At 62.5% G+C, this 82848-nt stretch carries 76 protein-coding genes and 1 tRNA gene; 46 read left to right on the plus strand and 31 right to left on the minus strand.

Going from position 1 to position 82848, the window contains the following annotated elements:
• Positions 1 to 3489, plus strand: a 3489-nt coding sequence (locus WCY17_RS05530; protein ID WP_372701178.1) for a choice-of-anchor K domain-containing protein, incomplete at its 5' end; no start/stop codon positions are given.
• Between the two features lie 76 nt (positions 3490 to 3565).
• On the opposite strand, the gene WCY17_RS05535 is transcribed toward WCY17_RS05530, so the two are convergent.
• The 3 genes from WCY17_RS05535 to WCY17_RS05545 form a co-directional block, all read right to left on the minus strand.
• Positions 3566 to 5476, minus strand: coding sequence for a LapD/MoxY N-terminal periplasmic domain-containing protein (locus tag WCY17_RS05535; protein ID WP_372701179.1), 1911 nt, complete (start codon positions 5474 to 5476; stop codon positions 3566 to 3568).
• Positions 5477 to 5485: 9 nt separating this feature from the next.
• Positions 5486 to 6184, minus strand: a complete 699-nt coding sequence (locus tag WCY17_RS05540) for a transglutaminase-like cysteine peptidase (protein ID WP_372701180.1) — start codon at positions 6182 to 6184, stop codon at positions 5486 to 5488.
• Positions 6185 to 6287: 103 nt separating this feature from the next.
• A complete protein-coding gene (locus tag WCY17_RS05545) occupies positions 6288 to 7775 on the minus strand; it encodes a TolC family outer membrane protein (protein ID WP_372701181.1) in 1488 nt (495 codons plus the stop codon).
• A 573-nt stretch (positions 7776 to 8348) separates the two neighbouring features.
• Here WCY17_RS05545 and WCY17_RS05550 point away from each other — a divergent pair.
• The 4 genes from WCY17_RS05550 (at position 8349) to WCY17_RS05565 (ending at position 12454) form a co-directional block, all read left to right on the plus strand.
• Positions 8349 to 9329, plus strand: a complete 981-nt coding sequence (locus WCY17_RS05550; protein ID WP_372701182.1) for a TRAP transporter substrate-binding protein — start codon at positions 8349 to 8351, stop codon at positions 9327 to 9329.
• 32 nt (positions 9330 to 9361) lie between these two features.
• Entirely contained in the window at positions 9362 to 9910 is a 549-nt protein-coding gene (locus WCY17_RS05555) for a TRAP transporter small permease (protein WP_372701183.1), read from the plus strand.
• A gap of 12 nt (positions 9911 to 9922) precedes the next feature.
• The gene (locus WCY17_RS05560; RefSeq protein WP_372701184.1) at positions 9923 to 11194 is read left to right on the plus strand and encodes a TRAP transporter large permease; all 1272 of its coding nucleotides are present in this window, start codon (positions 9923 to 9925) and stop codon (positions 11192 to 11194) included.
• Between the two features lie 120 nt (positions 11195 to 11314).
• Positions 11315 to 12454 carry a mandelate racemase/muconate lactonizing enzyme family protein gene (locus tag WCY17_RS05565; RefSeq protein ID WP_372701185.1) on the plus strand — a complete coding sequence of 380 codons (1140 nt, stop codon included), beginning with the start codon at positions 11315 to 11317 and terminating at the stop codon, positions 12452 to 12454.
• A 126-nt stretch (positions 12455 to 12580) separates the two neighbouring features.
• Here the strand turns inward: WCY17_RS05565 and otnC are convergent, their stop codons facing one another.
• The 7 genes from otnC to WCY17_RS05600 all read right to left on the minus strand — a co-directional run bounded on the left by otnC (position 12581) and on the right by WCY17_RS05600 (position 21060).
• Positions 12581 to 13240: a 3-oxo-tetronate 4-phosphate decarboxylase gene (gene otnC / locus WCY17_RS05570; RefSeq protein ID WP_372701186.1), complete on the minus strand. Its 660-nt coding sequence runs from the start codon at positions 13238 to 13240 to the stop codon at positions 12581 to 12583.
• Positions 13237 to 14154 (minus strand): L-threonate dehydrogenase, encoded by a 918-nt coding sequence (gene ltnD / locus WCY17_RS05575; RefSeq protein ID WP_372701187.1) that lies wholly within the window; start codon positions 14152 to 14154, stop codon positions 13237 to 13239. Before ltnD ends, otnC begins: the two co-directional genes overlap by 4 nt.
• Positions 14151 to 15404 (minus strand): 3-oxo-tetronate kinase, encoded by a 1254-nt coding sequence (otnK, locus tag WCY17_RS05580; RefSeq protein ID WP_372701188.1) that lies wholly within the window; start codon positions 15402 to 15404, stop codon positions 14151 to 14153. The genes ltnD and otnK overlap by 4 nt, the downstream gene beginning before the upstream one ends.
• 2 nt (positions 15405 to 15406) lie before the next feature.
• Positions 15407 to 16396 (minus strand): D-erythronate dehydrogenase, encoded by a 990-nt coding sequence (denD, locus tag WCY17_RS05585; protein WP_372701189.1) that lies wholly within the window; start codon positions 16394 to 16396, stop codon positions 15407 to 15409.
• 130 nt (positions 16397 to 16526) lie between these two features.
• A complete protein-coding gene (locus WCY17_RS05590; protein WP_372701190.1) occupies positions 16527 to 17681 on the minus strand; it encodes an acyl-CoA dehydrogenase family protein in 1155 nt (384 codons plus the stop codon).
• Between the two features lie 14 nt (positions 17682 to 17695).
• Positions 17696 to 18892: an acyl-CoA dehydrogenase family protein gene (locus WCY17_RS05595; RefSeq protein ID WP_372701191.1), complete on the minus strand. Its 1197-nt coding sequence runs from the start codon at positions 18890 to 18892 to the stop codon at positions 17696 to 17698.
• A 14-nt stretch (positions 18893 to 18906) separates the two neighbouring features.
• Positions 18907 to 21060, minus strand: a complete 2154-nt coding sequence (locus WCY17_RS05600) for a 3-hydroxyacyl-CoA dehydrogenase NAD-binding domain-containing protein (RefSeq protein ID WP_372701192.1) — start codon at positions 21058 to 21060, stop codon at positions 18907 to 18909.
• Positions 21061 to 21169: 109 nt separating this feature from the next.
• On the opposite strand from WCY17_RS05600, the gene WCY17_RS05605 reads away from it, so the two are divergent.
• The gene (locus WCY17_RS05605) at positions 21170 to 22129 is read left to right on the plus strand and encodes a LysR family transcriptional regulator (protein ID WP_372701193.1); all 960 of its coding nucleotides are present in this window, start codon (positions 21170 to 21172) and stop codon (positions 22127 to 22129) included.
• Positions 22130 to 22145: 16 nt separating this feature from the next.
• Positions 22146 to 22739 carry a TetR family transcriptional regulator gene (locus WCY17_RS05610; RefSeq protein ID WP_372701194.1) on the plus strand — a complete coding sequence of 198 codons (594 nt, stop codon included), beginning with the start codon at positions 22146 to 22148 and terminating at the stop codon, positions 22737 to 22739.
• On the opposite strand, the gene WCY17_RS05615 is transcribed toward WCY17_RS05610, so the two are convergent.
• Genes WCY17_RS05615 through WCY17_RS05630 form a run of 4 tightly spaced genes read right to left on the minus strand, consistent with a single transcriptional unit; the run spans position 22727 to position 28830 of the window.
• Positions 22727 to 24253: a class I adenylate-forming enzyme family protein gene (locus WCY17_RS05615; protein WP_372701195.1), complete on the minus strand. Its 1527-nt coding sequence runs from the start codon at positions 24251 to 24253 to the stop codon at positions 22727 to 22729. The two genes, WCY17_RS05610 and WCY17_RS05615, sit on opposite strands and share 13 nt — an antisense overlap.
• A 12-nt stretch (positions 24254 to 24265) precedes the next feature.
• Positions 24266 to 25213 carry a hydroxymethylglutaryl-CoA lyase gene (locus WCY17_RS05620; RefSeq protein ID WP_372701196.1) on the minus strand — a complete coding sequence of 316 codons (948 nt, stop codon included), beginning with the start codon at positions 25211 to 25213 and terminating at the stop codon, positions 24266 to 24268.
• Positions 25214 to 25228: 15 nt separating this feature from the next.
• Positions 25229 to 27241: a biotin carboxylase N-terminal domain-containing protein gene (locus WCY17_RS05625; protein ID WP_372701197.1), complete on the minus strand. Its 2013-nt coding sequence runs from the start codon at positions 27239 to 27241 to the stop codon at positions 25229 to 25231.
• A gap of 8 nt (positions 27242 to 27249) precedes the next feature.
• Positions 27250 to 28830 (minus strand): acyl-CoA carboxylase subunit beta, encoded by a 1581-nt coding sequence (locus tag WCY17_RS05630; RefSeq protein WP_372701198.1) that lies wholly within the window; start codon positions 28828 to 28830, stop codon positions 27250 to 27252.
• A 106-nt stretch (positions 28831 to 28936) separates the two neighbouring features.
• On the opposite strand from WCY17_RS05630, the gene WCY17_RS05635 reads away from it, so the two are divergent.
• The 21 genes from WCY17_RS05635 (at position 28937) to WCY17_RS05735 (ending at position 54694) form a co-directional block, all read left to right on the plus strand.
• The gene (locus WCY17_RS05635; protein WP_372701199.1) at positions 28937 to 29722 is read left to right on the plus strand and encodes an enoyl-CoA hydratase/isomerase family protein; all 786 of its coding nucleotides are present in this window, start codon (positions 28937 to 28939) and stop codon (positions 29720 to 29722) included.
• A 60-nt stretch (positions 29723 to 29782) separates the two neighbouring features.
• Entirely contained in the window at positions 29783 to 30997 is a 1215-nt protein-coding gene (locus tag WCY17_RS05640) for an ABC transporter substrate-binding protein (protein ID WP_372701200.1), read from the plus strand.
• 39 nt (positions 30998 to 31036) lie between these two features.
• On the plus strand, positions 31037 to 32158 hold the full coding sequence (locus tag WCY17_RS05645) for an acyl-CoA dehydrogenase family protein (protein ID WP_372701252.1): 1122 nt from the start codon (positions 31037 to 31039) through the stop codon (positions 32156 to 32158).
• 30 nt (positions 32159 to 32188) lie between these two features.
• A complete protein-coding gene (locus WCY17_RS05650) occupies positions 32189 to 32974 on the plus strand; it encodes an ABC transporter ATP-binding protein (RefSeq protein WP_372701201.1) in 786 nt (261 codons plus the stop codon).
• Complete coding sequence (locus tag WCY17_RS05655; protein WP_372701202.1) at positions 32961 to 34886, plus strand: long-chain fatty acid--CoA ligase; 1926 nt, start codon at positions 32961 to 32963, stop codon at positions 34884 to 34886. Before WCY17_RS05650 ends, WCY17_RS05655 begins: the two co-directional genes overlap by 14 nt.
• Positions 34877 to 35764, plus strand: a complete 888-nt coding sequence (locus WCY17_RS05660) for a branched-chain amino acid ABC transporter permease (protein WP_372701203.1) — start codon at positions 34877 to 34879, stop codon at positions 35762 to 35764. The genes WCY17_RS05655 and WCY17_RS05660 overlap by 10 nt, the downstream gene beginning before the upstream one ends.
• Before the next feature lie 3 nt (positions 35765 to 35767).
• Positions 35768 to 36841: a branched-chain amino acid ABC transporter permease gene (locus tag WCY17_RS05665; protein WP_372701204.1), complete on the plus strand. Its 1074-nt coding sequence runs from the start codon at positions 35768 to 35770 to the stop codon at positions 36839 to 36841.
• 7 nt (positions 36842 to 36848) lie between these two features.
• Positions 36849 to 37658: an ABC transporter ATP-binding protein gene (locus WCY17_RS05670; protein ID WP_372701205.1), complete on the plus strand. Its 810-nt coding sequence runs from the start codon at positions 36849 to 36851 to the stop codon at positions 37656 to 37658.
• Between the two features lie 42 nt (positions 37659 to 37700).
• Positions 37701 to 38954 (plus strand): ABC transporter substrate-binding protein, encoded by a 1254-nt coding sequence (locus WCY17_RS05675; protein WP_372701206.1) that lies wholly within the window; start codon positions 37701 to 37703, stop codon positions 38952 to 38954.
• A 70-nt stretch (positions 38955 to 39024) separates the two neighbouring features.
• Positions 39025 to 39852 (plus strand): enoyl-CoA hydratase-related protein, encoded by an 828-nt coding sequence (locus WCY17_RS05680; protein WP_372701207.1) that lies wholly within the window; start codon positions 39025 to 39027, stop codon positions 39850 to 39852.
• Positions 39842 to 41866: an acetoacetate--CoA ligase gene (locus WCY17_RS05685; protein WP_372701208.1), complete on the plus strand. Its 2025-nt coding sequence runs from the start codon at positions 39842 to 39844 to the stop codon at positions 41864 to 41866. The genes WCY17_RS05680 and WCY17_RS05685 overlap by 11 nt, the downstream gene beginning before the upstream one ends.
• Positions 41863 to 43116 (plus strand): phenylacetate--CoA ligase family protein, encoded by a 1254-nt coding sequence (locus tag WCY17_RS05690; RefSeq protein ID WP_372701209.1) that lies wholly within the window; start codon positions 41863 to 41865, stop codon positions 43114 to 43116. The genes WCY17_RS05685 and WCY17_RS05690 overlap by 4 nt, the downstream gene beginning before the upstream one ends.
• A 78-nt stretch (positions 43117 to 43194) precedes the next feature.
• Positions 43195 to 43995 carry a M23 family metallopeptidase gene (locus tag WCY17_RS05695; protein WP_372701210.1) on the plus strand — a complete coding sequence of 267 codons (801 nt, stop codon included), beginning with the start codon at positions 43195 to 43197 and terminating at the stop codon, positions 43993 to 43995.
• Positions 43996 to 44358: 363 nt separating this feature from the next.
• Positions 44359 to 45117, plus strand: a complete 759-nt coding sequence (locus WCY17_RS05700; RefSeq protein WP_372701211.1) for a glucose 1-dehydrogenase — start codon at positions 44359 to 44361, stop codon at positions 45115 to 45117.
• A gap of 92 nt (positions 45118 to 45209) precedes the next feature.
• The gene (locus WCY17_RS05705) at positions 45210 to 46340 is read left to right on the plus strand and encodes a zinc-dependent alcohol dehydrogenase family protein (RefSeq protein WP_372701212.1); all 1131 of its coding nucleotides are present in this window, start codon (positions 45210 to 45212) and stop codon (positions 46338 to 46340) included.
• A 341-nt stretch (positions 46341 to 46681) separates the two neighbouring features.
• Positions 46682 to 47659, plus strand: a complete 978-nt coding sequence (locus tag WCY17_RS05710; RefSeq protein ID WP_372701213.1) for an ABC transporter permease — start codon at positions 46682 to 46684, stop codon at positions 47657 to 47659.
• 130 nt (positions 47660 to 47789) lie between these two features.
• On the plus strand, positions 47790 to 48854 hold the full coding sequence (locus WCY17_RS05715; RefSeq protein WP_372701214.1) for a sugar ABC transporter substrate-binding protein: 1065 nt from the start codon (positions 47790 to 47792) through the stop codon (positions 48852 to 48854).
• A gap of 21 nt (positions 48855 to 48875) precedes the next feature.
• Positions 48876 to 49934, plus strand: coding sequence for a sugar ABC transporter substrate-binding protein (locus WCY17_RS05720; RefSeq protein WP_372701215.1), 1059 nt, complete (start codon positions 48876 to 48878; stop codon positions 49932 to 49934).
• A 63-nt stretch (positions 49935 to 49997) separates the two neighbouring features.
• Positions 49998 to 52106, plus strand: a complete 2109-nt coding sequence (locus WCY17_RS05725; RefSeq protein ID WP_372701216.1) for an ABC transporter permease — start codon at positions 49998 to 50000, stop codon at positions 52104 to 52106.
• Between the two features lie 4 nt (positions 52107 to 52110).
• Positions 52111 to 53199, plus strand: a complete 1089-nt coding sequence (locus WCY17_RS05730) for a strictosidine synthase (protein WP_372701217.1) — start codon at positions 52111 to 52113, stop codon at positions 53197 to 53199.
• Positions 53200 to 53203: 4 nt separating this feature from the next.
• A complete protein-coding gene (locus WCY17_RS05735; RefSeq protein ID WP_372701218.1) occupies positions 53204 to 54694 on the plus strand; it encodes a sugar ABC transporter ATP-binding protein in 1491 nt (496 codons plus the stop codon).
• Between the two features lie 67 nt (positions 54695 to 54761).
• Here the strand turns inward: WCY17_RS05735 and WCY17_RS05740 are convergent, their stop codons facing one another.
• The 4 genes from WCY17_RS05740 to WCY17_RS05755 form a co-directional block, all read right to left on the minus strand.
• The gene (locus WCY17_RS05740) at positions 54762 to 55589 is read right to left on the minus strand and encodes a MaoC family dehydratase N-terminal domain-containing protein (protein ID WP_372701253.1); all 828 of its coding nucleotides are present in this window, start codon (positions 55587 to 55589) and stop codon (positions 54762 to 54764) included.
• A 65-nt stretch (positions 55590 to 55654) separates the two neighbouring features.
• Positions 55655 to 56824 (minus strand): CaiB/BaiF CoA transferase family protein, encoded by a 1170-nt coding sequence (locus tag WCY17_RS05745; protein ID WP_372701219.1) that lies wholly within the window; start codon positions 56822 to 56824, stop codon positions 55655 to 55657.
• Positions 56825 to 56837: 13 nt separating this feature from the next.
• The gene (locus WCY17_RS05750; protein WP_372701220.1) at positions 56838 to 57998 is read right to left on the minus strand and encodes an acyl-CoA dehydrogenase family protein; all 1161 of its coding nucleotides are present in this window, start codon (positions 57996 to 57998) and stop codon (positions 56838 to 56840) included.
• 95 nt (positions 57999 to 58093) lie between these two features.
• Complete coding sequence (locus WCY17_RS05755; protein ID WP_372701221.1) at positions 58094 to 59017, minus strand: LysR substrate-binding domain-containing protein; 924 nt, start codon at positions 59015 to 59017, stop codon at positions 58094 to 58096.
• A gap of 108 nt (positions 59018 to 59125) precedes the next feature.
• Here WCY17_RS05755 and WCY17_RS05760 point away from each other — a divergent pair, with 108 nt between their 5' ends.
• From WCY17_RS05760 to WCY17_RS05775, 4 genes are all read left to right on the plus strand, one after another.
• Positions 59126 to 60475 carry an MmgE/PrpD family protein gene (locus WCY17_RS05760; RefSeq protein WP_372701222.1) on the plus strand — a complete coding sequence of 450 codons (1350 nt, stop codon included), beginning with the start codon at positions 59126 to 59128 and terminating at the stop codon, positions 60473 to 60475.
• A 120-nt stretch (positions 60476 to 60595) separates the two neighbouring features.
• Entirely contained in the window at positions 60596 to 62125 is a 1530-nt protein-coding gene (locus WCY17_RS05765; RefSeq protein WP_372701223.1) for a fumarate hydratase, read from the plus strand.
• Between the two features lie 24 nt (positions 62126 to 62149).
• A complete protein-coding gene (locus WCY17_RS05770) occupies positions 62150 to 62968 on the plus strand; it encodes a CoA ester lyase (RefSeq protein ID WP_372701224.1) in 819 nt (272 codons plus the stop codon).
• A gap of 31 nt (positions 62969 to 62999) precedes the next feature.
• A complete protein-coding gene (locus tag WCY17_RS05775; protein ID WP_372701225.1) occupies positions 63000 to 63437 on the plus strand; it encodes a nucleoside deaminase in 438 nt (145 codons plus the stop codon).
• A 147-nt stretch (positions 63438 to 63584) separates the two neighbouring features.
• On the opposite strand, the gene WCY17_RS05780 is transcribed toward WCY17_RS05775, so the two are convergent.
• Positions 63585 to 64439, minus strand: a complete 855-nt coding sequence (locus tag WCY17_RS05780) for an MBL fold metallo-hydrolase (RefSeq protein WP_372701226.1) — start codon at positions 64437 to 64439, stop codon at positions 63585 to 63587.
• A gap of 136 nt (positions 64440 to 64575) precedes the next feature.
• On the opposite strand from WCY17_RS05780, the gene WCY17_RS05785 reads away from it, so the two are divergent.
• The 3 genes from WCY17_RS05785 to WCY17_RS05795 are packed head-to-tail and all read left to right on the plus strand — an operon-like array spanning position 64576 to position 65732.
• Positions 64576 to 64866 (plus strand): ArsR/SmtB family transcription factor, encoded by a 291-nt coding sequence (locus WCY17_RS05785; protein WP_372701227.1) that lies wholly within the window; start codon positions 64576 to 64578, stop codon positions 64864 to 64866.
• Positions 64863 to 65297, plus strand: coding sequence for a YeeE/YedE family protein (locus tag WCY17_RS05790; protein ID WP_372701228.1), 435 nt, complete (start codon positions 64863 to 64865; stop codon positions 65295 to 65297). Before WCY17_RS05785 ends, WCY17_RS05790 begins: the two co-directional genes overlap by 4 nt.
• Before the next feature lie 15 nt (positions 65298 to 65312).
• Positions 65313 to 65732: a DUF6691 family protein gene (locus WCY17_RS05795; protein WP_372701229.1), complete on the plus strand. Its 420-nt coding sequence runs from the start codon at positions 65313 to 65315 to the stop codon at positions 65730 to 65732.
• Positions 65733 to 65799: 67 nt separating this feature from the next.
• Here the strand turns inward: WCY17_RS05795 and WCY17_RS05800 are convergent, their stop codons facing one another.
• From WCY17_RS05800 to WCY17_RS05815, 4 genes are all read right to left on the minus strand, one after another.
• Positions 65800 to 66582 carry an SDR family oxidoreductase gene (locus tag WCY17_RS05800; protein ID WP_372701230.1) on the minus strand — a complete coding sequence of 261 codons (783 nt, stop codon included), beginning with the start codon at positions 66580 to 66582 and terminating at the stop codon, positions 65800 to 65802.
• An 11-nt stretch (positions 66583 to 66593) separates the two neighbouring features.
• Positions 66594 to 67805, minus strand: a complete 1212-nt coding sequence (locus WCY17_RS05805) for an ABC transporter substrate-binding protein (RefSeq protein WP_372701231.1) — start codon at positions 67803 to 67805, stop codon at positions 66594 to 66596.
• A gap of 110 nt (positions 67806 to 67915) precedes the next feature.
• A complete protein-coding gene (locus WCY17_RS05810) occupies positions 67916 to 68848 on the minus strand; it encodes a 3-keto-5-aminohexanoate cleavage protein (protein WP_372701232.1) in 933 nt (310 codons plus the stop codon).
• Positions 68845 to 69813: a 3-hydroxyacyl-CoA dehydrogenase NAD-binding domain-containing protein gene (locus tag WCY17_RS05815; RefSeq protein ID WP_372701233.1), complete on the minus strand. Its 969-nt coding sequence runs from the start codon at positions 69811 to 69813 to the stop codon at positions 68845 to 68847. The genes WCY17_RS05810 and WCY17_RS05815 overlap by 4 nt, the downstream gene beginning before the upstream one ends.
• Positions 69814 to 70035: 222 nt before the next feature.
• Here WCY17_RS05815 and WCY17_RS05820 point away from each other — a divergent pair, with 222 nt between their 5' ends.
• The 5 genes from WCY17_RS05820 (at position 70036) to WCY17_RS05840 (ending at position 73147) form a co-directional block, all read left to right on the plus strand.
• Positions 70036 to 70896 carry a TrmB family transcriptional regulator gene (locus WCY17_RS05820; protein WP_372701234.1) on the plus strand — a complete coding sequence of 287 codons (861 nt, stop codon included), beginning with the start codon at positions 70036 to 70038 and terminating at the stop codon, positions 70894 to 70896.
• A gap of 33 nt (positions 70897 to 70929) precedes the next feature.
• A complete protein-coding gene (locus WCY17_RS05825) occupies positions 70930 to 71592 on the plus strand; it encodes a hypothetical protein (RefSeq protein ID WP_372701235.1) in 663 nt (220 codons plus the stop codon).
• 120 nt (positions 71593 to 71712) lie between these two features.
• On the plus strand, positions 71713 to 71991 hold the full coding sequence (locus WCY17_RS05830) for a copper resistance protein CopC (protein ID WP_372701236.1): 279 nt from the start codon (positions 71713 to 71715) through the stop codon (positions 71989 to 71991).
• A 35-nt stretch (positions 71992 to 72026) separates the two neighbouring features.
• A complete protein-coding gene (locus WCY17_RS05835) occupies positions 72027 to 72929 on the plus strand; it encodes a copper resistance D family protein (protein WP_372701237.1) in 903 nt (300 codons plus the stop codon).
• A 133-nt stretch (positions 72930 to 73062) separates the two neighbouring features.
• Positions 73063 to 73147, plus strand: a tRNA-Leu gene (locus WCY17_RS05840).
• A gap of 181 nt (positions 73148 to 73328) precedes the next feature.
• On the opposite strand, the gene WCY17_RS05845 is transcribed toward WCY17_RS05840, so the two are convergent.
• Together WCY17_RS05845 and WCY17_RS05850 are read right to left on the minus strand one after the other, a co-directional pair.
• Complete coding sequence (locus tag WCY17_RS05845) at positions 73329 to 73631, minus strand: helix-turn-helix domain-containing protein (protein WP_372701238.1); 303 nt, start codon at positions 73629 to 73631, stop codon at positions 73329 to 73331.
• Entirely contained in the window at positions 73615 to 73998 is a 384-nt protein-coding gene (locus tag WCY17_RS05850; RefSeq protein ID WP_372701239.1) for a type II toxin-antitoxin system RelE/ParE family toxin, read from the minus strand. Before WCY17_RS05850 ends, WCY17_RS05845 begins: the two co-directional genes overlap by 17 nt.
• 199 nt (positions 73999 to 74197) lie before the next feature.
• On the opposite strand from WCY17_RS05850, the gene WCY17_RS05855 reads away from it, so the two are divergent.
• Positions 74198 to 74878 carry a Crp/Fnr family transcriptional regulator gene (locus WCY17_RS05855; RefSeq protein ID WP_372701240.1) on the plus strand — a complete coding sequence of 227 codons (681 nt, stop codon included), beginning with the start codon at positions 74198 to 74200 and terminating at the stop codon, positions 74876 to 74878.
• Here the strand turns inward: WCY17_RS05855 and WCY17_RS05860 are convergent.
• The 5 genes from WCY17_RS05860 to WCY17_RS05880 form a co-directional block, all read right to left on the minus strand.
• A complete protein-coding gene (locus tag WCY17_RS05860) occupies positions 74823 to 75458 on the minus strand; it encodes a hypothetical protein (protein WP_372701241.1) in 636 nt (211 codons plus the stop codon). The two genes, WCY17_RS05855 and WCY17_RS05860, sit on opposite strands and share 56 nt — an antisense overlap.
• Positions 75459 to 75694: 236 nt before the next feature.
• The gene (locus WCY17_RS05865) at positions 75695 to 76423 is read right to left on the minus strand and encodes an SCO family protein (protein ID WP_372701242.1); all 729 of its coding nucleotides are present in this window, start codon (positions 76421 to 76423) and stop codon (positions 75695 to 75697) included.
• 47 nt (positions 76424 to 76470) lie between these two features.
• A complete protein-coding gene (locus WCY17_RS05870) occupies positions 76471 to 78063 on the minus strand; it encodes a cbb3-type cytochrome c oxidase subunit I (protein ID WP_372701243.1) in 1593 nt (530 codons plus the stop codon).
• 2 nt (positions 78064 to 78065) lie between these two features.
• Entirely contained in the window at positions 78066 to 78653 is a 588-nt protein-coding gene (locus WCY17_RS05875) for a hypothetical protein (RefSeq protein ID WP_372701244.1), read from the minus strand.
• Positions 78654 to 78748: 95 nt separating this feature from the next.
• Entirely contained in the window at positions 78749 to 78967 is a 219-nt protein-coding gene (locus tag WCY17_RS05880) for a hypothetical protein (protein WP_372701245.1), read from the minus strand.
• 11 nt (positions 78968 to 78978) lie between these two features.
• Between WCY17_RS05880 and WCY17_RS05885 the strand changes: the two genes are divergently transcribed.
• From WCY17_RS05885 to WCY17_RS05905, 5 genes are all read left to right on the plus strand, one after another.
• A complete protein-coding gene (locus WCY17_RS05885; RefSeq protein ID WP_372701246.1) occupies positions 78979 to 79293 on the plus strand; it encodes a HigA family addiction module antitoxin in 315 nt (104 codons plus the stop codon).
• Positions 79294 to 79518: 225 nt separating this feature from the next.
• Positions 79519 to 79767 carry a type II toxin-antitoxin system CcdA family antitoxin gene (locus WCY17_RS05890; RefSeq protein ID WP_372701247.1) on the plus strand — a complete coding sequence of 83 codons (249 nt, stop codon included), beginning with the start codon at positions 79519 to 79521 and terminating at the stop codon, positions 79765 to 79767.
• Positions 79767 to 80066, plus strand: a complete 300-nt coding sequence (locus WCY17_RS05895) for a CcdB family protein (RefSeq protein ID WP_372701248.1) — start codon at positions 79767 to 79769, stop codon at positions 80064 to 80066. Before WCY17_RS05890 ends, WCY17_RS05895 begins: the two co-directional genes overlap by 1 nt.
• Positions 80067 to 80429: 363 nt before the next feature.
• Positions 80430 to 81791: a tyrosine-type recombinase/integrase gene (locus tag WCY17_RS05900; RefSeq protein WP_372701249.1), complete on the plus strand. Its 1362-nt coding sequence runs from the start codon at positions 80430 to 80432 to the stop codon at positions 81789 to 81791.
• A 28-nt stretch (positions 81792 to 81819) separates the two neighbouring features.
• Complete coding sequence (locus WCY17_RS05905) at positions 81820 to 82410, plus strand: hypothetical protein (protein WP_372701250.1); 591 nt, start codon at positions 81820 to 81822, stop codon at positions 82408 to 82410.
• Between the two features lie 201 nt (positions 82411 to 82611).
• Here the strand turns inward: WCY17_RS05905 and WCY17_RS05910 are convergent.
• On the minus strand, positions 82612 to 82848 hold a 237-nt coding region (locus tag WCY17_RS05910; RefSeq protein ID WP_372701251.1), incomplete at its 5' end, for a Shedu anti-phage system protein SduA domain-containing protein.

Below are 82848 nucleotides of genomic sequence, written 5' to 3' on the forward strand. Positions count from 1 at the left end.
GATGACGGCGTCTTCGAGGGCGAGGAGCAGTTCACGCTCGAGGGCGCGCTCACGGGCACGGTCAATGGGGTTGAGTTTGGCCAGGCGGGCGCCGAGATCGAGGCCACGGGCACGGGCGGCATCATTGACAATGACTCGCTGCCCGTTCTCACGCCGGGTGAGACCCGTGTATCCGAAGAAGGGCTCGAACACGGCCTGCCTGATGACGACGGCGTAGATGACACGACCGACTCACCCACCAGTGATGGGTCAATCGGCATCACGCATCCGCATCCGGTCACCGTCACGCTGGGGATCCCGGCTGCCGATGCCCTGCATATAGGTGAGGAATCGGTCGACTGGGCCCTGTCCGGAAATGACCAGATCCTCACGGGTACCGTCAATGGCGAGCCGGTGATCACGGTGACCATCGACAATACCGGCCATTACGAAGTGGAACTGCATCGTTCGGTGGATCATCCCGATCCGACCCAGGAGGACGTGGTCGACTTCGAGGTGCCCGTATCCGTGCGCGATGCCTTCGGCAACGCAAGCGATACCACGCTGAAGATTTTCATCGAAGATGATGCGCCGGAGGCCGTTGATCACAGCCACGTGATCGAGGTGCCCATCAGTGACGTCGTCGTCACGGGTCTGGAGGCGGGTTTCACCAACGTCAAATTCAAGGCGGGTGAGACGCAGGGTACGACAAAGGACAACGACTCCGATGCCTATCTCGAGGAAATCCGCTGGGGCAAGCCGCATGCGTCGGGCAATGGGAAACCGTCCGGCTATGACTATTACGACAATGAGGACTACCGCAGCAATTCGGACAACCTGATCGGGTCCACATTCAAGCTCGGCACGTTCACCCATTTCAACAATGCCGTCAATTCGGGTTCCGGTGTCCTGGTATCCACCGATCTGGTCGTCAAGTTCAGCGTCACGATCGATGGGCAGCCGCATGAAATCGAGCACACCATCAAGCTCAAGCATACGGAAACCCCGAATGCGAACACCCCGGGGTCGGCCGAAGCGGATCGTGACATCGTGGAAATCGATGCCTCGACCCTGAGTTCGACCTTCACGGTGGGTGATCGTACCTTCGAGTTCACGATTGACGGGTTCAAGAACGACGAGTACGGGGACCCTGTCTCCACGGTGTACACCTGGGAAAACGCAGACAATGTGTTTGACCTGTATGCCACCATCTCGGCAGTGGATGACATGCCGACCATCACCGGCGAGCTCGAGGATGCCATCCGCATTGGTGCCGACGGGCCTGCCAGTGACGGCTTCATCACCTGGGAAGGTGCCACGGACAATGGTGATGGCTCATACAGCCTGACCAACGCCTTTGGCACATTTACGGGCTATGACGACGGCACGTACAAGTTCGAAATGAGCCGGTCAGGCCGCGACGGCATGGCCGTAGGCCAGGAAGAGGAAATGCGTTTCGGCTACACCATCACCGACAGGGACGGTGACCATGACTCGGCCGAGATCATCATCACCCTGAAAGGGGAACCCAACCAGCCCGATGGCGTATTTGCACAGATTCGTGTGGATGAAACTGCGGTCCTGGAAGGCGATGATCTGCACTACACGGTGTACCTGGTCGATCGCAATGGCGATCCGGTCGAGGTCCCTGCAGGCAAGAATGTCAGGGTGGATCTGGCCTGGGACGGCGAAGCGGCCAACAACAGCGACACCACCGGCCGGCCACCCAGCGTCACCATTGCGGGTGGCCAGAGTCAGGCGGGTTTCACGGTCCGCACGGTGGACGATGCCAACCCCGAGCCCCAGGAAAACCTGACGGTGAGCATCACCGGGGTGGTGGGCGCGGCCGATGTACGCCCGGCCGGCGGCATGATTGGCGAGGACAGCGCCGTCACTTCGGTTGTGTACGATGATGACCTGAACACCTTCGTGCCCCAGCCAGAGGTCACCAATGTCGGGCTCAAGGTCAGCACCTGGCAGTATGTCGGGCCGCCCAGCGCAGGACGTGACAACCGCAGTGCAGAGCAGAAGGCGATCGACAGTCTGCTCGATGGCCTGCGTGCGGGGCCTGGCAGGCCCAATGGCAGCAATGGCGACGGGGCCAGCACGGCCTTGCTTGAAAGCACGGTCAAGCAGCTGGATCAGTATGCGCCCAACGGTACCTATCAGGAGACGTCGAGGGAGGGGCGCAAGCACGGTTATGGTGGCGCGACGGGCGAGCAGATCCTGGATAGCCTCATCGCCCTGAACCCCAGGGCCGGTGGCGACACCGACAAGCAGAAGAATGTGGCGGTGGATACGGCGGTGCACGCCCACGGGGTCATCTATCTGCAGGCGGGTGAAACCTATACCGTCAAGGCGCAAGGTGATGACAGCCTGCGGGTGGTCCTGGGTGATCGCGAGAGTGGCGGCCAGCAGGTGGATCTGCGCTGGGGCACCGACAAGAGCACGTTCAAGGATTTCGACTTCACGGCAACCGAATCGGGGCTGTATACCTTCGACATGTATATGCACAACCAGAAGGGTGCGGGCATGTACAACGTGTCGGTCGTCAACAAGGCGTCGCCCGGTACGCCCATCGAATTCTTCCCGGATTTCGAGACGGCACAGACCCAGTTGCAGGACCAGAACGCGGGCTTTACCCTGGGCAGCCTGATCGGCACTGAAGACCACGGTCACTATCGCATCTATGGCTACAACGAAGGTGAACAGGGCCAGGAGATTGCGCTTACGCAGATCCTGCCGGAGCACTGGTCAACGGACAGTGCTGCCGTGAGCCTGCAGGGTCTGCCTGAAGGCGCGGTACTGCAGGATGGCCAGGGACACGTCTTCGTGGCCAGCCCGGGTCATGGCAGCGTCGATCTCTCGGGCTGGGACACCGAAAGCCTGGTTCTGCTGTCCAACGTACCCGGCAGCCATGCGCTCACGGTGACGGTCAGTGATTCGGGCCTCGAAGGCATGGAGCGTACGCACGAGTTTCAGGTGCGCATCGATCCATCCGCGCTGGCTGATGGCGTCACGACCATTTCCGATGGTTCGACGGACACCTTGCTTGGCGCAGAGGGCACTGATGTGCTGATTGGCGGCGACGGTGATGACGTTCTGATCGGCGGCCAGGGCAGCGACTTCCTGGTCGGCGGTGCCGGCGATGATGTGTTCAGGTGGGAGTTCGGTGACGCAGGTTCGGTTGCGCAACCGGCCTCGGACACGATACTGGACTTCGGTACCGGCGGCGCTGACCCGCACGGTGCCGATCGTCTGGATCTGACCGGCTTGCTGGATGGCGATGCAGGCGGCTCACTGGATGAATACTTCCTGATCGAGGAATCCGGTGCCGATACGGTCATCAAGGTCGATACCGGCGGCCAGGTGGGCAGCGGGCATTTCGATCAGGAAATCATCCTGAAGGGTGTGTCGTTCGAGGATCTTGGCCTGGATGCAGGTTCATCGCAGAACGATATGATCAACAAGCTGATCGATGACGGCAAGCTGGACAACCCGATGGGTTGACGCATCGTGCGCCCTGTATGGCTTCAGGGCGCCATGAAGGGCGATCGCTCCGCCGCATGGTGGGGCGATCGTGCGCTCAGCATGGGAGAACCGTGATCCCGAGATCATCTGCCGTTTCCTGGATGGCGGTCAACAGGTACCGGGCTGCCGGATTGGCAGAGGCATCGCGCTGCAATCGGGTCGAGAGCCTGATGTAGGCGGGTTGCAGTTCCTTCAGATCCAGCAAGGCTTCGACCTGTTCATCCAGTCGCCGCAGGGCGATGGCCACGCCCTGGGTCCGAACGGCGCGCGCAAATGCCATGGTTTCCTTCGGACAGGCGTCGAGCCCGAAGGCATCCAGTTCAGTGATCAGGCGCTCGCATATGGCCGGCTGTTCGTCTGCCAGGATGGCGAGGCAACGCGACAGGAATCCTTCCTCCAGCAAGGACGCCAGGGAAATGCGCAGTACCAGCGCCTGGGGATGCTCGCGAAGCCATGCCAGGGCCAATGACAGGCCATTGAGATCGTAGGCGCCCGACAGGCCGGTGCGGGCCGCTGCCGGCAGAAATTCGAAACCTGATATGGGGCCAGCATGCGCTGGGTCGTGCAGCATCTGCCATGCCAGCATGCGACTTTCCGGCTCTGGACACCCTGGGTCTGGTTCCGTGTGCAGGTGGATGCGCTGTTCTTGCAGTGCCTGCTCCAGCAGTTGGCGCCATTGCTGTTCGGCGGCATTGATCGACTGGGTTGTATTCTCGTCATCAGCGCTGGGCAGATATTCGATGTGCTGATGCCGCGAGCTTTCGGCACGCATCAGGGCGGTGTCCAGGCGGGCCAGGATGTCCGAGCCGGTTTCTCCAGACCGGTAATTGGTCACGGCGGCGGCAAACCCGCATGTGTCGGCATGGTCGGTGTGCAGGCGCAACGCCATCAGGCGGCTGTGCAGGCGGTGTGCCATCTGGATTGCCTCGGGCCCCTCGAGGTTGGGCAACAGGCAGACGAAATCCGATCCGTTGAGCCGCGCCAGCCAAGCCTGGGCGCCCACGAGTTGCTGCAGCACCGCTTCGATCTCGCGACCTGTGTCACGCAGCCAGTGATCCACCCGCTCACGGCCGATGCGCTGATTCAGCCGCTGCAGGTGGCAATGCCGGTACAGGAAGATGTGGCCGTGCGCTGGCTGGCCAGGTTCAGGTTGCTCCGTAGCCTGGCGCAGTGCATGAATGAAGAACTTGCGGTTGGCCAGCCCCGTGGTGGGGTCACGGTTGAGATCGAGTTCGAGTTGCTGGATTTTTTCTTCGCGTTCTGCCGCCGTGGCCTGGACCTGCTCGTAGACCCAATCGATACTCTGGGTCACGCCCTGAAGTTCAGTCAGGGCGCCATGGCGTATCGGTGGCAGGCCAGTGTCGATGTCGCCTCTTGCGAGTGCCTCGATGCGTATCTGCACATCGTCCTGCAGCGCACGGCGCAACCAGCGGATCAGGAACCATGCGAACAGCGCCCAGGCCAGGCCGGCCGCAAGCGTGATGCCAATGATTTGCAAGGTGCTGCGCCACAGCGATGCACGGGCAAATTCGTCGTTGGCGGTGAGCCGCACGACGCCCAACTCGCGCCAGCCGTCGGATACCGCCTGCTGCGCTTCGTGACGCTCCAGGGGCAGCCAGCGATCGAACCAGGCCGGTACATGGGACAGGGCTGTACGGCGCACCAGGGTGGCATCGTGTGGCTGGTCGAGCAGCAGTTCGGTCTGCCCTGCCATGTTCACGAAGGAAATGTCTTGAAAATTTCCAGTGTCGAACAGAACGGTCAGGAGCAGTTCACGGATCACGGGGTCCTGATTCGGTTCCTGCGACAGGGTCAGCGCCATCGTCGTGGCTGCGGATTCACTCTGGGCCTGCAGTTGCAGGTTGAGATAATGACGCGCCGCATCGATGCTGAAGGCCGTTGCCCCGATCAGCACGACGGCCATTGCCAGGGTGACGCTTGTTATCAATTGTTTCAGCAGTGACATGACATGGCCTCATGGGTGGCGGCGATAGCCTTCGGTGTTCATTCGATCCAGCAGGCCGCGCCAGCGGCCAATGTGTTCAACGGGCGCGCGCCTGCTGCCCTGGGCGTAGATGCCCTGGCCGTTGAAACTGAAAACAGGTGTCAGGTCAGCCCGTTTCCGTGCCGGCAGGATGTCGTCCAGCAGGCTGTCCAGCACCAGCGGCTCATCACCAGGATTCGGGTAATAGCCCAGAACCATATGCGCAATACGGGTTCCGCCAACGTTGGCACGGACATAGATCAGCCGCAGCTTTTCCGGGCTCACCCCGAGATCCAGCAAGGAAAAATACTTGCCGATGACGAAATCCTCGCAATCCCCGGCGCCTTTGGCCAGGGACTCGATGGGAGTGGCCCAGTAATCGGCCTGGTTCCAGATCGTACGATCATCGGCCTGGCGCAGGCTGTGATTCCAGAATGCGTTGATGCGCCGCAGTTGTTCGGGCTCGGCTTGCCCTTGCGCCTGCGAAAGGGCCTGCTGCCACGCCTCGACGGCACGGCCTGCCCGGGCACCATGATGCTGGCGCGCATGGGCAACCAGTTCGGTGGCCTGTTCGGCCAGTACGGGCCAGCCGTACCCGCCGGCGGCCATGGCCATGCACAGCGCCAGTGCGCACATTTGCGATATCGATGTGCGCGGTGCCACGGGTGCTGCAGGGATGGGCATTGACATGCCCAGATTGTGCCTGAATCAACGTGCACATGGTGAGGCTGAAACAACATGCCCCACGAATATCGTGGGGCATGTGCGAGTGCCCTGTGCCCTGATGGCCGGATCAGTCCCAGGAGCCTGCAGCAGGTTGTGCGCCGCTTTTGTCGAGTATGGGCGGGTTGGTACCCGAGCGGTATTTGACCTCGACCGGCTCGAATGAGCCCGGACTCGGGAGCGGGGTCAGGCAGGCCTGCAGCATTTCATCCGGGAAATTCAGGTCTGCCGCTTCCTTGGGGCTGTCGGCGTACGGGTCGCCCAGGCCGATCGTCGGCAACAGCCGGTGCGCCATGCCCAGCCAGCGATATTCGGCAATCTGCAGATCATGCTGGCCATTGTTGAGGGCCTGGCGTGCATCGAACAGTTCGTTTTCTGAATCGAGCAAATCGAGCAGGCTGCGTTCGCCAATCTTGAATTGCTGCATGTAGGCGACCCGCACCTTGGATGATTCGAGCACGTGCTTCTCGAGGAAAGGAATCTGCTGGCGCAGGCGCATCACCTCGTTCCAGGCAATGGCCAGTTCCTGTTCCACGTTGCGGCAGGTGTAGTTGCGAATATCCTGGGCCGCGTAGGCACGGGCGGCCGTCTGCCGTACGCGCGCCGAATCGGCACCGCCGCGGTACAGGTTGAAGTTGGCCACCACCTGAATACGGCTGTTCTGGGCGTTGCGATCGGGGTAGCCGGGCGGCTGATCCTGGCTGCGCCCGGTGTCGGCCACCAGTTCGATGGTCGGCGCAAAGCGGCCCCTGGCCGAGGCCTTGCCGCGTTCGGCCGCCTGCACCAGTGCCTGTTTGGCCAGAATGGCCGGGTTGTTGCGGATGGCATCGTTGAAATCCTGTGCGGCTGCCGGGATTTCATGACCCACGTTCTGCGTATCCGACAGGTTGTCGGCGGGGGCTTTGCCCACGATGCGCTGGTAGCGCTGGGTCACATCGTTCAGATTGCCCGTCGCGACCATCACATTGCTCTGGGCCAGGGCCAGCCGTGCGTTGGCCTGGGTGACGTCGACACCGCGACCCACCCCGGATTCACTGCGCTCGGAGAGCAGGCCCAGGGTTCTGCGATGGGTTTCGTAGTTGTCGTTGGCCAGGCGCACCTGCTCGCGAAACCGCTGGACATCCAGGTAGGCCCGGGTCGCCTCGATGGCGACACTGTCGATGGTGGCCTTCAGGCTGTAGTATTCGGCCAGTTTCTCGAAGCCGGCTTCACGGACCCGGTTGAGGGTTGAAAAGCCGTCGAACAGCAGTTGGCTCAGGCTCAGGTTGTAGCCCGAGCCATTCCAGTTCGAGGCGTAGCCGCCGTCTGAATGGCTGCGCCAGTTGCGGCCGGTCCAGCCGGTTACATCCACCTGGGGGCGCAGCGCGCCCCGTTCGATGGCCTGGTCTTCCAGGGTCGACTGGAATAGCTGAAACTGCGCGCCAATTTCCGGGTTGGTCAGGATTGCCAATTCGACAGCCTGGGGCAGGCTCGCATTTTCTGCTGCTGCGGGGGTTGCCATGAAGCCACATGCAACCAGCGAACCCACGATGAGGGTTCGGGGTAGGTAAGAAGCCATGAAAATCTCGTTAACGGTTTTACTGAATACGTTCGCAACGCCTGTCGGGTGAACCCTGGGCCGGCATGTTCAGGCCAATGCGCGCATCACGACACGGGACTTGGCCATGCCATTGATGTACAGGCCGGTGCCCGATGGGGCGCGCATGACTTTCGGAAGAGAAACCGTCCGGGTTACCGGGCCAGAGGGTGGCACTGCGGAACGCGTTGAATAATCACTGTTAAGCAAGCCGGAGCCACTGGATACCTGACCAGTGTTCTTGAAGCATGAGATTGCGTTTTTGTGATTGGACAGCCCAAGAATTCTATAAGGAAAAACAGCTTGTTGCAAGCGTATCACAGGTGAAGAATGGGGCGATCCCTGCGGCTGTTGTATAGGGGATACAGTTCCGATGTCAGGCTGGGTGTGGCGGGTGCCCGAACGCACGCCGCAGATGCGGGCCTGGAATTCTGGTGTGAACCCTGATTGGTTCAGGCACGTCCAGTTGTTAACATGGAGCAGGAATTGCTCCGGGTCGGTCGCGCCACGTTCACCGGCCTGTACAACCAACACCCTTTCGGGAGGCACCTCATCATGAAACGTTATTTCGCTGGCCCCTTGCTGGCCGCTTCGCTGGCCCTGTCCGGTTTCGGTCCTGCCCAGGCAGCAACCGAACTGACCATCGCGCACAACCTGTCACCGTCATCCCATTACTCTGCGGGTGCCAAGGCCATGGCCGCAGACCTGGCCGAGCGCTCGGGGGGCAAGTTCAAGCTGGTGGAATCCTATGGCGGCAGCCTGGGTGGCGAGCGCGAACTCACCGAAGGCACCCAGATCGGCACCATCGACCTGGTCATCACCTCGACGGGCCCTATCGGCAACTTCGTGCCCGATACGCTGATTCTCGACATTCCCTTCCTGTTTTCCAGCTACGATCAGGCCCATGCGGTACTCGATGGGCCAATCGGGCAGGCGCTGCTCGAAAAGTTTCCCGAGCATGGCCTGAAGGCCCTCGCCTGGACCGAAAACGGCTTTCGCAACCTCACCAACAACGTGCGCCCGGTCAAGGAACCGGCTGATGTGGTTGGCCTGAAAGTGCGCACGATGGAAAACGACATCCACATGGAAGCCTTCCGTACCCTGGGCATGCTGCCCACGCCCATGGCGTTCACGGAACTCTTCACCGCGCTCGAGCAGGGCACCGTCGATGGCCAGGAAAACCCCATCGGTGTGATCCTGTCGGCCAATTTCGCCGATGTCCAGAAGTACCTGTCGCTCACGCAGCACGTCTACTCGCCTGCCATCATCCTGATCTCCCCGGCGGTCTGGAATGATCTTTCCGAAGAAGAACAGGGCTGGTTCGTCGAGTCGGCCAAGGTGGGCTCGGCGGCCGTGCGCAAGAAAGTCCGCGAAGACGCCGACAATGGCGTGGCCATTTTGCGCGACAAGGGCATGCAGGTGGTCGATCAGGTGGATACCGCCGCATTCCAGGAAGCCCTCAAGCCCGCGTTTGACAAATTCTCCGAGCAGTTCGGCAAAGAGAACATCGAAGCCATCCGTGATTACAAGCCCTGAACCATCAGCAGCGGGTGAAACAAGGACACGGCATGGTCACTTTCTTCAAGACCCTGGACAGATATCTGATCAGGGGGGCCATGGCTGCCGCCATCAGTTTGCTGGTCCTGATGACGGCCGTGTCCTTTTTCCAGGTCATCACCCGCTTCGTGTTCGAACAGCCCTCCACCTGGTCCGAGGTCACCTCCAGAACCCTGAACATCTGGATGATCTACCTTGGGCTGATCGTGGCCTGCCGCTATGGCCTGCTCATGGCTGTCGACACATTGATTTCCCACTTGCACGGGCGCGCGCGCGTGGTGTTGCTGGCGGTCATTTCCATCTTTTCCATTGCGCTGCTGCTGGTCGTGACCTGGTACGGCTATGAAATGGCCTTGCGCGTCAGATTCCAGGCACTGGCTGGTCTGCGCAGCCCCTTCAGCGGCAAGAATATTTCGATTTCCTGGATGTATGCGGCCCTGCCCGTCGGCGCGCTGCTGTCGTCGGTGGCCGTGCTGGCCCATCTGGTCGAGGAAATTGCACGTTTCCGGTCTGGCGCCGAAGCCATGGTCCATTCCGACCGGGTCGACCACATCGTCTAGGAGCAGGCACCCATGAGTGCATTCATGATCATTCTCATGGTGCTGCTGTTTGCGCTGAGCATCCCGATTGCCATCGCCATTCTGGGGTCTGCCCTGGGGGGCGTGGTGTTCTTCACCAAGCTGAACCCCCTGGTGATCGCCCAGCGGCTGGTTACCACGCTCGACAGCTTTCCTTTGCTGGCCATCCCGTTTTTCATTCTGGCAGGCAATCTCATGGAGGCCAGCGGCATTTCGCAGCGCCTGGTCGAGTTCGCCAAGGCGCTGGTGGGCCGGCTCCAGGGGGGCCTGGCAGCCTCCTGCGTGATCACCTGCATGATTTTCGCGTCGGTGTCGGGGTCTTCGATCGCCACCACGTTCGCCATCGGCGCCATCATCATTCCGGCCATGGTCAAGCATGGGTATCCCGTGCGTTTCTCTGCGGCCCTGCAGGCCACGTCGGCCGAACTGGGGGTGATCATTCCGCCCTCCATTCCCATGATCATCTACGGCGTGAGCGCCGAAGTGTCCATTGGCGAACTGTTCATCGCCGGTATCGGGCCCGGCATCCTCATCAGCCTGGCCCTGATCGGCTTCGTGCTCATCATGTGCCGCCGCAATGGCTGGGGCCACCAGGATGGCGATGGCAGCATGCGCCTGCTGCCGGCCATCGTGCAGGCGGCGTGGGGTCTGGGCATGCCGGTCATCATTCTGGGCGGCATATACCAGGGGGTGTTCACCCCCACCGAAGCGGCGGCCGTGGCGGTGGTGTATTCCTTCATGGTCGGGGTGTTCGTATACCGGACCCTCAATGCCAGAAGTCTGTACATTGCGCTGCGCAAGTCGGTGATCTCGTCGGCGGTCATCATGTTCATCATCGCGGCGGCAGGTACCTTCAGTTTCCTGCTGACACGGGCAGGGGTTCCGGCGGCCATCGGCAACTGGCTGGTCGAGATCTTCCATGGACAGGTTGCGTTCCTGCTGGCGGTGAACGTGGTGCTGTTCTTCGTGGGCATGTTCATCGAGACGTCTGCAGCCATCATTGTGCTGGCCCCCATATTGGCCCCGGTGGCGGCCCAGTTCGGCGTGGATCCGATCCACTTCGGGCTCATCATGATCGTCAACCTGGCCATGGGGATGATCACACCACCCTTTGGCGTCAACCTGTTCGCCGCCTGCGAGGTCGCCCGGATCCCCATCGACCAGATCATCTCGCGGTTGGTGCCGTTCGTGCTGGTGATCGCGTGCTGCCTGATGATCATCACCTTCGTACCCGAAATCTCGTTGCTGTTCAGGCAGCTCCGGTAGCTGGCGGGCCTCTTCGGTCGCCGAACGGACCAGGGGGAGTAGGGGATCGGCACGGGGTGTGCACTCGCCCCATTCGGGGCGCACGCACCGGGGATTTCAATTTCAGCAGGAGCCTTCCATATGATCCAGGAAAACCAGGGTGCAGATATCCAGTCTGCCGATCCAGTCGTGCAGGTCGAGGTTCTGCTGGTGGACATCCCGGCCAAGTTTCCCCGCCAGGATGCCATCCAGCCGTTCCTCAAGCAGGAAACGCCCATGATTCGCCTCACGACCCGCGCCGGGGTGGTGGGTGTGGGCTATACCTATACCCTTGGCACAGGCGGGACAGCGATCTTCCGCCTTCTGGCCGATACCCTGGGGCCCCAGCTGCCCGGGGCGGATGCGCGCGCCGTGGAGGCACTGTGGTGGCGCCTGAATCGCTCCATCAATTCCATTTCACCGGGCATTACCGCCAGTCTGGCGCTGGCCGCAGTCGATATCGCCCTGTGGGATATCCGTTGCCAGCAGGCGGGTCTGCCGCTGCATCTCCTGGCGGGCGGGGCACACGCGCGCCTGCCCATGTACGATACCGAGGGTGGTTGGCTCAATATCGATGACGACGCACTGGTGGCCAATGCCGTCTCGGCCCGTGATCGCGGCTTTCACGGGTTCAAGGTCAAGGTCGGGCGCAGTCTGGCCGAAGACCTCCGGCGCCTGCGCAAGGTGCGCGACGTCCTGCCCGATACCATGCAGATGATGATCGATGCCAACCAGATTTTCACCCAGGGCGAGGCGATCCATCGTGCTGCGGCCTATGCGGCGGCCGGGGCGGCGTGGTTCGAAGAGCCCATGCCGGCCTCGGATCTGCGCGGCCACAGGCTGCTGCGGGCATCCACGGCCATGCCTGTTGCCGTAGGCGAGACCCTGCAGAATCCGCACGTCTTTCGCGAATACCTGCAGCAGGATGCCTGCTCCATCGTTCAGGTCGATGCGGCGCGGGTGGGTGGCATTACGCCCTGGCTCAAGGTCGCGCACATGGCCGAAGCCTTCAATTTGCCAGTGGCGCCGCATTACCTGATGGAATTGCACGTTTCACTGGCCTGTGCAGTGCCCAATGCCACCTTGATCGAGCACATCCCGCAACTCGATGTACTGCTGTCCGCACCGTTGGTCATGAGCCCCGATGGCTATGTCACGCCGCCCGGCGTGCCCGGGGTGGGCATCGACTGGTGCTGGCGTACGATCGAGAAACTGCAGCATGCCCGCGAGGTGATCCACTGACCCGTCACCCAGGCATGAGCCCGCCGGCAATCGGATCGAAAAGATGCATGCACCCAGCCAGCAGCCCGATCGAATCAAGAACCGAGCGTAACGACAGCCCTCGGAAATCGAGCGCGAACACGGCCATCAGAAATCGAGCGCGAACACGGCCTTGAGCTCATCGATCTGCGCCTGGTTCAACGGGCGTGTTTCGGCAGCGTGCAGCAGCAGGAAGATCCGCGCGGTTTCTTCCAGTTCTTCGGTGGCATTCAGGGCCGCCTCGAGAGACGGCCCTGAAACCAGCGGGCCATGGTTGGCCAGCAGCAGGGCAGGGTGGCGTGCAGCCAGATCGCCCACGGCGCGGGCGAGTTCGGGGGCCCCTGGCCGATAGTACGGAACCAGGGGCAGGCGCCCGATCTTCATCACGAAATAAGCCGTCAGGGGCGGGATGCAGTCGTGTGGATCCAGCCCCTTCATGCAGGATACGGCGGCTGAGTGGGTGGAATGCAGGTGCACGATGGCCTTGGCGGCTGGCCGGTTTGCATAGACCGCCTGATGCAGAAACGCTTCTTTCGAGGGGGGATCGCCCTGGACCAGGCGGCCTTGCATATCCAGGCGCGAGAGCCGGGTGGGATCCAGCCGGCCCAGGCTGCTGTTGGTGGGCGTGATCAGCCAGCCATCATCCAGGCGTACGCTCAGGTTGCCGCTGCTGCCCGCGGTCAGCCCCCGCTCGAATATCGATCTGCCCAGCATGACCATCTGCTCGCGCAGTGCCTGCTCGTCTGCCTGGCTGCCGTGCGCTTTCATGCAGGATCACCTGGCAACTGGATGCCGGCATAATTGCGGATGACGGCGCTGTCGTCCTGGCTACCGTAGCCTGCATTGCTGGCGTTCACGAACAGGCTGTGGGCCAGCGCCGCGATCGGCGTGGGAAATTTCAGCGCCTGGCTGGTGTCGAGCACCAGGCCGAGATCCTTCACGAAGATGTCCACGCTGGAATGCGGCGTGTAATCGCCACGCAGCACATGTGGCATGCGGTTCTCGAACATCCAGGAGTTGCCGGCGGCGCTGGTGACCACGTCATAGAGCGTCTGCAGGGGGATCTCGGCCCGGCTGGCCAGAGCCATGGCTTCGGCGGCCACGGCTATATGCACCCCGGCGAGCAGTTGATGAATGATCTTGACCGTGGCGCCCTGGCCGATGTCCGGGCCAATTTCGAATACCCTGGCTGCGATGGCCTCGAGCAGCGGGCGCAACTGGGCGAAGGTGCTGGCTGCGCCCGAGGCCATCACGGTCATGCGGCCTTCGGCCGCGCGAGCCGAACCACCCGATACGGGCGCATCCAGCATGGGCAGGCCGAGCGCTTGCAGTGAGCGGTCCAGATCACAGGCATCGGCTGCGGACATGGTCGCCGACACCATGACGGGCGTACCGGGCCTGAGATGCGCGGCGATGCCCCGTGGGCCGAACAGGGCCTCGCGGCATTGGGTGGCGTTCACGGGCAGCAGGAGCACCGCGTCCAGCTGGCTGGCAAAGGCCAGCCCGTCGGTGCCCACCGCGATCGCACCCGCTTGTTCGAGCGCATCGAGTGCCGCCTGACGTACGTCGATGCCGTAGGTGGCAAGACCTGCGCGCACGCAGGACCGGGCCGCGCCCATGCCCATGGAGCCCAGGCCGATGACGGCCACATGAAAGGGGCCCGAGGTGTGTGTCGTGTTCATGTTGACATGGCCCTGAGGGCTTTTTCGTGGAAATCGATTGATCCGAAGTTGCCGCTCTTGAGCGCGAGCCGAAGCGCGACAGGGGCTTCACTGGCCAGTACCGGAACCCCGGGGTCGATTTCCGGGCCTACGCGCAGCGCCTGCAGCCCCAGCGCGGTGACAACCGCCCCCGACGTTTCGCCGCCGCCGACGGCGAGCCGTCGTACGCCCGCATCGACGAGTTGTTTGGCCAGCGTGCCGAAAAAACACTCGATGCGGGATGCCAGTGCGTCTCGGCCATGGCGGCCCTGTGCTGCCGCCACCTGTTCCGGCTGTGCCGTGGAGTACACGATGGGCTCGAGCGCCAGGTGGGCCAGGACGAAGTCGAGCGCGTGCGCGGGCGAGAGCTCGCCGCGCATCAGCGCATCGGCGTCGAGTTGCAAGCCCGGATGCGATGCGAGGTGGTGTTCGACCTGTGCCCGGGAAGCCCCGGAACAGGACCCTGACAGCACCACCCCCGGGCCGTCGACCCCTGCAATGCCAACCTGCCTGTTGGAGAGCAAGCCCGCCTGGCGGAAGTTTTCGGGCAGGCCCCGGGCGATGCCCGAGGCGCCCGTCACCAATCGGTGATCGGCAACGGCCCGGCCCAGCACGCGCAGGTCGTCAGCCGACACGGCATCGGCCACGACCAGGGGGCGCCCGGCCCTGGCCTCGGCCTGCATCAGGGCGGCGACCGCTTCGGGGCCCTGCCGGACAGTCGAACAGGGCACCAGACCCACCCCCAGGCGCGTCTGGTGCCCCAGCCAGCGAACGATGTCCGGATCTGTCATGGGGGTGAGCGGGTGCTGCGCCATGCCCGATTCGCTGAGCAGGCGGCCATTGACGAACAGATGCCCAAGAAACAGCACCCGGCCGGTTTCAGGGAAGGCCGGGCAGACGATTGCGCAGGCTGCACCCGTGGCTTCGATGAGCGCTTCGGCCACTGGCCCTATATTGCCGTCTGTGGTGGAATCGAAGGTGGAACAATACTTGAAGAAGAATTGCCGGCAGCCCTGTTCGCGCAGCCACTGCAGGGCCTGCAAGGACTGCTGCACGGCCTGGGCGGCGGGGATGGAGCGTGTCTTCAGGGCGACTACGCCCGCTTCGCAATCGGTTGCTGCATTGGCCGGGGGCACCCCTGAAAACTGGGTGGTCGCCATCCCGCCCCTGGCCAGGGTATTGGCCAGATCGCTCGCCCCGGTGAAGTCATCGGCAATGCAACCCAGCAGCATGTTCAGGCTCCGATTGTGCCACCGAGCTCGTCGTCGATGTGATTGCGGATGATCTCATCGAACGAGGCATCCGCCCTGAAGCCCAGCGCGAGTGCACGCTGCGGGTCGAAGTTGCGCGGCCAGCCCGCCACGATGCGCATGATGGTTTCATCGGGCTGCGCATGGATGCGCCGTGCTGCCTGCTCGCCGGCGACCCGCTTCAGGGCTTCGATTTCTTCGGCCACCGTGGCGCTCAGCCCAGGCATGTTCAGGCTGCGTCGCGCGCCAAGCGCCGTGAGATCCATGGCGCCGGCGTGCAACAGAAAGCCCACGGCTGCGCGTGGGCTGGCAAACCAGTGGCGCACATCGGGCGAGACCGGCAGTATGGCATCCTGGCCCGCCAGGGGTTCGCGCAGAATGTTCGAAAAGAAACCGGATGCCGCCAGATTGGGCTTGCCTGGCCGGATGCATATCGTGGGCAGGCGGATGCCGATGCCATCGAGAAACCCCTTGCGGGTGTAGTCCGACAGCAGCAGTTCGCCCACGGCCTTCTGGGTGCCGTAGCTGGTCAGGGGGGCCGTGAGGAACTGATCGTCGATGGCCTCGGGAAACGGTGCGCCGAATGCAGCAATGGATGAGGTGAAGACCAGGCGGGGACGGTAGGCGTCCTGTGCATGCGCCAGACGGATGGCTTCGAGCAGGTGGCGTGTACCATCCAGATTGATGGCATAGCCTTTCTCGAAGTCGGCCTCGGCTTCGCCGGACACGATGGCGGCCAGATGGAAAATCACGTCGGGCCGCCCGGCCACCAGCTGCGTGGCCGTATCCGGGTGGGCGAGATCGACGGCCATGCAGTCTGCCTTGCCATTGAAGCGCTGGGGCACGGTCGGGGCCACGATGTCGGCCAGGGTCAGGCGCTCGATGCCCGCCTGGCCCAGGCGCCCATGGCCAAGCAGCTGCGCCGCCAGCTTGCGGCCTATCATGCCGGCCGCGCCGATGATCAGGATGTGCATGGAAGGCTCCTTGGTCGGTGACGGGCTTCAGGCAGCCCGGGGTCTGGCCCTGGGCATGCTTTGACTGCCCGCGGCGGTGTCATCACATGATACCGCCAACCGGCCAGGCATGGCTGTGCGCCCGCCGCATTCAGCCTGCCGCCGACGCACGCCCCAGCGCGATGTAGCGCTGCAGATGGAAATCGGCATCGCCCAGTTGATGGTCGATCATGATCAGCCGCTTGGCGTAATGCGACAGGGGCAGTTCCCAGGTCATGCCAATGCCACCGTGCAACTGGATGGCTTCTTCGGCCACCAGGCAGCCCGCCTGGCCTATGGTGTATTTCGCCATGGATAGCGCCTGCTCGCGCACCTGGGCATTGTCGTTGTCCAGTTCGGCTGCCGCACGGATCACCGCCGAGCGTGCCTGTTCGATTTCCAGCAGCAGTTCGACCATGCGGTGCTGCAGCGCCTGGAAGGCCCCCAGCGGCTGCCCGAATTGCCGGCGTTCCTGCAGATACTGCAGAGTCATCTGACGCGCGGCATCCATGGCGCCCAGCGCCTCGGCGCACAGGGCCACGATGCCGGCCCCCAGTGCGCGTTCGATGGCTGGCCACGCGCCGCCTTCGGGGCCGATCAGGGCGTCGGCTTCGAGCTGGACCTGATCGAGTTCGAGTTCGGCCCCGCGACCCCCGTCAATCAGCGGGTAGCCGCGCAGGGACAGGCCGGCGGCATCCGCGGGTACCAGAAACAGCGACAGGCCCTCGGTGTCAGTGGGGTCGCCGGCGGTGCGGGCGCTGATGACCAGGGCCGAGGCCGCTTCAGCCTGCCAGACTACGGCCTTCTGCCCGGTGAGGATCCAGTGCGGGCCGCTTCGCGTAGCCCGCGTGCAGACGTGCAGGGCGTCCAGCGGCGCCTGCGGTTCACCGTGGGCGAAGGCGACGATGTCCTGCCCTGTGATGACCCGCTCGGCCAGGGCCTGGGCAGCGCGGGAACCGGCCTCGCCGGCAGCGGCCAGCAGGCGCCCGGCCAGCACCGTCTGCAGGAAGGGCTCGACCACCAGCGCGCGCCCCAGTTCTTCGAAGACGACGGCCAGATCGAAGCCCTTGCCGCCATAGCCGCCATGGGCTTCGGAGAACAGGGCGCCAATGATGCCCAGATCGGCGAGCGCCTGCCAGTGCGTGCTGCTGTAGCCTTGCGCCGATTCGGCAATCTGCCTGCGCGTATCGAACGTGTATTGCTCCCGGAGGTAGCGGCTCAGGGAATCGGCCAGCATGCGACGGTCTTCGGTGAGTTCGAAATTCATGATCCGGATGTCCTTTACAGGCCCAGCGCCATCTTGGCGATGATGTTGCGCTGGATTTCATTGGACCCCCCGTAGATGGAGAGTTTTCGGTTGTTGAAGTACTGTGCCGATACAGGCGCGGCCTCGACGGGCCCCACCGGGGTGGCGGGGCCATCGGATTGCAGCGCATCCGCAATGAACGGCTGGGCGTAGGGGCCCATTGCCCGGCGCATGAGTGAGGTGATCTCCTGGCGGATGCGTGTACCGCAGATCTTCAGGATCGAACTTTCCATGCCGGGAGCCCCGCCGCCGGCAACGGCCGCGATGACACGCAGATTGGTGAGTTTCATGTTTTCGAGGTCGATTGCGACACGCGCCATGCGCGCTGAAAACAGGGGATCCTGGTCCAGTGGCCGGCCATTCTTGACCGCCCTGGCTGCATAGTTGCGCAGGCGCTCGAAGGCCGCCATCGAGTAGCCCGTCCCGGCGATATTCGTGCGTTCGTAGGTGAGCAGGTATTTTGCGTAGGTCCAGCCGCGGTTCTCCTCGCCCACCAGGTTTTCGGCGGGTACGCGCACATCGGTGAAAAAGACCTCATTGACCTCGTGGGCCCCATCCAGCGTGATGATGGGCCGTACCTCGACGCCGGGCGAGTTCATGTCGATCAACAGGAAGCTGATGCCCGCCTGCTTTTTGGCGGCCGGATCGGTGCGCACCAGACAGAAGATCATGTTGGCGTACTGGCCCAGCGTGGTCCAGGTCTTCTGGCCATTGACCACGTAATGGGCGCCGTCGCGCACGGCGCGACATTGCAGGGCTGCCAGATCCGAGCCTGCCCCCGGTTCCGAATAGCCCTGGCACCACCAGTCTGCCCCGTTGAGGATGCGTGGCAGCCAGTGGCGCTTTTGCGCTTCGGTGCCGTAGCGGATGAGCACGGGCCCGAGCATGTTGACCCCGAAGGGGATGGTGCGCGGCGCATTGGCCAGGGCGCATTCATTTTCGAAAATGAAACGTTCGATGGGGTTCCAGCCCGTGCCGCCGTATTCGACCGGCCAATGGCTGGCGAGCCACCCGCGGGCGTTCAGGATGTCGTGCCAGGACTGCAGGTCCTGCTTGCCCAGGTGCTTGCCGCTGGCCACCCTGGCCGACAGGGAGGCCGGCAGTTCGGCTGCGAGGAAGGCCCGTACCTGGTCGCGGAATTGTTCTTCCTCGGGGGTGAAATTCAGATCCATGAGGTCCTCGATGATCAGTGCGTCTTTTGGGACGGCGTTGGGTTCAGGGGCGTTTCGTTCAGTTCGGCGAAGGTGCCGCCGCGTTGTGCGAGATCGACCAGCAGGGGGGCCGGCTTCCAGAACGCCGGATCATCCGCTGCACAGGCCTGGACATCCGCCAGGATCCTGGCCACACCTGTCTGGTCCGCGTAATGCATGGGGCCGCCCCGCCAGCGTGGAAACCCGTAACCCAGCAGCAGCACGACATCGATGTCGAGCGGGCGCAATGCGATACCCTCGCTGAGGATATGCGCGCTTTCGTTCACCATGGCCGCCAGATAGCGGCGCATGATATCCTGCTCGCTGTACGTGCGCGCCGGCCACCCCGCCTTGCGGCGTTCTTGCTCGACGATGGCCAGCACGTCCGGATCTTCCGAGCCCGTGCGGTTGCCCTCGGCATAGCGGTACCAGCCGCGGCCTGTCTTCTGCCCGAACCAGCCGTTCTCGCAGAGCCGGTCTGCAATGGGCACGTAGCGCAGTTGCGGGTCCCGGCTGGCAGCCAGCCGTTTGCGGGTGGCCCAGCCGATATCGCCGCCTGCCAGGTCGGACATCCGGAAGGGGCCCATGGGATAGCCAAAGCGATATACGGCGCCATCGATCTCGTAGGGGGACGCACCATCGGCCAGAAGATAGTCAGCGGCCTGGCGGCAGGCACGCAGGATCCGGTTGCCGATGAAGCCGTCACAGACCCCGGCGCGTACCGGCGTCTTGCCCAGCCGGCGAGCCAGTGCGAACGCAGTGGCGACAACGTCGGCGGCGGTTCCGGAGGGCACCACGACCTCGAGCAGCTTCATGACGTGGGCGGGCGAGAAGAAATGCAGGCCCACCACATCGCCAGGCCTGGAAACGCTGGCGGCCAGCTGGTCGAGATCGAGGTACGAGGTATTGCTGGCGAGTATGGCGCCCGGACGGCAGACTGCATCGAGTGCGGCGAAAACGGCCTGCTTGGCACCCATGTCTTCGTACACCGCCTCGATGACCAGATCGACTTCGGCCAGTGCCTCGTAGGTGGTGGCGGTTTCGAGCCGCCGCAGCAGCTCGTCGCGCTTCTCGCCGGTGAGGCGTTGTCTGGAGACCTGGGCGCCCAGAATGTCGCGCACTCTGGCGTGACCGCGTGCGAGACTGTCGCTGTCCTGCTCGATCAGGGTGACGGCCAGGCCCGCGCTCAGCAGGGCTACGGTAATGCCTGAACCCATGGTGCCGCCGCCGATCACGCCGACGTGTTCGATGCGCCTGGGCGCAACGTCTTTCAGACCCGGCAGGCGGGCTGCCTTTCTTTCGGCAAAGAAGGCATGGACCAGGGCCTTGCGCTGTGGCGTCTCGAGGCACTCGAGAAAATACGCCCGTTCTTTTTTTGCCCCGGCCTCGAATGGCAGTTCGGCGCTGGCGCGAATGGCATCGATGATGCGGGCGGGCGAGTGCAGGCCGCGGAATTTGCCGGCCAGCTGCGCGCTGGCGCTGGCCAGCGCCTGCCGGGTTTCTTCGGGTGGGGTCTGGACCGTGAGCGTGCGGGTTCTGCGCAATGGCGCGGCCGCTTCGAGCAGGGCCTGTGCATAGTCGATGCCCGCCTGGCGCATGTCGCCCGCCGTACTGAGGCGATCGACCAGACCCGCGGCCAGCGCCTGCCTGGCCAGCATGGGTTTGCCTGAAAGGATCAGCTCCAGTGCGGCAGGGGCGCCGATGAGGCGCGGCGCGCGCTGGGTACCGCCTGCCCCTGGAAGCAGGCCCAGGTTGACTTCGGGCAGGCCCAGGCGAGCCCCTTCGTGGGCTATTCTGTAATGCGCCGCCATGGCGACTTCGAGCCCACCCCCCAGGGCAACCCCCTCGATGGCCGCCACGACGAGCTTGCTGCAGGATTCGATGCGCAGGCAGACATCGGGCAGGGCCGGGGGCCGCGCGGGCCGGCCGAACTCCTGGATGTCGGCGCCAGCGATGAAGTTCTTGCCGGCTCCCACCAGCAGCAGCGCCTGAATGTCCGGCCGGACTTCGGCGGCGTCGACCGCCGCGAGCAGGCCGCTGCGCACTGCGGCATTCAGGGCGTTGACAGGCGGATTGTTCAGGGTCGCCACCAGAATGGCACCTTCGGCGTGCCAGGTGACGGGATCGGGGGACTGTTCTGATGCGTGCATTTTTCAGTGGTCTTTATCCTGGGGGCAGATGCGGGGCATTCTGCATGGTATTTATTTTGTCAGTGTGGTTGAAGTTTTACAATCACAGCTATAATTGACAGACTGTCAAATGATACTTGACGCAGAACGACAGGTTCAATTGGACGCTCAGGCACTCATCTTCCTGGTTGAAATCCTCGATGCGGGCAGCCTCAGTGCTGCCGCGCGCCGCCTGAACATGACCCGCGCCAACGTGAGCTACCACCTCAAGCGCATGGAGCAGGCATTGGGCCAGCAGCTCGTGCGCCGTACCACGCGCAGTTTCGAAGCCACTGAAGTGGGCATGCGGCTGTACGAACACGGCTGCAATATTCGCAATGAGGTCGCGGGCGCGCGCGAGTCCGTGTGTGAACTGGGTCAGTTGCTGCGCGGCCGGGTGCGCCTCAGTGTCCCAAGCGGCTTTGGCCAGGATGTCCTGGGCAGCTGGCTGATCGATTTCAAACGGCAGTATCCCGGCATCGTGCTCGACGTGGTGTTCGAGAACCTGATTTCCGACATGCTGCGCGAAGAGATCGATGTCTCCATCCGCGTGATCTCGAACCCGCCCGAAAACCTGGTGGCCCGGTTCATCGCCCCGGTACGCTATGTCGCCTGTGCGTCGATCGAATACGCCCGGGCGCATGGCATGCCGGCCAGCCTGGGCGACCTGCAGGCCTGTCCGCTGGTCACGGCCAACGTATCTGGCCGGCAGTTGCGTCTGTCTGCCTATCAGGACGATGAGCGCAAGGTGATCGTCCTCGAGCCCACCCTGGTGTCGCAGAATTTCCAGTTTCTGCACCAGGCCGTACGCGCCGGCCTGGGGGTGGGTATCGTGCCGGATTACGTGATTGACGATGACGTCCGGCAAGGCAGGGCGGTGACGGCGCTGGACGACTGGCAGCTGAGCATCTTCGGCACACGGATCTATATGTTATATATGCCCAACCGCTATCACACGCGCTCGATCTCCACCCTGATCGAATTCATGCTCGAACGGGCGCGCGTCATGTACCGGGCGCCGAGGCGGCTGGCTGAATCTGCCATTGATTAGAAAAGGACCTGAACACATGGCCAGACCCGTCGGAGTCAGTGGTTCCGATACGCGACAAGCAATCCGCAAGGCAGCAATCCAGCGAATCTATCGCTATGGCTACGAGGCCATGAGCCTGCGGGCGCTGGCGGCCGATGTCGGGCTGCGGGTGGGCTCGCTGCACAACTATATCCCCCAGAAGCAGGAATTCCTCGGCGCGCTGCTCGATGAGATCATGACCGCGCTGCTGCTCGACTTCGACACGCATATGTATGGGATCACGGACACCCGCGAAGCCTTGCTGCAGTTTGTGCGCTTTCACATCGAGTGGCACACGGCGCGCCGGGAAGAAGTATTCATTGGCAACATGGAACTGCGCAGCCTTTCAAAAGAGCAATATGTCCGCGTGACATCGAAGCGGCGCCAATACGAACGCCAGCTGCACGCCATTCTCGTGCGCGGCAAGAAAGAGGGTCTTTGGAAAATCGAAAACCCGGCCATCACCACCAAGGCCATATTGGCGCTGCTCACGGGCGTCTGCAACTGGTACCGCCCCGATGGCGGGGTGACACCGAAGCGCCTGACCTATCTGTATCAGCGCATGGTCGAGCGCATGCTTCAGCCAGACTGACCGGGCTCGTTCAGCTGCTCTTCAAGCAGTTTTTTCTGGACCTTGCCGGTGCTGCTGCGCGGCAGCGCGTCGTTCGATACGATGCGGATGTCCTTCGGGATCTTGTAGCCTGCCAGGTGCTCGCGGCACAGGGCCACCAGGTCTGCGGCCCGGACGTCGGGGTGGCTTACGGCAACCAGCGCGACGGGGACTTCACCCCATTGGTCATCTTTCTTGCGCACCACCACGGCCTCGAGAACCCTGGGGTGCGCCAGCAGCACCCGCTCGATCTCTGCCGGGTAGATATTTTCGCCACCCGACTTGATGAGATATTTGCTGCGATCGACGAATTCGAGCGAGCCGTCGGCCTGGCGCACGAACATGTCACCCATGTTGAACCACCCGCTGGCCAGGTCCGAGGCGTCGATGCGCCCGTCGACCCAGTAACCCGAAAAGAGGCCCGGCCCGCGTACAAGCATGTCGCCCGGCACACCGGGGGCGACATCCTGCCCGTGGCTGTCCACCAGGCGGATCAGACACCACCCCGACTCGCGTTTGGGCAGGGATTCGGGCGCCTGTCCGACGCCTATCAGTGCGGCCGATGCCGGGGCGAGCCCGGTCTCGGTCGACCCAAACGTGTTGACATAGGGCGCTGACAGCAGGCGCGTCAGTTCGGCCAGCTGGTGCCGCGGCACCAGATCGGCCATGGCACCCACCATGCGCAGCTCGCGCGGTGCAGCGCCCGATGCCCGCAGCGTGGCGATCATGGGTTCGATGACGCCCGGCATCAGCAGGAGCCATCCGATGCGTTCACGATTGAGTACCGCGTGGATGTCGGGGGCCGAGAAGCCATCCTGGATGGTGACGTGGCCACCCAGCAGCAGGGTGGCCAGGGCGTGGTCGGTGGCCGCCATGTGGAACAGGGGTGACCACGCGATGAAGCCATCGGCATGGGTCATGCCGTAGTCGGCCGCAAATGCCACGGCGCGCGCGATGCTGGCGCGCTGACTGATGACGGCCCCTTTGGGCAGGCCCGTCGTTCCGCTCGTGTACAGGATGAGCAAGCCGCTTTCGGGGTTGGGTGCTGCCACGCTTTCATGCGTGCAGCCCGTCTCGAATTCAAGTGCGGTATCCAGATCGAGGATCCTGGGCACGCCGTGGTCCAGTGCGGTCAGCGCCTGCCGGTACCGGCCCGACACAATGGCCAGCGCGGGTCGAACGAGACGGATGCAGTGCTGCTGCTCACTGCCGTGCAGGCGCCAGTTCAGGCAGGCCAGCAAGAGGCCCAGACGGGCACAGGCCAGCTGGATCTGAACGTATTCAACGCGATTTTCCGACCAGATCGCAATCCGGTCGCCATGGCGCAGCCCGTACCGATGCAGGCGCTCGGCCCACTGCCGCACACGCTCATCCAGGGCCCTATAGCTGAGGGTATCGGCCTGCTGGCTCAGGGCAGGCGCGTCGGGGTGCATGTGCACCCGCTTGCGGAACAGCCCGATCAGGTCCATTTGCGTGCAAGGGGGCAGCGTACTCATGGCACCGTCCTTTTATCGAAACTTCTCCAGACTGCCGCTGTGCATGATCTTGCCATCGAGCCGGCGGCCCATGATGCGCTCGGCCAGCCGGGCGGCTTCGATCAGGGGCTCGAGCGCCACACCGGTCTCGATACCCAGTTCGTGGCACAGAAAGACCAGGTCTTCAGTACAGATGTTGCCCGCCGCCCCGCCTTGCGCATGTCCGCTGAACGGGCAGCCACCCAGCCCGGCCACTGACGCATCGAACAGGTCGACCTGTTCCTGCAGGGCTGCGTAGGCATTGGCCATCCCGATGCCACGGGTATCGTGCAGGTGCAGCCCGATACGGGCGCTCGGGAAGATCTCGCGTGCCAGACCGACCCGTTCCTTGATGGCATTCGGATTGGCCCAGCCCACGGTGTCGGCGAGATAGACTTCTTCGAGCGTGATGCCGGTTTCATCGCGCAGGGCTGCAATGCCGTCCAGTGCCTTGCGCAACTGCGCCAGTGAAATCTCACCCTCGAAATTGCAGCCGAACGCAGTCATCAGATAGGCCTTGCGCACGTCCAGGTCAAAATCGCGATACAGCTGCACCCATTGGCCCTGGGCGCGGGCATGGGCCTGTGCGGAGCTGTTGTTGTTGCGTTGGCAGAAGGCGTCGGAGGCGTAAAAATACAGGACGCCTTCGAGGTCGACCTCGGGTACCGAGGCCGCACGCCGGAATCCCTTTTCGTTCAGCCACAGAGCGGTATAGCGTACCCCGGGCCGCTTGCGCAGGGTCTGGAACAGTTCGGCCGCATCGGCCATCTGGGGGACTTTGACCGGGTTCACGAACGAGGCCACCTGGATTTGTGCAAGACCTGTTTCGGCCAGCGCCTCGATCAGTTCGGCGCGCTGCTGCAGGCTGTATCCCGGTTTTTCGATCTGGAACCCTTCCCTGGGGCCTTCTTCATGGATTTCAATGCGGTTTGGCAGGCTCATGTCCTGGTCTCCCTGTCAAATGGTGTCTGCGACGCGAAACAATGCCTGGTTGCGTTCGACCTTGGTACCCGGGGTGCAGCCGATCCATTCGATCGTGCCATCGACGGCGGCCTGAATGGGCATTTCCATTTTCATGGACTCGAGCGTCGCCAGGCGCTCACCCGCTGCCACAGACTGGCCGACCTGCACGTGCACGCCGATCAGCGTACCCATGATGGGGGCCGCCACGGTACCGGCCCCCTGCGCGCTGGCTCTGGCGCGTGCCGAATGCAGTGGACTGATATCCAGAGCGAGCGAGCGGTCTGGCGTGTCCGCCCATGCACGGTCGGCGCAGCAGGATGCTTGCATGCGCAGCGTCGTGTCGCCGCAGGAAATCAGGCAATGGCCATCATCGTACATTTCATCCAGATGGACAATGAAAAGTTCATCATCCACGCGCACCGGCCAGCCGCCTGCCAGCGTTGTGGGCCCAAAGCCGACCCGCCATTTGCGGGCGGCTGATGCAACCTGATACCTGTGGGCGATCGATTCCGCTGCCGGCGTGTCCGGCGCGCGCTGCAGGCGCCAGCCGGTCAGCCCATCATCCTGCCAGGCGCCCGTGCCGTCCGCATCCCGCGCCGCCTGACGCATGTGGTGGCGCCATACGGCCATCAGCCCGGCTACGCCCTGTGCGGGGGTGTCCGGGGCCGATCTGGATGCGATCCACTGGTCTATGGTCTCGGTGTGGATGTCGTTGTCCCTGACGGCCTGCAGGTCGAGCAATTCGAGCAGAAAGGCCCGGTTGCTGGTCACGCCCAGGACCGTGGTCGCATACAGCGCATCGCGCAGGCGTTGCAGTGCCTGCCTGCGTGACCCGTCATGGGCGATCAGCTTGGCAATCATCGGGTCATAGTGCGGGCTGATCACGGAGCCCGACGCGATGCCACTGTCGACCCGTACCCCAGGGCCTGCATGAAACACCCGCACGGTCCCGGTGGACGGCATGAAGCCCTGTTCTGCGTCTTCGGCATACAGGCGCACCTGTACCGCATGACCATTGGGCACGGGTACGTCGTCCTGGGTGATCGCCAGCCTGCCGCTGGCCACGGCCCGTATCTGCAGCTCGATGAGATCCAGGCCGAGTATTCCTTCAGTCACGGGGTGTTCGACCTGCAGGCGGGGGTTGACCTCGAGAAATATCGCCGCATCCTGTGTCACTGCAAATTCGACCGTGCCCAGCCCCCGGTATCTGACTTCCCTGCCCAGCGCGACGGCATGGTCCCAGAGCTGTGCGCGGACGGCGTCGACGAGGCTGCAGACGGGCGCCTCTTCCAGGACCTTCTGGTGGCGGCGTTGCAGGGAACACTCGCGATCATACAGGTGTATGACGTTGCCCTCGCCGTCGCCCAGTATCTGTACTTCGATGTGGCGCGGCTGGCTCAGGTAGCGTTCAATGATGACGCGTCCGTCTGCAAAGGACGAGCGGCCTTCCCGAATGGCGGCCTCGATCGCATTCTGGGCGGCGTCCATATGATGGATCACGCGCATGCCCTTGCCGCCGCCGCCCGCCACGGCCTTGACCACGCAGGGCAGGGGGATGTCCTTCATGCTGCGCATGACCTGCGCGACATCGTCGGAAGCGTCCAGCACGCCTGCCGCGATGGGGATGCCCAGGCGCTGGGCCAGGGCCTTGGATGCCGCCTTGTCACCGAACAGTTCGAGCGTCTCCGCGGTCGGGCCGATGAAGGCAATGCCCAGTTCGCCGCATCGGGCAGCCAGCCCCGGATTTTCCGACAGGAAGCCGAAGCCGGGGTGGATGGCATCGGCCCCTGTGGTCCGGGCGGCCTTCAGGATGGCTTCGATGTTCAGGTAGCTGTCGCGAGCGGCGCCATCACCGATCCATATGGATTCGCCGATGTCCTGAACGTGCAGGGCCTGTGCATCATCGGTGGAGTGCACGGTCGCGGCGGCAATGCCCATGCGGCGCAGGGTGCGTGCGATACGGCAGGCCACTTCGCCCCGGTTGGCAATCAGAATTTTCTTGTACATGTTTTTCATTACATCCGAAACACGCCGAACCGGGTCGGCTCAGAGGGTACGCGGGCGGCCAGGTCGAGCAGCAGGGTCAATGTCTGCCTGGTTTCCGCCGGGTCGAGAATCCCGTCGATCCACAGATGCCGGGCAAAGTTGCGCGCGGCCGCAAACGTTTCGTATTGCTCCCGGATCGGCGCCTTGAACGCGTCTTCTTCTTCTGCGCTCCAGTTCTGGCCCTGGGCTTCGATATTGTGCCGCTTGACCATGGCCAGCGTGGTCGCGGCCTGATCCGGCCCCATGATCGCCGAGCGTCCATTTGGCCACATGAACATGGCATTGGGGCGGAATGCCCGGCCGCACATGGCCAGGTACCCGGCGCCGTAGGAGCCGCCCGTGATGAGGGTGAATTTGGGTACGCGCGCTGAACTCATCGCGGTAATGAAGCGCGCCCCGGCTTTTGCGATCCCGCCTTCTTCGGCATTGCGTCCGACCATGAAGCCGGCCACGTCCGCCAGAAACAAAAGTGGAATGTCCCGTTTGCAGCACAGGTCGATGAAGTGCGTTGCCTTGACCGCGCTTTCCGTGAACAGCACGCCCGCATTGGCCAGGACGCCAACCCGCCAGCCGCCGATACGGGCGAATCCAGTGATCAGTGTGTCGCCGAATTCGCTCTTGAATTCGGTCATTTCGCCGCCATCCAGCAGGCATCGGAGGACTTCGCGCGTCGGGGTGGGTATCTTGGTGTTCGGGCTGATCAGCCGGTAGATGTCCGTGGCGGGCCGCGCGGGCGGCCGGACCGCGGCGCGGTCGCGCAACGGCGCAGCCATGGGCGGCAGTTCGTGCACCAGTTGCCGGGCGATGGCAATGGCGTGGCCATCGTCTTCCGCAAGGTGGTCGGTGACGCCACTCAGGCGGCTGTGCATCTCCGCCCCGCCCAGAAGTTCCGCGTCGACGACCTCGCCCGTGGCGGCCTGCACCAGCTGGGGGCCACCCAGATACATGAACCCCTTGCCGCGCACGATCACGATTTCGTCACACAGTGCCGGAATGTAGGCGCCGCCAGCCGTACAGGCGCCCAGCACCACGGCAATTTGCGCGATGCCCTGCGAGGACATCTCGACCTGATAGCGAAAAATGGCACCGAAGAGGCCATCGTCCGGGAAAATGTTGGCCTGGTCGGGCAGGAATGCGCCGCCACTGTCGACCAGGGTGATGCATGGCAGGCGATGCTGCAAGGCAAATTGCTGCGCCCGTACATGCTTCCTGCAGGTCATGCCGAAGTATGTGCCGCCCTTGACGGTGGGGTCGTTGGCGATGATCATGCAGGCTCGGTCCTGCACCAGCCCGACACCCGTGACCAGGCCGGCGCCGGGCCCCACGCCCTTGTACATGCCTTCGCCCGCGAGTTCACCCAATTCGAGAAATGGAGAGCCCTCATCCAGCAGCAATTCGATGCGATCACGCACCAGAATGCGCTCGCGCTTCAGGTGCTTCTTGCGCGCCGTCTCATTGCCGCCCAGCCAGGCTGCATGCCGGGCCTCGAAAAGCCCATCGAGCAGATGGCGGTAAGCGCGTTCATTGACTTCGTGTTCTTCGGCTTGCATAATTCTTCCTGATGAATGCGTACGGTCGACCGTCCGTTTAAAATGATAACATACGGTCGACCGTACGGTTATGCTACCATTTCTCAAAAGTCAAATGAACCTCGACATGACTGACAGCGTACTGATTTCATATCCCGTGGACGGGGTGGGGGTGCTCACCCTTTCCCGTGTCCACAAGCACAATGCCATCGATCCGGCGACCAGCGAACAGATGGCCAGGAGCCTGGCGCTGCTGGAGAGCGACGACCAGATTCGCTGCATCATCCTGACCGGTGCCGGCGACAAGGCATTTTGTGCGGGTGCGGATATCGTTGAACTGCTCCCCGAACTGCGCAGCAGCGTGGCGCAAGGCCGCCATGATCCGCAATTCTGTGGCCTGACACACCGCTGCGTGACCACCAAGCCATTGCTGGCGGCTGTCAATGGTGTCGCACTGGGTGGTGGGCTCGAACTGGCGCTGGCCTGCGACTTGCGCATTGCTTCGACTCGTGCGCGGTTCGGCCTGCCGGAAATCACGGTGGGCGTGCTGGCCGGTGGCGGAGGGTGCACGCGTCTGCCGCGCACCATCCCCTCGGCCCTTGCGGCAGAGATGATACTGACGGGGCGCAGCATCGATGCCGAACGGGCCTTGCAGGTCGGGCTGATCAGCGAGATCACCGCGCCCGAGGCTTTGCTTGGGCGCGCCCTGGAGATCGCCCAACTCATCGCTGCCCGGGCGCCCAGGGCCGTGCGCGCCTGCACGCGCCTTCTGCGCCATGCGCGCTACACCGAACTGGCTGGCGCCCTGGCCCTGGAAAGCCAGGAGTTCCAGGGGCTCTTGAAGACGCAGGATGCCGATGAAGGCATGCGGGCGTTTGCCGAAAAGCGTGCGCCCGTCTATGCAGATCATTGAGTTGAATGAGCCAATCGGGCGGAACAGCCCATGATGAATGATTCAGACAGGAGACTACCCATGAAACATACTTTGCTTGCATCGCTGCTCGGCGCAGCGGGCCTGTTGGCCACGGCGTCGGCCGGTGCCGCGTTATCCGACAATGTCGTCAGGATTGGCGTGATGAACGACATGTCGGGGCCTTATGTCGAAATCGCCGGCCCGGGATCGGTTCTGGCAGCGGAGATGGCCGTGGCGGATTATCTCGCCGCCACAGGGTCCGACCTGAAGGTCGAGGTCATTTCCGCAGACCACCAGAACAAGCCCGATGTGGGTGCCAGCATCGCACGCAAATGGTTCGACCTCGACGGCGTGGACATGATCATCGATGTGCCCGTGTCTTCTGTCGCGCTGGCCATCAACCAATTGGCCCGGGAAAAGAACAAGACCTACATCAATACCGGTGCAGGCTCGCCGAATCTCACCGGCAAGGACTGCTCGCCCAACACCGTGCACTGGTTGTTCGATACCTGGATGCTGGCCAACAGCACGGGGCGCGCCATCGTGGATACCGGGGGCGACAGCTGGTTCTTCCTGACGGCGGATTATGCCTTTGGCCATGCGCTCGAAAAAGACACCGGAGAGGTCGTGAAGAATGCCGGTGGGTCCGTGCTGGGCAGTGTGCGTATTCCCATGAATACGCAGGATTTCTCCTCGTTCCTGATCCAGGCGCAGGCATCGGGCGCCAAGATCATCGGCCTGGCCAACGCCGGGTCCGATACCACCAACTCGATCAAGCAGGCCGCCGAATTCGGCATCGTCAAAGGTGGGCAGAAACTGGCCGGGCTGCTGGTCTTCCTGCCCGATGTGCATGGCCTGGGCGTGGAAAAAGCCCAGGGGCTGAACATCACCGAGCCCTTTTACTGGGACCTGAACGATGGCACGCGTGCCTGGAGCCAGCGGTTCGCGGCGCAGAATGGCGGGACTTACCCGTCGTCGGATCATGCGGGTGTCTATGCGGGCGTGTTGCACTATCTCAAGGCGGTGGATGCCGCCGGGACCGATGATGGCGCGGCCGTGGTGGCCAAGATGAAAGAATTGCCGACCGACGATCCTTTGTTCGGCAAGGGAGAAATCCGTGCGGATGGCCGCAAGATCCATCCCGTGTATCTGTTCGAGGTCAAGAGCCCCGAAGAATCCAGCGGGCCTTATGACTATTACACGCTGAAGAAGACCATCCCGGCCGAAGAGGCCTTCCGCCCTCTGGATCAGGGTGGTTGTTCCCTGGTGGATTGAAAGGAGTATCCAGTGCGCACGTCCGGCAAGATCGACATCATGGAGTTGCGTCAGGCGGTCAGGGATTTTGCCGTGGCCGAGATCGCGCCACTGGCGCGTCGGGTCGACCAGGAAAACTGGTTTCTCCGGCATCTCTGGCCTCAATTGGGGGCGCTGGGGGTTCTGGGGCCGACCGTACCCGAGGAGTTCGGCGGGGCGGGGCTGGGCTACCGTGAACACGCGGTGATTTCGGAAGAGATTTCCAGGGTATCGGGTTCGGTGGGCATCTCTTATGTGGCCCATTCGAACCTGTGCGTGAACCAGATCCAGCTGCACGGCACCGAGACCCAGAAGCAGAAATACCTGCCAGCGCTGCTCAGTGGTGAAGCGCTGGGCGCATTGGCCATGAGTGAGGCCGATGCGGGTTCGGATGTGGTGTCCATGCGCCTGAAAGCCGAGCGCGATGGCGACGACTTCGTTCTCACGGGCGCCAAGATGTGGACCACCAATGGCTGGCATGCCGACACGTTCGTGGTCTATGCAAAAACCGAACCCGATGCCGGCAAGAACGGCATCACGGCATTCATCGTCGAGCGCGGCTTTCCGGGGTTCGACACCCGCCAGCATCTGGACAAGCTGGGCATGCGCGGCTCGGGCACATGCGAACTGGTGTTCGATCGCTGTCGCGTGCCGGCAGCCAATGTGCTGGGGGCGCTCAACGGCGGGGTCCGGGTGCTCATGCGCGGGCTCGATCATGAGCGCCTGATCGCCTCTTCGGCCTGCATCGGGCTGATGCAGGCCGCACTGGACATTACCTTGCCTTATGTGATCGAGCGTCGGCAGTTCGGCCAGCGCATCGGTGAATTCCAGCTGATCCAGGCCAGGCTGGCCGATATGTATACCCGCCTGGGCGCCAGCCGCTCGTATCTCGAAGTGATGGCCGAGCGGGCCGACCGGGGCGAGGCACTGCGCAAGGAATCCGCCAGTGTGATCCTCTTTGCCGCGGAAGCGGCGACGCGCTCGGCGCTGGATGCGATCCAGTGCCTGGGCGGCAACGGCTACACGACCGAGTACGATGCAGGACGGCTCCTGCGCGATGCCAAACTGTACGAGATCGGGGCGGGTACGTCGGAAATCCGTCGGATGCTCATCGGGCGCGAACTGGTCCGTGATCAGCTCTGATGCACTCATGAGAACGCAGGGGTCATGCACATGACAGGCAACACGCATATTCTCGAATGCCGCGGCGTCGAGCGGCGCTTTGGAGGCCTGGTTGCCGTCAGCGGGGTCGATCTGCAGATCGATCGGGGTGAGATCTTTGGCCTGATCGGCCCCAATGGCAGCGGCAAGACCACCATGACCAATGCCATCACGGGCTTCTATCCGCCGCAGAAAGGGCATATCTTCCTCAGGGGTGAGGACATCACGGGTTTTGCGCCCTATCAGGTGGCCCGGCGTGGCGTGGCCCGTACCTTCCAGAATCTGGCCCTGTTCAACGGCATGACCGTACTGGAGAACATCCTGCTGGGGCGCCATGTTCACATGCGCCCCGGCGTCCTGCGCACCTTTCTGTATCCATGGCTGGCCAGGCCCGAAGAGGTCCGCAACCGCGCGCTGGTTGAAGACATCATCGATTTCATGCAGTTGCAGAGCGTACGCCATACGCCAGTGGAGTCTCTGCCCCTGGGGCTGAAAAAACGCGTGGAACTGGCCCGGGCCCTGGCGGCAGAGCCTTCCTTCCTGATCCTGGACGAGCCCATGGCCGGAATGAACCAGGAAGAAAAAGAGTACATGGCACGGTTCATTCTGGATGCGCGCGATGAACAGGGCGTGACGGTGCTCATCATCGAGCATCACATGGACATCATCACCGGCATCTGCGACCGGATCCTGGTGCTGAGCTATGGGGAAGTGATCAGCTCGGGCATGCCGCGCGATGTGATGTCCGACCCACGCGTCGTTCAGGCGTACCTCGGAGGTGCCCATGCAGCGGCCTGAATTCGAATGGCAGGCGGATGGTACGAGCCTGATCCGCCTGCTTGCGGCCAATGCGGGCTCGCACCCCGAAGACATCGCGTTTCGAGAGAAAGACAGGGGCATCTGGCACCAGACTTCCTGGCGCGCTGCCTTCGATACCGTACTGCAGTGTGCGGCCGGGCTGCACGAGGCCGGCCTGCAGGCCGACGAGCCCGTGCTGGTACTGGGCGACAACCGTCCGAACCTGTACATGGGCATGGTGGCGGTCGGGGCCCTGAGGGCTCTGGCCATGCCACTGTATCCGAACGCATCGGTCGACGAGATCATGCTCATCCATGAGGGCGCGCCGTTTCGTTTCGTGTTTGCCGAAGATCAGGAGCAGGTCGACAAGGCGCTCGAACTGCGTGAACGGGGTGCACGGATCGATCACATCATCTACGACAATCCCCGAGGGCTGTCGGGCTATACGCCCCCCGGGCTGCTGCCCTGGAGCACCCTGCTGGCCGGCGGGAAGCACCGCCTGGCGGCTGATGGGGCATTGAAGCAGGCTTTGCTGCAGGGTTCCGGGGCACAGGATGCAGCGGTTTTCATTCATTCATCGGGCACGACCGGCAGGCCCAAGGGGCTCATCCTGTCGCATCGCAATGTCCTGTCAGCCGTGCGCAGCGCCTATCGGGGCGGGGCATTCGAGTTCAATGAATCCGTACTGGCCTACCTGCCGATGGCCTGGGTGGGTGATTTCGTGCTCACGCTGTGCGCCGGGCTGGCCCTGCGCTTCACCATCAATGTGCCCGAAGATGCCGATACGGTGCTTCAGGACCTGCGCGAAATTGCCCCCAGCTTCTATCTGGCGGCGCCGCGCAGCTGGGATGGCATGCTGACCGGCATTCAGGTCCGCATGGAGGATTCCACCTGGCTGAAGCGACGGCTCTACCGGTATTTCATGGATTCAGCCATTGCCGCCGAGCACAGGAAGCTGGCGGGACAGGCGCCGTCCCTGCTCGACAGGGTCCGGCGCCAGGTCGGCGAATGGCTGGTGATGGGGCCGATCAAGGATCAGCTTGGCATGACGCGGCTGCGCAATGCCTTCACGGGTGGCGAGGCGATCGGCGAAGACACTTTTGTCTTTTATCGCGCGCTGGGTATCAATTTGCGGCAACTCTATGGCCAGACTGAAAGCAGTGCGCTGGTGGCCATGCAGGCGGTCGACGAGGTACGGCTGCACACGGTAGGCCGGCCCTTGCCCGGGATTGCGGTGCAGATCGACGATCACGGCGAGATCCTGCTGCAGGCCGACAGCATATTCTCGGCCTACCACGACAACCCTGAGGCCACCCGGGAAACGCTCGAGCACGGCTGGCTGCATACCGGAGATGCGGGCTACGTCGAGCCTGATGGCCACCTGGTGGTGCTGGGCCGGATCTCCGAAGTGGTGCACACGGCGCAGGGTGAGCGGTATATCCCGAACTATATCGAGAATCAGCTGAAATTCAGCCCATACATCAAGGATGTGGCGGTGCTGGGCCGTGACCGGCCGGCACTCGCGGCGCTCGTGTGCATCGATCTCGAGACCGTAGGGCATTGGGCCGAGATCCATGGGATTGCCTACATCTCCTATGCCGATCTGTCGCAGAAGCCTCCGGTGATCGAATTGATCAAGTCGGCCGTGCAGCGGGTCAATGCAAAACTGCCCGAGGCGCTTCGGGTGCGCCGCATCGTCAACCTGCCCAAGGAATTCGACGCCGACGACGGTGAAGTCACGCGCAACCGGAAGCTGCGCCGCAACGTGGTCGAAGAACGTTACGCCGCAGTGATCGATGCCATCTATGATGCCCGGCCGCAGATCGATATCCGCATCCCGGTCGTCTATGAGACGGGTGAAACCGGATTCATCGAGCGTTCGCTGCTCATCGAGGATATTCCATGGATCTGATCTATTATCTCGAGCTGGCCGTCAACGGCGCCATGGGCGGCCTGATGTATTCTCTGGTGGCCATGGGGATCGTGCTCATCTACAAGTCCTCGTCGGTGCCCAACCTTGCGCAGGGTGCCCTGACCATGGTGGCGGCCTACATGGTGCTTGCCTTTGCCGATGCCCTGGGCATTGCCCCACTCGTGGCCATGCCTTTGGCCGCGGCCACCATGTTCCTGTGCGGCATGCTGATCGAGAAGGTGGCATTGCGTCGGCTGGCGGGCTGGCCCATCGTGATGGTGCTCATGATGACCCTGGGCCTGGATATCTTCATGCGCGCGGTCACCCTGACCTTCTGGGGCGGCAGTGCCCGGACCCTGGATCTCGGCATCCCCGATACGCCGCTGTTCATCGGCCCCTTGCTGATCAACCGGGCCTACGTGGTCGGGGCCATCGTGGCCCTGGTTTTCTTCGTCATCTTTCGTCTGTTCTTTCGCACCCGGCGCGGCATTCTGCTGCGTGCGATTGCCGATGACTACGTGGCGTCCTGGTCGGTGGGCATTTCGGTCGAGCACGGCGTTGCGCTGTCCTGGGCCCTTTCTGCCGTGACGGCCACGGCAGCGGGTGCCTTGTGGGGTTCGGTGCAGACCGTGGATCAGGGCCTGTCCCTGCTCCTGCTCAAGGGTCTGACGGTTGCCGTGCTCGGTGGGCTCGATTCGATCGGCGGTGCCATTCTGGCCGGCCTGCTGCTCGGCATTCTGGAAAACATCATGGCTGGATACCTGGACCCATTGCTGGGCGGTGGTACGCGCGAACTGGTGGTCGCACTCGTACTGATCCTGACCATCATGATCCGGCCCTTCGGCCTGTTCGGCAAGCACGATATCGAGAGGATCTAGAAGATGTTCTACCGTCAGGCTGGTGTTTTCCACACCGACTACGCATCCGATTCGTCGCTGTTTCCCATACGCTTCGAGCGCCGGGTCATGCTGATCCTCCTGCTGCTGGCCCTGGCCGCACCGTATCTACTGGATTCGCTGGTGCTGGTCAGTTATGTCCAGCCCTGGCTGATCTGGACCTCCGCGGTGCTGGGCCTGAATCTGATCCTGGGCTGGGCGGGGCAGTTCCATTTCGGCTACGCGGCGATCATGGGCATTGGGGCCTATGCGAGCGTGCACGCCACCCGCCACGGCGTGCCCTGGGAACTGGCCGTGCTGCTGGGGGGCATGGCCGCCAGCGTCATCGGGATGGTGTTTGCGTTTGCGGCGCTGCGCGTCAAGGGGCTGTATCTGGCCTTGTCCACCCTGGCCATGCAATTCGTGATGGACTGGGTGATCTCGCATGTCCCGGCTGTCAGCGGGGGCGTGTCCGCCACCCTGCAGGCACCACCGCCCAGTTTGCTGGGGCTGGTCATCACATCGGAGGCCGGGGTGTACTACATCGTCCTGGCCTGGGTCGTTCTGGTGACGCTGTTCATGCTGAACCTGCGCCGCAGCGCTTTGGGCCGCGCATTCATCGCCGTGCGTGAAAAAGACTTTGCCGCGGCGGTGATCGGGGTGCAGAGCTTCTATTACAAATTGGTGGCCTTTGCCGTTTCGGCCTTCATCGGCGGGATCAGTGGCGCCATCCTGGTGTTTTGTTTCTACAGGGCCGTCACGGCCGAGCAGTTTTCCATCGAGGTCTCGATCCAGCTTCTGGCCATGACCATCATCGGCGGGCTGGGGAGCATCATCGGCAGTTTCTTCGGTGCGGCATTCATTCTGCTGCTGCCGGGCCAGATCAACAATCTGGTCACCTCGCTGGCGCAGTCCATGAGCCTGCCGCTGGGGCCAGAGACGCTGGCTCATATTCCCCACGTGGTGTATGGCGCGGCCATCATCCTGGTGCTGCTGGTCGAGCCCATGGGCCTGGGGAAGATATACCGGAACATACGCGACTACCTGATGGTCTGGCCGTATGGCTATCTGCGCAAATGAGTGTGGCATGAGCGAAATCATCGAACCCATCCTGGACGTGGAAAATATCGAGGTCATCTACGATCGCATCGCGCTGGCCATCAAGGGGGTATCGCTCCAGGTCCCGAACGGCGGCATGGTCGCTTTGCTGGGTGCCAACGGGGCGGGCAAGAGCACTGCGCTGAAAGCCATCAGCGGGCTGCTCAAGCCCGAACGGGGTGAAGTCACGCGCGGTACCCTGCAGTTCGATGGCCAGGACATCTCGACGCTGTCACCGCAGCAGAGGGTCCGCCTGGGCATCGTGCAGGTGCTTGAAGGCCGGCGCGTCTTCGAGCACCTGAGCGCGGACGAGAACCTGATTGCCGCCTCTGCCGTCGCCCGGACCAGCCGCAGCGATACCGCCCGCAACCGCGATATGGTCTATGGCTATTTTCCCCGCCTGCACCAGAGGCGCACGGCGCTGGCGGGGCTGCTGTCGGGAGGCGAGCAGCAGATGCTGGCGATCGGGCGCGCACTGATGACCAATCCCAGGCTGTTGATGCTCGATGAGCCCAGCCTGGGGCTCGCGCCCCTGCTGGTTGCCGAAATCTTCGGCATCGTGCAGGACATCAACGCCCGGGAGGGGCTTTCGGTGCTGCTGGTCGAGCAGAACGCGATTGCGGCGCTCGAGGTCGTGTCGCACGGCTACCTGATCGAGAACGGCCGTATCGTCATGCACGACAGTGCACAGGCCATGAAAAACAATCCTGATATTCAGGAATTCTATCTTGGAGGATCGGACAACAAGGATTTCGGGGCAATCAAGCATTATCGCCGGCGCAAGCGCTGGCTCAATTGAAGAACATTGGCGACATATATCTTGTCATACAGGAGACATGGAATGAAAATGACCAGAGTACACACGATGATTGCAGCGTCCGTTCTGGCGTGTGTGTCCGGCGGCGTTCAGGCGCAGACGGGCGACACGATCAAATTCGGCCTCTGCTATGATCTCAGCAAGGCCTATACCTTTGCCGTGCCGCAAATGGCCCAGGCAGCGAAAGACTACGCCACGCTGCTGAACCAGGAAGGGGGCATCGAGGGCAAGAAGATCGAGATCATCGTACAGGACACCGGCAACGAGCCCCAGCGTGGCATCGAGTGCTATGAAAAGCTCAAGCGCGACGGCGTGATGATATTCGACTACATGTCCACGCCCGTGTCGCGGGCGGTGCTGCCCAGGCACATGGAAGACGGCAACATCATGCTGCAATCATTCGTGGGCCGTGGCGATGCGGTCAACGGCGAGGTATTCAAGTGGATATTTCCGGTGGGTCCCACATACTGGGGCCAGGTGGCCAATGATATCCAGTACATCAAGACCCTCAAGGATGGCGACCTGAAAGGGGTCAAGATTGCGTTCATCTATCCGGATTACGCCTTTGGCCAGGAGCCCATTCCGGTTCTGAAGACGCTGGCCGAAAAAGAGGGTTTCGACCTGCAATTGTTCCCGAATCCCTTGCCCGGGCGCGATCAGGCTTCGGTCTGGACGCAGATCCGGCGTTTCAACCCGGATTACGTGATTTCCTGGAACCTGTCGGCCATGCACGTCGTGGCGGCCCGTGAAATGAAGCGCAACGGGATTCCGATGGACAAGCTGATCACGGTCAACTGGCTCAATGAGGTCGATATCAACAATATCGGCGCTGAAGAAGCCAAGGGCCTGCGCCGCGGCACCAACGTCGTGGGCGGTCGGGATCACCCGATGATGCAGCGCATCCAGAAAGAGGTCTACGATGCGGGCAAGGGCAATGGCGATCCGAAGACGCTGGATGACATCTACTACAACAATGGCTTGTCGACCTATGCCGTGGCCTTCGAAGGTGTACGCCAGGCCATTCTCAACGAAGGCTGGCCGCTGACGCCCGAGAAGATCAAGCTCGGATTGGAAAGCCTGAAGGATTTCGATGCGAACGGCTTCATTGCACCGGTGACCGTGACCGCCAAGGATCACGGCGGTGGCGGCAAGACGCGCGTCGATATGTGGGATGGCAGCAAGTGGGTGCCGCAGTCCGACTGGTTTGCGGCCTATACCGACGTGGTCGATGAACTGGTTCAGGAGCAGTCGGCCGAATTTGCCAGATCCGGCAAGTAAACGTACGCGTGGCCGGGCAGGCCTGTCCGGCCACAGGGTTCAGGAATGCAGCAAGGTGGATGGAGGAACGATGGCTTACGAGACGATTGCACTGGAAACGGATGCGCGGGGCATTGCAACGCTGACGCTCAACCGGCCCGAGGTGCACAACGCCATGAATGGCCTGATGTGGGAAGAGGGCCTGGAGGCCACCCAGCGTCTTGCGGCTGATGATGCGGTGCGGGCGGTCGTCCTGGCGGGTGCCGGGAAAAGCTTTTGTTCAGGCGCGGATCTCAAGTACCAGCTGGCACAGCGTGAAGCCGGCACGGCAGAGAAGGCGGCCGAGGCAGACAAGTTCGTGCGCTGGCTGCAGGCGCTCGACACCTTGCCCAAGCTGCTCATCGGCCGCATCCAGGGGCCGGCCTACGCCGGTGCGCTGGGGCTCATCTCGGTCTGTGACCTGGCCATAGGCGTCGATTCATTGGTCTTTGCCATTACCGAGGCCCGCCTGGGCCTGATGCCGGCCATGATTTCGCCGTACGTGATGCGGCGCCTGGGCGGGGCGGCGAAGGCCAGGCGCTACTTTCTCAATGGCCGGCGTTTCGATGCCCAGGAGGCCCTTTCGGTGGGGCTGCTCGATCGTGTGGTTGCCCCACAGGAACTGGACCGCGCCATCGAAGAGGAAATCGGCTTGCTGCTGCAGTGCGGGCCCCAGGCTGTGGGCAAGATCAAGCAGTTGATTGCGCACGTTGCCCATCTGGGCTTTGAACAGGCGCTGTCCTATACGCCAGGCCAGGTCATTGGCATGTGGGACTCCGCAGAAGCAGCAGAAGGCATGGCAAGCTTTCTCGAGAAACGCAAGCCGGCCTGGGTTGCGGCGGTGCGGCACGAAAACGGAGGGTCCGAAGATGGCCAATGAAGGTGATCTGTTGTGGACACCCGACCCCGGTTGGGCCGAGGGCACGCGAATGGCCGATTACATGCGCTGGCTGGCCGCCGAGCGCGGGCTCGAATTCAACGACTATGAGTCGCTGCGTCGCTGGTCGGTCGAGGACCTGAACGGGTTCTGGCAATCCCTCTGGGACTATTTCTCCATCGCGTCGGATTCAGTGCCCGAGCAGGTGCTGGATACCCTGGCCATGCCCGGGGGGCGCTGGTTCGAAGGCTCGCGCGTCAACTATGCCGAACACATACTGCGCTCCGCCAGGCATGCGCCGCCCGGAAAGGTCGCGATTCACTACGCTTCCGAGCAGTCGGGCCTGGCGACGCTGACCTGGCAGGAACTCGAGCGGCAGGTGATGGTTCTGGCCACGCGGCTGCGCGCCATGGGCTTGCAGCCGGGTGATCGGGTCGTCGCCTATCTGCCGAACATTCCCGAAACCGTGGTGGCGGCGCTCGCCTGTATGGCGGTGGGCGCAGTGTGGTCCACCGCCTCTCCGGAATTCGGGGTGGAAACCGTAGTGGATCGCTTCGGGCAGATCGAGCCCAAACTGTTTTTCACCTGCGATGGCTACCAGTTCAATGGCAAGGCCTGGTCGCGTGAAAGCCACGTCCGGGATATCGTGCACCGGCTGCCGACACTTGGGCACGTCGTGTGCATCCCGGTCCTGGATCCGGCGCGCAAGGATGCCATCGTACCGGCGGGCATCCTTTGGAATTCGCTCTTCGATGGCCCCCCTGTTGTGCGCGATCGGTTCGAATACGCGCGGGTGCCGTCCGACCATCCGCTCTGGGTCCTGTTTTCGTCGGGGACCACGGGCCTGCCCAAGGCCATCGTGCACAACCATGTGGGGATGGTGCTCGAGCATTACAAGCTGATCTGCCTGCACATGAATCTGGGCCCTGACTCGGTGATGTTCTTTTACTCGTCCACGGGGTGGATGGTGTGGAATCTCACGGTGGCGGCGCTGTTGGGTGGCGGGGCGATCGTGCTTTATGACGGCAGCCCGACCTTTCCGGACGCCGATCGCATCTGGCAACTCGCGCAGGACGCGGGCGTCACCTATCTGGGATCCAGTGCAGCCTATATGCAGCTGATGCGCAAGACCGGGGTGGTGCCCAAGGATCGCTTCAACCTGAAGATCGAGGCGACGATCATTGCCGGCTCACCGGTGGGGCCCGAAATCTACGCCTGGTTCTATGACAATGTGGCACCGGATTGCTGGTTCAGTTCGCAATCGGGGGGCACTGAAACCTGCAGCTGCCTAGTGACATCGGTCCCGCTGCTGCCCGTGCATGCCGGCGAGATACAGGCCCGGGCATTGGGCATCGATCTGCAGGCCTGGGACGACGATGGCCACGAGGTGGTCGACGAGGTGGGTGAGCTGGTCATCAGGAAACCGTTCCCATCCATGCCATTGTGCTTCTGGAATGATGCCGATGGCCAGCGCTACCACGAGGCCTACTTCGATGTGTATCCCGGCGTGTGGCGGCACGGGGATTTCATCAAGATCAACGATCGCGGCGGCTGCTGCATCTATGGCCGCTCGGATTCCACCCTGAACCGCCATGGGGTCCGTATCGGCACGGCAGAGATCTATCAGATCGTGGAGAAAATGCCCGAAATCGCCGACAGCCTCGTCGTCTGTTGCGCGCTGCCCGGCGGGCGCTTCATCATGCCGCTGTTTGTCGTGCCCAAGCCGGACGTGGTGCTCGATGAGGGCCTGAAGCAGCGCATCAGGGCCAAGCTGCGCGACGAAGGCAGCCCGCGGCACGTGCCCGACGAGATTCATTCGATACCGGCGGTGCCGTATACGCTCACCGGCAAGAAAATGGAGGTGCCCGTACGCAAGCTGCTCACGGGGGCGGCCCCCGAAACAGTGGTGAACCTCGATGCCATGAGCAATCCAGGGGCAATCGACTATTTTGTCCGTTTCACGTTCGGTGATTCTCTGGCGCCTGCCGGCAACACGAGTCAGGGAGCCGGCGCATGACTTCATTTTTCGATGCGCACGAGACCGAAACGCCAGAAGAGCGCGAAAAGCGCTTGTTCAAGGCGCTTCGTGAGCTGATCGGCCACGCGAAGGCAGCCAGCCCGCGTTGGGCTGGCGTGCTCGAGGGCATAGACCCTGCAGATGTGACGGACCGCGCGGCCCTGGCGCGCCTGCCGGTGGTCCGCAAAGCGCAGTTGCTGCAATGGCAGCAAGAGGCCCGCGGGCAGGGGGGCGATGCATTTGGCGGTTTTGCGACGGCACATTATGGTCCGGTGCTGGCGCGCGTGTTCGCCAGCCCCGGGCCCATCTACGAACCCCAGGGGCGCAGTGCGGATTATTGGCGCATGGCCCGGGCGCTGTTCGCCGCAGGCTTTCGGGCCGGCGATCTCGTGCACAATGCCCTCAACTACCATATGACACCGGGTGCATTCATCATGGAGGGCGGTGCGGCCGAATTGGGTTGCACGGTCTTCCCGGCCGGTGTGGGGCAAACCGAACTGCAGCTGCAGGCCATCGCCGATCTGCGGCCCAGTGGCTATATCGGTACGCCCAGCCACTTGCGCCTGCTGGTCGAACAGGCCATCGCAGGCCGGGCGGATATCGCCAGCCTGACCAAGGCCATGGTCGGCGGCGAAGCCTTTCCGGCGAGTCTGCGCGAATGGCTGGCTGCGCATGGCGTCGATGCATACCAGTGCTACGCAACAGCCGAATCGGGTCTGATCGCCTACGAAACCCGCTCGCGTGAGGGGATGGTCGTTGATGAGCAGGTCATTCTGGAGATCGTGCATCCGGATACGCTGCAGCCCGTGCCCGATGGCGAGATCGGTGAGGTGGTGGTGAGCGTCCTGAATCCGGTGTATCCGCTGATCCGTTTCGGCACGGGCGACCTGTCGGCGATCCTGCCGGGCCGCTGTCCGACCGGGCGCACCAATGTGCGCATTCGGGGGTGGCTGGGGCGTGCGGATCAGGCCACCAAAGTGCGTGGGCTGTTCATCCGGCCAGAGCAGGTTCGCGAGGCCCTGGCACGGTTTCCCGAGATCGAGCGGGCCACGCTGGTGATCACGGGTGAAATCGGCAAGGACCACATGGTGCTCAAGGTGCAGGTCCGCAATCCGGCTGAAGGCCTGCAGGGCCAGCTGGCCAGCGCGATGCGCGAATTTACCCGGTTGCGTTGCGAAGTGGAGATTGCAGGCGACGAAGAATGGCCAGCCGATGTCGCCCTGATCGACGACCGGCGCACGGTACACTGAGGCAAGGCAGGCTGTTCTGTTCCAGGGTGGTGGTCCATGCGTCGCATGCGGTTTTCAAGGTTCTGGCCGTTTCTTGCCATGCTGTGCGCGTGGCTGCTGGCACTGGGTACGGCATCGGCCGCGGATGCCGATATCGTCTTTCCCCGGCAGGTGCAGCAGGGGGCGATGGTGGTCGGCAAGGTCCCTTCTGGCAGCCAGGTGATGTATGGCGATCGGCCACTCGACGTCACCGGCTACGGCACGGTCGTATTCGGCGTGGCACGCGATGCCAGCGGGCCCGCCCGGCTGACGGTGAGCGCGCCGGGTGCCGCACCCCGCACGGCGGAGATCGCCATCGTGCCACGCGACTGGCCCGTCGAGCGGGTCAATGGGGTGCCACCGAAAACCGTGTCTCCACCCCCCACGATTGCCGCCCGCATTCGGCGCGAACAGCAACGCGTGGCGGCGGCCAGGGCAACCAGCAGCCACGATACCGGTTTCGCCCAGGCATTCATCTGGCCGGTCCAGGGGCGGGTGTCGGGGCGGTTCGGCAACCAGCGCATCTATAACGGCACGCCAGGTGCCGCCCATTCGGGCATGGACATCGCCGTGCCCACCGGCACGGCGGTGAAAGCCCCGGCAAGCGGCCGGGTCGTGTTTGCCGACCCGGATCTCTATCTGACGGGGGGCACGATCCTGATCGATCACGGCTACGGCATCGGGTCCAATTTCCTGCATCTGTCGAAACTGGCCGTGGCCGTTGGCGACACGGTGGTTCAGGGCCAGGTGATTGGTCGCGCCGGGGCCACCGGGCGGGCAACCGGCCCGCATCTGCACTGGGGCATGACCTGGTTCGATGTGCGCATCGATCCCTTGCTGGTGCTCGAGCGGACCCGCTGAGCACGGCATCGGGGCTGCGCCGGCGATCCGGGTCGGGAACAGGATCCGGGTGCAGGTCTGCTGTCCGTGAGCGGGTTATCACCGATAAGCATTTGGTGAAGCGCTGCTTAAGAAAAAGAAAATTGACGCAGGCAGCCGCTGATTTCTACGATAATGAAAGATGGCCGGACACCGGCATGGGTCAGGGCTGACATTCGGCCACGCTCTTGTTCCCCGTCACGGGTGTGTCGGCCTGGTCATGGCGGTGGTCAAGGCCGTCAGGGGCTTTACTGAACAGGTCGATCCATTATGGATCGAATTCAAATCATGGTCTTTCCCGGGCTGTATGCACGGCCCGGTACGGATCCTCACAGGAGTACATGCATGTCCGGAAATCAACTCAGCGGCAAGGTCGCCATTGTCACGGGCGCCGGTGGCGGTTTTGGCGAAGGCATTGCGCAGATGTTCGCCGAGGAAGGCGCTCAGGTCGTGGTGGCCGACATCAACCAGCAGGGTGCCGAGCGCGTGGCTTCGGCCATTGGTCCGCAGGCGCTGGCCGTCAAGGTCGACATCACGTCTGCGGCCGAAGTGGCCGACATGGTCACGCGCACGATCGAAAAATTCGGTCGCATCGACATCATCGTCAACAATGCGGGTACGACGCACAAGAACCAGCCCATGCTGGATGTGGATGAAGAAACCTTCGACCGCGTCTTCAATGTCAACGTCAAGTCGATCTATCTGATCTCCAGGGCCATCGTGCCGGTCATGCGCAAGCAGGGCGGCGGCGTGATCCTCAATGTGGGCTCCACCGCCGGGATTCGGCCGCGCCCGGGGCTTACCTGGTACAACGCATCCAAGGGGGCGGTCAATCTGCTGTCGCGCTCGATGGCCATCGAGTTGGCGCCCGACCGGATCCGGGTCAATGCAATCTGCCCGGTCATGGGGGTCACAGGCCTGTTCGAGGCCTTCATGGGGCTGCCCGACACCCCCGAGAACCGGGCCAAGTTCGTGTCCACCATTCCGCTGGGGCGTTTCAGCAAACCCTCTGATATCGCGGCGGTCGCCACTTTTCTGGCCAGCGACGCGGCCGAATTCATCACGGGTGTCGAATTCCCGGTCGATGGGGGGCGCACGATCTGATTCGTGTGCGGAAATGGGTGTCAGTGCCGGCTGGAGAAGCAAACCTCCGCCGGCCTGACCGCGCTATCAGTCTTACAGAACAGGAGTCAGGCATGAAGATTCGTGCAGCCGTGTTGCGCCAGATGGGGTTGGCAGCCCCGTATGCGCAGAGCCGTCCCATAAAGATCGAAGAAGTCGAACTGGATCCGCCGGGGCCGGGCGAAGTACTGCTCAAGATCAAGGTGGCCGGGCTGTGCCATTCCGATCTCTCGGTCATCAACGGCGACCGGCCGCGTGGCATGCCCATGGTACTGGGGCACGAATCATCTGCCGAAGTGGTGGAACTCGGTGCGGGGGTGCCGGATCTCAAGGTGGGTGATCATGTCGTGACAGACTTCGTGCCCACATGTGGCCATTGCGTGCCCTGCAGCCAGGGGCGTCCCGCGCTGTGCGAACCCGGTGCCCAGGCAAACGCCCAGGGTACGCTGCTCAGTGGTGAACGCAGGCTGCATGAGCAGGGCGGGGATCTGAACCACCACGTCGGGGTGTCGTGCTTTGCCGATTATGCAGTGGTGTCGCGCCATTCCTGCATCAAGGTATTGCGCGAGATTTCGCACCGCGAGGCCGCCCTGTTCGGCTGTGCCGTGCTCACGGGCGCGGGGGCCGTGATCAACCGGGCGCACATCAAGGCCGGGCAGACGGCAGCGGTCGTTGGCCTGGGGGGTGTGGGTCTCAGTGCCCTGCTGGCGGCGGTTGCAGCCGGGGCACGGCGGGTCGTGGCGGTCGACCTCAGCGACGAAAAACTCGCCCTGGCCAAAACCCTGGGCGCGACGCACGTCATCAACCCCCGGGTCGTCACCACCGAAGCCGATCGCCTCGAAGCGGCCGGTGGGCCGGTGGATTTCGGCTTCGATATGGCAGGTGCCGTAGCCGCCTTTGAGGCCGCATATCGGCTGACCCGCCGTGGCGGCACCACCATCACTTCGGGGTTGCCACATCCGAAATCAACTTTTTCGCTGCCGCTGGCCCAGCTGGTTGGTGAAGAACGCGACATCCGGGGCAGTTATCTGGGCTCCGGGGTGCCGGCCATCGATATCACGCACTATATCGATCTGTACCTGGGTGGAAAACTGCCCGTGAACAAATTGCTGGGCCAGGTATTCACGCTTGATCAGGTGAACGAGGGTTTCGATCACCTGGCCTCGGGTTCGGGTCTGCGCGATTGCATCATGCTTGAAGCCTGAATCATGCCTGAAACCTGAAGTCGATATTCAAACTGGCGCGATCGGGAGTTTCTTTCAATCAGGGGTTTCTTCCATTATATCCCGGGTTGGGCTTTCTGTTTTTGGAAGCGGGTCTTTTGAATATCGAATGATGGGTCTGCAATATAGCGGGAAAACACGCATTGAGTTGTTTTTTTCATATTGCTAGAGTTTGCCTTTCTGAATTTTATCGTTCGACTGGATATTTGCGGGTTAATGGCTATGCATGAAATTCCGTGCTGTTCGACTGCTCCGATGTCAATGAATCGCATCATGGGGGGCGTCTCGTGAGTCCGGCAAAAAAATCGGCGCAATCAGGCACCTTGAAAAGAAAGGCCATCAAGCTTGATCAACAGGCGATTGTCTTTCTGCTTTTCGTGCTGGTGTTCATCGTATTCACGATCGCACTGCCGGGGTTCTCGTCGCTTGGCAATCTGGTGGCGATGCTGCGCTCCATTTCAGTTCTGGGCATATTGGGTCTTGGCATGGCAATCGTCGTGATCGGGCGCGGGATCGATCTGTCCATGGTCGCCACCATGGCGGTGCCCACGGCGCTGATCATGACGCTCGCGGGCTCAGGTGTGGGGCTTTGGCCGGCGCTGCTGATCGGGCTGCTGTTTGCCGCACTCGTGGGCGTACTCAATGGCATTTTTGTGGCCTATGCCGAAATTCCCGCATTGTTCGTCACGCTGGCCATGGGGCTCGGGCTGGCTGGCCTGGGGCAGGTGGGCATACTGAAATCCGACATGGTGCCCTGGCCCGACCAGATGAACGCCCTTCTGTGGCTGGGAGGGGCGGATATTGCCGGCATCCCCAGCAGCATCGTCATCGTGACGCTGGTGGCGGTCGGGGTCTGGCTGTTTCTGAAGCATACCAAAGTGGGCCTGTTCATCTACGCGATCGGAGACAACCCCAATGGCGCACGAACCACGGGCATGCCGGTGCGGCCCATCATGGTCTTCCAGTATGTGCTGGCTGCCCTGATCGCGGTGCTGGCCGGCCTGGTCATGGCGTCGTCCAACAGCCTCATGGACACGCGCATCTACAACCTGTCGTTGATCTACGACATCATCCTGGTCGTCGTGCTCGGTGGGGTGGGCCTCTCGGGTGGGCGTGGGGGGGTGCTCAGTGTCGTGGTCGGCACCTTGCTGGTAGGAACCATCATCAACGGCATGACCATCCTCAACCTCACGCTGGATGTCCAGAACCTGTTCAAGGGCATCGTGCTGCTGATCGCCATTGCGCTCGACAGCATCCTGAATCCCCGCAACGAGGAGACGGCGCAGCAAGGCGATATCTGATTCTCCCGGCCTGAAACAGATGTCCCGATCCACTGGGCCCGGGGCCTGTCATTTCCATCCACAAGGCCAGAAACACGATTTCAATTCACAAAGGCCAGTTCAACAGTTTGGTTCACTTCAGGAGACATTCATGAATCAATTCCGTGCATCACCCGCCCGCCCCTGGGGGCGACTGCTGGCATCAGCTGCGCTGGGGCTTTCCGTGGCCGCGTTGTCGGTCATGGCGCCGGGGGCGGCGTTCGCCCAGAGTACAGGGGCCATCAAGGATCCTGAACGGGCCCGATACTATGAGACCTACAAAGACAAGCGCGTGGTTTTCGTGCCCGTGTTCATGGGGCTCGACCTGACCGAAGGCTGGTCCGAGGTCATGAGCCAGCAGGCCAAGCGCCTGGGCTACGACTACGAAGTGCGCAATGCGAATTTCGATACTTCAGCCGGGGTGCAGATCCTGACGCAGTTGCTCAACGAAAACCCCAAACCCAACGTGGTGGTGATCCAGAACCCCGATGTCACCTCATATGCCAAGATCGAGAAAAAACTCGAAGAAGCCGGCATTTATGTCATCCAGTTGAACATGAAGAGCCTGCACATGACCACGGGTTTTGCCGGGGCCGACGCCACGGTGATTGGTGAAACCCAGGCCGAATGGGTGGTCAACCAGTGTGGCCCCGACACGTCGCAGAAGATCATGATCCTGAACGGCCCGACCACGGCCCCCTGGACGGTCTATATGCAGGAAGGCTACAACAACGTGCTCGACAAGCATCCTGACATCAAGGTCGTGGCGCGTCAGTCCATAGGCAACTACGAGTCGTCCAAGGCCAAGTCGATCACCGAAGTCACGCTCAAGCAGCATCCCGATCTGTGTGCGGTCATGGGTGTCTGGGATATCCCCGATCTGGCGACGGCTGCAGCCATCAAGGACGCCGGTCGCACTGGCAAGACGCTGGTGTCCACCAGCGGTGGCGGTGGCGAGGTCGCCTGCAAGGGGTTGAAATCCGGCGGCTTTGACCATTATGTCAGCTACGACGTGCCGGGTCAGAGTCGCGATGTGAACGACCTCATCCAGATGGCACTGCAGAGCCCCGAGAAGCCCGGTGAACTCAAGGTGGCGCTGTATACGCCGCTGTTCGTCTACACCCAGGAAGACGCCGACAGCCATGAGTGCTGGTCGGTCGATACGCTGCATCAATAATTGGAATCAAGGAAATCCGTCATGAACACGACTTCTCGCATGCAATTCCGCGGCTGGCTCCCGGGCCGATCCCTGGCTGCTCTCGGTGCCATGATGCTGGCACTCTGCCTGGCCGGCCAGGCCTGGGCACAGAGCTCAGGGGCCATCAAGGACCCCGAGCGCGCGCGGTATTACGATCTGTACAAGGGCAAGCGGGTCGTGTTCGTGCCGGTCTTCATGGGGCTCGACCTGACCGAGGCGTGGTCCAGAATCATGCAGTTGCAGGCTGAACGCCTCGGCTATGACTACGAAGTGCGCAATGCCAATTTCGATACCTCGGCGGGCGTGCAGATCCTGACGCAGCTGCTCACCGAAGATCCCAGGCCCGACGTGGTGGTGATCCAGAATCCCGATGTCACCTCATACGCCAAGATGGAAAAGAAGCTCGAAGAAGCCGGCATCCAGGTGGTCCAGATGAACATGAAGAGCCTGCACATGACCACGGGCTTTGCCGGGGGCGATGCCACCATCATCGGCGAGATGCAGGCCCAGTCGGTGGTCGATCATTGCGGGCCGGACACGTCCCGCAAGGTGCTGATCCTGAACGGGCCCACCACGGCCCCGTGGACGGTGTACCTGCAAGAGGGCTACAACAACGTCTTTGCGCAGCACCCCGAAATGCAGATCGTGGCGCGGCAATCGGTGGGCAATTACGAATCTTCCAAGGCCAAGTCCATCACCGAGGTCACGCTCAAGCAGCATCCCGATCTCTGCGCCGTGATCGGCGTCTGGGACATCCCCGACATGGGTACGGCGGCTGCGATCGCCCAGGAAGGCAAGACCGGCCAGGTGTTCCTGTCGACCAACGGCGGCTTCAGCGATTATGCCTGCAAGGCCATACAGGAAGACAAGTTCAACAATTACATCAGCTTCAACGTGCCGGGGCAGGGGCGCGATGTCAACAACCTCATTCAAATGGCCCTGCAAAGCCCATACAAGGCGGGTGAACTCAAGGTTGCCCTGTATTCCCCGCTGATGGACATCGGCAAGGATGATCTGAAGGACAAGCGCTGCTGGTCCCTCGAAACCGTACACCAGTAATCAACAGGTCACCGGGCGCCCTGTCGATGGGGCGCTCCATCTGAACAACCGCATGTGAGACGCATGGATACGATAAAGAAACTTCGCTATCGCTACTGGCCGGATCGGGCCATTGGCGAACTGCTGGCGAAGCAATGGATGGAGACGGCGGTTCCGCTGCTCGTTCTGGTGGTGGTCGTCGCGGCCTTTGCCTCGGTGGTCGACAATTTCCTTGCCTTCAGCTCCATTTCCGTGTTGTTGCGCGAAGCCAGCGAGATCGGCTTCATCGTATTCGGCATGGCGTTGGTGCTCATTGTGGGCGGGATCGATCTGAGCGTGGGGTCCATGTATGCCATCTGCAATGTCGTGGTCCTGTACCTCATCCACGTGCAGGAATGGGCTGCCCTGCCGGCCATGGGGGCCACTCTGCTATGTGGGGCGCTGATGGGGGCCGTCAATGGCGTGCTCATCGGCTACCTGAAGCTGCGCGCCTTTCTCACCACCCTGGTCACGCTGATCGTGTTCAGGGCGATATTCAATCTGATCCAGTTCAACTGGGCGGTCGAGATCGCCTCCACGATCCCCGATTCCGATCTCTGGGATGAACTGGGCAACGATACTTTCCTGGCCTTGCCCATTTCCACGTGGATTTTCATCGTGGTTGCCATCCTGTTCCATATTTTCCTTACGCGAATGCGCGGTGGCTGGCACATCATGGCCGTCGGCGGGTCGCGCCGTTCCGCCTATAACTCGGGCCTGCCCGTCAACCGGATCGCGGCCTCCGCCTATGTGGCGTCGGGGGTATTCACGGCCGTTGCGGCCATCCTGTTTGCTGCGCGGGTCGACAGCAGCAGTGCCGATACCGGGATGGGCATCGAAATCGTGGTGCTCGCCGCAGCCCTGCTGGGCGGCATCCGGCTGGGCGGAGGCAAGGGGTCGGTGGCGAAGGCCGTGCTGGGCACGCTCATCGTGCTCATCGTCACCAACAGCCTGCGCGGCCTGTCGGTTCCGGCCGGCTACATCCGCATGACGCTTGCATTCATCATGATCGCCGCCGTCACGCTCGATATCCGCTGGTTCAAGAACCGCGGCAAGGCGTTGCGCGAACTCTACGTCAGTCCGGGCTACCTGCCCCTGCCTGGCGCACCGGCAACCAGCAAGGCATCGGGCTCGCCGTATGCGGTCAACAACAAGCTCGGGCAGACCGAACTGATCGGCCTGGGCATGGTCGAGTCCCCCGAAGACGTGATTCTGGACGAGCACGACCACCTCTATTGTGGCACGCGGCACGGGGACATCATGCGGTTTTTTGCGCCGGATTATCAGCGCATGGAACTCTACGCACACATCGGCGGCCAGCCTCTGGGCATGGCGTTCAACAAGGTCGGCGATCTGTATGTCTGTGTGGGCGGCATGGGCCTGTACTGTATCCGGCGCAAGGATCGCGCCGTTGAAAAGGCAACCGACGAAACGGGCCGTTCCCTGTTGTCCGTCGTCGATGACAGTCGCCTGCGGCTGGCTGATGACCTCGATATCGCACCGGATGGCCGGATCTTCTTCTCCGAAGCCACCGTGCGCTACGAGATGCATGAATGGCCGATCGACAGTCTCGAGGGGCGGGGCAACGGGCGCATCATCTGCTATGACCCGGCCACTGGGCGTACCCATACCGCCCTCAAGAATCTGGTGTTTCCCAACGGGATCTGCATGGCTTCCGACGGCCAGTCGCTGCTGTTCGCAGAAAGCTGGGCATGTCGCATCAGCCGCTACTGGTTCGACGGGCCGCGCAAGGGGCAGGTCGAAGTCGTCATCCCCGATCTGCCGGGCTACCCCGACAACATCAACCGGGCGTCCGACGGCAATTACTGGATCGCCATCATGGGCATGCGCAGCCCGTCATTTGATCTGGCCATGCGCAGTCCGGCCTTTCGCCGCCGTATGGTCAAGCGCCTGGGGCAGGATGAATGGCTGGCGCCCAACATCAATGTCGGCTGCGTGATCAAGTGCGATGAGTCCGGCCGCGTGCTCGAATCCTACTGGGACCGCAGCGGCGAAAACCACCCGATGATCACGTCCATGCGCGAACATCGGGGCTATCTCTATCTGGGGGGTATTTCCAACAATCGCATCGGCCGGTACAGGCTGGATCATGCCGATCCAGGCTTCATGCAGCATCCCATAGAACAGGTCTGATCCCATGCTCAAGACACTCAAGCGCGCACGCGACCGTTTCTTCGGCACAGGTGAGGCCGATACCTCGGTGCCCGTCCTGGATGGCGCACTCAAGCCAAACAATCTGCTCGAGACCGCCGAAGTTTTTTTCGAACGCCCGGGCCTCGAAGACCTGGCCATCGATGCCCATGGGCAGCTGTATGTGGCGGCGGGTCCCGAAGTCCTGCTGATCGGGGCTGATGGCCGCGTGCAGGATACGATCGGTCTGCAGGCGCGCGCCCAGGCACTGGCGGTCTGCCATGGCAACCTGGTGGCGGCGACATCGCAGGGCCTGCAGTTCCTGGCCGGGCCTCAGGTGGGCCGGCATGTGCAGTCATTCGGTGGTCATCCGATCCAGTGCATCAATGCCCTGTCCGAAGGGCCGGATGGCACCCTGCTGCTCAGCGAAGGCTCGCATGCCGTGCCCTGCGATGAATGGACGGCTGATCTCCTCACGCATGGCCGCAGTGGGCGTGTGCTGGCGTACGATCCACGCGATGATTCATGTCGGGTTCTGGCTCAGGGGCTGGCGTACTGCTTTGGCGTCTGCATGCACGAGGATGGGGTGCTGGCTTCGGAAAGCTGGGCACACAGGGTGCAGGTCCTGCGCGACGGCCGGATGCAGGCGGGGCTCAGCGAGATCCCGGGCTATCCCGGGCGCATTGCCCCGGCATCGGGGGGCGGCTATTGGCTCAGCATTTTTGCACCGCGCAGTCAGTTGCTCGAATTCGTCCTGCGCGAAGACGTCTTTCGCAAAGAGATGATGAGCACGGTCGAACCCCGCTACTGGATCGCGCCGGCATTCAGTTCAGGGCAGGATTTTCTCGAGCCCCTGCAGCAGGGCAGTGTGCGCCAGATGGGCATCCTGAAGCCATGGGCACCGCCCAGGTCCTATGGATTGGTGCTGCGCCTGTCGGCCGACCTGGCGCCGCTGTTTTCGATGCACAGCCGTGTCGGTGGTGTGCATCACGGCATCGTGGCCGCACAAGAATACGCGGGGTCCTTGCTGGCCCTGTCCAAGGGGTCGGGGCGCCTGTTGCGCCTGCCGCTTTTCGAACAGAATCCTCAGGCTTGACACCATGACAGCAATACTCGAACTGCACCAGGCCACCAAGCGGTACGGCGGGGTCCCGGCCATAGACTCGGTCGATTTCTCGCTTGAAAAAGGTGAGATCCACGCTCTGTGCGGCGAAAACGGTGCCGGAAAATCCACGCTCACCAAGGTGATGGCGGGCGTGGTTGAATTGAGCTCGGGCGAGATGCGCATCGACGGCAAGCCGGTGTCATTTCGCAACCCCGTCGAAGCGCTGTCGGCGGGGGTGGCCATGGTGTTTCAGGAAACCAGCCTGGTGCCAACCATGACGGTGGGCCAGAACCTGTTCCTGGGCAAGGAAAAATTCGTCAATCGCCTGCGGGCCATCTATATTGCGGCGCAGCAATTACTGCAGTCGCTGAACTTCAACGTGGATCCGACCCACATGGTATCCAACCTGGGGGCTGCCCAGAAGCAGATGGTCGAAATCGCACGAGCGGTGCTGCATGATGCGCGTGTCATCATTTTCGATGAGCCCACGGCAACGCTGACGCCCGAAGAGAAACGGTACTTCTTCGATCTGATGCGCAACCTCAAGGCGCGCGGGGTGTCCATCATCTTCATTTCGCACGCGCTCGAAGAGGCGCTTGAACTCGCCGATCGCATCACTGTGATGCGCGATGGCAAGCATGTGGTGACCGACGCAAGAGACAATCTGGATCGCGACAGCATCGTGCGCGCCATGGTGGGGCGTGATCTCACCAGCACGCTGTATGGGCAGAAGACAACGTTGCGCCCTGCGGGCAAGCGGGTGCTGAGTGTACAGAATCTGCGCATGGGCACCCTGGTGCGCAATACGTCCTTTTCGGTGTTTGCCGGGCAGATCACCGGGGTCTTCGGGCTGATCGGCTCGGGCCGCACCGAAACCTTCAAGGTGGTGGCGGGCGTGCTCAAGCGTGATTACACACACGGCGGCAAAGTGGTGTTCAATGATCAGGCGGTGCGCTATCGGGTGCCGGCTCCGGCCATCAAGGCGGGTATTGCCTATATCACCGAAGACCGCAAGGTCGATGGCTTCTTCGAGACCATGACAAGCGCGCGCAATATCTATGCCGGCAAGCTCGCCAAGCTGGGGGGGCGGCAGCAGCTGGTCTACCGGTCCGAAGAAAAATCCGCCGGGGCAGAATGGAAAAGCAAGCTGAATGTACGTGCGGTCACTGAATCGGCCAAGGTGATCGAGCTCTCGGGCGGCAATCAGCAGAAAGTGGTGATCGCGAAGTCACTCATCCAGGGCCCGGAACTCATCATCTTCGATGAGCCGACCCGTGGGGTGGACGTCGGGGCCGTGGCGGAAATCCACGAGATCATCCGCGGCCTGGCCGATCAGGGCCTGGCCGTGGTGGTGATTTCGTCGTACCTGCCCGAGATCATGATGCTGTCGGATCGTATCCTGGTGTCGCGTCAGGGGCGCATTGTCGAAGAGTTCGACAACACGGACGTGACCACGGAAGAGATCATGTACGCCTCGATTCACTGAGGCCCGACGGTGGCCCGATGCGTCGGGCGCACCGACCCGGTACGTCGGGCGTCGCATGGCTTCGGCTTCAGAATCCGATTTCACCCTGGTGCGCCAGGGTGCCGTCCTGCGCGGCCCACAGGTGGGCCTTGCCATCATCCAGCAGACGGCCACCGACCTCGAACGCGCTCGGTGCGATCAGCGGCCGCAAGCCCTGATAGGACAGGCTGCGTATGGTTGTGTCGGGGTTGGCCTGCTTGAATGCGCGCACCATCAGGGTGGCAATCAGGGGGCCGTGCACGACCAGGCCCGGATAGCCCTCGACGTCGCGGGCATAGGGCAGGTCATAGTGGATGCGGTGGCCATTGAAGGTGACGGCCGAATACCGGAACAGCATGACGGGATCGGGTTGTATCGTCTGCCTCCAGGCGCTTTCGGGGGCAGGCTGCGTACCCTGGAGCCGGGCTGCGGCGGGCGCCCGGTATACGATGTCCTGTTCTTCGCGGATGCAGACCAGGCCGTCCTGGCGGTATTCATGCTGCGCCGTCACGAAAGTCAGGGTGCCTGTGCGCCCCTGTTTTTCGGTGACCGAGGTGATCAAGGATGCCCGCTCGGCGGGTACCCCGATGCGCAGCGGCGCATGAAACTGCACACGGCCTCCGGCCCACATGCGGCGCCGGTTTTCCGCCGTCGGGGGCAGGGGGCCCCCTTGAACGGGATGGCCGTCGTGCCCCAGCAGGTCGTAGGGCTGGCCTGATACAAAAAACGCCCAGTGCCACAGCAGGGGCAGGCGCGGACCCAACTGCGCGGGGTCATCGCCTATGCTGAGTGCCACCCGGGCGGCATGCAATGCATCCAGGCTGTCGGTACAGGTGTCGGTATGGCCGATCCACGAAGTCAGGTCATTGTCGCGCATCACGTATTCTCCAGAATCAGGGTAGGTATAGGGGCCAGCCGGGGGGAGGGGGTCGAGAATCCGGATCAGCCGGGCACGGGCCGGGCCCTGCCGTCGGGACCCAGCCCCAGTTCGTTCAGGATGGCCTGGGTGTGCTCGCCCAGTGCCGGGATCGGGCCTATGTTGGCATCTGCTGCGGTACGGGCCCCGGGCGGCAACAAGGCCGGGAGATCGCCCGCCGGGCTGGTGACGGTCGTCCAGCGGCCACGGGCCTGCAACTGGGGATGATGCCACACCTGACGCATGTCGTTCACGTGCGCATTGGCAATGCCAGCGGCTTCGAGCCGCAGGATGACCTCATCGGCCGTGAGACTGGCGAAGGCTTCGATGATGAGTGCGCGCAGTTCGAGGCGTGCGGCGGAGCGCTTGAAGTTGTTGTCGAAGCGCGGATCGCTGGCCAGTGCGGGTTGCAACAGAACCTGATCGCAGAATGCGCGCCATTCACGTTCGTTCTGCAGGCCGAGCATGACGGTCTGGCCATCGCCGGCCGGGAAAGGGCCGTAGGGGTAGATGGTGGCATGTGCGGCCCCGCTGCGCGCCGGGGGCGGCGCGCCATCGTGGCTGTAGTAGAGTGGATAGGACATCCATTCGACCATGGCCTCGAGCATCGAGATTTCGATGTGTCGGCCCCGCCCCGTTTTGCCCCGTTCGATGAGGGCAGCCAGAATATTGCTGTAGGCATACATGCCCGCGGCAATGTCGGCAATCGAGCAGCCTGCCTTGGAGGGTTCGTCGGCGGTTCCGGTGACCGACAGAAAGCCCGATTCGCTCTGGATGAGCAGGTCGTATGCCTTGCGGTCGCGATAGGGGCCGTCGTTGCCATAGCCCGAGATGTCGCAGACGATCAGCCGCGGAAAGCGCTCATGCAGCGCCTCGTACGACAGCCCGAGGCGGGCTGCGGCGCCGGGGGCGAGGTTCTGTACCAGTACATCGGCCTTGTGCAGCAGGCGCTCGAGCACCGTGGGGGCGTGATCGGCTTTCAGATCGAGGGCCAGGCTTTCCTTGGCGCGGTTGACCCAGACGAAATGGGAGGACAGGCCCTTCACCCGCTGGTCGTAGCCGCGTGCAAAGTCGCCCGCCCCGGGGCGTTCGACCTTGATGACCCGCGCCCCCAGATCGGCCAGCTGGCGCGTGCAGAACGGCGCGGCGATCGCGTGTTCGAGGGTGACGACGATGAGGCCTTCGAGCGACAGCATGGGCATTCTCGCTTCAGAATGAGCGTGGCATGCCCAGCACGTGCTGGGCCACATAGGACAGGATCAGATTGGTCGAGATGGGCGCCACCTGGTAGAGGCGGGTCTCGCGAAATTTGCGCTCGATATCGTATTCGCACGCAAAGCCGAAGCCACCATGGGTCTGCAGACACGCATTGGCGGCCTCCCAGGAGGCATCAGCAGCCAGCAGCTTGGCCATGTTGGCCTGTGCACCGCAATCCTGGTGGGCATCGAAGCGCGCTGCGGCGTCGTAGCGCATGAGGCTGGCGGCCTCGACGTTGACCCAGGCCCGTGCGATGGGAAACTGCACACCCTGGTTCTGGCCTATGGGTCGATCGAAGACGATGCGTTCGCTGGCATACTTGCTGGCCCGGTCGACGAACCAGTAGCCGTCGCCTATGCATTCGGCAGCAATCAGGGTGCGTTCGGCATTCAGCCCGTCGAGGATGTAGCGAAAGCCCTTGCCTTCCTCGCCGATCAGGTTTTCTTCGGGAATCTCGAGGTTTTCGAAGAAGAGCTCGTTGGTTTCATGGTTGACCATGTTCAGGATGGGCCGAACGGTCAGCCCCTGGCCGATGGCGGTACGCAGGTCGACCATGAAGATCGACATGCCCGCGGACTTCTTCTTGACCTGTTCAAGCGGTGTGGTGCGCGCCAGGAGCACCATGAGGTCGGAGTGCTGGATGCGTGAGATCCAGACTTTCTGGCCATTGATGACGTAGCGGCCATCCTTCTTGACTGCGGTGGTCTTGATGCGCGTGGTGTCGGTGCCCGTGGTGGGCTCGGTCACGCCCATGGACTGCAGGCGCAATTCGCCGCTGGCAATCTTGGGCAGCCACTCGCGCTTCTGGCGCTCGGAGCCATGGCGCAACACCGTGCCCATGTTGTACATCTGGCCGTGGCAGGCCCCCGAATTGCCGCCCGAGCGGTTGATTTCTTCCATGATGACCGAAGCTTCGGTGAGCCCGAGGCCCGAGCCGCCGTATTCTTCGGGGATCAGCGCGGCCAGCCAGCCGGCCTGGGTCAGGGCCTCGACGAATTCCGCGGGATAGCCGCGCTGTTCGTCGACCTTGCGGAAATAGGCATCGCCAAACTGTGCGCACAAGTCGCGGATCGCTTCACGGATATCCTGGTGTCTGTGGGTGTCTTGGTGCATGGTATTCTTGGTGGGGCCTCGTCGCAAAGCTCAAGGGTGCGGCAATCCAGCAGGTACGACAATCTCTATTTCGCAAACGCAGGCTTTGATTGACATTAAGGTGTGTGCTGGGTCTGGCGCGCCACGGCGGCATCGGCCACCAGAAGATCGACCAGCTGGCGGGCAAACGCCGGCAATTCAGAGGCTTCTTGCACGCAGATATGCAGTTTGCGCAGCGCCCAGCCGTCTTCCAGGGCGAGTATGGCGATGGGCATGGAATCCGCGTAGCGTGATGCGGCAGATTCAGGGATCACGCCGATGCCCACCTGGGCGGCAATCAGGCGACAGCAGGTTTCGAAATTGCTGACCTCGACCCGCTTCTTGAGCAGTCGGCCCTGGTCTTCGGCCGCCTGCTGCAGGAAGGAATGGATGGCGCTGGCCTCGAACAGGCACACGAAATCATGATCGAGCAGGCTGGCGAAAAGATGCCGCCGCTGCCGGGCCAGTTCGTGGCGCGCATGGGTCACCAGCACCAGCCGGTCGGTGCGGTAGGGCAGGAAGCGGACACCCACGCCACCGCTGGCCTGGGCCGTCAGGCCGATGTCGGCCACGCCGTCGGCGACCGCGCGCACCACTTCGTGGCTGAGCCGTTCGCGCAGTTCGATGTTGACGTCCGGGTGGGCCACCAGATAGCGTTCGAGCGCGGTTGGCAGGAATTCATTCATCGCCGTGGTGTTGGCGTACACGCGTACCCGCCCCTTGATGCCGCTGGAAAACTCGCGCATGTCGCCCCGCAGGTGCTCGATCTGCCGCAGCACGATACGGGCATGCTTGACCAGTGCCTCGCCGGAGGGGGTCAGGCTGACCCCCTGGCTGGTACGGTACAGCAGCTGGGTGCCCAGGTAGGCTTCCATGTTCTTGACCCGATTGCTCGCCGCCGGCAATGACAGATGGCTGCGTTCGGCGCCTTTGGTCAGGCTCAGGGCACTGGCGACATGCACCATCAGCTGCATGTCGGTGAGATTGATGTGTGTTGCCATAGCGGCATTTCTCCTTTGGAATGCCGAAGCCGGCCCTAAGCAAACAAGAATAGGCAAACCGGGCTGGCCCATGCAGAATCCATGTAGATCAGATCGACAGGAGCACCCATGCAGGATCTCAGCGCAACCTTGTCCCGATTCGTGGCCAATCTGCAGTTCGATGATATCCCGGCACCCGTATTGCGGCGTACCGAAGATCTGCTGCTCGATTGCCTGGGCTCCATTTTAGCCGGAGCGGGGCAACGTCCCGTGCAATCCATGGCCCGGTATGCACGCGTCATGGGTCCGCAAGCGGGGCCCAGCGAAAACCTGGTCGATCGTACGGGCACGAGCCCGCTGTTTGCCGCGCTGGTCAATGCCGCCGCTGCGCACATGGTTGAACAGGATGACGTTCACAATGGCTCGGTGTTCCACCCGGCGGCCGTGGTCTTCCCACCCGCCCTGGCCACCGCCCAGGCCGCGGGGCGTTCAGGGCGCGATTTTCTGGTGGCCGCGGTGGCGGGCTATGAAGCGGGTATTCGCATCGGTGAATACCTGGGGCGCAGCCATTACAGGATTTTTCACACCACAGGAACGGCGGGTACCCTGGCGGCAGCCGTGGCCACGGGTCGTTTGCTCCATCTCGATGCACGCCAGATGCTCCATGCGCTGGGTTCCGCCGGTACGCAGGCTGCCGGCCTGTGGGAGTTCCTGCGCGACGGGGCGGACTCCAAGCAATTGCATACGGCCAAGGCTGCGGCCGATGGCCTCATGGCCGCATGGCTGGCCCGTGATGGCTTTACGGGCGCGAGCCATATCCTGGAAGGAAAGCAGGGCATGGCTGCGGGCATGTCCCGGGATGCCGACCCGGATCGTCTGGTGGATGGGCTGGGCAGCCGCTGGGCCGTGCTCGAGACCTCGTTCAAGTATCACGCGTCCTGTCGGCATACACATCCGGCCGCCGATGCCCTTTTGCAGGTGGTCATCGAGCATGATCTGTCCATCGATGACATCGAATCCGTGGTGGCCCACGTCCATCAGGGCGCCATCGACGTGCTGGGCCCGGTAGTGGCACCCGTCACCGTGCATCAGTCCAAGTTTTCCATGTCCACGGTGCTGGGGTTGATTGCCAAGCATCGCCAGGCGGGGCTGGCCGATTTCGATCGCGGCCTGAACGATCCGGACATCCGGGCCTTCGAGGCGCGTGTGCGCATGCAACTCGATCCCGAGGTCGACGCGGCCTATCCGGCTCGCTGGCTGGGGCGGGTCACCGTGCACACCCGTTCGGGGCAGACCTTTGTCGGGCGGGTCGACGTACCCAAGGGTGATCCTGGCAACACCTTGTCACGCCCCGAAATCGAGGACAAGGTGCGCCGTCTGGCGGCCGTGCAGAATGCGGTGTCCGAGGCCCAGGTCGAACACTTGATCACCCGCATCTGGGCGCTCGAAAACATGGCGGTGCTGAGCCATTTGCTTTGACGGGCGCTTTGCGCGTACCGTGCAGACAGGTGCTCCATCAAGTGCATCTGGCGGTCGCTCTGCCCTGACTGCGCTTCGCTGCCTTGACTCGCGCCTTTGCCCTGACTTTGCGCTTCTGCCATGACTACGCTCATTACCGAAGATCATCTGATTCAATCCATCCGCGATGCGGTGCAATACATCAGCATCTACCATCCGCTCGATTTCATCCAGCACCTGGCCCAGGCGCATGCGCTCGAGGAAAACCCGGCGGCGCGCGATGCAATGGCCCAGATCCTGACCAATTCGCGCCTGTGCGCCGAAGGCCACCGGCCCATCTGCCAGGATACGGGCATTGTGAATGTGTTCATGCGCGTCGGCATGGGGGTGCGCTTCGATACGGCCCGCAGCCTGCAGGCGCTGTGCGATGAGGGGGTGCGGCAAGGGTATCTGGATGCCGACAATCCCCTGCGGGCGTCGATGGTCGCCGACCCCCTGTTCGATCGCCGCAATACGGGTGACAACACGCCCTGTGTCCTGCACGTCGAACTGGTGCCGGGGCAGACGGTAGACATCGAAGTCGCCGCCAAGGGGGGCGGCTCCGAGAACAAGGCGCAATTTGCCATGCTCAACCCCAACCAGTCGCTCGAGGAATGGGTGTTGCAGACGGTACCGACGATGGGCGCGGGCTGGTGTCCGCCAGGCATGCTGGGCATCGGGGTGGGCGGCACCGCCGAAAAAGCCATGCTGCTGGCCAAGCAGGTGCTCATGGAACCCATCGACATGGCACAGTTGCGCGCCCGGGGTCCCCAGACGGCACTCGAAGCACTGCGCATCGATCTCTGCGACAAGGTCAATGCCCTGGGCATCGGGGCGCAGGGGCTGGGCGGGCTGAGCACGGTGCTCGATGTCAAGATTCGTACGTATCCCACCCATGCCGCGTCCAAGCCGGTTGCCATGATCCCCAATTGCGCCGCGACGCGTCATGTGCGTTTCGTGCTCGATGGGACCGGCCCGGCCGAACTGGACCCACCCTCGTTGTCCGAATGGCCCGACATGCACTGGGCGCCCGATTTCAAGTCGGCCCGCCGGGTCGATCTCGATACGCTCACCCGTGCGCAGCTGGCGTCCTGGAAACCGGGTGAGCGCCTGTTGCTGTCCGGGCGCATGCTGACCGGGCGCGATGCCGCCCATCAGCGCATCCACGACATGCTCGCGCGTGGCGAATCCCTGCCGGTCGATTTCCGCAATCGTGTGATCTATTACGTGGGGCCGGTGAAGGCGGTGCATGATGAAGTGGTCGGTCCGGCAGGTCCGACCACCGCCACGCGCATGGATGTGTACACTGACATGATGCTTGGCGAACTGGGGCTGCTGGCGATGGTGGGCAAGGCAGAAAGAGGCGCTCGGGCGACCGAATCCATCCGCCGTCATCAGGCGGCCTATCTCATCGCCGTGGGTGGGGCCGCCTACCTGGTCTCGAAGGCCATTCGCAGTGCGCGGGTGGTGGCTTTCGAAGACCTGGGGATGGAGGCGATTCACGAATTCGAAGTCCGCGACATGCCGGTCACGGTGGCCGTCGATGCGCGTGGCGAGTCCGTGCATCGCAGCGGGCCTCGCGAGTGGCAGCGGCGCATTGCGGCGCGCACACGGGTGCGTGCGCCGTCCTGAAATCATGATACCGGGGTGAATTCGATGGCAGTTTCCTTGATGCGCAGCGCGCTGTTCGTTCCGGCCACACGGCTCGACCGCGTGGCCAAGGCGTGGGCCAGTGGGGCCGATGCCGTCATTGTGGATCTCGAGGATGCGGTGGCAGCCGATGCCAAGGATGCCGCACGCGAGCAGCTTGCCGCCTACCTGGGCAGTGGCGCGCAAGCGGTCTGGGTGCGCATCAATGCCGGAGATACAGAATGGTTCGAGGCTGATCTGGCCGCTTGTCGGGGCCAGGCCGGCCTGGCGGGGCTGGTCCTGCCCAAGGCCGAGGATGATGCGGCCTTGCGCCAGGCGACGGCTGCGCAGCAGCCCGTGATGGCGCTTGTGGAAACCCCTGCGGGTGTCGATCAGCTCGATGCCATTGCCGCTGTACCGGGTGTCCAGCGCCTGTGCTTCGGCATTCTGGATTTCATGGAAGCGTTGGGCACCCGGCTGCATACGGCAGCCGCGCAGGCCGTTCTGCAGGCACTGCGCTTCAGGGTCCTGCTGGCAAGCCGCCGGCATGGGCTGGCCGATCCGCTCGACACGGTGTATCCTGATTTTTCCGATGCTGCGGGCCTGCAGTCCTTTGCCGAAGAGGCCCGTGACCTGGGCTTTGGCGGCATGCTGTGCATCCATCCGAAGCAGGTGCCGGTGGTGCATGCCGTGCATGCGGTGTCGGCCGCCGAACTGGCCTGGGCGCGCCGCGTGCTGGCACAGCACGAACAGACCGGTCTGCTGGCTTTCCAGCTCGATGGCCAGATGGTCGACCAGCCCGTCCTGTCGCGTGCCCGCCGCATCCTGGCCCGGTCGGGCACCTGAAGTCGGCAATTTTGCGCATTCGAGAGGCCACATGGACCCGTATCTGCAGGCAGCACTCGACGAGGCCCGACAGGGCCTGGCTGAAGGGGGCATCCCCATCGGCTCCGTATTGGTTCACAAGGGCCGGATCATCGGGCGCGGGCACAATCGCCGCGTACAGAGCGGCAGTGCCATTTTGCATGGCGAAATGGATGCGCTCGAAAATGCCGGCCGCCTGCCCGCACAGATCTATCGTGAATCCGTTCTCTATACCACCCTGTCACCTTGTGCGATGTGTACGGGGGCCATTCTGCTGTATCGCATTCCTCGTGTGATCATTGGCGAAAACCAGAGCTTCATGGGTGAAGAAGCCCTGTTGCGCGCGCGTGGCGTGCAGGTCGAAGTGCGCCAGGATGCGGCCTGCCATGCACTGATGCAGGGTTTCGTCCGGGCGCAGCCGGCGATCTGGAATGAAGACATCGGCGTCTGACCGGGCGCGCGGCAAACCACGTCCTTCCGGGCCTGGAAGAATGGCGCAGCCGGTGAAGCCGGCTTGTGATGGCCGGCTCGTGGCGCTGCAGCCTGATTCGTAGCCGGCCTGCAGAGCCGCGGCTTCATGCTGCGTCGAGCCAGATCTTCACAGTGTGTTGAGCGGGATCTTCAGGTAACGGGTGCCGTTGTCTTCGGCGGGTGGCAACTGGCCGGCGCGGATGTTCACCTGCAGGGATGGCAGGATCAGACGAGGCGGTGCCAGGGTGGCATCGCGCGCCTCGCGCATGGCGATGAATTCTGCCTCACTGACGCCATCGTGCACGTGGATGTTCTGTGCACGCTGTTCGGCCACCGTGCAGGCCCAGAGTGGATCGCGTCCCTCGGGAGGGTAGTCGTGGCAATGCATGAGCACCGTATTTTCGGGCAGCGCCAGCAGCTTGCGAATCGAACGGTACAGGGACTGCGCACTGCCACCAGGGAAATCCGCACGCGCCGTGCCGACATCCGGCATGAACAGTGTGTCGCCGACGAAGACCACGTCATCCACCTGAAAGGCCAGGTCGGCCGGGGTGTGACCCGGCACCCAGAGGATCTTCGCCGACAGGGTGCCGATATCGATCGTTTCACCTTCTTTCAGCAGCCGGTCGAACTGGCTGCCGTTGGGCAGGAATTCGCGATCGAGGTTGTAGAGTTTCTTGAAGATTTCCTGAACCTGCAGGATATGCTCACCAATGGCGATCTGGCCACCCAGGCGAGACTTCAGGTAGGCCGCAGCGGACAGGTGATCGGCATGGGCGTGGGTTTCGAGCAGCCACTGGACAGCCAGCTTCTCTTGGTTCACATAGTCGATGATCTGATCGGCCATGCGTGTGCTGGTGTGGCCGCTGGCCGGATCGTAGTCGAGCACGGGGTCGATGATGGCTGCATGCAGGCCGTCGTGCAGCACGTAGCTGATGGTGCCGGTGTCGGTGTCGAAGAACGCCTGGATGGTGCGTGGCATGGGAGTCACTCCTGGTGGCAGTCAATCTGTTGATTAATAATATATCATTCAATATAATATCGACAAATAGATGATTATTCAAGGTCTGTCCGGCACCGAAATGTCCGAAATACCCACCACCCTTCCAGCGCAGATCATGCGCCATACCGCTGTTGATGTCGTCGAAAAGCTCAAGATTCTGGCCAATCCCGATCGCCTGCTCATCCTGTGCCATCTGTCCCAGGGTGAATGCTGCGTGAGTGATCTCGAAGAAGCACTCGATATCCGGCAGCCGACCCTGTCGCAGCAACTGGCCGTGCTGCGCCACGATGGGGTGGTGCAGACCCGCCGTTCCGGCAAATACATCCACTATCGCGTGGCCGACGCCAATCTGCTTCAGGTGCTGGCATTGCTCTACACCCTGTATTGTCCAAAGGATGCATCATGACAATCGACTGGAATGCCTTCACACCCTGGTCCGCGCTGGGGGGCGGGGTTCTCATTGGCCTGGCGGCGGCGGTGTTTCTGCTCGTGAACGGGCGTATCGCGGGGATCAGCGGCGTCCTGGGGGGGCTGCTGCAGCCGCGCTCCGGAGATATCGGCTGGCGTCTGGCCTTCCTGATCGGCCTGCTGGTCACGCCACTGCTGTTCATGCTGGTGGGGCAGCCGCAGACGGTACCCATCGCGTCGGGCTACGGCGCCTTGATTCTGGCCGGGCTGCTGGTCGGCCTGGGAACGCGCCTGGGGTCGGGTTGTACCTCGGGGCACGGGGTATGCGGCATCTCGCGCCTGTCGCCACGGTCGCTGGTTGCCACGGCCCTGTTCATGCTGGCCGGCTTTGCCACGACCCTCGTTGTTCGTCATCTTCTGGGTATGTAAGCAAAGGGTCTTGCCATGTCTCTCTTCACAGCGCTGCTGGCCGGCGTCATCTTCGGTATCGGCCTCGTCATTTCAGGCATGATCTTCCCTGCCAAGGTCCTTGGTTTTCTGGATCTGGCCGGTCGCTGGGATCCATCGCTGGGTCTGGTCATGGTAGGTGCAATCGCCGCCGGTTCCGTGGCCTTTGCCATTGCACGCAAGCGTCCGCGCAGCGCGCTGGGTTTTGAGATCAAGTTGCCTGCCAACCGTCAGATCGATCGCCGGCTGATCGCCGGCAGCCTGCTGTTTGGCGTGGGTTGGGGCATCGCCGGCCTGTGCCCGGGCCCCGCGCTGGTGGATCTGGGCACGGGGCAGTTCAAGCCTGTGGTGTTCTTTGTCGCCCTGCTGCTGGGCATGGGCCTGTTCGAGTGGCTGAATCGCAGGTGGGGCGGCTGACTGTGCGCAACAGGCTGCCTGCATGAACCTGCAGCCGTTGCGTACAAACCCGGGAACTGGGCTGTCGTCAGGTCAGCGCCTGGGTGTGGCCATCGACTGCCAGGGCCTGGCCGGTGATGTTGACTGCCGCATCACTGGCCACGAACAGGGCCATGTTTGCAATGTCACGCGCAGTGACCATGCGCCCCAGCGAGGCCAGGTTGGTATAGGTGCTGGTCATCTGGTCGACCGGTACCCCAAATGTCTCGGCCTTGGCCTTGATCACGGCACGGATGCGGTCGCCATCGACCGCACCGGGCAGGATGGCATTCACCCGTATGCCCGATTTGCCGAGTTCGATGGCCAGTGTCTTGGTGAAACCCACGACGGCCCATTTCGAGGCGGAATAGGGCGCGCGACCTGCAAAGCCCAGATGGCCTGCAGCCGACGAGAGGTTGATGATCACGCCCGCTGCCGATGCCTTCAACAGCGGGACCGCCAGACGTACGCACAGGAACTGGCCGGTGATGTTCACCGCCAGGGTGCGATCCCAGTCCTTCTTGCTCAGGGTCTCGACAAAGCCGGTCGGGCCGGCGATGCCGGCATTGTTGATGAGGACGTCCAGCCCCCCCATCTGTGCCGTGACCTGGTCGAACAGGCGGGCCACGCTGGCCTCGTCGGCCACATCGGCGACCATGGTCCAGATCCCCGGAATCTCGGCATGCGCCTTCTCGAGCGCCTTTTCATCGACATCGCAAATGAAGACCTGGGCCCCCGTGGAAGAAAACAGCCGCGCCATTTCGAGACCCAGGCCACTGGCCCCGGCCGTGATCAGAACCTTGCGCCCCTGCATGCAGGTTTTATCGAACATCGAAGACTCCATTATTTCTTGACCAGGGCACACGTGGACGCGGATTCGGGGCCGAACACCGATTCGGCTGAAAGATTGCGCACCGTCTTGTAGTAGTCCCAGGGACCACTGGATTCAGCCGGGGTCTTGACCTGGACCAGCATCATGTCGTGCATCATCAGGCCATCTGGCCGGATATAGCCGTTCTTGACGAACATGTCGTTGATCTTGTGGGATTTCAGGTACTGCATGATGGTGTCACTATCGTCGGTGCCCGTGGCCTTGACGGCATCGAGGTAGGTGCGGGTCGCCGAGTAATCGCCCGCCTGGACCCACGTGGGGGCCCGGCCGTTCTTTTCGATGAAGCGCTGGGACCACGCTTTTGCTTCATCGTTCTGGTTCCAGTACCAGGGTGCAGTGAGGTAGAGGCCCTGGGCGGTTTCAAGGCCAAGCGAGTTGATGTCGGTGACGAACATCAGCAGGCCGGCCAGCTTCATGGTGTCGGTGATGCCGAATTCCTTGGCGGTCTTGATCGAATTGATCGTGTCACCGCCAGCATTGGCCAGCCCCAGGATCTGCGCGCCCGACTGCTGGGCCTGCAGCAGATAGGAAGAAAAATCGGAGGTCGACAGGGGCGCCCGCACCTGGCCCAGCACCTGGCCTCCGGCCTCTTTGACCACCCTGGCCGTGTTTTGCTCGAGCGAATGGCCAAAGGCGTAATCGGCCGTCAGGAAAAACCAGGTCTTGCCGCCTTGTTCGACCACGGCCATGCCAGTGCCGCGCGCCATGGCTTCGGTGTTGTAGGCATAATGCACCGTGTAGGGGGTGCATTGTTCATTGGTCAGCTGCGTGGCGCCGGGGCCCACGGCAATGAACGGCTTTTTCTTTTCGGCGGCCACGGCAGCCATGGCCAGCCCGGTGGCCGAGTTGGTGCCGCCCACCAGCATGTCCATGTTCTGCTGGTCGAACCATTCTCGCGCGCGTGTAGAGGCGACATCGGCCTTCATCTGGTGGTCGGCCACCAGGAGCTCGATCTTCTTGCCATCGATCTCGCCACCGAAGTCATCGATCGCCATCTGGATGACATCGGCCCCGGCCTTGCCGTCGACGTCGGCATAGACACTGGACAAATCGGTGATGAAACCAATGCGGATGACGTCGTCGGAAAAGCCAGCTGCCTGGGCGTGCCCGGCAAACCCGAGACCCAGGGTCGCCAGGGCAAGGGTGAGAGTGCGAATTTTCATGAGTTCCTCGTAGGAAAGAACGGCCCGCAGGTCGTGGGTGGTTGAAACGGTGAGCGTGGTTCGACTGAAATGAAGGTAAGGGGCTGAAGATGGTGGTCGGGTGCCTGGCTTCAGAAGGCCACGTTGTCCTTGCCCTTGGTCTGCAGCATCTGTCGGGCTTCGTCGGGTGTGGCGATCTCGAGCGAGAGTTCTTCGAGAATGCGGCGTATCTTGGCCACCTGTGCGGCATTCGAGGGCGCCAGCTGGCCTTTGGACAGGTAGAGGCTGTCTTCGAGGCCGACGCGCACGTTGCCCCCCAGAATGGCACTGAGGGTGACAAATGGCATCTGGTGGCGGCCGGCCGCCAGAACCGACAGGTAGTAATCATTGCCCAGCAGCTTGTCGGCGATGGCCCGCATGTGCAGCAGGTTTTCGTGGTGTGGCCCGATGCCGCCCGAAATGCCGAAAATGCACTGCAGGAAGAACGGCGGCTTGATCAGGCCACGGTCGGCAAAGTGGGCGACGTTGTACAGGTGGCCGACGTCATAGCACTCGAACTCGAAGCGTGTGCCCTGGGCGGAGAGTTCGGCGACGCCACGTTCGATCTGTGCAAAGGTGTTGGACAGGATCAGATCCTTGGTCATTTCGAGGTAAGGCTTTTCCCAGTCGAACTTGAACTGGTCGATCTTGCCCGCGGCGCCCGAAATATTGAAGTTGAACGAGCCCATGTTCATGGAGGCGATCTCGGGCTGGGCCGCCTTGGCAGGGGCCAGGCGCTCGTCGAGAGTCATGCCCAGGCCGCCGCCGGTGGTGATGTTGATGATGGCGTCAGTCTGGTTTTTGATGATCGGCAGGAACTGCCCGAACAGCTTGGGATCCTGGCGTGGCTGCCCGGTTTGCGGGTCGCGGGCGTGCAGGTGCACCATGGCGGCCCCGGCTTCGGCGGCTGCCACGGCGTCGCGCGCGATCTCTTCGGGCGTGATGGGCAGGTAGGGCGACATGGTGGGGGTGTGGATCGAACCGGTGACGGCACAGGTGATGATGACTTTCTTGGCTTGCTTCATTGATGACTCCCGCGTTTGGCTTCGAGGACCCGCAGCAACATGTCGTCGCGTTCTTGGGCCAGTGCCTGTATGTTACGCCCGCGGCTTTCTTCGGTCAGCCCCCGGATCAGGATCTCGCGGGTGGTTTCATCGAGTGGTGCCTCGCCCAGGTCGTCCCACCAGCTTTTCATGGGGCCCGAGAAATGATCCAGGAAATGCGCCATGCCGCCCTGGCCGCCGCCCAGGTTGAAGGTCATGTGGGGGCCGAAAATGGCCCAGCGCACACCCGGGCCTTCGGTGATGGCCGTATCGATGTCCTCGACCGAGGCCACGCCCTGTGCGGCCAGATACACGGCTTCGCGCCAGATGGCGGCCTGCAGGCGGTTGGCGACGTGCCCGCTGACTTCCTTGTTGATCCGGATCGGGCGCTTGCCCACCTGGCGGTAGAACGCCATGGTGCGCTCGATCGTTTCGTTGGACGTGTGCTGGCCGCCGACGACCTCGACCAGCGGGATGAGGTGTGGCGGATTGAAGGGGTGGCCGATCACGCAGCGCTCGGGGTGCGCGCACTGGCTCTGCAGGCGGCTCATGTGCAGGCCTGACGTGCTCGATGCCAGTATGGCGTGTGCCGGTGCCGCTGCGTCGAGCTGCCTGTAGAGATCGATCTTGAAGGCCTCGCGTTCGGGGGCGTTTTCCTGGACGAGATCGGCGTCCGCCACGGCCCGTTCAAGATCGGCCTTGAACCGCAGGGCATGCCAGGGGATTTCGGGCTGTGCAATGCCCAGCGTGACCAGGGCGGGCCAGGCCTGTGTGATGAATGCCCTGGCGAAGGGCTCGGCATCGGGCCCTGGGTCATGCAGAACGACTTCCAGGCCATGGGCCAGAAACAGTGCCGCCCAACTGGCGCCTATGGTACCGGTGCCAATGATGCTGGTTCGGGCAATGGGGGGGGAGGACGATTGATTTGAGTTGGGTGAGGATGACAAAAGGGTGGACTCCTGCAACGGATGGGCGAGATCCGTTGCGTTTGGGTCTCGCCCCTGACGACATGACTACGGGCCACCAAGAGCCCGCAGAAAAATTATACGGAGCCTGGGCGACAGCGCGTGTCAGTCAAAACCCTTATATGCGGAAATTCTTGACTCAGATCATACCGGGTTTATACTAGTAGCTATACAAACAACTACTTATGTTTCAGCAGGCCCGCCATGGATACGACACTGACCTTGCAGCAGCTGGGGTTTACCGAGTACGAGGCACGGGCTTATGCAGCACTGGTGGCTGAAGGCGAATTGAACGGGTATGAACTGGCCAAGAAGACCGGCATTCCCAGAGCCAACATCTACGCCGTGGCGGCGCGTCTGGTAGAGCGCGGTGCCATCTTGCCGGCCGAACACGCCGGCGGACGGCGCTACGTAGCCTTGGCGCCCGAGCCGTTGCTGCGCAGTCTGCAGGCGCAGCACCAGCGGGCATTGCAGGCGGCTCGCCAGGCCTTCGAACGCCGGGGCAGCAGCGCCGAGTCGGTCGCAGTGCTCAATCTGCAAGGGCAGGAACTTCTCACCAGGGCGCGTCAGCTGGTCGATGCGTGCCATCAGCGGCTGTTGCTGGCACTGCATCCCGAGGCCGCGGCATTTCTCGCCGAGGCCCTGCAAATGGCCGGCGAGCGCGGTGTACGCATCGCGTCCCTGTGTCTGGCGGCATGCGGCACAGCCTGTGGCGGCTGCCAAGGGCATTTCTATCGCCAGGCCGTACCCGCCGTGGCCGGGTCTGATCGGCTGGTTCTGGTGGCCGACGATCACACCGCCCTGATCGGCCGGTTCCACGGTGCCGATGGGCAGTCAGCTGCCAGCCACGGCTTGACGACCCGCCAGCCTGCCGTAGTGCAACTGGCCGCTGATTTCATTCGCCAGCAACTGGTGCTGGCGACGCTCGGCCAGGCCCTTGGGGGGCGGCTGGACGGCTTGATGCCAGCGCCTGATTTGCAGGCTTTGGCTGCGTTGTACCCCGACGGGGGGTTGCCCGCCAATCTGTCGGGTCTCAGTGCCCGGGCGTCCAGTTCCAATGGATGACGGCGCTGCGGCCCTTTCCGAAGGAGCATCATCATGAAAACCCTGAAAATCACATCGACCCTGTCGCGCGGTTCCTGGGTGCTGGCAGCTTCCCTGGGGCTGGCGCTGGGTGGCGTCATGGTCAGCGCCGATACCCATGCGGCACCGCAGCCGACCATCACCACACATACCATGAACTGGTTCGGTGGCCCGGCCTACATGGGCGATCCGGCGCTCGAGGTCACGGCGGCCCTGGTCGAGGCCGGCGGTGGGGCAGACCACTTCTCCTTTGACACTGCACTGGTTGCCATGCTGGGCCAGGACACGGTGAATGCCGAAGTCGCGAAACTCAGCAAACAATACGGTGCGGATCAGGTCAAACAATTTGTCGATGGCATGACGTTCGCGGTGAACGATGGCCTGAAGCGGGCAACCGAAGCGGGTGTGACACTGCCGACGGCCCCGGCCGACCTGAAAGGGCAGAAGCTCGCCCTGGTGCTGGTGCAGGCCGGCACGGTGGACGATGGCACGTGGTGGTCGGGGTATCTGTTCGACAAGGCCTTGTCGCACGGCCTGCACAACCAGGTCATGGCGGACATCGAAGTCAAGGCCGGGCACGGTGCGGATCAACTCACGCATCGCATCCTGAATCAGGCCATGTATGACGTGGCACAGGCGCTTGGGCAGAAAGACGTTAAACTGGCCACATTGCATTAAGCTTCAATAAAAGGTTTCGCAGTGATGTCGCATGGTTTCACTCTACAGGTACGTACAGTTCTGCTGCTGGGGGCATTGACCCTGGCAGGCATGGGGCAGGCATGGGCGCATGCCCACGTCGTGTCCCAGACACCCGCCCAGGGCACGGCCGCCGCCAGCCCGCCTGAAACTTGTGTTGAATTCGACAGCCCGCTCGAGGTAGCCTTCAGCCAGCTGAATGTTCAGGGCCCGCAAGGCACCGTGTTGGATACGGGCGATGCCGAGCTTCGAAATGACGCTCACGTACTGTGCGCCAGCCTGCCGGCCGCATTGCCCGGTGGTGACTACGAGGCCCACTGGGTCGCCGTGGCCAGCGACGGCCATCGCATGCAGGGCACCTACTCCTTCAGCGTACGCTGACAGCCCCGTCACCGGTGGCCCTGATCGCTCATGCCATGCAGCCGGTCCTGGCGGCGATGCAGGATATCCTGCTCGCCGGCGCGCTCGGCCGCGTCGTCATGCACAGCGCCGGTGCAGCCACTCAGATGGCCAGTCTGGCGCGTCTGGGAAGGCGGCTCCTGTGGGGTCTGCTGCTCGCCCAGTTGATCTTCCTGTTCAACGGGGCCTATCTGATGGCCGAGCCCGCCTGGCCACAATGGCTTGACGCAGTCTGGATCACGGTACGGCATACTGCATTTGGCGCCACGGTTGGCCTTTCGGTACTGCTCACCGCCTGCTGGCTGCTCGCAGAACGCATCATGGCCATGGGCAGCAGCATGGCCGTGCGCACGGCAGGGACCACAGGGGGTGCACCCACACACCAGGCTGCCATTCTGGTCGCGGCCGTTTTTCTTCTGGCACTTGCATATTGTCGCGCAGCCACGGGCCACGCGGCCGATCAGGGCCCGCTCAGCCGGGCCGCGGGAGTGCATGCAATACACATCCTGGCCGCCGGGCTCTGGACGGGGCCCGTCTGGGTGGTGCTTCTGTTGCGGCCCGGCTGGCGCGACCTGACACTGGCGCAGGTGCGAGTCCAGGCACGCCGCCTGTCACATGCCGCGACGATCGGGGTGCCCGTGCTGGTCCTGACGGGCGCACTGGATGCCTGGCGCACCCTGGGGCCGGCAGAGCACTGGGACAGTACGTCCTATGTATGGATTCTGTCGGGCAAGATCGGCCTCATGGCACTGGCCATCGTTCTGGGTCTGCGCAACCGCTGGTACTGGATGCCTCGTCTGGCCGCGGGCGATACACGGGCTTGTGGCGGCTTCTTTGGCGTGCTGGTGATCGAAGCCTGCGTGTTGCTGGGTGTCATGCTCCTGGCCGGGATGCTGGGCCAGGCCATGCTGCCGGCATGAATGAGGCTGGTGCTCTGCGGCGTCATCGTTGCGCAGGGCTGCGCTGCGTGGGGCCGTGTGGTGCCGGCCTGCACCGTGCAGGGCCGCGCTGCACAGGGTTAAAATGGGCGCCGGCCCAATATGATGGAACCGGGCTCCCATGGCGGAATAGGTAGACGCAAGGGACTTAAAATCCCTCGCCTTCGGGCATGCCGGTTCGACTCCGGCTGGGAGCACCAGGGGTTGAATTGGTCATGCCGGGTAACGTATCGGCAACCTCGATTTCCTGCAGCAGGCGTTCGATCTGCGTTCCGCTCAGACCGCGCTCGGTATCGGCCAGCACACGGCAGGTGGCTTCAAGATGTTGTGAGCTGAAAGGGGCAATCCGAGTCGCCAGTGCCAGTGTCTCCTTTTCAGGTATCAGATGATGGCCTGCAAGCCCTTGTCAGCGATGACATTGAGCAGCTTGAGAGCTGGCCCCGTGGGATGGGTGTCGCCTTGCTCCCATTTGCGCACGGTCGAGGCCGACGTATGCAAATGAAGAGCAAACACAGGCTGGCTGAACTTCAACGCTTCGCGCAGACGCTTGATGTCGGCGGCGTTGAACTCCCGCACCAGCGGCGGGCAGATCGCGTCGTACTCGCGCATTGTTACCTTGCTGATCGCCCCGGTTTTTTGGAGAGCGGCCAGGTCACCACGCAGGGATTCAATGATCTTGCTCACAATACACCTCCAATAACACACCAGACTGTAACGCCTTCGACAAAGCCCCTGTGGACAGATCCAGAAACACTTTGCCAGCGAATTGCAGCGCCCTCTTCTCATCCTGCGTGATATTTTCCCTGTCGCTCTTGGGGAACCCATGCAGGAACACATGGCGGCTACCGATCCTGGCCGATAGCAGCGTACGGTAGCCTCCGCTCTTGCCTCTGCCAGGGCGGGCAACCCGCTTCTTGTAGAGGAAGCCGCCCAAATCCGCATCAATCAGGCCGCTTTCGATCTCCTGAACCGCTTTGCACAAGGCAGCATCAGGCAGTTTTTCGCTCGCTTGCCAGCGCGCGAAGTCCTTTCGCTTGAGTACACGCGCCATCTTGATGTCCAAAATATACCCGAAACGGGTATATTTTTCCAGCCGTCAGCAGACTGCACAAGCGACTTGCGACCAATTCAGCACCAGGGATTGAATTGATCCGCAAGATCAGTGATGGCCTGTTCGATTTCTATGGCGTTCATGGGTGTACGGTCATTTCATCCACGGTTCGTGGTTGCCCTATAAAATACCTCATACCATGGCCACGCACCCCATCCCATATGATTCAATCCCGTATTTCGAAGGAATCCCACAGCATGTTCTGGCACCCCTGTTGCAGGGTGCATACCCGATTCATGCGCGGCGCGGCCAGATCATCGCCCTGAAGGGCCAGCCCTGTGAGGGCATGCACATCATCGTGAGCGGTCAGATCAAGCTCTACCACGAATCTGATTCCGGGCTCGAACGCATCATGCGCGTCATTGACGCGGGCGACAGCTTTGGCGAGGCGCTGATGTTCCTGGAGCGCGACTACCCCATCACCGCCGAGGCCTTGGCCACCAGTGAACTGCTGTATCTGCCGCGCGAGCTGATGATGCAGCACATGGTACAGAACCCCGCGCTGGCGCAGCATCTCGTGGCCAGCCTCAGCCATCATCTCTACATGATGATAGGCGACATGGGCGCTTACACGGTACGCAATGGGCGCCAGCGGCTCATCGCCTATCTGTTGCGCGAGTCCGGCGGCCTGCAGGGCGTGCCAGTGCGTCTGCCGGTGGCCAAGGGCGTGATCGCATCACGCCTGAATCTGACACCGCAGCACTTCTCACGCATTCTGCATGAACTCGTCGAGCGCAAGCTGATCTGCATACGTGGGCGTGAATTCACTTTGCTGGACGTCGCCGGCCTGCGTGCCTATCATGAGCAACAGGCACTGTAGGGTGCCATGGCGCCATGGCGCGTTCTCGGGTCTTCGTGCGCTGGTTCTGCCCGCCTGCGACCGGACGCCACAGCACGCGTGCCACCGCCAGTAGAAAAATCGCACTGCCCGCCACCAGCAGGCCCTGCCCGGTCGCCTGCTGCGCATCCAGCAGATAGTTGGTGCACAGCCGCGTGGGTGAGGCCAGGTACAGCCAGCCGGTGCGAAACAGGGTCGCCACCAGTTCCACCACGAATACCCCGCGCACCAGCAAGCCGGCCGATGGCCAGCTCAGTGCCCAGGGTACGCCCACCAGCAGCGGCAGGCTCAGGAACTTGGCGGCCGTCACCCAGGGTTGATCCAGCGCTGCATCCAGGGCCAGCGGCAGCATCCACAGCACCATCACCACACTGGCCAGCAGCAGGCCGCTGATCCCCTGGTGATTCCACGCGCGCAGCCTGTCACGCACCGCGCACCGCGCTCGACTGCATGCCTGGCCGTGTTCCAGTACCGTTGACTGCGGCCAGTCCCGCCATGCCTGGCCGATGCACAATCCCGCCAGCACCAACAGCGGCAGCTGCACCAGCATATGCCAGCGCATGTCCGCCTCGAGGGGCGTGCGCAATGGCGGTAGCGCCAACAGGAGCCATAACAGCACCCCCGCGACCCGTTTTCTTCGGCAAGTCACCTTCTTCGACCCCATTCATCCCGGCCGAACGGGGCTCGTACGAAGAATTGCAGCGCGGTCCTGTTGTACAGGGCCCAAGAGCAGGATCGCAATTCGGACCCGCCGCACCAGGCCCAAGCCACGGATCCTCGCGTGTCGGGCCGCATCGTTCATGGTCCAATCTCCGCTCGAATGCGCCGCGCGGCGGCCTGCGGATCGGCCCAATCCAGCACGGCCACCAGTTGTCCCTGTGGATTGACTAGGTTGAAGGCGGCATTGTGCTCAAAACCGCCCAGGCCGTCTGGAATGGCCTTCACGCCGAACACGTCCAGCAAAGACTTCAATCCGGCATCGTCCACGGGGCGGGCGACTTGCCAGCCGCTACCCGCGTGTGCCTGCAGTCCTGCTGCAGTGACAGCGACAGCTGGGCCTGCACCTGCACCGGCTGGCATGAAGCGTGCCTGCCAGCGTCGCAGCGCGGCCGGTACATCGTGCCGTGGATCGAAACTGATGCTCAACAGCGCCACATCGCCGCGCGCCAGGGCAGGGCCCAGCAGTGCCTGCAATTGGGCCATTTCTGCTCCCTGTACTGAACACACGGTGGTACAGCGCGTGTACATGAAGCTGACCACCTGCCATGGCGTGGAAACCGCCGATCCGGGGTGGCCAGGATGACGCGACGCCCGTGGCAGCGTGGGTTCTGCGCCCCAGGACAGCAGGCCACCATCGGCAGTCTGCAAATGTACTGCAGGTACCGTGCGCGGGGCCTCTTGCACGCTCGCCTGCAGAGCACCTTCGGTGGTGAACACCGAAAACCCGTGCGTCAGCCCTGCAAACACGGCTGTGCCCGCAGCCAGGATGGCCATGCTGCACAAGCTGGTCTTGAACGCTGACATCATTGCATTCCTGCGAAAAACCGTACGCCTGCAGAATCACCGCGAGGTCACTACGAGGCGGCCGGCTTGCGCAACAAGCCTGTGCACAGGCGCAGCGCAAAGAACAGGATTGCCAGCACCACCAGGCTGGCGCCCACCACACCCACGCCGTCGCTGGGCGTCCAGGTATCCCAGTGCTCGGCCATGCGGCGCGCCACCCCCAATTGCCCGCCATACAGAAAGGCGAGTACAAAGGTCAACGCGCCCACGAAGAACACCGGGAAGGCGATCCTGTCCATGATGGAAATGACTGTCGAATGGGCCGCCTCATCTTCGGTGGCCACTGGCCGGCCGCTGGTCTGGTTTTTCACATCAGCCTGAATCTCTGCGCGCGCTTGCGGCTCGGCCTTGGCCGGCATCGCGATCGGCGCCCGATCCACGCCCTGGCGCAGCCGCCCGACCTGGTGATACAGCAGCGCCAGCACCATGGGCAGCATCCCCAACAGCATGTAGAAGTGGAAATGCCCCGGTACCCACAATGTGTTGTGCATCACGGCATTCACCCGTATCGTGCCATCGATGATCGCCGGCACCACCCCTGCGGCCCAGCCGAACATCGCCAGCACCAGCAGCAACGCCGGCATGCTCCAGCGGATCTTCGATCGATAGATATTGACCAGTGCCCCATACACCGTGATCACGAACACCGGAAAGCCACCCAGCCAGGATGCGATTTGCCCCGTTACCGCCAACCAGCGCGGCTGTGCAAAGTCCATGAACAGGTGGTGCGGGAACACCACGATGACGTACAGGGCGGTGACCAGCCAGGCCCAGATGAACGGGCGCGACACCGTATACGGCTTCTGTGTGTAGCGGGGCAGCAGTTCGTAGACCGCAATCACGCCCATGTAGATCGTTGCATTGGCCACCATGTGCCCAAACCAGTAGATCAGGTTCTTGGCCAGCAGGGGATTGAGCACGACGTCAGGGTAGAACAGGTTCACCAGCGTCATGAACAGCGCCACCTCGCCCGCGATGATGCCCAGCGAATTGGCGATGATCACCCCGCTGCTGGCGATCACTGCCTTGGGGTGATCGGGATCCACGGTGCCACCGAACAGCCACTGCCAGCCCATCCCGCGCCCCAGGCTGCCGTAGCGGTCGATGATCCCCGCGGTCGCGTCCAGGTAAAAGAGCAGGGCGCCCACGCCGATCAGCACGTATCCGACCACGTACAACTCGGCTGCCCAGGCGGGCCACTCACCCATGCTCAGGGCCGGCAGCGGATACAGAAAGGTCCACAGCCCCGCATAGCCACCGACGAAAATCGCCACCAGAATGCACACCACCCCCAGCAGGAACAGCACATAATTGGTAACGATTGCCCATATGTGCAGGGTGACGTATTTGCGCAGGAAAAACCACATCACCGCCGTGGTCGCCAGCCAGGTGATCCCCACCATGCCGGTGCCGTGCAGTGTCAACAGTTCATAGAAAAGAAACGGCGACAGCGTGATCCACCGCGCCTCGTGCAGCCGCATCGTCAGGCCCACGGCCATGAACAGCACCAGCGCCACCAGGGCGGTCACCATGTAGGCATTGAACACGCGGCGCTCGGGTTGGCCCAGGGCTTCATCCACCGGGTACATCGTCAGGCTTGCCATGATCAGTGCCCCCCTTTGCCAAGGGTGGTTCCCCCGGGGGCCGTACCCGTCGCATGCTTGGATACCGTCAGCTTCGTGCGCATGAAGCCATGTCCTACCCCGCAGTATTCCAGGCATTGCACGGTGTATTCACCAGGCTGTTGAAACGTCACCAGCAGCTTGTTCAGGACCCTCGGCATCGCCTGTGTCTGTGCCACCAGATTGCCATCCGGCCCGTAAATCGCGAAATCGTGGTTCACATCCTTGCTGGTGACACGAAACGCCACCGTCTGACCCACCTGGATGGGGGTGTCGGGGATGGTCCAGCCCCACATGAAGCCTTCCACATCCATCTCCACATCCGCCGCCAGGGGGGCGCCCCGCTGCAAGGGAATTGGAAAATGCCGCAGCGTGAGCCACGTGCCCACGACGAAGCCCAGCACCAGCAGACCAAAAAACCAGGCCTGGATGACATGCGCGGTATGGGTGGATCGAGCAGTTTCCTGCTCGGTTGCGGGTTGTCTGGCCTGGCTGATTACAAAGATGAACACCAGCGCCACTGCAACAATGCCCAGCAGCGCCAGGGGCCAGACCACGTTTTGAACGGTCATGTCATGCCTCTTGCTGGTAATCCGACCATTGTAGGAAGCGGCGACTGAAAATGATTGAACCTGGGTTCAGAAATCGGTTGAATCTGTTCTGGTTTTCAGGGGATTTCCGATCCGCCGATGACGTCGTGATCCTGTGCCATGATGCCGGCAAGGATGAGGCGCAATTGTGCGCAGGCTGGCAGATCGTGGCCGATTTTATCGAGCAGGGCGAGCAGCACTGGCAGACGCCTGGCATGGTGGATGGGTATCTTCTGCTTCTGGTGGCTCACGCTGTTCTTGAGCTGGAAACGGACAATGTGCTGCGCATGTGGCATGCGAAAATTGAATGCGTGATGACGTAATGCCAGCGCTGGGGCTTTCCGTCACGGATGCTGCAAAGCAATTGGGCGTGGCGCGTGTCACGCTATCGCGCGTCCTGAATGGTCGTGCGGCCATATCGCCAGAAATGGCCCTGCGCATTGAGGCATGGCTAGGGCTTGAGCGTGGCGGAGAGGCCCGCTTGTGGCTGGCGGAACAAACCGCTTATGACATGTGGCAGGCCGAACAAAGAATCAAGGCCGCGCCGCTGCATGTTCAGCCAGCGCCGGCATCGCGTGATTTAGCCCTCGCACGACGGCAGCGTTGCTCAGGTGGGCGATAAAGCGCTCGCGCAGCCAATGCGCCGCCGTCGAGCGCCCGAGCACGCTATCGGCTCGCGTACGGTGCCTAGCCCCCCTGGTGGATTCAGTATTGCCATTAACGGGGTAGAGCCGGTAAGTCGATTGCGAAATTGTGGTCGTGATTACCCACTTGTACAGGCGTGTCATGTGCATATAATGTATTGAATTTGATGCGCATTGTGCACCACACGATTTTGGAGAACGCCATGCTGACTGCAAACCGCTCACGCACCGCCAACAAGCGAGCGACGAATGTTTCACTCCCTGAAGACCTGCTGGCTGAAGCCAAGGCTTTGCAAATCAACATCTCACAGGCCGCCGAAGTCGGCGTGGCTCAAGCCATCACTCGCGCACGCAGCGAACTGTGGCTTGCTGAAAACCAGGAAGCTATCGAACGTTCCAATGCGTATGTTGAAAAACACGGCCTTCCGCTGGCAAAGTACCGGACGTTCTGATGAGCCGCTACGACGTCTACCCGAATCCGTCAGGACCAGGCTATCTTCTTGATGTCCAGGCGGACATCCTGCAGCAGATGAGCACGCGGGCGGTTGTACCGCTACTTCCCCTGAGCGAAGTGCTCAAACCCGCGAGAATGCTTAATCCGGTGTTTGACGTCGCCGGTGAGCCGCACGTGATGGTGACGCAGTACCTCGCGGCGGTTCCGGAGCGGGAGCTACAGACCCCGACGTGTAGTCTTCGGCATCGGCATGACGATATCGTGGCTGCCGTCGACTTTTTGTTCCACGGATTCTAGCGGTTTCTTGCTGGATGGGCGTATTTCGCCGCAAGACAAACAGTTCCAGGAAACAAGCAAACTGCCCCGAGCCTTTCGGACTCGGGGCAGTTTGCTTGTATTCCTGGTGGCGCATCAGGGACTCGAACCCCGGACCTGCGGATTATGATGCCTCGAATACCGCATTTTGTGAGATCAAACGAGATTCAGTGAGACAAAAAATACTCTTTAATGTCAAATAGATATTGATCCATTTTGGTTTAAGTGTTCTCATATACCTTCAATCAAGCGCAGTATTTTTGGGACACCAGCGGGACACGAGCGGCATTGTCGTTGTCCCAGGCGATCCAAATCGCTGGATGGAAATTCTGAGAGACACTTGTCATGACCCTTCTCACAAGCCGAGCCGTTGATGCTCTGAAACCCAAGGGCCAGCCTTACAAGATGGCGATAGATCGCGGTCTTCAATTGCGTGTTGCCCCGGATGGGGTCAAAACGCTTCTCGTCCGTTATACCGTACAAGGCACCGGCGCTGTTCGTCAGTACCGCCTCCCGCAAGAGTATGGCAATGGGGCTGGTCAAATTAAGCTGGCCGATGCAAGAGCGGAAGCGCAACGCATTCGCGCGCTCGCTCGTGCGGGAGTTGATTGGCCGGCTGAAGAAGAAGCACGTTTGCAGGCCGAAGCACAGGCTCGCGAGACGCAGGCTTCTACAGATGGTCAGACGTTTGCCGAAGCCTTGCGCGAGTATGTTGAAGGGAAGCGGCGGGCCAAGGATGGCTTGCCCCTCAAGGCTCGAACCAAGTCCGAATACTCCAAAATGGTCGAACCGGGCAAGATTGCCAAAAACGGCAAAAAATTTGCGGATGGCGAACTGATGGCCCTGGCTGACAAACCATTGTCCGCGATCACGGCCAAGGACATCAAGGACACCTACACAAAATTGCTCAGTCGTTCCAAGCGGCGCGCCGACTATGCCATGCAGGTTTTGCGTGCCGTTCTGCGCTGGCACGGCATCAAGATCGAAGACAGTCCACTGAGTCAGGAAACGGCCGGCCGCAACCGTATTGTGCTGGCACCGTCGAGAGGCGATCCCAAGCCGATTCCCGCTGAGAAGCTGGGTGCCTGGTGGCTGGCTGCGTGCGCCAGTCCGCGTCGGGTGGCCGCGAACTACTACCGTTTCCAACTGCTTACTGGTTGTCGGGGCGTCGAGATCCTCGGTGAGAAGAAATACGATTACGAGCCCATCAGGGTACGGGATGTGAATCTTGAAACCGGCCGCATCCTGCTGATCGACACCAAGAACCGTAGCAATCATCTGTTGCTGCTATCGCGGGAGGCATTGGCGATTGCAAAAGAAGCCTGCGAGGGACGTAAGCCCGAGGACCCTTTGTTTCCGATTACGGATGCCCGCAAGACGCTGGCCTGGATCAACAAGCAGGCGGGGACGACGGTGCAAGGTCATGACATGCGGGCAACCTTCGCCACTATTGCCGAAGAGCTGGTATCGGGCGGCGTGCTCAAGCGCATGATTAACCACGCCACCAATGGCGATGTAACCCTGGGCCACTACGTTGGCAAGGGCGAGGCGCAGTTGCGCGCGGGCTGGCAGACCGTGGCGGATTTCATCGGTAACGCCGCTGCAGAAGAAACCGCTCGGCGCACTACACCGGAGGCCATGCCTGTTTCGGATGCGGGAGAGCATGTCGTGGCTGTTACCCCTGAAGCAGCGGTGGAAATGGCATGAATCTTGTGGGTAACGGGGCGACCGTGTCATGAGATGGGTGAACTGCATCAGGCAAGGTTTCATCGAGGTGAGCGGCAAGCGCTACGATCTTTCGCATATGCGCGGGCCAACCTTCGAACTCGCCATCGCCGCGACCACCCGCTTTCCAGCCCTGACACTGCGCATCGAAGTTGAGTTCACCTCGCATTGCGTGTCTTTCGGCCCGAAGGAAGGAGAAACTCTTGATTTTGATGCCTTAGGGCAAGATCGACGGATACTCGATCATCGGCAGGTCGCGCGGGCCTTCTGCTTCGACCGCTACCGATGGTCGCTTTCGCTACCGGCGTTGGTGCGAACGCTGGATGGGCATTTCTGCAACTTCACTGGACAAGGAAACTGGCTGGTCATCCGGGCAATCGACGACCAGGGCCGTGAAGTGAACTATGAAATCTACTTTCGGTTGCGCCGGCACGATAAGAATGGGCTACGTATGGTGGTGGAAAGCGCCTATGTTCGCGCCCCTGGCACGCCCGGCCCTGGTGTCCCGCATGACCGCAAAGGCAGGATACGCTTTCAGGTGATGGCGGCCAAAGTGTTCCGGGGAGAGCCGCTGCGCGACCCCAATCACCATCGCCGGTAGCTGAACAGATGCCGGAAAAGGCGAAGCGCCGCGTGGGCGGCGCTTCGTTTCGCGGGTGCTCTTCAATATCAGCACGGCTGAACCCTGTTTCCAGGGGGCAGATAGACACCTTTTCAGGCCCCGGTACATCTATCTAGAGCAAAGCATACTCGCTTAGAGAGCGCGAGTCAAGACATCGACAGACATCGCATTCAAGACGGACTAGTCGACCTGCAGTGTTGCAGGCGCGGCACTGAGGGCCGGGCCGCTGCGCAATTGATCGAGTACCGCCTGAAGCCGCGCCAGTAGATCGTCATAGGTGATGATGTCGACGATACCCTTGGAATCACGGCGCAGCACTTCAAACTCGCGTCTTTCTACCTCAGATAGCGTGTTACAACGCCCCATAATCACAATGCCTAGTGGGTTGGTTATCTGGATCCTGAAGCCCGCAGGCAA

This window comes from Castellaniella sp., from assembly GCF_041677825.1.
Lineage (GTDB): Bacteria > Pseudomonadota > Gammaproteobacteria > Burkholderiales > Burkholderiaceae_B > Castellaniella.

Excerpts from the sequence above, each read along its gene's own strand:
- WCY17_RS05535 (WP_372701179.1), bottom strand. The coding sequence starts at position 5,476 with ATGTCACTGCTGAAACAATTGATAACAAGCGTCACCCTGGCAATGGCC.
- WCY17_RS05540 (WP_372701180.1), bottom strand. The coding sequence starts at position 6,184 with ATGTCAATGCCCATCCCTGCAGCACCCGTGGCACCGCGCACATCGATA.
- WCY17_RS05545 (WP_372701181.1), bottom strand. The coding sequence starts at position 7,775 with ATGGCTTCTTACCTACCCCGAACCCTCATCGTGGGTTCGCTGGTTGCA.
- WCY17_RS05550 (WP_372701182.1), top strand. The coding sequence starts at position 8,349 with ATGAAACGTTATTTCGCTGGCCCCTTGCTGGCCGCTTCGCTGGCCCTG.
- WCY17_RS05555 (WP_372701183.1), top strand. The coding sequence starts at position 9,362 with ATGGTCACTTTCTTCAAGACCCTGGACAGATATCTGATCAGGGGGGCC.
- WCY17_RS05560 (WP_372701184.1), top strand. The coding sequence starts at position 9,923 with ATGAGTGCATTCATGATCATTCTCATGGTGCTGCTGTTTGCGCTGAGC.
- WCY17_RS05565 (WP_372701185.1), top strand. The coding sequence starts at position 11,315 with ATGATCCAGGAAAACCAGGGTGCAGATATCCAGTCTGCCGATCCAGTC.
- otnC (WP_372701186.1), bottom strand. The coding sequence starts at position 13,240 with ATGAAAGCGCACGGCAGCCAGGCAGACGAGCAGGCACTGCGCGAGCAG.
- ltnD (WP_372701187.1), bottom strand. The coding sequence starts at position 14,154 with ATGAACACGACACACACCTCGGGCCCCTTTCATGTGGCCGTCATCGGC.
- otnK (WP_372701188.1), bottom strand. The coding sequence starts at position 15,404 with ATGCTGCTGGGTTGCATTGCCGATGACTTCACCGGGGCGAGCGATCTG.
- denD (WP_372701189.1), bottom strand. The coding sequence starts at position 16,396 with ATGCACATCCTGATCATCGGCGCGGCCGGCATGATAGGCCGCAAGCTG.
- WCY17_RS05590 (WP_372701190.1), bottom strand. The coding sequence starts at position 17,681 with ATGAATTTCGAACTCACCGAAGACCGTCGCATGCTGGCCGATTCCCTG.
- WCY17_RS05595 (WP_372701191.1), bottom strand. The coding sequence starts at position 18,892 with ATGGATCTGAATTTCACCCCCGAGGAAGAACAATTCCGCGACCAGGTA.
- WCY17_RS05600 (WP_372701192.1), bottom strand. The coding sequence starts at position 21,060 with ATGCACGCATCAGAACAGTCCCCCGATCCCGTCACCTGGCACGCCGAA.
- WCY17_RS05605 (WP_372701193.1), top strand. The coding sequence starts at position 21,170 with ATGATACTTGACGCAGAACGACAGGTTCAATTGGACGCTCAGGCACTC.
- WCY17_RS05610 (WP_372701194.1), top strand. The coding sequence starts at position 22,146 with ATGGCCAGACCCGTCGGAGTCAGTGGTTCCGATACGCGACAAGCAATC.
- WCY17_RS05615 (WP_372701195.1), bottom strand. The coding sequence starts at position 24,253 with ATGAGTACGCTGCCCCCTTGCACGCAAATGGACCTGATCGGGCTGTTC.
- WCY17_RS05620 (WP_372701196.1), bottom strand. The coding sequence starts at position 25,213 with ATGAGCCTGCCAAACCGCATTGAAATCCATGAAGAAGGCCCCAGGGAA.
- WCY17_RS05625 (WP_372701197.1), bottom strand. The coding sequence starts at position 27,241 with ATGTACAAGAAAATTCTGATTGCCAACCGGGGCGAAGTGGCCTGCCGT.
- WCY17_RS05630 (WP_372701198.1), bottom strand. The coding sequence starts at position 28,830 with ATGCAAGCCGAAGAACACGAAGTCAATGAACGCGCTTACCGCCATCTG.
- WCY17_RS05635 (WP_372701199.1), top strand. The coding sequence starts at position 28,937 with ATGACTGACAGCGTACTGATTTCATATCCCGTGGACGGGGTGGGGGTG.
- WCY17_RS05640 (WP_372701200.1), top strand. The coding sequence starts at position 29,783 with ATGAAACATACTTTGCTTGCATCGCTGCTCGGCGCAGCGGGCCTGTTG.
- WCY17_RS05645 (WP_372701252.1), top strand. The coding sequence starts at position 31,037 with ATGGAGTTGCGTCAGGCGGTCAGGGATTTTGCCGTGGCCGAGATCGCG.
- WCY17_RS05650 (WP_372701201.1), top strand. The coding sequence starts at position 32,189 with ATGACAGGCAACACGCATATTCTCGAATGCCGCGGCGTCGAGCGGCGC.
- WCY17_RS05655 (WP_372701202.1), top strand. The coding sequence starts at position 32,961 with ATGCAGCGGCCTGAATTCGAATGGCAGGCGGATGGTACGAGCCTGATC.
- WCY17_RS05660 (WP_372701203.1), top strand. The coding sequence starts at position 34,877 with ATGGATCTGATCTATTATCTCGAGCTGGCCGTCAACGGCGCCATGGGC.
- WCY17_RS05665 (WP_372701204.1), top strand. The coding sequence starts at position 35,768 with ATGTTCTACCGTCAGGCTGGTGTTTTCCACACCGACTACGCATCCGAT.
- WCY17_RS05670 (WP_372701205.1), top strand. The coding sequence starts at position 36,849 with ATGAGCGAAATCATCGAACCCATCCTGGACGTGGAAAATATCGAGGTC.
- WCY17_RS05675 (WP_372701206.1), top strand. The coding sequence starts at position 37,701 with ATGAAAATGACCAGAGTACACACGATGATTGCAGCGTCCGTTCTGGCG.
- WCY17_RS05680 (WP_372701207.1), top strand. The coding sequence starts at position 39,025 with ATGGCTTACGAGACGATTGCACTGGAAACGGATGCGCGGGGCATTGCA.
- WCY17_RS05685 (WP_372701208.1), top strand. The coding sequence starts at position 39,842 with ATGGCCAATGAAGGTGATCTGTTGTGGACACCCGACCCCGGTTGGGCC.
- WCY17_RS05690 (WP_372701209.1), top strand. The coding sequence starts at position 41,863 with ATGACTTCATTTTTCGATGCGCACGAGACCGAAACGCCAGAAGAGCGC.
- WCY17_RS05695 (WP_372701210.1), top strand. The coding sequence starts at position 43,195 with ATGCTGTGCGCGTGGCTGCTGGCACTGGGTACGGCATCGGCCGCGGAT.
- WCY17_RS05700 (WP_372701211.1), top strand. The coding sequence starts at position 44,359 with ATGTCCGGAAATCAACTCAGCGGCAAGGTCGCCATTGTCACGGGCGCC.
- WCY17_RS05705 (WP_372701212.1), top strand. The coding sequence starts at position 45,210 with ATGAAGATTCGTGCAGCCGTGTTGCGCCAGATGGGGTTGGCAGCCCCG.
- WCY17_RS05715 (WP_372701214.1), top strand. The coding sequence starts at position 47,790 with ATGAATCAATTCCGTGCATCACCCGCCCGCCCCTGGGGGCGACTGCTG.
- WCY17_RS05720 (WP_372701215.1), top strand. The coding sequence starts at position 48,876 with ATGAACACGACTTCTCGCATGCAATTCCGCGGCTGGCTCCCGGGCCGA.
- WCY17_RS05725 (WP_372701216.1), top strand. The coding sequence starts at position 49,998 with ATGGATACGATAAAGAAACTTCGCTATCGCTACTGGCCGGATCGGGCC.
- WCY17_RS05730 (WP_372701217.1), top strand. The coding sequence starts at position 52,111 with ATGCTCAAGACACTCAAGCGCGCACGCGACCGTTTCTTCGGCACAGGT.
- WCY17_RS05735 (WP_372701218.1), top strand. The coding sequence starts at position 53,204 with ATGACAGCAATACTCGAACTGCACCAGGCCACCAAGCGGTACGGCGGG.
- WCY17_RS05740 (WP_372701253.1), bottom strand. The coding sequence starts at position 55,589 with ATGCGCGACAATGACCTGACTTCGTGGATCGGCCATACCGACACCTGT.
- WCY17_RS05745 (WP_372701219.1), bottom strand. The coding sequence starts at position 56,824 with ATGCTGTCGCTCGAAGGCCTCATCGTCGTCACCCTCGAACACGCGATC.
- WCY17_RS05750 (WP_372701220.1), bottom strand. The coding sequence starts at position 57,998 with ATGCACCAAGACACCCACAGACACCAGGATATCCGTGAAGCGATCCGC.
- WCY17_RS05755 (WP_372701221.1), bottom strand. The coding sequence starts at position 59,017 with ATGGCAACACACATCAATCTCACCGACATGCAGCTGATGGTGCATGTC.
- WCY17_RS05760 (WP_372701222.1), top strand. The coding sequence starts at position 59,126 with ATGCAGGATCTCAGCGCAACCTTGTCCCGATTCGTGGCCAATCTGCAG.
- WCY17_RS05765 (WP_372701223.1), top strand. The coding sequence starts at position 60,596 with ATGACTACGCTCATTACCGAAGATCATCTGATTCAATCCATCCGCGAT.
- WCY17_RS05770 (WP_372701224.1), top strand. The coding sequence starts at position 62,150 with ATGGCAGTTTCCTTGATGCGCAGCGCGCTGTTCGTTCCGGCCACACGG.
- WCY17_RS05775 (WP_372701225.1), top strand. The coding sequence starts at position 63,000 with ATGGACCCGTATCTGCAGGCAGCACTCGACGAGGCCCGACAGGGCCTG.
- WCY17_RS05780 (WP_372701226.1), bottom strand. The coding sequence starts at position 64,439 with ATGCCACGCACCATCCAGGCGTTCTTCGACACCGACACCGGCACCATC.
- WCY17_RS05785 (WP_372701227.1), top strand. The coding sequence starts at position 64,576 with ATGCGCCATACCGCTGTTGATGTCGTCGAAAAGCTCAAGATTCTGGCC.
- WCY17_RS05790 (WP_372701228.1), top strand. The coding sequence starts at position 64,863 with ATGACAATCGACTGGAATGCCTTCACACCCTGGTCCGCGCTGGGGGGC.
- WCY17_RS05795 (WP_372701229.1), top strand. The coding sequence starts at position 65,313 with ATGTCTCTCTTCACAGCGCTGCTGGCCGGCGTCATCTTCGGTATCGGC.
- WCY17_RS05800 (WP_372701230.1), bottom strand. The coding sequence starts at position 66,582 with ATGTTCGATAAAACCTGCATGCAGGGGCGCAAGGTTCTGATCACGGCC.
- WCY17_RS05805 (WP_372701231.1), bottom strand. The coding sequence starts at position 67,805 with ATGAAAATTCGCACTCTCACCCTTGCCCTGGCGACCCTGGGTCTCGGG.
- WCY17_RS05810 (WP_372701232.1), bottom strand. The coding sequence starts at position 68,848 with ATGAAGCAAGCCAAGAAAGTCATCATCACCTGTGCCGTCACCGGTTCG.
- WCY17_RS05820 (WP_372701234.1), top strand. The coding sequence starts at position 70,036 with ATGGATACGACACTGACCTTGCAGCAGCTGGGGTTTACCGAGTACGAG.
- WCY17_RS05825 (WP_372701235.1), top strand. The coding sequence starts at position 70,930 with ATGAAAACCCTGAAAATCACATCGACCCTGTCGCGCGGTTCCTGGGTG.
- WCY17_RS05835 (WP_372701237.1), top strand. The coding sequence starts at position 72,027 with ATGCAGCCGGTCCTGGCGGCGATGCAGGATATCCTGCTCGCCGGCGCG.
- WCY17_RS05850 (WP_372701239.1), bottom strand. The coding sequence starts at position 73,998 with ATGGCGCGTGTACTCAAGCGAAAGGACTTCGCGCGCTGGCAAGCGAGC.
- WCY17_RS05855 (WP_372701240.1), top strand. The coding sequence starts at position 74,198 with ATGGCCACGCACCCCATCCCATATGATTCAATCCCGTATTTCGAAGGA.
- WCY17_RS05860 (WP_372701241.1), bottom strand. The coding sequence starts at position 75,458 with ATGCGCTGGCATATGCTGGTGCAGCTGCCGCTGTTGGTGCTGGCGGGA.
- WCY17_RS05865 (WP_372701242.1), bottom strand. The coding sequence starts at position 76,423 with ATGATGTCAGCGTTCAAGACCAGCTTGTGCAGCATGGCCATCCTGGCT.
- WCY17_RS05870 (WP_372701243.1), bottom strand. The coding sequence starts at position 78,063 with ATGGCAAGCCTGACGATGTACCCGGTGGATGAAGCCCTGGGCCAACCC.
- WCY17_RS05875 (WP_372701244.1), bottom strand. The coding sequence starts at position 78,653 with ATGACCGTTCAAAACGTGGTCTGGCCCCTGGCGCTGCTGGGCATTGTT.
- WCY17_RS05880 (WP_372701245.1), bottom strand. The coding sequence starts at position 78,967 with ATGCCACATGCGCAGCACATTGTCCGTTTCCAGCTCAAGAACAGCGTG.
- WCY17_RS05885 (WP_372701246.1), top strand. The coding sequence starts at position 78,979 with ATGCGTGATGACGTAATGCCAGCGCTGGGGCTTTCCGTCACGGATGCT.
- WCY17_RS05890 (WP_372701247.1), top strand. The coding sequence starts at position 79,519 with ATGCTGACTGCAAACCGCTCACGCACCGCCAACAAGCGAGCGACGAAT.
- WCY17_RS05895 (WP_372701248.1), top strand. The coding sequence starts at position 79,767 with ATGAGCCGCTACGACGTCTACCCGAATCCGTCAGGACCAGGCTATCTT.
- WCY17_RS05900 (WP_372701249.1), top strand. The coding sequence starts at position 80,430 with ATGACCCTTCTCACAAGCCGAGCCGTTGATGCTCTGAAACCCAAGGGC.
- WCY17_RS05905 (WP_372701250.1), top strand. The coding sequence starts at position 81,820 with ATGAGATGGGTGAACTGCATCAGGCAAGGTTTCATCGAGGTGAGCGGC.